This is a genomic window from Bdellovibrio bacteriovorus (assembly GCF_041888015.1).
Taxonomy (GTDB): Bacteria; Bdellovibrionota; Bdellovibrionia; order Bdellovibrionales; family Bdellovibrionaceae; genus Bdellovibrio.
Map to the genome: position 1 here is coordinate 2,459,809 of NZ_CP168968.1, position 115,343 is coordinate 2,575,151.

Annotated in this window: 97 protein-coding genes and 1 tRNA gene (1 of these 98 running past the window's edge); 55 read left to right on the top strand and 43 right to left on the bottom strand. The window is 47.1% G+C overall.

The genetic code is table 11. The features are described 5' to 3' along the window. The first annotated feature begins 93 nt into the window (after positions 1-93). Positions 94-1,626, top strand: coding sequence for a methyl-accepting chemotaxis protein (locus ACES2G_RS11810; protein WP_374000250.1), 1,533 nt, complete (start codon positions 94-96; stop codon positions 1,624-1,626). A gap of 50 nt (positions 1,627-1,676) precedes the next feature. After that, positions 1,677-2,861 carry a sodium/glutamate symporter gene (gltS, locus tag ACES2G_RS11815; RefSeq protein ID WP_374000251.1) on the top strand — a complete coding sequence of 395 codons (1,185 nt, stop codon included), beginning with the start codon at positions 1,677-1,679 and terminating at the stop codon, positions 2,859-2,861. Positions 2,862-2,910: 49 nt separating this feature from the next. Here gltS and ACES2G_RS11820 read toward each other — a convergent pair whose 3' ends face one another. The 3 genes from ACES2G_RS11820 to ACES2G_RS11830 form a co-directional block, all read right to left on the bottom strand. Then, positions 2,911-4,155 (bottom strand): hypothetical protein, encoded by a 1,245-nt coding sequence (locus ACES2G_RS11820; RefSeq protein ID WP_374001898.1) that lies wholly within the window; start codon positions 4,153-4,155, stop codon positions 2,911-2,913. Between the two features lie 2 nt (positions 4,156-4,157). Further along, entirely contained in the window at positions 4,158-4,919 is a 762-nt protein-coding gene (locus tag ACES2G_RS11825) for a DUF4423 domain-containing protein (RefSeq protein WP_374000252.1), read from the bottom strand. A gap of 104 nt (positions 4,920-5,023) precedes the next feature. Then, positions 5,024-5,299 carry a KH domain-containing protein gene (locus ACES2G_RS11830; protein ID WP_347359340.1) on the bottom strand — a complete coding sequence of 92 codons (276 nt, stop codon included), beginning with the start codon at positions 5,297-5,299 and terminating at the stop codon, positions 5,024-5,026. A gap of 250 nt (positions 5,300-5,549) precedes the next feature. On the opposite strand from ACES2G_RS11830, the gene ACES2G_RS11835 reads away from it, so the two are divergent. Continuing rightward, positions 5,550-6,653, top strand: a complete 1,104-nt coding sequence (locus tag ACES2G_RS11835) for a Rieske 2Fe-2S domain-containing protein (RefSeq protein ID WP_374000254.1) — start codon at positions 5,550-5,552, stop codon at positions 6,651-6,653. A gap of 94 nt (positions 6,654-6,747) precedes the next feature. Continuing rightward, the gene (locus ACES2G_RS11840; protein WP_374000255.1) at positions 6,748-7,140 is read left to right on the top strand and encodes a hypothetical protein; all 393 of its coding nucleotides are present in this window, start codon (positions 6,748-6,750) and stop codon (positions 7,138-7,140) included. An 82-nt stretch (positions 7,141-7,222) separates the two neighbouring features. Here ACES2G_RS11840 and ACES2G_RS11845 read toward each other — a convergent pair whose 3' ends face one another. Next, positions 7,223-7,993, bottom strand: coding sequence for a serine protease (locus ACES2G_RS11845; protein WP_347359337.1), 771 nt, complete (start codon positions 7,991-7,993; stop codon positions 7,223-7,225). A gap of 331 nt (positions 7,994-8,324) precedes the next feature. Here ACES2G_RS11845 and ACES2G_RS11850 point away from each other — a divergent pair, with 331 nt between their 5' ends. The 4 genes from ACES2G_RS11850 to adeD are packed head-to-tail and all read left to right on the top strand — an operon-like array spanning position 8,325 to position 14,673. Continuing rightward, positions 8,325-9,797, top strand: coding sequence for a xanthine dehydrogenase small subunit (locus tag ACES2G_RS11850; protein ID WP_374000256.1), 1,473 nt, complete (start codon positions 8,325-8,327; stop codon positions 9,795-9,797). Then, positions 9,788-12,115, top strand: coding sequence for a xanthine dehydrogenase molybdopterin binding subunit (gene xdhB, locus ACES2G_RS11855; RefSeq protein WP_374000257.1), 2,328 nt, complete (start codon positions 9,788-9,790; stop codon positions 12,113-12,115). Before ACES2G_RS11850 ends, xdhB begins: the two co-directional genes overlap by 10 nt. Beyond that, on the top strand, positions 12,108-12,908 hold the full coding sequence (locus tag ACES2G_RS11860; RefSeq protein WP_374000258.1) for an XdhC family protein: 801 nt from the start codon (positions 12,108-12,110) through the stop codon (positions 12,906-12,908). The genes xdhB and ACES2G_RS11860 overlap by 8 nt, the downstream gene beginning before the upstream one ends. Beyond that, on the top strand, positions 12,895-14,673 hold the full coding sequence (gene adeD / locus ACES2G_RS11865; protein WP_374000259.1) for an adenine deaminase: 1,779 nt from the start codon (positions 12,895-12,897) through the stop codon (positions 14,671-14,673). Before ACES2G_RS11860 ends, adeD begins: the two co-directional genes overlap by 14 nt. Here adeD and ACES2G_RS11870 read toward each other — a convergent pair. Both ACES2G_RS11870 and ACES2G_RS11875 read right to left on the bottom strand, forming a co-directional pair. Continuing rightward, positions 14,646-16,694: a hypothetical protein gene (locus tag ACES2G_RS11870; protein ID WP_374000260.1), complete on the bottom strand. Its 2,049-nt coding sequence runs from the start codon at positions 16,692-16,694 to the stop codon at positions 14,646-14,648. The two genes, adeD and ACES2G_RS11870, sit on opposite strands and share 28 nt — an antisense overlap. 109 nt (positions 16,695-16,803) lie before the next feature. After that, the gene (locus ACES2G_RS11875) at positions 16,804-17,202 is read right to left on the bottom strand and encodes a group II truncated hemoglobin (RefSeq protein ID WP_374000261.1); all 399 of its coding nucleotides are present in this window, start codon (positions 17,200-17,202) and stop codon (positions 16,804-16,806) included. Between the two features lie 157 nt (positions 17,203-17,359). Between ACES2G_RS11875 and ACES2G_RS11880 the strand changes: the two genes are divergently transcribed. Further along, entirely contained in the window at positions 17,360-20,182 is a 2,823-nt protein-coding gene (locus ACES2G_RS11880) for a hypothetical protein (RefSeq protein WP_374000262.1), read from the top strand. Positions 20,183-20,196: 14 nt separating this feature from the next. Beyond that, the gene (locus tag ACES2G_RS11885; RefSeq protein ID WP_347359520.1) at positions 20,197-22,842 is read left to right on the top strand and encodes an adenylate/guanylate cyclase domain-containing protein; all 2,646 of its coding nucleotides are present in this window, start codon (positions 20,197-20,199) and stop codon (positions 22,840-22,842) included. Positions 22,843-22,844: 2 nt separating this feature from the next. Here the strand turns inward: ACES2G_RS11885 and ACES2G_RS11890 are convergent, their stop codons facing one another. Together ACES2G_RS11890 and ACES2G_RS11895 are read right to left on the bottom strand one after the other, a co-directional pair. Next, positions 22,845-24,833, bottom strand: a complete 1,989-nt coding sequence (locus tag ACES2G_RS11890) for a tetratricopeptide repeat protein (protein ID WP_347359519.1) — start codon at positions 24,831-24,833, stop codon at positions 22,845-22,847. Positions 24,834-24,857: 24 nt separating this feature from the next. Continuing rightward, the gene (locus tag ACES2G_RS11895) at positions 24,858-25,796 is read right to left on the bottom strand and encodes a FecR domain-containing protein (RefSeq protein ID WP_347359518.1); all 939 of its coding nucleotides are present in this window, start codon (positions 25,794-25,796) and stop codon (positions 24,858-24,860) included. Between the two features lie 248 nt (positions 25,797-26,044). Between ACES2G_RS11895 and ACES2G_RS11900 the strand changes: the two genes are divergently transcribed. The 6 genes from ACES2G_RS11900 to ACES2G_RS11925 all read left to right on the top strand — a co-directional run bounded on the left by ACES2G_RS11900 (position 26,045) and on the right by ACES2G_RS11925 (position 33,180). Beyond that, positions 26,045-28,726, top strand: a complete 2,682-nt coding sequence (locus ACES2G_RS11900; RefSeq protein ID WP_374000263.1) for an RCC1 domain-containing protein — start codon at positions 26,045-26,047, stop codon at positions 28,724-28,726. Positions 28,727-28,836: 110 nt separating this feature from the next. Next, the gene (udk, locus tag ACES2G_RS11905) at positions 28,837-29,457 is read left to right on the top strand and encodes a uridine kinase (RefSeq protein WP_374001900.1); all 621 of its coding nucleotides are present in this window, start codon (positions 28,837-28,839) and stop codon (positions 29,455-29,457) included. Between the two features lie 45 nt (positions 29,458-29,502). Beyond that, positions 29,503-31,260, top strand: a complete 1,758-nt coding sequence (locus ACES2G_RS11910; RefSeq protein ID WP_374000264.1) for an OmpA family protein — start codon at positions 29,503-29,505, stop codon at positions 31,258-31,260. Between the two features lie 83 nt (positions 31,261-31,343). Then, complete coding sequence (locus ACES2G_RS11915) at positions 31,344-31,973, top strand: hypothetical protein (RefSeq protein WP_374000265.1); 630 nt, start codon at positions 31,344-31,346, stop codon at positions 31,971-31,973. A gap of 83 nt (positions 31,974-32,056) precedes the next feature. Continuing rightward, entirely contained in the window at positions 32,057-32,428 is a 372-nt protein-coding gene (locus ACES2G_RS11920; protein WP_347358591.1) for an META domain-containing protein, read from the top strand. Further along, positions 32,425-33,180 (top strand): transporter substrate-binding domain-containing protein, encoded by a 756-nt coding sequence (locus ACES2G_RS11925; protein ID WP_347358590.1) that lies wholly within the window; start codon positions 32,425-32,427, stop codon positions 33,178-33,180. The genes ACES2G_RS11920 and ACES2G_RS11925 overlap by 4 nt, the downstream gene beginning before the upstream one ends. A gap of 4 nt (positions 33,181-33,184) precedes the next feature. Here ACES2G_RS11925 and ACES2G_RS11930 read toward each other — a convergent pair whose 3' ends face one another. Both ACES2G_RS11930 and ACES2G_RS11935 read right to left on the bottom strand, forming a co-directional pair. Next, positions 33,185-33,568 carry a hypothetical protein gene (locus tag ACES2G_RS11930; protein WP_374000266.1) on the bottom strand — a complete coding sequence of 128 codons (384 nt, stop codon included), beginning with the start codon at positions 33,566-33,568 and terminating at the stop codon, positions 33,185-33,187. Beyond that, entirely contained in the window at positions 33,565-33,792 is a 228-nt protein-coding gene (locus tag ACES2G_RS11935; RefSeq protein WP_347358588.1) for a hypothetical protein, read from the bottom strand. The genes ACES2G_RS11930 and ACES2G_RS11935 overlap by 4 nt, the downstream gene beginning before the upstream one ends. Before the next feature lie 160 nt (positions 33,793-33,952). Between ACES2G_RS11935 and ACES2G_RS11940 the strand changes: the two genes are divergently transcribed. The 5 genes from ACES2G_RS11940 (at position 33,953) to ACES2G_RS11960 (ending at position 38,828) form a co-directional block, all read left to right on the top strand. Next, entirely contained in the window at positions 33,953-34,141 is a 189-nt protein-coding gene (locus tag ACES2G_RS11940; protein WP_347358587.1) for a hypothetical protein, read from the top strand. A gap of 68 nt (positions 34,142-34,209) precedes the next feature. After that, entirely contained in the window at positions 34,210-34,584 is a 375-nt protein-coding gene (locus tag ACES2G_RS11945) for a hypothetical protein (RefSeq protein WP_347358586.1), read from the top strand. A gap of 182 nt (positions 34,585-34,766) precedes the next feature. Then, a complete protein-coding gene (locus ACES2G_RS11950) occupies positions 34,767-36,341 on the top strand; it encodes a L,D-transpeptidase family protein (protein WP_347358585.1) in 1,575 nt (524 codons plus the stop codon). A 71-nt stretch (positions 36,342-36,412) separates the two neighbouring features. Continuing rightward, positions 36,413-37,705: a beta-sandwich domain-containing protein gene (locus tag ACES2G_RS11955; RefSeq protein WP_374000267.1), complete on the top strand. Its 1,293-nt coding sequence runs from the start codon at positions 36,413-36,415 to the stop codon at positions 37,703-37,705. A gap of 136 nt (positions 37,706-37,841) precedes the next feature. Continuing rightward, positions 37,842-38,828 (top strand): prolyl oligopeptidase family serine peptidase, encoded by a 987-nt coding sequence (locus ACES2G_RS11960; protein ID WP_374000268.1) that lies wholly within the window; start codon positions 37,842-37,844, stop codon positions 38,826-38,828. 102 nt (positions 38,829-38,930) lie between these two features. Here ACES2G_RS11960 and ACES2G_RS11965 read toward each other — a convergent pair whose 3' ends face one another. After that, positions 38,931-40,211, bottom strand: coding sequence for a beta-sandwich domain-containing protein (locus ACES2G_RS11965; protein ID WP_374000269.1), 1,281 nt, complete (start codon positions 40,209-40,211; stop codon positions 38,931-38,933). Between the two features lie 221 nt (positions 40,212-40,432). Here ACES2G_RS11965 and ACES2G_RS11970 point away from each other — a divergent pair, with 221 nt between their 5' ends. Both ACES2G_RS11970 and ACES2G_RS11975 read left to right on the top strand, forming a co-directional pair. Further along, positions 40,433-41,578 (top strand): hypothetical protein, encoded by a 1,146-nt coding sequence (locus tag ACES2G_RS11970; protein ID WP_374000270.1) that lies wholly within the window; start codon positions 40,433-40,435, stop codon positions 41,576-41,578. A 173-nt stretch (positions 41,579-41,751) separates the two neighbouring features. Next, positions 41,752-44,310, top strand: a complete 2,559-nt coding sequence (locus ACES2G_RS11975) for a DUF3656 domain-containing protein (protein WP_374000271.1) — start codon at positions 41,752-41,754, stop codon at positions 44,308-44,310. A gap of 36 nt (positions 44,311-44,346) precedes the next feature. On the opposite strand, the gene ACES2G_RS11980 is transcribed toward ACES2G_RS11975, so the two are convergent. Together ACES2G_RS11980 and ACES2G_RS11985 are read right to left on the bottom strand one after the other, a co-directional pair. After that, positions 44,347-44,637, bottom strand: coding sequence for a chorismate mutase (locus ACES2G_RS11980; RefSeq protein ID WP_347358579.1), 291 nt, complete (start codon positions 44,635-44,637; stop codon positions 44,347-44,349). A 34-nt stretch (positions 44,638-44,671) separates the two neighbouring features. Then, positions 44,672-45,889: a class I SAM-dependent rRNA methyltransferase gene (locus ACES2G_RS11985; RefSeq protein ID WP_374000272.1), complete on the bottom strand. Its 1,218-nt coding sequence runs from the start codon at positions 45,887-45,889 to the stop codon at positions 44,672-44,674. 198 nt (positions 45,890-46,087) lie between these two features. On the opposite strand from ACES2G_RS11985, the gene ACES2G_RS11990 reads away from it, so the two are divergent. The 8 genes from ACES2G_RS11990 to udk (ACES2G_RS12025) all read left to right on the top strand — a co-directional run bounded on the left by ACES2G_RS11990 (position 46,088) and on the right by udk (ACES2G_RS12025) (position 55,346). Beyond that, positions 46,088-47,350, top strand: a complete 1,263-nt coding sequence (locus ACES2G_RS11990; protein ID WP_374000273.1) for a JmjC domain-containing protein — start codon at positions 46,088-46,090, stop codon at positions 47,348-47,350. Positions 47,351-47,496: 146 nt separating this feature from the next. Next, a complete protein-coding gene (locus ACES2G_RS11995; RefSeq protein WP_374000274.1) occupies positions 47,497-48,858 on the top strand; it encodes a PAS domain-containing protein in 1,362 nt (453 codons plus the stop codon). Positions 48,859-48,938: 80 nt separating this feature from the next. After that, entirely contained in the window at positions 48,939-49,982 is a 1,044-nt protein-coding gene (locus ACES2G_RS12000) for a zinc-dependent alcohol dehydrogenase family protein (RefSeq protein ID WP_374000275.1), read from the top strand. Positions 49,983-50,114: 132 nt separating this feature from the next. Beyond that, positions 50,115-51,590 (top strand): CoA-acylating methylmalonate-semialdehyde dehydrogenase, encoded by a 1,476-nt coding sequence (locus tag ACES2G_RS12005; RefSeq protein ID WP_374000276.1) that lies wholly within the window; start codon positions 50,115-50,117, stop codon positions 51,588-51,590. 15 nt (positions 51,591-51,605) lie between these two features. After that, positions 51,606-52,853, top strand: a complete 1,248-nt coding sequence (locus ACES2G_RS12010; protein ID WP_374000277.1) for a GTP cyclohydrolase II — start codon at positions 51,606-51,608, stop codon at positions 52,851-52,853. Further along, the gene (locus ACES2G_RS12015) at positions 52,846-54,063 is read left to right on the top strand and encodes a URC4/urg3 family protein (RefSeq protein ID WP_374000278.1); all 1,218 of its coding nucleotides are present in this window, start codon (positions 52,846-52,848) and stop codon (positions 54,061-54,063) included. The genes ACES2G_RS12010 and ACES2G_RS12015 overlap by 8 nt, the downstream gene beginning before the upstream one ends. A gap of 24 nt (positions 54,064-54,087) precedes the next feature. Continuing rightward, positions 54,088-54,720 carry a uracil phosphoribosyltransferase gene (gene upp / locus ACES2G_RS12020; protein ID WP_374000279.1) on the top strand — a complete coding sequence of 211 codons (633 nt, stop codon included), beginning with the start codon at positions 54,088-54,090 and terminating at the stop codon, positions 54,718-54,720. Between the two features lie 5 nt (positions 54,721-54,725). Beyond that, positions 54,726-55,346: a uridine kinase gene (gene udk, locus ACES2G_RS12025; RefSeq protein WP_347358570.1), complete on the top strand. Its 621-nt coding sequence runs from the start codon at positions 54,726-54,728 to the stop codon at positions 55,344-55,346. 12 nt (positions 55,347-55,358) lie between these two features. On the opposite strand, the gene ACES2G_RS12030 is transcribed toward udk (ACES2G_RS12025), so the two are convergent. Together ACES2G_RS12030 and ACES2G_RS12035 are read right to left on the bottom strand one after the other, a co-directional pair. After that, complete coding sequence (locus ACES2G_RS12030; RefSeq protein ID WP_374000280.1) at positions 55,359-56,429, bottom strand: NADH:flavin oxidoreductase; 1,071 nt, start codon at positions 56,427-56,429, stop codon at positions 55,359-55,361. Positions 56,430-56,533: 104 nt separating this feature from the next. Next, entirely contained in the window at positions 56,534-57,679 is a 1,146-nt protein-coding gene (locus ACES2G_RS12035) for a winged helix-turn-helix domain-containing protein (protein ID WP_374000281.1), read from the bottom strand. A gap of 151 nt (positions 57,680-57,830) precedes the next feature. On the opposite strand from ACES2G_RS12035, the gene ACES2G_RS12040 reads away from it, so the two are divergent. Genes ACES2G_RS12040 through ACES2G_RS12060 form a run of 5 tightly spaced genes read left to right on the top strand, consistent with a single transcriptional unit; the run spans position 57,831 to position 63,619 of the window. Then, entirely contained in the window at positions 57,831-60,164 is a 2,334-nt protein-coding gene (locus ACES2G_RS12040; RefSeq protein ID WP_374000282.1) for a PEP/pyruvate-binding domain-containing protein, read from the top strand. Next, the gene (locus ACES2G_RS12045) at positions 60,118-61,557 is read left to right on the top strand and encodes a PQQ-binding-like beta-propeller repeat protein (RefSeq protein WP_374000283.1); all 1,440 of its coding nucleotides are present in this window, start codon (positions 60,118-60,120) and stop codon (positions 61,555-61,557) included. The genes ACES2G_RS12040 and ACES2G_RS12045 overlap by 47 nt, the downstream gene beginning before the upstream one ends. A 20-nt stretch (positions 61,558-61,577) precedes the next feature. Further along, positions 61,578-62,690: a DUF2157 domain-containing protein gene (locus ACES2G_RS12050; RefSeq protein ID WP_374000284.1), complete on the top strand. Its 1,113-nt coding sequence runs from the start codon at positions 61,578-61,580 to the stop codon at positions 62,688-62,690. Then, positions 62,687-63,151: a GDYXXLXY domain-containing protein gene (locus ACES2G_RS12055; protein WP_374000285.1), complete on the top strand. Its 465-nt coding sequence runs from the start codon at positions 62,687-62,689 to the stop codon at positions 63,149-63,151. Before ACES2G_RS12050 ends, ACES2G_RS12055 begins: the two co-directional genes overlap by 4 nt. A gap of 18 nt (positions 63,152-63,169) precedes the next feature. Continuing rightward, a complete protein-coding gene (locus tag ACES2G_RS12060) occupies positions 63,170-63,619 on the top strand; it encodes a VOC family protein (RefSeq protein WP_374000286.1) in 450 nt (149 codons plus the stop codon). 49 nt (positions 63,620-63,668) lie between these two features. Here ACES2G_RS12060 and ACES2G_RS12065 read toward each other — a convergent pair whose 3' ends face one another. Further along, positions 63,669-66,230: a DEAD/DEAH box helicase gene (locus ACES2G_RS12065; RefSeq protein WP_374000287.1), complete on the bottom strand. Its 2,562-nt coding sequence runs from the start codon at positions 66,228-66,230 to the stop codon at positions 63,669-63,671. A 20-nt stretch (positions 66,231-66,250) separates the two neighbouring features. Next, entirely contained in the window at positions 66,251-67,063 is an 813-nt protein-coding gene (locus ACES2G_RS12070) for a DUF1837 domain-containing protein (protein WP_374000288.1), read from the bottom strand. Between the two features lie 1,289 nt (positions 67,064-68,352). Between ACES2G_RS12070 and hsdR the strand changes: the two genes are divergently transcribed. The 6 genes from hsdR to ACES2G_RS12100 are packed head-to-tail and all read left to right on the top strand — an operon-like array spanning position 68,353 to position 75,464. After that, the gene (hsdR, locus tag ACES2G_RS12075) at positions 68,353-70,857 is read left to right on the top strand and encodes an EcoAI/FtnUII family type I restriction enzme subunit R (RefSeq protein WP_374000289.1); all 2,505 of its coding nucleotides are present in this window, start codon (positions 68,353-68,355) and stop codon (positions 70,855-70,857) included. 2 nt (positions 70,858-70,859) lie between these two features. Next, positions 70,860-71,282 carry a hypothetical protein gene (locus ACES2G_RS12080; RefSeq protein WP_374000290.1) on the top strand — a complete coding sequence of 141 codons (423 nt, stop codon included), beginning with the start codon at positions 70,860-70,862 and terminating at the stop codon, positions 71,280-71,282. Beyond that, positions 71,275-72,738, top strand: a complete 1,464-nt coding sequence (locus tag ACES2G_RS12085; RefSeq protein ID WP_374000291.1) for a restriction endonuclease subunit S — start codon at positions 71,275-71,277, stop codon at positions 72,736-72,738. Before ACES2G_RS12080 ends, ACES2G_RS12085 begins: the two co-directional genes overlap by 8 nt. A gap of 28 nt (positions 72,739-72,766) precedes the next feature. Further along, entirely contained in the window at positions 72,767-74,227 is a 1,461-nt protein-coding gene (locus ACES2G_RS12090; RefSeq protein ID WP_374000292.1) for an N-6 DNA methylase, read from the top strand. 29 nt (positions 74,228-74,256) lie between these two features. Then, positions 74,257-74,778, top strand: coding sequence for a hypothetical protein (locus ACES2G_RS12095; protein WP_374000293.1), 522 nt, complete (start codon positions 74,257-74,259; stop codon positions 74,776-74,778). Between the two features lie 2 nt (positions 74,779-74,780). After that, complete coding sequence (locus ACES2G_RS12100) at positions 74,781-75,464, top strand: hypothetical protein (protein ID WP_374000294.1); 684 nt, start codon at positions 74,781-74,783, stop codon at positions 75,462-75,464. Positions 75,465-75,525: 61 nt separating this feature from the next. On the opposite strand, the gene ACES2G_RS12105 is transcribed toward ACES2G_RS12100, so the two are convergent. The 3 genes from ACES2G_RS12105 to ACES2G_RS12115 form a co-directional block, all read right to left on the bottom strand. After that, positions 75,526-76,842 (bottom strand): reverse transcriptase domain-containing protein, encoded by a 1,317-nt coding sequence (locus tag ACES2G_RS12105; protein ID WP_374000295.1) that lies wholly within the window; start codon positions 76,840-76,842, stop codon positions 75,526-75,528. 4 nt (positions 76,843-76,846) lie between these two features. Then, positions 76,847-77,416: an SLATT domain-containing protein gene (locus ACES2G_RS12110; protein WP_374000296.1), complete on the bottom strand. Its 570-nt coding sequence runs from the start codon at positions 77,414-77,416 to the stop codon at positions 76,847-76,849. Between the two features lie 207 nt (positions 77,417-77,623). Further along, positions 77,624-78,784 carry a tyrosine-type recombinase/integrase gene (locus ACES2G_RS12115; protein ID WP_374000297.1) on the bottom strand — a complete coding sequence of 387 codons (1,161 nt, stop codon included), beginning with the start codon at positions 78,782-78,784 and terminating at the stop codon, positions 77,624-77,626. A 652-nt stretch (positions 78,785-79,436) separates the two neighbouring features. On the opposite strand from ACES2G_RS12115, the gene ACES2G_RS12120 reads away from it, so the two are divergent. Further along, entirely contained in the window at positions 79,437-79,907 is a 471-nt protein-coding gene (locus ACES2G_RS12120; protein WP_374000298.1) for a hypothetical protein, read from the top strand. Between the two features lie 68 nt (positions 79,908-79,975). Further along, positions 79,976-80,728, top strand: a complete 753-nt coding sequence (locus ACES2G_RS12125) for a hypothetical protein (RefSeq protein ID WP_374000299.1) — start codon at positions 79,976-79,978, stop codon at positions 80,726-80,728. Positions 80,729-80,820: 92 nt separating this feature from the next. Here ACES2G_RS12125 and ACES2G_RS12130 read toward each other — a convergent pair whose 3' ends face one another. The 6 genes from ACES2G_RS12130 to ACES2G_RS12155 all read right to left on the bottom strand — a co-directional run bounded on the left by ACES2G_RS12130 (position 80,821) and on the right by ACES2G_RS12155 (position 86,631). Next, on the bottom strand, positions 80,821-81,237 hold the full coding sequence (locus tag ACES2G_RS12130; protein WP_374000300.1) for a hypothetical protein: 417 nt from the start codon (positions 81,235-81,237) through the stop codon (positions 80,821-80,823). Between the two features lie 9 nt (positions 81,238-81,246). After that, positions 81,247-83,244: an AAA family ATPase gene (locus ACES2G_RS12135; RefSeq protein WP_374000301.1), complete on the bottom strand. Its 1,998-nt coding sequence runs from the start codon at positions 83,242-83,244 to the stop codon at positions 81,247-81,249. A 221-nt stretch (positions 83,245-83,465) separates the two neighbouring features. Then, positions 83,466-84,458, bottom strand: coding sequence for a hypothetical protein (locus tag ACES2G_RS12140; protein WP_374000302.1), 993 nt, complete (start codon positions 84,456-84,458; stop codon positions 83,466-83,468). Further along, the gene (locus ACES2G_RS12145) at positions 84,455-85,102 is read right to left on the bottom strand and encodes a hypothetical protein (protein WP_374000303.1); all 648 of its coding nucleotides are present in this window, start codon (positions 85,100-85,102) and stop codon (positions 84,455-84,457) included. The genes ACES2G_RS12140 and ACES2G_RS12145 overlap by 4 nt, the downstream gene beginning before the upstream one ends. Before the next feature lie 14 nt (positions 85,103-85,116). Further along, complete coding sequence (locus ACES2G_RS12150) at positions 85,117-86,175, bottom strand: hypothetical protein (RefSeq protein ID WP_374000304.1); 1,059 nt, start codon at positions 86,173-86,175, stop codon at positions 85,117-85,119. A gap of 156 nt (positions 86,176-86,331) precedes the next feature. After that, positions 86,332-86,631: a hypothetical protein gene (locus ACES2G_RS12155; RefSeq protein ID WP_374000305.1), complete on the bottom strand. Its 300-nt coding sequence runs from the start codon at positions 86,629-86,631 to the stop codon at positions 86,332-86,334. A 55-nt stretch (positions 86,632-86,686) separates the two neighbouring features. Here ACES2G_RS12155 and ACES2G_RS12160 point away from each other — a divergent pair, with 55 nt between their 5' ends. After that, a complete protein-coding gene (locus tag ACES2G_RS12160) occupies positions 86,687-87,472 on the top strand; it encodes a hypothetical protein (protein WP_374000306.1) in 786 nt (261 codons plus the stop codon). A 16-nt stretch (positions 87,473-87,488) separates the two neighbouring features. Here the strand turns inward: ACES2G_RS12160 and ACES2G_RS12165 are convergent, their stop codons facing one another. From ACES2G_RS12165 to ACES2G_RS12215, 11 genes are all read right to left on the bottom strand, one after another. Next, the gene (locus ACES2G_RS12165) at positions 87,489-87,938 is read right to left on the bottom strand and encodes a hypothetical protein (protein WP_374000307.1); all 450 of its coding nucleotides are present in this window, start codon (positions 87,936-87,938) and stop codon (positions 87,489-87,491) included. A gap of 146 nt (positions 87,939-88,084) precedes the next feature. After that, complete coding sequence (locus ACES2G_RS12170; protein ID WP_374000308.1) at positions 88,085-88,480, bottom strand: hypothetical protein; 396 nt, start codon at positions 88,478-88,480, stop codon at positions 88,085-88,087. Positions 88,481-88,511: 31 nt separating this feature from the next. Continuing rightward, positions 88,512-89,345, bottom strand: coding sequence for a hypothetical protein (locus ACES2G_RS12175; RefSeq protein ID WP_374000309.1), 834 nt, complete (start codon positions 89,343-89,345; stop codon positions 88,512-88,514). Between the two features lie 68 nt (positions 89,346-89,413). Next, positions 89,414-89,911, bottom strand: coding sequence for a hypothetical protein (locus ACES2G_RS12180; RefSeq protein ID WP_374000310.1), 498 nt, complete (start codon positions 89,909-89,911; stop codon positions 89,414-89,416). Further along, on the bottom strand, positions 89,908-90,207 hold the full coding sequence (locus ACES2G_RS12185; RefSeq protein ID WP_374000311.1) for a helix-turn-helix domain-containing protein: 300 nt from the start codon (positions 90,205-90,207) through the stop codon (positions 89,908-89,910). Before ACES2G_RS12185 ends, ACES2G_RS12180 begins: the two co-directional genes overlap by 4 nt. Before the next feature lie 124 nt (positions 90,208-90,331). Next, entirely contained in the window at positions 90,332-90,526 is a 195-nt protein-coding gene (locus ACES2G_RS12190) for a hypothetical protein (protein ID WP_374000312.1), read from the bottom strand. 26 nt (positions 90,527-90,552) lie between these two features. Continuing rightward, positions 90,553-91,116, bottom strand: a complete 564-nt coding sequence (locus tag ACES2G_RS12195; protein ID WP_374000313.1) for a recombinase family protein — start codon at positions 91,114-91,116, stop codon at positions 90,553-90,555. A gap of 114 nt (positions 91,117-91,230) precedes the next feature. After that, a complete protein-coding gene (locus ACES2G_RS12200) occupies positions 91,231-91,407 on the bottom strand; it encodes a hypothetical protein (RefSeq protein ID WP_374000315.1) in 177 nt (58 codons plus the stop codon). Between the two features lie 128 nt (positions 91,408-91,535). Next, complete coding sequence (locus ACES2G_RS12205) at positions 91,536-93,506, bottom strand: hypothetical protein (RefSeq protein WP_374000316.1); 1,971 nt, start codon at positions 93,504-93,506, stop codon at positions 91,536-91,538. Then, on the bottom strand, positions 93,500-94,393 hold the full coding sequence (locus tag ACES2G_RS12210; RefSeq protein ID WP_374000317.1) for a hypothetical protein: 894 nt from the start codon (positions 94,391-94,393) through the stop codon (positions 93,500-93,502). Before ACES2G_RS12210 ends, ACES2G_RS12205 begins: the two co-directional genes overlap by 7 nt. 51 nt (positions 94,394-94,444) lie before the next feature. Next, on the bottom strand, positions 94,445-95,302 hold the full coding sequence (locus ACES2G_RS12215) for a hypothetical protein (RefSeq protein ID WP_374000318.1): 858 nt from the start codon (positions 95,300-95,302) through the stop codon (positions 94,445-94,447). Between the two features lie 437 nt (positions 95,303-95,739). Between ACES2G_RS12215 and ACES2G_RS12220 the strand changes: the two genes are divergently transcribed. Then, positions 95,740-96,987, top strand: a complete 1,248-nt coding sequence (locus ACES2G_RS12220; protein WP_374000319.1) for a tyrosine-type recombinase/integrase — start codon at positions 95,740-95,742, stop codon at positions 96,985-96,987. Positions 96,988-97,175: 188 nt separating this feature from the next. Here the strand turns inward: ACES2G_RS12220 and ACES2G_RS12225 are convergent. After that, positions 97,176-97,252 (bottom strand) — tRNA-Met (locus ACES2G_RS12225). Between the two features lie 310 nt (positions 97,253-97,562). On the opposite strand from ACES2G_RS12225, the gene ACES2G_RS12230 reads away from it, so the two are divergent. Genes ACES2G_RS12230 through ACES2G_RS12240 form a run of 3 tightly spaced genes read left to right on the top strand, consistent with a single transcriptional unit; the run spans position 97,563 to position 99,972 of the window. Further along, positions 97,563-99,002, top strand: coding sequence for a hypothetical protein (locus ACES2G_RS12230; protein WP_374000320.1), 1,440 nt, complete (start codon positions 97,563-97,565; stop codon positions 99,000-99,002). Further along, entirely contained in the window at positions 98,974-99,489 is a 516-nt protein-coding gene (locus tag ACES2G_RS12235) for a hypothetical protein (RefSeq protein WP_374000321.1), read from the top strand. The genes ACES2G_RS12230 and ACES2G_RS12235 overlap by 29 nt, the downstream gene beginning before the upstream one ends. 18 nt (positions 99,490-99,507) lie before the next feature. Further along, positions 99,508-99,972, top strand: a complete 465-nt coding sequence (locus ACES2G_RS12240; RefSeq protein ID WP_374000322.1) for a hypothetical protein — start codon at positions 99,508-99,510, stop codon at positions 99,970-99,972. 36 nt (positions 99,973-100,008) lie between these two features. On the opposite strand, the gene ACES2G_RS12245 is transcribed toward ACES2G_RS12240, so the two are convergent. Together ACES2G_RS12245 and ACES2G_RS12250 are read right to left on the bottom strand one after the other, a co-directional pair. Beyond that, positions 100,009-100,731 (bottom strand): HEAT repeat domain-containing protein, encoded by a 723-nt coding sequence (locus ACES2G_RS12245; RefSeq protein WP_347359635.1) that lies wholly within the window; start codon positions 100,729-100,731, stop codon positions 100,009-100,011. A 5-nt stretch (positions 100,732-100,736) separates the two neighbouring features. Next, entirely contained in the window at positions 100,737-101,696 is a 960-nt protein-coding gene (locus ACES2G_RS12250) for a hypothetical protein (protein ID WP_374000323.1), read from the bottom strand. 91 nt (positions 101,697-101,787) lie between these two features. Here ACES2G_RS12250 and ACES2G_RS12255 point away from each other — a divergent pair, with 91 nt between their 5' ends. The 3 genes from ACES2G_RS12255 to ACES2G_RS12265 are packed head-to-tail and all read left to right on the top strand — an operon-like array spanning position 101,788 to position 104,547. Continuing rightward, entirely contained in the window at positions 101,788-103,146 is a 1,359-nt protein-coding gene (locus ACES2G_RS12255; protein ID WP_374000324.1) for a dihydroorotase, read from the top strand. After that, the gene (locus ACES2G_RS12260) at positions 103,143-103,715 is read left to right on the top strand and encodes an inner membrane-spanning protein YciB (protein ID WP_374000325.1); all 573 of its coding nucleotides are present in this window, start codon (positions 103,143-103,145) and stop codon (positions 103,713-103,715) included. The genes ACES2G_RS12255 and ACES2G_RS12260 overlap by 4 nt, the downstream gene beginning before the upstream one ends. Position 103,716: 1 nt before the next feature. Continuing rightward, on the top strand, positions 103,717-104,547 hold the full coding sequence (locus ACES2G_RS12265) for a DUF6279 family lipoprotein (protein WP_374000326.1): 831 nt from the start codon (positions 103,717-103,719) through the stop codon (positions 104,545-104,547). Here ACES2G_RS12265 and ACES2G_RS12270 read toward each other — a convergent pair. Further along, a complete protein-coding gene (locus tag ACES2G_RS12270) occupies positions 104,535-105,350 on the bottom strand; it encodes an enoyl-CoA hydratase-related protein (RefSeq protein ID WP_374000327.1) in 816 nt (271 codons plus the stop codon). The genes ACES2G_RS12265 and ACES2G_RS12270 overlap by 13 nt on opposite strands. 170 nt (positions 105,351-105,520) lie before the next feature. Then, positions 105,521-107,059, bottom strand: coding sequence for a S8 family serine peptidase (locus ACES2G_RS12275; protein ID WP_374000328.1), 1,539 nt, complete (start codon positions 107,057-107,059; stop codon positions 105,521-105,523). Between the two features lie 172 nt (positions 107,060-107,231). Between ACES2G_RS12275 and ACES2G_RS12280 the strand changes: the two genes are divergently transcribed. Genes ACES2G_RS12280 through ACES2G_RS12290 form a run of 3 tightly spaced genes read left to right on the top strand, consistent with a single transcriptional unit; the run spans position 107,232 to position 109,674 of the window. Further along, entirely contained in the window at positions 107,232-108,023 is a 792-nt protein-coding gene (locus ACES2G_RS12280; protein ID WP_374000329.1) for an undecaprenyl-diphosphate phosphatase, read from the top strand. 19 nt (positions 108,024-108,042) lie between these two features. Continuing rightward, on the top strand, positions 108,043-109,170 hold the full coding sequence (locus tag ACES2G_RS12285; protein WP_374000330.1) for a mechanosensitive ion channel family protein: 1,128 nt from the start codon (positions 108,043-108,045) through the stop codon (positions 109,168-109,170). 12 nt (positions 109,171-109,182) lie between these two features. Then, positions 109,183-109,674, top strand: a complete 492-nt coding sequence (locus ACES2G_RS12290) for a hypothetical protein (protein WP_374000331.1) — start codon at positions 109,183-109,185, stop codon at positions 109,672-109,674. A 20-nt stretch (positions 109,675-109,694) separates the two neighbouring features. On the opposite strand, the gene ACES2G_RS12295 is transcribed toward ACES2G_RS12290, so the two are convergent. After that, a protein-coding gene (locus tag ACES2G_RS12295) for a delta-60 repeat domain-containing protein (protein ID WP_374000332.1) crosses the window boundary here: on the bottom strand, positions 109,695-115,343 show its 3' portion. Its footprint extends 3 nt past the window's final position; only the last 5,649 of its 5,652 coding nucleotides appear in the window; its start codon lies beyond the right edge, outside the window; it ends in the stop codon at positions 109,695-109,697.

A 115,343-nucleotide genomic window follows, 5' to 3' on the forward strand; every position in this document is an offset into this window, starting at 1 on the left:
ATCACGCCAAAATAATAGTTCCTGTTTTATGATTGCCATCATCTTTGTGGCAACAATCTGCTCGTATCCTGAACGTACAACTGGAGGTTGTACGTGAAGCTCATCACAAAAATTCTGGGAATTGTCACCCTGGCCGCCGCACTGGCCGTAGTCACCGCCACGCAGGTATCTCGAAACGAAGTTCATGATCAAGGAGAGAAAAATCTGGCTGACAAAAGCCGCGCGATTCTGGATCAACTGGAAGGCACGCGGGACTATGTGGCCTCTCAAGGCGGACTTCCCGAATATATTGAATCCATCCGCAGTAAATATCCGGATGGCAATATTCCCAAAGATATCAAACAGAATATTCTTCGCCGTGTTCCAATTTTTGCCTCCATCAAAGTCGGCCAGGAACAGGCCGAACGCAGCGGCTATCAGTTCCGGGTGTTTTCTCCGGAACCCCGTCGTGAAGCCAACATGGCCAGCACTGTGGAAATGGAAATCTACAATCGCTTCCTCAAAGATCCTGCACTGAAGGAAATTGTCGACACTCAGGAATCGGCCATCGTCGTCTATCGCCCCGTCCGCCTTTCCGAACAGCAAGGCTGCCTGCTTTGTCACGGCAACCCCAGCCAAAGCCCCTTTGGAAATGGCAACGACATTCTGGGACACAAAATGGAAAGCTGGGCTGATGGACGCCTGCACGGTGTCTTTGCCATCACCAGCAGTCTGGCCAGCACCGATGCAGTCAGCGAAGCTTCCACCAACAAAATTCTGCTGCTCTCAGCGCTGGGTTTATTCGCAAGCATTCTTATTGCCTGGCTGATCCTGAAAAAACCTTTGTCACATCTTCATCAGGCCGTGGACTCAATCAAGTCCTCCAGCTCTCACCTGTCATCAACAAGCACTGAGATCTCGGATGCATCGCAAAGTCTGAGCTCCGCTTCGACACAAGCCGCGGCGGCCTTGGAAGAAACCTCCGCCTCTATCGAAGAGCTTAGCAGCATGGTGAAACTAAACACCGGCAATGCCCAAAGCGCCAAAGATCTGTCACTGGTGGCGATGAAGGCTGCCGAAACCGGTGAAGAACAAATGCGCACTCTGATCCAATCCATGAAAGATGTTTCCTCCACCGCGAAAAAAGTAGAGGAGATTACCGGCGTGATTGATGACATCGCCTTCCAGACCAACCTTTTGGCTCTGAATGCCTCTGTGGAGGCCGCCCGTGCCGGTGAAAATGGCCGGGGCTTCGCCGTTGTCGCGGAAGCCGTCCGCCAACTGGCGCAAAAATCAGCAGCTTCCGCCAAAGAAATCTCTTCATTGATCACTCAAAGTGTTCATCAGGTGGATCAGAGCTATGACTTCGCAATTAAAAGCGGTCAGTCCTTAGAAACCATTGTGCGGGAAGCCCAGAAAGTTTCAGCGTTGAACAATGAAATCGCAACCGCAAGCCAGGAACAAACCACCGGTATCGAGCAGATTTCACGCGCCTTGCAGGATTTGGACAAAGTCACGCAAAACAATGCGGCTTCTTCAGAGGAAACTGCAGCGGCCTCCGTAGAATTATCAAATCAATCGCATCATCTCGATCAACTCGTCGGAGCTGTCGAGGGGGTTTTAAAAGGCTCTGCCAAAGCCAGCTAAAACGAGGAGTTTTCTAGACAGCGCCGGGATGTCACGTTAGGCTTAAACGCATGACGTTGACATCCTTTCAAACAGTTGCCCTCGCCGCGCTGGTCGTTTATTTCGGCCGCTATCTTAAAAGCAAGATTCACTTCATTGAGAAGTACAATCTTCCCTCACCTGTGATTGGTGGCTTTGTTGTCGCCATTGTTATTTCATTTCTGAAAAGTCAGGGACTCTTTGAGATTCATTTCAACAAAGCTTTTGAAGAAAGCCTGATGATCGCTTTCTTTGCCTCTGTCGGCTACTCCGCTTCTTTGCGTTTATTGAAAGAAGGGGGCCGTGCGGTGGTCTTCTTCCTGCTGCTGACGATTTGCGGTCTGATCTTGCAGATCCTGGCCGGCATTGGTGCCGCCAAAATGATGGGCCTGCACCCGCTGATGGGTGTTCTGACCGGCGCAGTTTCATTGACCGGGGGTCCGGGAACCGCTTTGGCTTTTGGACCTTCCTTTGAAGCCGCTGGTGTAGAAGGCGCTTCCGCCATCGGTCTGACTACAGCCATGGGAGGCATCGTCTTAGGTGGCCTGGTCGGCACCCCATTGGCGACCTATTTGATCAACAAAAGACGCCTGAAAGAAACGCATCTGCATACACAACAACAGCATGACGACTCCCATTTCCTGAAATCATTCCCGGGTCGTGATCTGCTGCTGCATGTATTGGCTCTGGTCTTTATCATGGGAATCGGAACCACTTTGAGTTCCTGGATCAGTTCTTTACAGATCACTCTGCCCGTTTACATTGGCTCGATGATTATTGCGGCGGTCGTTCGCAATATCGAAGACGTTAAACCCGTATTTAAGATCAAATCTGAATGGATCGAGGAAATCGGCGGCGTGGCTTTGACCTTGTTCATTGCCATGGCGATTATGTCGTTGCGGCTGGAAGAGTTGCGCCATGCCGCTTTACCGATCATCGTCTTCCTCGTTCTTCAGGCTATTTTGGTGGCGGTCACGGCTATCGGACCCGCATTTTGGGTGGCGGGTAAAGACTATGAAGCTTCAGTGATGAGCGCCGGCTACGTCGGCTTCATGATGGGCACAACGGCGAATGCGATGGCCAATATGTCATCGCTGGCACAAAGATACGGTCCGGCTCCGAAAGCCTTCCTGGTCATACCGTTGGTTGGTTCTTGTTTTATTGATTTCTTTAACGCTGCTTTAGTAACGTTTTGTCTGAACCTGTTTGGCAGGTAAATAAGAGATTCAAAAGCCGCACCCGCTGTATCTCCAGCGGGTGTCACTCTCAGTATGCCTTCTGACGAGGCAACAGCTTCATATCAACTATGCGTCCCACGACATCAAAATAGATATCGTTTTTCTCAAGCTCCACCAAGGTTCGCCCTTCGCCCCCATCCACACGAATCCAACTCGTGTTGGAATCAGCAAACTGATGCCCGATATACATCCGACGAACCTCCCCGGTAGGGAAGAACTCAACCCGTCCACCGATTTTACTCGCACGCAGATGGTAGTTTGGATGCTTCAATTCAAACTGTAACGGCGATGCCCAGCTGATATTCCCGTCGGCATCGTACTGCACATCAAAAGCCGTCATTTGGCCATAAGACTCTTCACTGTAAAGGACAAACCCCAGGCTTGTGCATTGTGGACGAATACGCTGAATCACGCCAGTGGGATAAAACTGGATCTCGGCCGGTGGACCTTTCGCCTCAGTTCCGCAGATAAAAGGAGCCTTTTTTCCATGCGGCCCCGGGGCCTCAAATGACCGGGCCAAAATAGCATTTTTGACAGTCCCGGAATCATAAAACTCAACCGCATAGCTCCCGTCGCCTGATTGTCCCAGACCCCCGCCATGCAGAATGACCGGGAACCCCTGAATGTCGATAGCCTGCAAGCCCGAGCGCTGAATCACATCGACATAATTTCGCAAAGACACATTACGCATATATTCGGAATGCAAGTATCCATTCAGCAAGCGCACGCCATTGGAACTCTGAAATCCATTTTCCGGCAACAGGCCTTCACGATAGATGATCTCGTGCAAAGCCAACGCCGCACGCTGGGTGTTATCCATCGAATCCCAGACATCCTTATTGATAAAGTATCTATAGCCAGCAATGCTAGGGCGCTTGTATTGCACAGCCCCTTGTACCAACTGACAGCCTTTCGGCAAAGCACCCCAGCCACGATCCGGGACATCCGTAAATTCAGCATCCGCAATCATGCGAGCTTCCTGTTCAAAGGTCTTCGCATAAGACTGGTACAATTTGGCTCGGGTCGGATTGACTCCTGCCAGCCTGTCAATCATCTTACCCAGGACTTCCTGATAAGAATAACCTTCTATAAGCTTAAGACGGAATGTCTGAACCGCACGCGCTTCATAAAGATCCAAAACTTCGTAACGTTCCCAAGGCTGATTATGAGGACAGTAAATAACACTGCCCCCATTCCCTTTTTCATCACCGCCCATACGAGCCTGTGCAGGGCCTCCAACAGACAATACCAATAGAGCCAACAAACAGGACACTCTTAGCATAAAGGCTTTTTCTCTCTTTTCTGAACAGTCAATGGGAAGAACTGAATATTCAAGTTGTACACTTCCGTCATATCACCCTCTTCCACCAGCATGGACAGTTTACGACGGAATTTTTTAATAAGACTTTTGGCTTCATCAAACTTTTCAGGATTGATCGCCATGGTGATGGATGAAAAATCACGCACATCCGGAGTGGTGGTCTGCAAGACCTCCATCGCTTTGCTCATATCTGACAGATGGGCATTTACAATCGCCTGACTTGGGATATCTTCCGTTGTCGCAAGACTTCCCACCGAACGCGCAATGGAATTGCCTTTGCGCTTGATAAAGCCCAGCTCCATCAACAGCTCCAAGCTTTTCTGCACTCGCTCCACCGGCAGCGCCAATCGCTCGGCAATCCATTCGGGTTCAGATTGGAACGTCTTCATACGAATCATGTTCAAGATCGCGTAATGCTCCCAACTGGAAAGCATCGACATCTCTTTTTCCATCAAAACTTTTTGAGCTGCAAATTTACGCGAACGCGTGGAAATCAAAGAATAAACTTCATTACGCTCTTCAGATCCAAGTTCCAAACCCAAGACAATCTTGTTGGCATAAAACTCACTCAAAGGGCGCTTGCCGTGCATCAACTCATTCAGGCAACCGGGAGAAATCCCCACTTTTTTGGCCAATGATCTAAAAGAAAACCGCGGGTTCTTCTTTTGAATCTCCTCGAGTTTAGTTTTTAACAGGGCTCCGAATTTATTAGACATTATACCCTCAGCTGACATGAGGGAATTTTTACATTTAATGACGAAGTTGCAAGGTTAAAATGACATAAGGGTTCCCTTTGCCAAAGCAAGGGAACGCTCGCCTTTTAAATAACAAGCTCAATAATCGCTCTAAATCCGTGGTTGCCACTCATTGCGCCGATAATATTTCTCAATGACATGATGTTCTTTCCTTGGGCACCAATCAATTTTCCACGCACCTCTTCAGGAACAACCACTCTATACACTGTTGTTTTATCGCCTTCCGTGAAACTCACCTCTACCTTGTCGTAACAAGATGTCATCTCTTCAATTACACTCTGTAGAACCTCTGCAAGGCGTTTGCGAATATCTGCCATTGTGCCCTCATCTTCTGCTGCCACTAGCTCCTCCATAAACATCATTGTGTGGGGTTTCATTCAGGAAGGGCAATCCTCTGCGTCTTATTTAGGCTCTAAAGTGTTCCACCAATATTCTAGGAGCATCTATCCCCAGAATAGGGACAGCACACATCTGCCTAAGGGTTAATCACACAACACCGAGTGTCGAAATCGCCTCCCTCCACTGCATGCCATTCATCATGGAAGCCTCTGAAACTCTTCTCTCTGCAAATATTTACGGCTTCAATATGGTATGGCGTCATCTCCGACTTGGAATAAACTTGGTCTTGTAGAAAAGCTAAAGCAAAAAGAACTTCAACAACTCGAAGTTCACCGCACCAAAGTGGCTTTGATCTACAAAAACAATCACTTCACGGCTATTTCCGGAGTCTGCAATCATGTCGGCGGCCCCTTGGGTGATGGTCACTTGGAAGGCGACTATGTCGTGTGTCCTTGGCACTACTACAAGTTCCACTACAAAACCGGTGAAGGCGAACCCGGATTTGAAGCCGATCGCGTTCCCAGCTATCCACTCAAAATTGAAAATGGAGAACTGTGGATTGATCTTGGCAATGCCACCACACGAAATAAGCTGGCTCATGCTCCGCACCCATTGACACGAAAGCCCGAGCGCAAAGACGGACCTCTGCGTGTGGTCGGGATTTCAACAACTGTGATGGACTCTTTGCACCCACGCATTTCGACTTCGGAATTGCTGCTGCAAGAAACATTAAATTATGCCCAAGATAAAGGCTATGAGACTCATCTGCAGAAGGTGCGCGACCTGAAGTTTCGGCACTGCGAAGGGTTTTATTCCAAAAGTGCCCATGCCTGCACCTGGCCGTGTTCACTTACGCAGTTGGACGAACACGATCAATTGGACCGCATCTATGAAGATCTGATTCATTGGGCTGATATTATGATTTTGGCGACACCTATTCGCTGGGGTTCGGCCAGCTCTTTATACTATAAAATGGCCGAGCGCTTTAACTGCATTCAAAACCAGATCACCACCCACAACAATCAGCTTATTCACAATAAAGTTGCCGGCTTCATCATCACCGGAGGCCAGGACAACGTGCAGTCCGTCGCCGGACACCTGATGGGATTTTTCTCTGAGTTGGGATTTCACCTTCCCCCTTTTCCCTTCATCGCTCATTCTCTTGGCTGGAACTCTGAGAACATGGAGCACAATGTCCGCTATGTTCAACATAGCCATGCCCTGGTGGAAGCGTCCAAAGAACTGCTGGATCGCTGTGCCAGTTTATCCAGCGCGCTGCTGGCCAACAACGAGTTGCCATTGCAACACCGCGCAGGGCGCAAGGCTTACAACGCACAAAAACACCGGGACACCTAAACAACAAATCTGGGCACTGTCGAAGCTTTGGACACTCTAAGCCTCACGGGGATGCTTCCTGCTCTGGAGTCTGGTTTGCAGTTCTTAACAGCAAATGAAAAACCGCTTATTCCTTCTTCTCGCCTTTGCCTTCATCCTGCCACTAGGCTCCCCCCTTAAGGCAGAGGCCTGCAACTGCATTGCCGATCCTTTCAGCAAAAAATATCTGCTCTATCAAAAAACCTGGTATGGAACCAAACGAAAGTGGACCTGCGTTTACACCTGTCAGGACTCACAACAAAATCGCAGTGAAATCATCGGCACCCACGAAGACTGGTACATGACGGACAAGGGCTTGGAAGGGATCTGTGAAGGCCTGCATTACGTCAACACTTACAGCACCTTCAAAATGGACTTCGTCTGGGTCTTCGAGGAAGCCCGTTGGTTTAGCGCCAGTCAATCCAAGGCCCCGGAAGTTGCTCAATGGAGCAAGGAACGCTGCCGCTAAATGACCGTCAAAACAGACTCATCAAAAGCAAAAACCCCGGGATTGCCCCAGGGTTTTTAAGTTTTAGCTTTTTGAAGCAGAATTACTGAGCAGTTTCAGTGATCCAGCTGTAAGCGTTGCTAACTTTAGCGTAAACGCCGTAGTAATTAGCACGTGCACAACCTTGACCCCAGCTCACAACACCAACAAGGTATGTTTGGTTGTTTTGATCTTGAGCCACAAGTGGACCACCAGAGTCACCTTGGCAAGAATCTTTACCACCGGACTCATAACCAGCACAGATCATGCTGTCTTTGATTTCGTTTTTATAAGACTTGTTACAAGCCTCAGTGGAAACCAATGGCACACTTACTTTTTGCAACAAAGTTGGCAAAGAGTAAGAACCTTCACGAGTTGTACCCCAACCAGCAACTGTCGTCATGATTTGGGAACCGTCTTCTGGAAGAGCAATTTCAGATGGATTCAAAGCCACTGGAGCGTAAGAAGAATCCTGAGAAAGCTCGATCAATGCAAAGTCGTTTTCCATTGTGCGGCTGTTGTAGCCAGGGTGAGCGATAATTCTTTTTGGAGCGATAGATTCGGCATTCACCGCGTTTGTACGATCGTGAAGACCGATAACAACTTTCTTCACAGTGCCACCGCGAACGCAGTGAGCTGCTGTCAATACCCAGTTCTTCTTGATAAGAGATCCACCGCAGAAGTGGCTGCTGCTCTGTAGAGAAACGATGTATGGGAATTCACCGATGGACGCCTCAACGCCGCCAACGATTTTACCTTCTACAGGACCAGACTTCGCAAATACCGGAGCAGACATCATCATGAGGCCTGCGATTACAAGATGGTTCATTTTCATTTTTTATCCCCTCTGAACGCGAATCCTTCGCGATCTGATATCAATCGTTGTCTGTTTTCCTGCAATGCTCAAAGAGTAGGTCGTGTCCCAGTTTGGAACTGGCCCTCTTTTAGACCTTTGCAGAGGGGAAAATTTTGCCCCCAAACATTCCTTCCTCGACTTACAACTCGTGAATTTCATGAAATGCTCTTTCTTTCTTTTGGAGGTTGCCTGCAAGCTCGTTGCGCCGGTTCGGGGCTTCAAGCGGCCCCAGCGCCGTGTCATTGGGGCCATTCCGCTTGGCCCCGTAAAATCTATTGAAATGGGGTCCCTTTTATGAGAACCAATTTAGATGGCTGATTCAAAAATTCGCAACGAAATCCATGTCTTTATCAACGGTGTCGAACATCGCATCGGTGGTGAAAAAGCATTCCTTCCTTTAGCTCAATATCTTCGCAACCACTCCCTACCTGGGACCAAAGTCGTTTGCGCCGAAGGTGACTGCGGGGCCTGCACGGTTCTTGCCTCAAAATTGCAGCAAAACCCGGAAAAAGAAATTCAGTGGTCTTCATTCCAGACCATCAACTCTTGTATCGCTCCGATGTACTTGTTCGACCTGGGCTCACTGGTCACGGTGGAAGGTTTGGAGACGCAAGAAGAGCTGAATGAAGTTCAGGAAAAAATGCGTGCCTTTCATGGTGGCCAATGTGGTTACTGCACCCCGGGCATGGTATGTGCCCTTTCTGCGTTGGCCGAAAACAGTCAATGTGCTGGCAAGAGTATTTCCGAGAAAAAGGCCCGCAATCATCTGACCGGGAATCTGTGCCGTTGCACGGGCTATGAGCCCATTTTGCAAGCCGCAACCAATCTGGATCTGTCCAAATGGAAGTCCTTGAAAGATCGCTATCTGACGGCTGAACAAGGAAACACCTTTGCCTCAATGCTTAAGGACTCTTTGGCTATTGAAGCCGGCACCCGCCGCTTCCTCGCCCCTGCCAGTTTGGCTGTTGCTGTGGACCAGAAGAATCAATCGCCTGAAATGCGACTGGTGGCGGGGGCCACGGACCTCGGCGTTCTTCACAATAAAGGAAAGTCTTTCCTGGACAATGTGATGAGTCTGCATAAAATTTCCGACACTGAAAAAATTGAACGCCGGGCGGATGGCGTTTGGGTGGGGGCTCGCGTAACCCTGACTCAACTTGAAAACTTTGTAGAAAGCACCCTGCCAGAGCTTTCCCGTCTGTTACGTATTTTTGCTTCACCGCAAATTAAAAATCAGGGGACTTTGGTGGGCAACGTCATGAATGGCTCCCCAATTGGTGACAGCATCCCGGCGCTGTTGGCTTTGGATGCGATAGTTCACTTGCAGTCAGTCAGTGGAACTCGCGAAGTCCCTCTAAGTCAGTTCTATAAAGCCTATAAAGTCTTTGATGTAAAACCCAATGAAATTGCCACCGGAATTCTGATCCCGGTTTTGGGATCAGAATGGAAGAGTCGTTTCTTCAAGGTGTCTTTGCGTAAGGATCTGGATATCTCGGCAGTGACCTTTGCTGCCACCTTAAAACTGGACGGCCAAAAAATCACCGAGGCCCGTTTTGCTATGGGTGGTGTTGGTCCGACGGTGGTACGCCTGCCTGAACTAGAGAAAAAAGCTCAAGGCCAAAATTTCAGTGAAGCCCTTTTTGCTGATCTGGGAAAACAGGTTCGCACTTTGATCAAGCCCATCTCGGATCTGCGCGCTTCTGACGAATACCGCCTGAAGGTCGCAGAAAATTTATTTAAAAAATGCCACTTGGAACTTGAACAGGAAATCCCATGTCCGTAGGCCAAAACATCCCCCATGATTCATCCCGAGGCCATGTCACTGGCGGCAGTGTCTTTATCGATGACCGCCCCCTGATGACCGGCGAAGTGCAGGTTCTTCCCATCGGAGTTCCTGCCGCTGCAGGAACTCTTAAATCCATTGATTTCTCTGAAGCCTTGAAAGCTTCGGGAGTTCTGGCCGCTTTTACAGCCCAGGACCTTTATCATAACTCCTGGGGCACGATTGTTCCGGAACAACCCATTCTGGTGGCTGACAAGATCGGATACTATGACGAACCTGCCGTTCTTTTGGTGGGAACAGACATGGAATCCCTTCTGCGCGCCAAAAAATTCGTGCGCTTTGAAGTGGAAAAAGGACCGGCGATTTTTACCATTGATGAAGCTATCGCCAAGCAAAGCTTTATCTACAAAGCCAATGCCTTCAAAGTCGGCGATGCGGATGCCGCTCTGGCAAAAGCTCCGCACCGTCTTAAAGGGGCTTTTGAATGCGGAGGTCAGGAACATTTCTATCTGGAATCCAATGCGTGTATTGCCTACCCGCTGGAAGATGGACAAATGGAGATTCACGCCAGTTCCCAGCACCCGACGGAAACTCAGCACGTCGTTGCTGAAGCCTTGGGTTTAAGTCTGCATGAAGTCGTCTGCGTGGTAAAACGCATGGGTGGAGGCTTTGGTGGAAAAGAAAGTCAGGCCGCCCCGTTTGCCGCCATGGCGGCCTTGGTTGCGCAAAAAATGAAACGCCCGGCACGACTGTGCCTGTCCAAAGACGACGACATGATGATGACCGGGAAACGCCATCCTTTTAAAAACTATTATGAAGTGGGCTTTGATGGTGACGGAAAAATCCTGGCGCTGAAAGCACATCTTTACGCCGATGGCGGGGCTTATGCCGATCTTTCCAGTTCGATTCTGGACCGGGCCATGTTCCACGTCGATGGCGCTTACTATTTGTCTGACGCTTTTATCGAAGGCTCGGTCGTGCGCACGAACTTGTATTCGAACACGGCCTTCCGGGGTTTCGGTGGCCCTCAAGGGACGATGACCATTGAAAGCATCATCGAAGACATTGCGCTTTATCTAAAGAAAGATTCCTTGCACATTCGGGAACTGAATTGCTATCAAAAAGACGTCAGAAATGTAACCCACTATGGTCAAAACCTCGGGCACAATCCCCTGCCGGATCTTTTCACTGAACTGAAGAAGTCATCCGACTATGTGACACGCCGACAGGAAATTGACGCCTTCAATGCCCGCAGCAAAACGCATGTCAAAGGCCTGTCGATGACCGCGACCAAGTTTGGCATCGCCTTCACAGCCCGCTTCCTGAATCAAGGTAATGCCTCCGTCAATGTTCATAAAGACGGCACGGTGCAAGTTTCCACAGGGGCCACTGAAATGGGTCAGGGTGTGAACACCAAGATCCAACAGGTCGTAGCACATGCTTTTGGCATCCCGGCTCAGGCCGTCAAAGTGATGGCGACCTCGACTGAAAAAAATCACAACACATCCCCGACGGCTGCTTCCAGTGGCTCTGATATCAACTGTGCCGCAGCGATGAAGGCGGCATTGGGAATTCAAAAACGTCTGGCGTGGCTTTTCCAGAATATTTTGGCAGGCACTCCGATGAATGATATCGCCGAATGCCCCACGTTGGATGAGGCTCAACTGCGTTTTGACGAATTCCATTTTGAAGACAAGATGTTGACACATCTGCCTTCTGGAAAATCTCTTTCCTGGGAAGATATCGTCAAACAAGCTTACTTCAACCGTATGTCCTTGGGTGAATACGCCCACTTTAAAACCGAAGGCCTGGGGTTTGATAAAAAGACCAGCCAGGGAACTCCGTTTAAGTATTTCACCAACGGTGTTGCGGTCAGCGAAGTGCAAGTCGATCTTTTGACTGGCGAGTATAAGATTTTACGCTCGGATATCCTGATGGACCTGGGCCGCCGAATCAATCCGGGCATTGACCGAGGTCAGGTGACCGGCGCCTTTGTGCAAGGCATGGGCTGGGTGACTTCCGAAAAGCTTTTCCACAACAAAGATGGAAAACTTCTCAGTCATTCTCCGACCACTTACAAGATCCCGAATGTGCAGGACACTCCTCGGGTCTTTAATGTGGAGTTTATCGAAAATCATGAGAATCGCGAGAACGTCCATCGCTCCAAGGCCGTGGGGGAACCTCCATTCCTGCTCGGAATCAGTGTTTGGACCGCTCTTAAAGATGCTGCCAATGCCAAAAGCAAAGGCTTGATTTCGACTCTTAAATCTCCGGCAACCCCGGAAGACATGCTGCTGGAGCTTGCCCGTCATGAGTAGATTGAATTTTGAAGACTATCTTTCTGCCGTCAAAACCCTGCAAGAAGCCGGAAAAACTTTTGTCAGTGTGACATTGGTCAACCAACAGGGATCATCGCCTCAGGAAGTCGGCGCTCGTGCTTTGATTTCAGCTCAAGGGCTGGAGTTCGGCACTGTCGGCGGTGGTAAAGTTGAAAAGCGCGCCATTGAAGAAGCCCAAAAAATGATCCAAGCGCAAACTCCGCACCTTTATGCTGACTGGAATCTGCAAAAAGATATCGGGATGACTTGCGGGGGTGTGGTCAGCTTCTTCTTTGAACTGCATGAACAGAATCACCCCTTCAGCATTTACGTTTTCGGTGCAGGCCATATCGCCCAGGAATTCGTGCGTATGCTGACCTTGCTGGATTGCCGCATCACCTGCATTGATCCCCGTCAGGAATGGGTTGATCGCCTGCCAAAATCATCAAAGCTAAAAACCTTCTGCACTGATAATATGCCGGCCCTGGTTTCTTCGATCCCCGACAAGGCTTATATCACTTTGATGACCATGGGACATGGAACAGACCTGCCAGTATTGGTTGAAGTGATGAAACAACGCGATCGTTTCACTTATGTGGGCAATGTCGGCAGCGACCAAAAAGCCCGCCGCTTGAAGCAGGATCTTTTGAATGCGGGCCTGCCCCAGGAATCTTTGACTCGCTTCTTCTGCCCGATGGGGGAAAACTTCGGCACCAATTCCCCGGTGGAAATTGCCTTTAGCATCGTGGCGCAAATCCTTAAAACCCGAGATCAGAACAATGAGCCTGCATAATAAGAAAACGCAAAAAATTTCCTCTCAAGACATGCCCAACCGCCTGGCTCAGGCCCGGGGTGATAGCGAACTGGATCTGCTTATCACCAACGTCAATCTTCTGGATGTCATCACCGGGGAAATCTATCCCACTTGCATCGCCATCGGGGGCCAGCATATCGTGGGTGTCGGCCTGGATTATGCGGATCAAAAGTCTGCACGCGTTTTTGATGCCCAAGGGGCCTTTGTCACCCCGGGCTTCATTGACAGCCATTTACACATTGAATCTTCCATGATGTCGCCTTTTGAATTTGAAAAAGCCACGCTGCCTTTGGGAACCACCACGGCCATCTGTGATCCTCATGAAATCACCAACGTTCTGGGTGGCCGGGGTTTTAGCTGGTTTTTGCGTTCCTCGGAACAGATGCATCAGAATTTATTTGTGCAGATGTCTTCCTGTGTTCCGGCGCTGCCGGGATTTGAAACCACGGGCAGCGACTTCCCGCTGGAAGAAATGAAAAGCTTCAAGGATCATCCGTCCGTTTTAGGACTGGCCGAAATGATGAACTTCCCAGGCGTGATTTATGCCGACAAAGACGTTCACGCCAAGATCGAGGCCTTTGACGACCTCAATATGGACGGACACGCTCCCCTCTTGCGCGGTAAACCTTTGAATGCATATCTGCTGGCCGGCATCCAGAACTGTCATGAAACGGTCACTTTGGAAGAAGGCCGTGAAAAGCTGCAAAAGGGCATGGGCCTTATCATCCGCGAAGGCAGCGTCGCAAAAAATCTGAAAACTTTAGCGCCGCTGGTGAATGATTTTTCCTCCCCACAGTGCCTGCTTTGCACCGACGACCGCAATCCATTTGAAATCGCCCACGAAGGCCATATCAACTATCTGATCAAAGAGCTGATCAACAAGCACGGTGTAGCGATTCACGTCGCTTATCGTCTGGCGACTTATTCCGCGGCGAAACACTTTGGTCTGAAACGACTGGGGCTGGTGGCCCCGGGCAAGAAGGCGGATCTGGTGTTCTTAAAAGATCTAAAGCAGGTGGATATTCAGGATGTGATGATCGGCGGACAGTTTGTTTCGGAATTGCATTTGGAAAAGTCTTTGCAGGAAAAGCTCACAGCCTCACAGCCGCCTTTGGAAAACACGATGAAACGGGTGCCTTTGATGGAAAAAGATCTGACCGTCAATCTGCTTCCGGGTGTGTATAACGTGATTGAAATCGTGCCTCATGAAATTATCACCAAACACTTGGTCTTAAATTTTGATGGACAAAGATTTGAGCAAGAAGATGTTTTGTATATGGCGAATATTGAACGCTATGGCAAAGGTCTTCCCCCGGCGTTGGGCCTGGTGAAAGGCTTAGGCCTTAAGCAGGGTGCCCTGGCAAGTTCTGTGGCCCATGATTCCCATAACATTATGGTGATCGGCACCAATGCGAAGGACATGGCACTGGCGGTAAACACATTGATTGAAAAAGGTGGCGGCTTTGTCGTCGTTGATCAGGAAAAGATCCAAGCATTGGTGGAACTGCCCATCGCGGGTCTTTTAAGTTTAAAGAGTGCCGAGGAAATCAAGGACGGTATTGCCGATCTGAAGAAAGCCTTCCGCAACTTGGGCGTCACACTGGATGAGCCTTTTATTCAGATGGCGTTTTTGGCCCTGCCCGTGATTCCGACATTGAAGCTCACGGATCGAGGCCTGGTGAATGTCACGAACTTCAGCTTTATACCCCTGGAGGCTTATTCCACGATGTGTCCCACTGTCTGAAGATTCAGGGTTCTTTCGACCTGCCCTTGAGTGTTAAACACATTCAAAGTGCTAACGTCAGAGCCCCGGAACCCCAGCATTTTTCCATCATACGTCGTTAACGGAAAACCAAATTCACCTCTATCATAGACGATTTTGGTATGAGTCCCTGTTGTCAGGTTAAACTGCCACCAGTCGTCAGCGACAAAAGTATAAAAAGTGTTTTCATCGCCTAGGAAGGCGCTGTCCTCCCAAATATTCAGACTGTCGTCCACAGCCATAACAAGCCCGCCATTCTTATCAAGAACTGCCAGATCTGTATTAACCGTCTCGTCCGGCAACCCAACGTCACCCCATACAATAAGATGATCCTTATTTGCATGGAAGACACGTCCCGCAAAGTCGAGCGCCTGTTCTTCCCCTGTTTCCAAGTTTAGTTTTATCGGCAACATATCCGAACCCGACAAATAAAGCACGTTATCCAGTATGGCCATCGTATGAATCAAGTCTCCCGAAACACTAACTTCCAGAATTTTCTTCTCTGCCGTTCTAAGATTAAAGGCCACAAGGCCATCGGCCTCAGTTCCATTGATTTCGTGGATCAATCCCGCCATATAAACCCAGTCGCCGTCAAAAGCCCAAGCTGAAATCCAATCGGCCTGAATCTCTGGCGCCTGCCAATCCAGCACCTTCCCGCTTTCCAAATCATATCCCAGCATACCCAACTTCTCTGTGACTTTACTGCCAAGCACGAACCGTCCTTGCAGATAAATTTCGTCACCTTCTGAAAAAACAGAGTACACGTCCCTACGTCCTGAACTGTCCGTTACCGAATAAGTATGTTCAACGGATAAATCTGTTTTACTCAGTCTGTAAATATCTATCATTCTTCCATTTGAATATGGTTTGGGAGCATAGATCAGTGAAGTGCCATCGTCGTAAATAGAAATTTTTTGCAGGTCGCCTTTGTTAAGATTTAAACTGTCTTGAACTGCCAAAGTATTTGCATTCAAAGAAAAAATTCCCGATACGGTGTCCGCCCCCAGTCTGGTAAACCTTCCCGCGACGACCAGTAGATCTTCAGCAATCACCAGATGTTGGATTTCATCATATGAATTATTTGATACTGCCAGTTCCGCGGTCACTGCCGCAGCGGAAGTCATCGTTGTCAGATCCAGACGGACCAAACGAGGATAGTTACTGGTATCCAAGGCACTAACAAAAAGATAAGTCTTATAAAATGCCATGCGGAAATAACTGGCGGAGTTTTTAAATCCTGTGATATTGGGGCTGCTGACGGTTCCGTCCTGCTGTTTTATCAGGGTAACCTTACCCATAATATTGGTGCCATTCACGCTGACAAGATCCGCAGCTATCGCAATATAGTCATCTGACACATCCAGATCGGCAATCGAATAGTAAGGAGATGTATAGACCAGGCTGATATTTGTATTACTCACAATACCCGTTTCGGTATTCACAATGGCAAAATTGTTGCGAGCCGAACCGTTGACCGTGCTGAAAGCACCCAGCAGGTAAATTTGACCTTTATATATCTTAGCCTTATATACCGGCCCGTTAACCTGTATCAAATCGACCTTGATGCCGGTCTTCAAATCATACGAACTGATGACATACGCCCCAAGGTCTTCATTCGCCTGACCGGAGAAGACCTTGGGACCAACCTTCCCGAAGAACTCGCCACGGACCGGATTCTCTGCAAACTCATTAGTGACCGGGGAATACTTCGCCGCATCAGCAACATAGCCTCCAATGCCCCAAATCGCGCCGTACAGGAACATTTTGGACCCGAAGGTTTTGGCTCCGTGAATATCTCCATGAACGAAGTAGTCCTGAATGGACTTGTCCGTGGGAGCGGTGAAAAAGTTCTTTTTATTAAGAGGAGTAGTTTCAGTACCAATATCAGACAGGCTTTCTTCAAGAGAAGCTGAAAGAGTGCATCCCATCATGGCAGAAAAAAACATCAAACAAAGAAGGGGCCGAAGCACCGTCTTAAAGTGAGACAGATTAGTATCGTACATAGCCCCCCAAGAAAACGTTCAAGCTATGCTGTTCTCTTCGGTGGAATCACAAGTATGTTTAAGGGGATTTTATTCAAGCCCCCGGTAAAATCGTTCTGAGCGAAACATTCTATTCTTGAGTTTCCTCAAGATTTCTCATGTGATCGGCCAAATGCAAAAGTGAATGCAAAAGCTCACTGCGCAGTGGTTCGGCAATTTCAAGTTCATCAAAGGCCTGCACCATACAGAGCATCCATTGATCTCTTTCCGACTTTCCGATTTTGAAGGGAAAGTGGCGCATACGCAGTCGTGGGTGTCCATAGCGCTCAATAAAAAGATTCGGTCCACCCAACCAGCCCGACAGAAACATAAATAACTTTTCTTCCGAACCCCGCAGATTTTCTGGGTGCATTTGGCGAACGCCCTGCACTTCCGGAAGCGCGGCCATGATCTCATAAAACCTTTGGGTCAGACGGCGCAGGACCGGCTCACCACCTAGCAATTCGTAGGGCTTTTTTTCTTCAGACATCACAAAAAAATACTCTTGAATCCCGAAGAAAGGCAACCTTCTTTCCCTGTGTCTCAAGTTAAGACAAGAACATTTCAAGATTCATTCAAGCCGTCTTTTCTCCTTCAGAAGAAACCCCAAAAATCCGACTAATCCTCTATATATGGAGTTCATTTACATGAAAAGACGCATACACCAGTACGTTATCTCCTTCCTTTTCCTCTTCACCATGGGGTGCGACCGTCTGAAAGTGGATAGCAGTAAAATCTCTTTGCAGGTGCCAAAAAATCTCTCTGGCAAAATGAACTCCTCTTCTGCCACCTTGAGCTTGAAACATCTGGCCGTTCAAGTCACCGCCTCAGACATGAGTCACCCCGTCATCCTGTTACAGGACGCTGGCGACTCTTCTTCACTGGGATCAGAAATCACTTTGGAAATCCCTTCTGGCTCTAATCGTCTGGTACAGGTTCTGGCGGCTTATGCCCCGGCAGGTTCTGATGATGGCGCGATTTTGTACTATGGTGATGTCAGCAAGTCCCTGACTGGCACTACAGAAACACTCGATGTTCCATTGCAAAAACTGGGCAGCGAAAACACCGTTGAAGGCCGTCTGCATGGACGTTATTTAACGGCAGTTAATGCAGGCCCCAGCGGAGAGCTGAAGCTCTTCTACCGCCCCACAGGCAAACCTGCTCTTTTGGTTGATCGGAAAATGATGTTTGGTGGCTGGTTTGAAATGGTCGCCTTCAGTGATATTCCCATGGACTATGTCCTGCCTGATGGCAGCTATATGGGCGAACAATGGACCACGAACACGCTCCCCACCGGGCCTCATCTGATCAAAGTTATTGAGCCATCTTCGTTCCGCGATCGCTGGACAAGCGCCGGCTCTTCCACTTGGGAGCCACGGTCGCCTGAAAATAAATTCTATGGCTTCTTTGCCAAGAACTCCTCTTACCTTGCTAATAAAACCGTGTGCGTGCAGTCCTCTCTCAGTAACGGCGGGACTCTTTACTCCAGTTCGCACTTCGTCACCGAAAGCCGCAATCACCTGATGCCGATAAAACATTTTGCAGCGGGCACAACCCCCACGACAACACCGCAGGCCATCGCCTTTGTCGGCGGACGCACTTTTGCCGAATGTGCTTCCTTGCCAGCTGCCGAAGAATTTGTATCTTACTTGAAATTCAACGGTACTAACTGGGACAACCGTATTTACGATATCGGTGAAAACTTCGGTATCATCGGTCTGCAAACAATGTTCACCCGACTTGGGGAAAATCCCGTGAACCGCACCAGCGACAAGTTTGGTCTTGATGCGGGTGGTGCTTATGTGGAAATCCGCCCCCTACCTGGAGCCCTTGAAGGCTTCAATGGCCTTCAGATCTATGAAAACTCAAGTACAAGTTCAAGCGTTTATACCGATAGCTGCGAACCCAGCCGCCTTATAAATCTCGGCTGGACCTTACACAGCTCTGCGCCCCTGCCTGTCGCTACCAATGGCAACTTAAAAATTTACTTAAAAACTCTCGGCTGGAAGCCACAGCGCGACTTCCAATATCAAATCTGCTTAAGTAAAGATGGGCAACCCTATGGCAAGGCAACTTACGTATGGGCTGACAGCGCGGACATAGCCCCTCCGAACACGCTGAGTATCAATACCAGCTCAACTAGCGGAGCTCCCTTCCACAGTTCGCCTGTGTCCGGGGAGTGCCGGCCTGTCTCAATAAATCTGTCTGGTCCCACAATGCCCGTCAATCCTTTCCCATCCTTGGGCTATTCAGTGGCAGCAACTGACGGTGCTGCCACTCCGGCAGCCATACTGTACAGTTCAAAGGACTGCACCGGCACTCCGGCGATCTCCATTTCCAAGACATTCGCCCCTCAAGTGACAGACTCTACAATCTATATGAAGTCTGCCTCCCCGGGCTCTTTCTCCTTGGCTGTAACAAATGCTTCAGGGCTCACAAATCCAGCCCCGCTCTACGTCAACGTCATGGACACCACCAACACACCGAATAGTGTCGCCTTAGCTCTTGATATGGCGACTAGCCCCATCGGCAATTTCCCCACGCTGACCGGAGTCTATCCGCAAGGCTGTCATCCTGTCGTCGCCTTCTTCAGTGAAGGGGGCAGAATAGTCAACAACTCAGGCTCTGCCACGTTCTCCTGGACCGAGCTGGACGGTACAACCACTTACACACCACCTTCCGATATTAAAATTGTAGATAACTGTATTTCCAAGTCACCACAAAGCTCGATCAACGTGGTCAATGGTGTGGGACGCTTTGCCGTGACTGCTGGCACCAGCTTGTTGGCGAATATCAGTTTGACTGTCGCAGGTTTTGGGGCCTTAGGAAAAACGGACGTAAACATCGGCCCCATAGCCCATCATCTTTCGCTGACTCTGCCAGCAGGCTCCAGCACCTCTCCTGTGGTCTATCAATGTCAGGCGGTGAAGGTTGAAGCCCGTGACGCCACCGGCAATCTAGTGACTGTTCCGACAAACAAAAAAATAAGATTCTCATTGCAAGCCCGCTCTGAAGTTATGGAGCAACCGACATCTGTCTCCTTCTATTCCGACAGCAGTTGCATGATCCAACAACACGAATACGACGTGGTCTCAGGCACCTCTTCAACTTTGGTTTATATGAAAACCAATGACCTGGGTGTTTTCTTTGTGGGCTATAGCTCTCAATTCACTCAAAACTATGGCTCCATGGATAGCGAAATCCGCATGACTCCCCTTCCGGCTCCGCTCTCTGTGGATCTGGGTGGCTATTCCAACATCCCAAATACGGTGTATCACGGCTTTGGCATCTTCGGCGGGACACCACCTTATACGGCAACAGTGACTCAAGGAGCCGCCGTCGTGAATGTTGCACAACCTTATCCGCCGCTGTGGCAACTGCAGTTGACTCCAAGCGCGACTGGTCCTCTGACAATTCAGGTGATCGACAGCAAAGGGCAAACGACACAGGTTAATTTAACAGTGTACTAAAATAGAAAAACACCATGAAGACAGAAAAAATCAGCATCTTGATCGGCATCGTAATCTCGGCTTTTTTTGCGTGGTTTAGCAACTACTACTTCACCTATTCGCGCACTCCAGCCATCCAGCGCCCGTACAGTCCACTTCTGGAAAGTACGGAAGTGCTGGATCTGCGCATCAATGACTTCAAATACAAACTGCGCCCGTCCGTTCAAAGCCAGGCCCCGGTCGCGCTGATCGCCATTGACGACGCTTCAGTTCGAGAAATCGGTCGCTGGCCCTGGAGTCGCGAGATGATTGCGGAAATGACCGACAAAGTTCTGCAGCACGGAGCCACATCCATTTCCTTTGACGTGATCTTTGCTGAACCAGAAGCCGCCAATCCTGCCGCTGACCAGGCCTTGGCTCAAGTGATTGAAAAGAATCCAGACAAAGTGGTCTTAGGAACTTTCAGCGAAAACCTGATCGACTTTCAGCCCCATCAGGATCTTTGCGTCGCCGAAGCTTTTCTGGCCACCGGCGGGGAACAGCTTGTTAAAATCAACCCCAGTTTTTCCATCGACGAAGAAACCCATGCCATTGATGATCTGAACTGGGCACCTCTATTTAAAACCTTCTTTGACAGCATTCAGGAACGCGAAGAGGAAGATCTTTTAAAGAGCTTGGGAAAATCATCCAGAGATGATCTTTCCACTTTCCAGAAGAACAATTTAAAAGCTCGTCAGTCTTTGGCCCTCTTTGACTATTGCAAATCCTGGCTGACCAAAGAAGACGTCTTCCTCAAAGGGGAAAACCGCGCCCAAGTGGCTTTGCTTTATGCCGAAGTCACCAAAGACTCTCCTGAACTCAAAGGCCTAAGTTTTGATAATCTGTTAGCACGCATTCGCAGTTCCTACAAAACACATCCGATTCCTCAGTATGGTGAATGGACTCCGAATATCCCGGGACTGCAAACACCGGCGACTTACACTGCCAGCTTTATCGCGCAACTGGATACCGATGGCTACGTCCGTCGTTATCCCCTGTTCTTCCGCTCAGGTCACAAACTTGGAACCAGTTTCATCCCGTCCATGGCCCTGCAAAGCTTCCTGCTGTCCGGCCCTTACCGTGCAGAACTGAAAATGAACACGGGTAAAAAAGGTGAAAAGTCTTTGGAGTCGTTTAATATCTACGACACGTCCAAAGATCCCGAGGTCAAAATCACCAGCTATCCGGTGGATGGTTCTGGACAACTGCTGATCAACTTCTATGGTCGTCAGATGTCCCTCCCCTATGTTTCAGCCAAAGAACTTTTCAATGACAGCCCGATGGTCAAAGTCACCACCAGTGTTTTAAACCAGCAGTCCAAACAACTGGTCTATGAAACCAAAGAGTACGACAAAAAAGAATTCTTCAAAGGTCGCAGCCTGATCGTCGGCGCCACCGCGGTGGGCCTCTATGATCTTCGTAATACTCCCTTAGAGGCTAACTACCCGGGACCCGAACTGCATCTAACCATGCTGGCCAACCTTTTTGACAAAAACTTCCTGAAACCCTGGAATGCCGAATCGGCCATGATGCCGTGGATTCTTTTGGTCGGAGGCACTTTGTTGGCTACAGCCTGGGCAATGATGGGGCCTTTGGCATCCATTGCAGGCTTTGCTGTAGTTCTCGCTGCTTTGGCAGGATTGGATTTGTGGCTCTTCATGCACAAACAGATCCTTCTGCACTCGTTCCTGATCTATATCAGTGCGCTGGCAGGGTTTGCCGCCATTCAGTTGTTCAAGTACTTCACCGAAGAAAAGAAAAAGAAAGAACTGAAATCCACCTTCTCAAAATACGTCTCCCCAGCCGTGGTTGACGAACTGTTGAAGGATGCCGCAAATCTGAAACTGGGCGGTCGCCGTGAACGCATGACGGCCTTCTTCTCGGACGTCCGGGGCTTTACGACCATTTCAGAAAAACTTCCTCCCGAAGAGCTGTCGCGAGTGCTAAATCTTTACCTGACGCCGATGACGGATATTGTTTTCAAAAACCAAGGCACGCTGGATAAATACATGGGCGACGCCATCATGGCTTTCTTTGGGGCTCCGGTGAAAGACTCTCAGCACGCCGCTCATGCCTGCCGTTGTGCTTTGCAAAGTCTGGTTAAACTCAAAGAGTTGCAAAAAGAATTTTCTGACAAGGGTCTGCCGCACATTGATATCGGAATTGGCATCAATACCGGCGAAATGAGTGTCGGAAACATGGGTTCGAACATCGTTCAGAACTACACTGTCATGGGGGATTCCGTAAACTTGGCTTCACGCCTGGAAGGAATCAACAAAGAATATGGCACCCGGATCGTCATCAGCGAGTTCACCTATAACGACATTCAAGGCAAATTCACAGCTCGTGAAATTGACCGCGTACGCGTCAAAGGAAAGCTGGAACCCGTGCGCATCTTTGAACTGATCTGTGAAGGAAGCTCTTCGGGCAAAGAGGCCGAGATGCTGACGCTGTTCCAGCAGGGTTATGAGACCTACCACGCGCGAAAGTTTGCCGAGGCTCAAAGTTTGTTTAAAAAAGGATTGGATCTTTACGAAGGCCAGGAACCCGTTTGTGAACTTTACATCGAACGATGTCAGGACTACATAGACTCCCCACCGCCAGAAGGATGGGATGGAGTCTATGTCATGAAAACCAAGTAGAACTACTTACCCAGGATACTGTGGGTGAAGGTGAAAAGACTGGTCACAACAAATTTGTTGTAATCATAAGAGTCTTCATCAGAATCCCCCACATTGTACTGAACACTCATCAACCAATTCACATTGCGCTTTAAGTCCTTATTAAAGGCCGCAGTCACAATCGGGTTGGAGTCAATACGTGTGGTCACCGCTTCATCATAGTTCTGACTGGAGTACTCTGCACGCAAGCTGGCGTTACTTTTCCACCAAGCCGCAAAAGCGTAGGTCAGCCCCAGCGAGGATCTTTTATAGCGGTAATTACGGCCCTCGGCCTGATTCATCAGATAACCGGCATCGAGGGTTAAAGACTTCTCCCCTTTTAGATCCAGAATCCAAGTCGGCAGCAAGGTCACCCCATAACGAAGAGCGCTTTGATCATCATCACCGACAGAAGAATCCAGCAGGGTTTCTTCCTTTGAGACTTCCAGGCGAGCCGCCATCAGCATGTCACTTTGTACCGGGGCTGCCAAAGTGGTGTTAACGCCCAAAGATCGAATCACCTCAGAACGTGTGCCCCCAGTCGGGCTCATGTAGATACTGCGATAAGTGGGCACAAGCTCCCAGTTCAGGGAGCGCTTGGAAAATTCAAACTCCTTATGGAATGGAAGACTCAGATCTAACTGCAATGGATCAGCGGTTTGCAAAACTGCATCGCCTTGGAAGCTGGTGTTCGTGCTGTAATAGTCCGACACACCAATTTGCGTCCCAAAGTCAGAGGTCGGAGTACGACGCCAGATGGCCAAGGCACTGGCACCGTAATTCAAACGGAAGGCCTTCACATCGGTGGTCACGTTATTTTCAGCCACATTCAAAACGTTGCCGTCATAAACAGCCCCGACAAACCCAGTGAAACGGAATTTTTCTTTCTTACTTTCATAGAAGGCCTGCATTTTATCAATTTGATTAAGCAGGTCTTCAGCAGAACGATCCAACTGCGGGTCCTTGGAGTTATCCAGCACATATTCCATGCTAGAGCGAGCCTCCAGGAACTTCTGCTGCTGCATTTCAATGTTTCCGGCAAAGAACGAAGCCATAGGACTTAAAGTCGCATCGTTCTCGCCACGGATCTCGACAAACTCTTTGCGGGCTTTGTCATAATCACGCAGCTTCAGGTGATTCAAAGCAATATAATAATCTTTTTCCAATGACAGATCCGCTGGCACATCCGCCATGGACAAAGTCGCAAGAGATTTATTGTAGTTTTCAACTTTGTACAAGGTCACGCCATAGCGGTAGTAGTAAGAATCCTCTTCCGGGTCCATGTCGACAGCCATCGCGTATTTTCTTTCGGCTCCGGCATAGTCCTGTTTAGCGTAAAGCTTATCCGCCTCTTTCACCATATTGGCGGCTGTGTTTTTTTTACGGTTCTTTTCAGCCAGGGATAACGCCGCCTGCTGTTCCAGCATCAAAGCTCGTTGCTTGGCCTGCTCTTCCTCCAGAACCAACTGGGTCTTTTCCTGCTGGCGCTTTTCCTCACGCGCCTGTCTTTCCAGACGGCGCACCGCTTGCGGCGAAAGCACCTTGGCGGCCGGAGCCGCGACAACCGGTTTGGCTTTTTGTTTTTGCTCCTGAACAGCGACAAACTTGGCTAGTTCATCGGCAGACTTAAACAAGACAATTCGTTGGACCGTCTGACCGGGAATAGCATAGGCATAAAATGGAGCTTGACCGGGATCAGAAAATTCAAGAATCCGCGGACGGTTATCACCAATAAAGAACTGAATAATAAAGAATCCACTCCAGGGGCCGTTGGGGCCACCTCGGCGGTGCAACATCACTTGCGCGACCTTGCCGGATTCACTGTCCCGCACACGTAAAGGGCGGGAATCCCCTTGAATGGAATTATCCTGAAGCTCTAACTCTAATGATTGTGTCTGAGAAATCTTTGCATCCAACGCATAGGCTGAATTCGCAATAAAAACACCCGCAATACCCAAAGCTGCCAATTTCATAGATGTGTCTTCTTCTTGGTTTGATTATTGAGGAGTCGGACGAATGATGACCTTGGTTTTACCACCCGAACGCAGAACGTCCTTCACCGCCGTATCCGTATTAGGAGCCCGAACGGCAGTAGTTGGCGGCGCCACCACTGTCGTGCCAACAGGCTTGATATCTTGTGCCATCCCCATATCCATATCTTTGCTATCGATCATGGATGTGGTCGGCGCTTTCTCGGGACTGACTGTTGCTGGAGCTTCAGAAGCGATCTCACGGCTGGCGCCCGTTTCTGCCATCGGGGCTGCCGGTGGAAGGTTTGCTGCCAACGAGTCGTTTTCAATTTGTTTCATTTCTTCTTTAGGTAGTGCTTTTGGAGCTTCCGGAGCACTCGCATTCGGAGCCGTCGTTGTCATCTGGCCTTTTTTAACAATGACGGGATTTCCCATCGGGCGTCCTTGAGGATTGACGGCCATCACCGCCACAGATCCCTTAAAGGTCACAATCGAGGTCATGCTGGTCTTAGGATCGAAGCCCGTTTGGAATTGAGTCCCACGCACACCGGCAACGGCTGTTGGAGTTTTCACCTGGAACTTGTTCTTTTCCCCGTCATAGTTCTGCTCGACATTCGCACGCAGCTTACCGGCACCCAGTTTGATTTCGACATTCTTTTTCCCGGTCGTCGGGTCATTTTGATAAGTGGCAATTTCAATTGTTGTTTCAGGATTCAAATTCAAAACGTTGCGATCCGACATGACAATCTTGGCGCGAGAATCCGCGGCGGTGATCACCTTGTCCCCTTCATAAACCTTGGCACCCACTTTGGCTGCTGACTCAGGCTTACCCGGCGACTGGATTTGCACCCCACCCTTTACTACCATAAAGACACCGTACATTTTTTCTGCGGCAGAGGCCTGCACCGCAAGCCCCAGAACAAATAAACCCACAACCGTTTTAAAAGACGCCGTCTTTACGTTCATATCCATCCCTGTTGTTAACTATGATTTCATTTTAGATGAGAAATTCTTGGATTAAAAAAATACTTTGTCAGTTGTCTCGCTTTTGGACCGAGGTCTCAGTGCCTCGACTGGACTTTTATTGAGACAAAGTCCAATCATGTCGAACATGAAATCTTTCAGCTCTATTTCGGTACAGGGGCTTAGTTCAAGGATTCTTCAAGATCCCCCCTTCTATTTAGAAGGCCTATCAAAAAGCCGACAAGTAAAACATGAAAAATTATTCCGTTCTTCTGTTGTCGGGGCTTTTTGTCGGCCTTACAGGTTGTGATCGTTTGTCTTTGAAGGACTCCTCCAAAGTTCGTATTCAATTTCCCTCTGCACAGTCTTTAGCATCCAAAGCCGAAGCTTTTAGCACAACTGGTGGTACGACCAATGACGGTCGCCCGATCCCAACAGGGTTCACGGGCTCCACACCGATCAACTGTTATCTCGTGACAGTCACAGGCCCTGAAGAGGCTCTTCGTAAAAACACGTGCACGCGCGATGACAACTCGATGACTCCACGAAAAGTGGGCCCTTGGACTGGTGGCGTTCCGGCGGGCGGAGAACTTACCATGGAGGTTCCTTCCGGTGATGGACGCGAGTTCTCTATCATTGGTTTCCATGCTCCTGATGGACAATGCAAAGACTTTAAAGCTGCGGGCTTCGGCGATGGCTTGTCCCGCCCCTATATGCTAGGAGCAAAGCCAGGGCTTAAACTGCGCGCTGGCGAAACCATCGTCGTGGATGTTCCGATCACCTATGATCCTGACAAATGGTTTGATAGCTGTGACGGCCCGGACTTCCCTGAAGACTCCTCCGGCCCGGGCGGCACCACCACACCGACCAAACTGGTTTTGGAAAAAGAATGGTTCCCGGCCAACACTCTGGTTTCGGAGGCGTGTTCGTCCGTGGGGGTCAGCTTGCGTGACAACTCCGATCGCTCTGCCTCTATGCCTATCTCATTCACCTTCACCATGGCTGTGAATGGAACTGCAACACCGACTTACGGTTCCTACTCCGAATGCTCTCAGAACGTCGCTTCCTATCCGCATCAGTATGTGGCTCCAAATCAAAACTATGTTCAGGTGTACTTTAAAATGCCAGCCTACACCGGCCCGGTGACTTTTGATATTTCTCCAAGTCTGCCATTGCAGACTGTGGTGAATCCGATGGTGGCCGTGACTGACGGTCTGCATGGACTGGAGCTGGCGGGGCCACGCGATATCCTGCCGGGTATTTGCTATTCATACTCTTTGATGCGAAACCCTCTGGGTACCGGATCAAATTATTATATGTCTCCAGCGTCAGTATCGATCGCGCCGTCGGCCAACCTGACAGTATATTCAGATGTCGGCTGTACGACGCCTGTCACAACCATGACCATTCCGGCCCATTACAACAAAACCGATGTCTGGGTAAAAACAACTGCCACAACCGCAAGCTTCCACACGGTTCAACTATCAGCTTCCGGATTCTATACAGCCACACAAAAAGTTTACCGTGGATCTGGCAGCCCGGCCCCGATAGGTCTTGAGATCAATGGCCCCAATAGTGGCTTAATGCGTGGTGCCTGCTCTAGCTCCTACACCGCCCGCCTGGTAAATCAGTATCACACCACCGTTCCGGCCATTGCCGCCACAACGGTCAACTTTGCAAATCTGGGGTCGTTCGATTATTACGCCAACTCAACTTGCACCAACGGCTCTGAAATCACTTCGGTTTCGATTCCGTCAGGTCAGCACTCGGCCGTGTTTTATGCACGCCCAAAAACAAGTGGTTCACAAACACTCGCTATCAGTGGCGACACACTGTCGCCAAGATCTTATCAGGTTTACGTTTTGGGCGCTTTGGCCAACAGGACTCTGACCAAGCTCAGTATAAAAAGCGCAACTGTTTGTGCTGGCGACTATGACAAAAGCTATTGCTGGGGCAATGAAACCGCTGGCATGCTAGGTGCGGTCGCTGATACGACAATCCCTCAACAGGTTCAAAATGGATTCACCGGCCAGACCATGTTTGCCGGCTCCCAACATCTTTGTGCCATCCTTCCTGCGGGCACTATCCAATGCTGGGGAAAAAACGATTCCGGCCAAGTGGGCGATGGAACGACAGCAACAACTTCAGCCCCCGTGAATGTGGATGCCTCCACCTTCTATCAAACCCTCGATTTGGGCATGGCGCACTCTTGTGGTATCACCCAACCTGGAGAATTAAAATGCTGGGGCAATAACAACAACGGACAAGTGGGAGATGGGACCTCGACAACTCGGTTGACTCCAACCATTGTTGATCCAGGTGTCTACTACAGCAAAATTTCCGTCAGGTTTAACCATACCTGCGGTATCACCACCAGTGGCACACTGAAATGCTGGGGCTTTAATATGACCGGCCAATTGGGTGACGGGACCACAACAAATCGTTTCTCTCCGACTGTCATCGATGCTGGAACCACGTACAAGGACATCTCAACCGGTCTTTTCCACACCTGTGGGATCACGACGGCAAATCAGCTTAAGTGCTGGGGACGCAACACCTCGGGTGAATTAGGACTGGGAACCACGGTCAACCAAACTACGCCGATGTTTATTGATACCGGAGTTTCATACAACTCCATCAGTGCCGGCGAATCGTTCACCTGCGGAATCACGGCTGATCAAAAGCTGAAGTGCTGGGGGGCCAACCAATTCGGAATGCTGGGCCTTGGCAACACGGACAACCAACTATCACCCACTGAAGTTCTCTTCTTCTCCGCTTCGGGCGTGGCGCAGGTCGCAACAGGTGTCGGCTCCGCCTGTGCGATTAAAGCGGGCTCTTCTCAGCTCTTCTGCTGGGGGGATTCTTCCTACGGAGCTTTGGGTAACGGTCAGACAGCCGGACACTTCCCAAGTCCGATGATCGTGGATAAATAAATCGTCTGTTTTTTTGACAGCCCTGCAAAGACTGCAAACTCGACAAACCCCTATTGAAAAATGCAGCTAAAATATCGAAACTGCAAAGGTTCAACAGGGGTTTTGTCATGATTCAAAGACCACATATCATCGGTGTCGCAGGCGGCAGCGGTTCCGGAAAAACCTACTTCGCCAAAGAGCTGCAGCAGACTCTGGGCGAAGAAAACTGCACGATTCTTTATCAGGACAATTACTACATCGATCAATCCGCCAAGTTTGACGGCGATGGTGGCTCTGTGAACTTTGACCATCCTGCGGCCCTGGATTTCAGCCTCCTGGCTCAGGGCCTTCGTATTCTTAAAGCCGGTATCGCTCTGAATGTACCTATTTATGATTTTGTCTCCCATTCACGCAAAAAGGAAACACTGCTCAGCCAGCCTAAAAAAGTGATTATCGTCGATGGGATTTTGATTCTGCACTCTCACGAAGTCCGTGCGGAACTGGATGAGGCCATCTTCTTTGACACCCCCGAACACCTTCGATTTGAGCGCCGCCTAAATCGTGATGTACACGAGCGCGGTCGTACTCCTGAAGGAGTTCGCAAGCAGTTTGAACTGCAAGTTCGTCCCATGCATAATACATTCGTGGAACCGTCTAAAGAACATGCGCAATTGATCGTCAAGGATCTGGGCGACTACAGCCAAGCACTGGCGCAGGTTCAAGCCCGATTGACGCAAAAGTACTTGCTTTAACGTACGCGCCCCGAAAAAATAAGTGAACAGCAAAGGATCGGCATCATGCGCGTAACGACGGCTCTTCTTTCACTTTTGTTCCCCCTTTCGGCGATGGCCAATGTTCTGGGGGATATGCAAACTTTCTCTCCGAACACCGACGGCCTGGACTTTATTTCAGTTCACTCCGCCCGTCCGTTGCCACAAGGCTACTTTGTTTTCAGTAACTATCTGAATTTCGCCAAAGATCATCTTCTGGTTTATAAGACTTTGGGTGCTCAAGATCGCATTGACTATGAAGACTCCTTGTTTGAATACGATTTCGGTGTGGCCTATGGTTTTTCCGAAAACCTGCAGTTCAGTTTGCAGATGCCGGTTCTTCTTAGCCACTCTACCAAGGAACAAGATGGCGTCCGCGTCAACTTGACTGAAGGCATTCACAGTTTCCGTCCCGGCTTCAAGTGGACTTCCGCAGCAGGCAAAGACACCCACTGGGCCCTTTTGGGTTCCGTGGATTTCCCATTCCTGGAAAACAGTCCTTACACGGGCACAGACTCTCTTCCCATTTTCAATCTGGAAGGTGCCTACAGTTGGTCCAAAGCCACGCGCATTCAATCCATCAACGTCGGGGCCCGCGTAAGAAATCCGACCGACACGCCAGCGGATGCGCACATGTTCCCTCTGAAAAGCCAATTGACGGTGTCCTATGGTATTTCCGACAAGTTTTCATCCACAGCCCGCTGGGTGTTTGAAGCCTTTTCCAGTTATCCGCTAGATAAGGAACCCTACAAGGATGCCGTGGATGCGTCTTCCTTGGATTTATTGCTGGGCTTAAAACACCGCTGGTATAAAAATTTGAATTTTGACTGGGGCGCCACTGTAGAGCCCGGAGTCAAAACCCTGGCACCAGCGTATCGCGTATTTGCAGGTTTGGTTTACTACTGGAAGCCTGGTTCCAACAGCACTCCGTCCGGCGAAAAAACGGTCGAAAAGGCCTTTGTCATCGTTCCTGATGATAAAACCATCAACACTTTTGAGTGGGTTCAGTACTATGCTGAAGGCGACGTGCAAATTGAAAGCTGCCAAGTTATTGAAGGTCCGGGAAGCTTGAACAGTGCTTGCGAGTTCACATCAGACCAGCCGGGTTTCAGCCGTCTTGAGTTCCGCGACAGCTTTGGCCGTACCGTCACCCGCATGGTCACAATCCGCGAAACCACCGTTCGCAGCCCACTGCGCTTCACACAGAAAAGTTATGAAGTCTATACAGGCTCTTCCTTGCAGGTCGAAGCCGAAGGTGGTGAATCCCCTTACCGCTTTGGTATCGTGCGAGGCCAAGGCACTGGCCAAGGTACTATGGAAGAAACAGGCTTCTATGAAGCGCCTCTGCGTAAGCAGACTGTTTATATTCAGGTTACCGACCATCAAGGTCGCACAGCCAAGTCCACGATCAAAGTAATTGAACCACCGAAAGAGGATAAAGCCATTGACCTGTCCAATTTGGAATTTGTGTCTGGCAAAGCCCAACTGACGGATGCCTCCTTGGCCCAATTGCGCAAGAATTTGGAAAACTTGCGCCAGGTGCAGATCAAGAAATTGATTGTTGAAGGTCACACTGACTCTGTCGGCAGTGATGAGTACAATCAACGTCTAAGCCGCAATCGTGCTGAAACTGTGAAGGACATCCTAAGTAAGGAATTGGGCCTGGACAGAAAGAACATCGAGGCTATCGGATATGGGGAATCTCGCCCCGTCGCTTCGAATGACAACGCCACTGGACGCCAAAGAAACCGTCGAGTGGTCCTTAAAGTCTATTACAACAAATAAGAGCCTTTGTCTTAAAATGAGCTTACAAAGCCGGTGGACCTCCACCGGCTTTTTTTATAAAATAGCCTCAACGGGAGGCTTGTTTGAAAACGAAAAAATCGGACGTTTCCAAAGTTGCAAGCACACTTTATGATCTGGTGACAACCTCACCGACGTCCCATTTTCCCCCGGCTCTTGATCCGCACCAAGCATCGCAAGACATTATCAAGAAGGCCGCCTGGAAATCCGCCGGGGTCTCGGGCGCATTGGCCATCCCCCCCGGCCCGCTGGGCATGCTGACCATTTTACCGGACCTGTTGGCAATTTGGCGTATTCAAGCACAAATGGTGGCCGATATCGCCGCTGTTCATGGCAAGTCCGGATATCTGACTCAAGAAGCGATGCTTTTTTGCCTATTTAAGCATGGGGCCAGTCAGTTGCTGCGCGACGTGGTCGTGCGAGTGGGTGAACGTTACATTCTACGACGAACCAGTTTACGTATGATTGAGCGCATGTGTGAACGTCTGGGCCTGCGGGTCACTCAACGCATGCTGGGGGCCAGTATCTCCAGATGGATTCCTATTGCGGGTGCTGTTGCCGTTGGCTGGTACACGCGCTATGATACCAAACAAGTCGGTCAATCTGCCCTGGATCTTTTTTCCCGGGATATTGACACCGAAACCACGGAATTAAAGGATGTCGGCGACGATCTGACAGAAAGGAATCTTCCTTGAAAAAAGTCCTCTGCTTATTGCCCTTAGTCTTATTGTCCATTTTCGGCTGCGCAACCACAGATAAAGACACGGAGGTCGCTGCGATGACTCAAGAATCTTCCTCTGCCACTTTTAAAGATATCCGCTGGGAACTTGTCGAGCTGATGGGGCAACCTGTAAAATATGCCTCTGCGGATTCACAAAAAGTTTATATTCAGTTCAACAGCGGCGACAGTCGTGTGAATGGCAACGACGGATGCAATGCCTTTACCGGCGCTTTCGAGGCGAAAGAAGGTCAACGTCTTTATATCTCAAAATTGGCTTCAACAAAAAAACTCTGCATGCAAATGCCGACAGAGGAAAACTTCGCCGAGATTTTGCAAAGTATCGACAACTACACCGTCAGCGAGGGCATGCTGATTTTAACCAAAGCGCGCATGGCACCGATGGCCCGCTTTAAGGCAGTTGAACTATGAAACTGCGCTCTAGGATCTTACTTGGCTTTCTGCCCGTCTTTTGCTTCTGCGGGAATGCTCAGGCGAAATGGAAAAATCAGTCCTCACCAGACATTGTCTATCAGGGTATGACCGAAGACTTTGTTCCCTTCAACTATCTTGAAAACAATGAGATTCAGGGCTATGCCACCGAAGTGGTGCGCGAAGCCTTTAAAAGAGCGGACTTAAAAACACAATTGACCCTATGGCCCTGGGCCCGCGCTTACAGTGCTGCTCTAAATAAGAAAAAGCACTACGTCTTTTCCACTTCCCGCTCGGAAGATCGTGAAAAACTTTTTAAATGGGTGGGACCGATTGCCAAAGACTCGGTATACCTGGCAGCCCTCAGCACTTCAAAGCTTTCTGCCGCTAATGATTATCGCAGCTTTAAAAAACATTCTGTAGGCGGTCAGTTCGACGATTATCCGATTCAAGTTTTGCAAAAAGAAGGATTCAAAATCAGCATTTACCGCAACGAAGACGAACGCATGGAGACCTTTAAAAAAGGCCGTATCGACCTGGACATCGTCACCGATGGCAGCCAAAGAACCTATGAAAAGCGTTGGAACATCAAATACAAAAGACTGTCGTTCATGTACGCCACGGACTATTGGATGGCTTTTCATATCAGCACGCCAGATGTGGTGATTGACGCTTTAAATAGGTCTCTGCAAGAAATGAAGAAGGATGGCAGCACTCAGAAGATTGCCGATAAATATCTTCCCGCTCGATAGTTTCTTAAGGTTTACGGAATCTTTTGCGCACCAGACGGTCCACAAAATAAATGGCAGAACTTGAAACAAAGGCCGCAGCCCCCAGCCCACCACCAATGCCCTTCGCCAAAGGGACCAAGAACACGAAAATTAAGCCAAACAGCAAACTTGCCAGAAGCACTCTTTTCCATCCCATGCGGGAAGAGTCCGTCATCCCGACAAAAGTGGCACCAAAAAAGGACGCCTGCAAAGCCCCCACAAAAGGCACCGGCAACAAGCTCACCAGCAGAGAAAAGATCAGACTGACCCCGCTGGAAGCTCGCACGGTGGAAACCCGGGCCCGATGAACTAAAAAGAAGGTTGCCAGGCCTCCCAGCACGGACGCCAGCAAAATTCCAAAGATCATCATGTCCAGTACCTCATCGCGATGCCTAGCAAGGACGAGATAAAGGCAATCAACCCCATTCGTCCGCCCAAGCCCTTAAAGTAAGGACTGATAACGACATAAATTGTACTGCCCATCAAAGACACCAGAAGAATTTGCGCCGCCCCCGCATCAACGGTCTTCGACCCCATGGCGACGAAGGCGCCTGTGTGCCTCCGACCCCAGCAAGAGTTGATCAAAACGTCCATAAACAAAAACACTCCGCTGGACTGATAGAAATGAGAAGGGCTCCAAAAAGCCAATCTTCCGACTGAACAGCTGTCCAGATTTCAACCCTGGTCTGCGAATTCTACAAAAGATGCGCGTCTCCACTTTAAACTGTGAGTCAGCACAAAGGGAGACAAAGACATGATGCAGACTCTGGCCAATCTTAAAAATCGTCTTATCAAAGCTTACGAATTCATCAAGGAACTGGATCAAATCCCGATGCGTAACTTCCACGGGGATTTCTACGAAGAAAAACCGAAGACTCCACCTGCGCGCAGACAGAATAATGTCAAAGTCGAAGACCTGCGCCCCGAACCTCCTCAAGACTAGTCTCTTGTTTCTATGCATGCTGCGCGGGCTTCAGCTTCTCCTTAGAATAAGAACATAAAGGAGGAACTATGAAAGCACTCGCAGCCTTTCTCTTAACAAGCTTATTGGTTCTGCCCGGCTATGCCCTTAACAGAATCAATATATCACCCACTGATATCGACTATCTCAGTCTGGAATATGGAGAGGTCGAACTCAACAAGACCGCCATGGCCGAGATTGGTATCAATGCCCCCCTTGATCGCGCGTTGAATATCAGTGAGCTTCTGATCTATGGTGACATGTACGCCGCCACCACCGACTGCGGTGACACTGTCGAGGCCGGAGAATACTGTGTGATCGACATCTATTTCACCCCCACCGCCACCGGTGAACACTATGGAGAAATGTCCATCAAGACCAGTGAAGGCAATATTCTTCTGAAGCTCTACGGCACCGGAATCTAGTATTCACAAAATCCGGGTGAGGCGTATTGCCTCACCTTCTCTGAGGTCATACTGTCCTTTGCTTGGACATTCTTAAACAACTCGACCTTTCTTCGTGACTTTATACAGTCAGATCATTTTCGATTCTCGGGCCTGCGCTTTTTCCTAAAAATAGAGACTCAGCAAAAAAAAGGAGACCCACCATGTTCACAGCACGGCTTTCCGCGACCCTGGCTTTCCTTCTTTCCACTTTTTCCTTCAGCTGGGCGCTGTCCGAAACGGTTCGTTCAGCGCTGCATCCTCAGGCAGCAGCTGACTATAATGCTTTACTGAACCAGATGGATTTGCGCAGTCTTCGTGAGGCCAGCCTCAATGCCTGGCGCCATGGCGTAAATCCAAAAATCTATTGGACTGATTCCATGGAGTCGCTGCTCAATACAGGAAACACCACGAAGCTTCGTCCCCTGGCCAATCAATCCTTCCTGCGCCTTCTAAAGGAAATCCATCTAGGCAGCGTCAATCCACAAAGCGCCGGCCGGGATATCAAATTTATTCAGAAAGATTTTTTGACGCCGAAACAGCTGCAAGTCGTGATCTTGACTGCCGCCGAAGATCCCAGTCGTTTACTGGATCTTATTTCCCCACAAAATGCCCCGTATTTGGCCGTCAAGTCTGCGATGGAAAAAGTCTATCCTTCTTGCCTCTCTGGTCAGTGGCAACCGATCATTCCCGTGAACACCACCCTCAGATTGTTTTCGCAACATGCGGTGATTCGTGAAATCAAACAAAGGCTGGCCCTTCTGGGATATGACTTTAAGATGATAGACGATCGCTTTGATGGCGATCTTCTGAATGCGATCAGCGATATCCAGTGGAATATGCGGATCAATCCTGATGGGGCTATTTCACCGAATGGAAAAGTGTGGGCTTTCCTTTCCGTGTCTTGCATGGAACGTGTGCGCCAACTGCAAATCGACATGGAAAAAATGCGCTGGTTCCCCCAATACTTTGAAAACCGCTATGTCTTTGTCAATCTGGCTATGTCCTATTTCATCTTGATGGATCAATCCACCGAGTGGACCCGGGTCATGAGCTTCCGCACCGTCAATGGCCGTCCCGCCCGCAAGTCGCCAACCATGCGGGATGAAATTGTCAAAGTGATCATCAATCCGTACTGGGTGGTGCCACCGACTATTTTCTATGAAGACAAAGTCAACGATCTGGCAAATCTGACCAGCGAACAGATTCGCGAATACTTTAACTCGCACCACTATGAAGCGTGGTCCAAGGATTTTCGACGCAAGATGGATCCGACTGAGATCGACTGGAAAGGCATCGCGGAAGGTCGCGTGGAGCCGGACGTAAATATTCGACAACTTCCTCATCTGGGAAATGCTTTAGGTGTTTTAAAGTTTGATCTGACAAATTCCTTTGCCATTTACCTGCATGACACCAATCAAAGGGAGTTGTTCGACACACCCAGCAGGCAACTGAGCTCGGGCTGCATTCGTCTGGAAAAACCGTTGGACCTGGCAGAGTTTCTGCTGGAAGACACACCTTGGGATCGAAAACTGATTGCTGCCATGATGGCGCGACCTGGAGAGATCGTCACAAAATCCACAGAGATCTCTGTCCCCAGCTATAAAAAGACAATTGTCTATACGGCGTATCTGACTTCGATGATGAGCTCTGACGGGGTTGTACGTTTTGTGACAGATCTCTATGGGCAGAACAAGGCCATCGCGGGCAGTCTGCGCGGTTTGTTCCAAGGTGAATAATCTGTAAATTGAATAGGATCAACAAACGAAGTACGAATTTGGAATGCAATAAATTCGAAAGGAGTTCGAACATGTATTTACGTTCTGCTGTTCTCGCCCTGCTCGTTCATGGACAAATAGCTTTCGCGGCACCGGAGCCGCCAAAGTCCGATCTACCCAAACCACCAGCGCCCCCGACCCGCCCTACCGAGCCGCCACAAGCTCCTCAGTATGAAGGTGTCGGTCGCATTGATCAAATCACTCGCGATCGCGGGGGGGACCTGTATCGCCTGGATCTGATCAAATCCCTGCCGTTAGTTCGCCTGGAAGCAAAGTCCAAACTAGGCCGTATGAAAATCTATTCAGTGGCTCTTGTCACCGACAAGAGTGAGAAGATTCAAGTACGTCAGTTTGTTGGCCTTACTCTGGATGAAGCACAGGCTCCGCTAAGTTCAGAGATGTTCCAGACATCCGTCAACATCACTGGTATCGAAGTCTTGGCTGAGGCCATGGGCGGTGAAGCAGCTTTGGAAATCAAAGCTTTCTCGACCAAGGAAGCGCCAAGGCTAACGTTAGGCAGCCGCATCCCTTCATTCTCGTGCAAACGCAACATTGATGCACTTCTGAAAGACAAACTTGATCCCGTGCAACTGTGGGTGAAACGTGCAGAATCCAGCGCTCCTGGCTCGGTTCAGGAAAAGTTTGCTGGAAATCAACTTAAGGAACAAGTGAAAGACTTCGTCGCCACCATGAACACAGCGGGCAGCTATACGTCTCACACTTACCTGGTGACGCTGATGAATTTCTTCGCGGATCAGTACAATGCAGTCCGAGCTGGTGGCGTCTCAGAACCCGCCTACAAAGACCTGCTGATGGCGACATACGATGTGTTGGTGATTGCGATCCAAAATGAGCTGCCTTGCCGTCGATATCCAAGTGACGTCCTCTTGGGCGTAGCCATGGACTTCAACAAAAAGGTAAAGTCCATGCCGGCCGATGGACGAGCACGCCCTCTGTTCACAAACATTATGAACAAAGTCCGCGACTTTGCGCCAGAACAATATCGCAAAGAAATCGCGGCCGCTAATCTGAGCTTCCGGGAATCTGACAACGAAGGCAGCAAGTACTTCAAAATGTATATGACTGCTCCAGACGGCGATTTCCTGAAGGACACCAACAAAAACATGAGCGCTTATGCCTTTGTGATGGCAGAGCAGGCTCTGAAACGTGAAGTCAAAATGATGGACATTGAGCAGCGCTTCCAGCTGATCGTTGAATATCAAGGTAAAATGAACAGTGGCACAGAGATCCCACAAGCTGTGGCCGCCAGATATCTGAATATTCTGGCCGAAGAAACCTACGGATTCCCGTTATTCTTTGAATAAACGAAGATCCCATCAGGCCGGGGCTTTCCCCGGCCTTTTCTTTTATGGAGTCCCTTACTTAACCTTTTCCTGACAGACAATTTTCTCGACATCCTCGGCCATTCCATGATTTGTTAAACCTGCCTTGGAGATCGTCATGATTGAAAGCCTTTGCACACTTCTACTTCCTTTATGCATGCAACTTGCCAGTCCACTGCCGGCTCCACCGCTGAAATCTTATAATATTGATCCCCAAGGCATCACGATTTCTGGAGTTTCCTCTGGAGCCTTTATGGCGGTACAAATGGACGTTGCCTATTCTGCCACGTTCCAAGGGGTGGCCAGTGTTGCCGGTGGTATTTATTGGTGCGCAGAACAAGATGCCGAAAAAGCCACTGAAAACTGCATGAAGAATCCTGCCGCCATCGATAGTTCGATCATGATCAACAAAGCCCGTGATCTGTCAGCCCGACAAAAAATTGACGATCTTCATCATCTGAAAAATCACAAAGTTTTGATCTATGCCAGCCCCAAAGATGAAGTGGTGAAAATGGACGGCGGTCTCAAGCTGCAAGACTTCTACCGGGCCTTTACCCCGGATTCCCGCATTGAATTTCTTAGCACACCTGAAACAGCTCATGGTTTTCCGACGCTGGATCGTGGTGGCCCTTGCCACACCGGGCGCCTTCCGTGGATCTTGAATTGTGACTTCGACATGGCCGGAAAAATCCTAAGCACCTTCTATGGACCACTGAATGAACGAGGCTCTCAGGACCTGCGCAACCTTCATCGCTTTCATCAGCATGAATTCGGCGATGCCGAAACCCCTTTGTATCGCGATGGATGGGTGTATGTCCCAACGGCCTGCGCTGCGGGTGCTCCGTGCCGATTGCATGTGGCTTTGCATGGCTGCCAAATGAACCCTGACTTTATCCAGCAGCGCTTCGTCTCAGAGGCCGGTTACAACGAATGGGCCGAACGAAACTTTATCATCGTTCTTTACCCTCAGTCGGCCCGCGATCAGCGCGGCAATCCCTATGCCTGCTGGGATTGGTATGGTTTTACTGGTGAAGACTACATCACCCAACAAGGCAGCCAACCCCAAGCCCTGATGAAAATGATCCATCGTCTGAGAGGCCTTTGATGTCCGCCGGTGACTGGAAGGAAATGTATCAGGCGGCGCTAGAACAAAAAAACCGTGGCTATCCTAACCACGGTTTTTTTGTTTTTTGGTTTTGCCGACCCTTTATTGACCCAGTGTACTTCTTAAGAAATTACTATGATCGGACAAGATCACAAGATACTTCATCATGGTTTCTTGTGGATAATTGGCCGGGTCATTATATTTTCCCTGGAACTCTACAATCAGCTGGTAAGTCTTTTCATTGTCCAGAGTTTTCACTTCTTTCATCAGGGCCTGTTCTGCCAAGGCATATGCCGTTGAGCTCATTTCCTGATAAGTCCCCTTCAGGGCACTGTCCGCCTTGCTGGCCACAAATTGCTTATAGAACTTATAGCCTTCATTGTCGGCCTGACGGAACGCCAAATTCTTTGTCGCAAGCTCTTTACGGTATTGAGTCGGGATGAACTTCCCAAGTTTTCCGATCATCATCTCATACATCTTACGAGCACGGCTGTCGGGCTTACTGGCTTCCTGCTTCTTCTGGAAATCAAGTGTGATCTCTATTAAAGCATCACTGGAAACCACACGGCAGGTTTGCTGGATCTGGAAAGATGCCAGGAAGATGTCGAAGGTCTCTGTAGCCATGGCCTTATAACCTTGTTCAGATGCACTGCCAACTCGACTTGCATTATGACGGTCCGTAAAGAAGTTTAGAAGTGTGAGCGTATATTCGGTCGATGCGTAGGAATCCTTTGACTCTTTCAACGTGGTGATAAAGTCCGCCACATACTTGGTGAATTCTTTGCTGGCGTATTTTTCTTGCCAAGAATCCGCGGCACTGGATTCGGCACGCCCTGCCCACAACTGCACCACATCTAGTTTTTCTTTTAATATGGCGTCAAATTTTTTACTGCATGAAAGTTCATCACGAGGCACAAATTGTGGAGCTTCCTGATTAGAAACCGCGGTGACCTCCAAACCAGCGGATCCCCCCATGGCTTCTGCCTGAATTTCAATCATAGCTATCCCTCCCGGCATAGTGAGGGCTTCTGATACCACTGGCTGATCCGTTTCCGACATGGTGATATTGGCAAAGGCTTTGATTGGAATACGTTCTTGTTTATCCGTTATCAAAGTCATTGACGTGATTTTCAATTTCCCCTTGGACTTCGCCTTCACCGAAGTCAATGGCAGAGGTTTGGCCAGATCCAGTCTGTACATGGCTCCACCCGTTTTCCGAGTGATATCGCTGATGCGGCCTACGCCTTCAAATGAAGCATAGGGGTCTGCTGCCGCTACCCGATCGGCACCGCTGGTGTAAGTTTCCACTTCGGCCTGAACAAGTCCCGGAGCCTGAAGCACTAAAACAGAAGCTAAAATTCGCTGCGCCCAATGACGTTCCATCTTGATTCCTTTCCATTAAGTTCAATCGACTTTTGTCTGAATAAAGATTGGAAACGCTAAATTCAAAAATCTCGAACAAAGAATGAAGCCGCTGCTTAAAATCAGTGGAAGACGGTGTTAACTCACAGCCTCCCCCGTTGGAGAACAAATTAAAATACAATATTTTGTTTGCGATCTCTTCATGGAGGTTATGTAATAGTCCTCGATATCATGGAGGTTTTATGTCCGTTCGTTTTCTTATCGCTCTTCTTTCGGCTCTGTCCATTCAAGCTCAAGCCGATGTTAAACCCTATATGGATCAAATGCTTCAGGAGATCTACACGCTGAAACCGTTCATCGTTTCAGAGGTGGACTACCGCGATCCTAAAAATGCCCCGGTCATTCAAAAATCTTTGCAAAATATGGTCGTGCTTAGCGAAAAGATTTCCCATGAAGGTAAAATCAAAAACTCCGGGTTTGCGATTTCCGGCCGTGCCATGAACCAGCAACTGAAGGAAGCCGAAGTTGTTTATCGTGTTGGAAACAAGGACTACTCGCTTTGGATGCTGCGATCCACACTGAGTGTTTGCATGTCCTGCCACACCCAGCTTCCCAGCACTTCGACAAAATTTGATTTTGCAAATAAAGACCACTTCCTGAAAAAACCATTCGATGAAGCTGAGTTCTTGTTCATCGTACGCAACTTTGACAAGGCCCTGCCTCTTTACAACGAGGTTCTGACTGGGTTCCCGAAAAAGGATCCTTCCGTTGAGCATGTGGAACAAGCTCTATCCCGCAAGGTTTACTATTACGTCCGAGTCCAACGGGACATCCCGGGATTCATTCAAAGTCTGCAAAAAGACCTGACCAACAAAGAACTTCCTACGTTCCTTCAGGCTCGCATCCAAGGATTGATTAAGGCGGCGAACAAAATCAAGTCCCAGCCTTATCCTGACTTCAACGAAAAACAAAGCCAGGATCTGCGCAGCTTTGCCCAGAGCAATCTAAAAAAAGAACTTGCGGGCGACTTTGAAATGAGCGCGGAACGTGAACTGACATATCTGAAGGTCTCAAGCGTTCTGTACAAGTATCTTGATCAGCATCCTCAAACCTCCCTGAAGCCGGATATTCTGTACTGGCTTTCCTTCTGCGAAAGACGTTATGAGGAAAAGGCGCTTTATTCCATGCCGGAACTTTATCTTAAGCAATGCGTGCTAGAACATCCCGAATCCCAAGTCGCTCCATCCTGCCTAAAAGAGTATCAAGATCTGATTCAGATGGCCTACACGGGGTCTTCCGGCACACACATTCCTGAGGATGTGCAGAGAGAAATTGAAAGTATGAAAGAGCTGATCAAAAAAATGACAGCTAAAAAGAGCCGCCCTTAATTGGGGCGCTCTTGCCTCAATATCCTGCATTTCTCGAAATCCCATGATAATTCCACCACTTAGGAAGATTATCGTGGGATCAAAGCCCTCCTCACACCCTCAGCCATTTTCCTCAGTGTTTCTAAGGCCAAATTCCCCTTGTGCAGAGAGCGGGCCTTAGCTAAAAACACGCCATGGAAAAACAAAATTTGAAACGTCCCGAACTGCTACTTCCCGTAGGTACCAAAGAGATGGCCATGGCCGCCATCCACAATGGTGCTGATGCTATCTTCATGGGAGTACCCGGCTTCAATGCCCGTGGTCGCAGCTATGACTTTCAAATCGAAGAGGTCAAAGAGATCATCGACACCTGCCATCTGTATGGCGTGAAAGTAAACTTGGCCTTCAATATTCTGGTCTTCCAAAACGAGCTGCACAAAGCCGTCGAAGTTCTGGAAAAGATTCTTCCTCTAAAACCCGATGCCTTTATCATCCAGGATCTGGGCTTGGTGCGTCTGCTTCGTCAAATGGCGCCCAACCAACGTGTGCATGCCTCTACGCAGATGAGTATCAGCAACGCCGAAGCCATTCAGTGGTTGGACGATTTGGGTATTCAGCGTTTCGTTTTGGCGCGGGAAAACTCGATCAAAGAAATCCAGGCAATTAAACAAAATACCAGCAAAGAGATCGAAGTCTTCGTGCATGGCGCTTTGTGTGTAAGCTACTCAGGCCAGTGCTTCACCTCGGAAGGTATCGGTGGACGATCCGCCAACCGCGGTCAGTGCGCGCAAAGCTGCCGTTTTAATTATGAAATGCACGTTGATGGTGAAAAACGTGATCTGGGTGGCAAGTCCTTCCTGGTGTCTCCGCAAGATCTGTGCGGCATCAACGAAGTTCCAAGTCTTTTGGAAGCTGGTGTGGATTGCTTTAAGATCGAAGGCCGCCTGAAGACGCCTGAATATGTGGCAACAGCGGCTCGCAGTTTTGATGAGGCCATCGGCTCCTATCAACGCGACCAAGCTTTGGCGAATCCGATTCTATTGAAAAAACAAATGGCCACCGCATTTTCTCGCGGCTTTTACAGCGGCTGGTTCCACGGCGTGAATCACCAGGAACTGGTGGAGGGCACCTTCAGTGCGCACCGTGGGTTTGAGTTTGGAAAAATCCTGCGCGTGAATGGCAGCTCATTGGAAGTGGAGATCACTGAAGACAAAGCGCAACAGGGTCTGAAAGCTGACTTCATTCAAGCCGGTGACGGGATTCTTTGGGTTTACAAAGACCGCAACGGACAAAATGCAGAAAAAGGCGGCTTCGTCTTTGCGGTGAAAACCTTGTCGCCAAGACGCTTTGAATTGGAATTCTCGCGCGAGATTTCCATGGATGGCATGTATGTGGGCGCTCGTGTCTTCTACAACCATGACAAAGACCTAAAACGTGACGTGGCTTTGAGTGTGGAAGACAAACAAAGAAAAAAACGCGTGCCGGTTTCTATCCGCGCCGAAGCTTCTTTGGGTCACCCCTTGAAAGTCGAATATTCTGACGGGAAAAATACGGTCACGGCTTATTCTGAAAATATCTGCGAAGCGGCTAAAAACAAGGGCCTGAATTCTTTGGACCTGCGTGAAGAGCTGTATGCTTTGATGGGTAGCCCCTTCCGCGGCGAAGGCTTCGCGTGTGAGCTGGACTCCACAACACCACTGTTTATCCCGAACAAACAAGTCAAAGAACTTCGCCAGAAGCTGGTCAAAGAATTGACCGATCTGCGCATCAAGAACGGCGCGGATGCCGAGATGGCTCCGCAGGGTCAGGTTTTGCACTGGATTGACGCCAATAAAGTGGCGGCCAAAGCCAAGCCGGGCCTGAAGCTGAACCTTCTTTTGCGTGACAAAGAACAAGTGGAAGATGTAGCAAAAGCTATTGCCACGGGCGAGCTTGCAACGGCTGGTATCAACCTTGTGATCTTGGATTTTGAGTTCGGTTTGGACTTTGAACCCAGCTTGAAAGTTCTGCGTGAACAAGGCATGAAGGTCGCGATTGCCACAACTCGTATTTTAAAACCCAACGAACACCGCAACGTCAAACACCTCTTGAATTTGAATCCAGACGCGATCCTGGCCCGAAACCTTGGCGCTGTTCAGTACTTACAGGCTAACTCTTACGCCGGTCAAATTCTTGGCGACTTCAGTTTGAACGTCGCCAATCACCTGACGGCGCAATACCTGTTGGACAAGGGCCTTTCCAGCGTGTGTTTGGGCTATGACTTAAACCATGTGCAAGTGGCTGAACTGATTCAAGCCGGCCAAGCTGAACGCTTTGAAGTCACCGCTTACCAATACATGCCAAGTTTCCATATGGAGCACTGTGTGTTTGCGGCGTTCCTTTCCAAAGGCACCAGCTTCAAAGACTGCGGCAAGCCTTGTGAAAAGCATGAAGTAAAACTGAAAGACCAGTTCGGCAACTGGCACCAGATCAAGCCAGATCAAGAATGCCGTAATACCATGTACAACGGCACCTCACAGTCGGCCGCCCGTTATATCAAGGAATGGGAATCCCATGGCCTGGGTTATGTGCGCTATGAAGCTTTGAAAGAGCGTGGTGCCGAGCTGATCTCGAAAATCCAAGGACACTTGGACTTTATCAGCGGTGAAAAAGATCTGGATTCTTTGATCAAGGATCTGGGGAACGTGGAAAGCTACGGACTTTCAGAAAGCCACTTCCAACGCGAAAAAGAATATCAAAGCCGTAAGAAGTAAGTATTTAAGAACAGCTCTGAAGACCTCAGAGCTGTTTTATTTTGTAGGGTATTTGGACTTTAGATACTTCTCGTATTCACGCAAAATAGAATTCATCGTGCCTTTAAGAAGCTCGGCAAACTGAGGATCTTGAGCAACTTGAGCCGGATCAAGATTAACAAAACTCTCCAGGATCTGTTCTTCCCGTTCCTGATTATAAAACGGCAAGCCCTGCTCTTGTTTGATCTTCCAGACCGCCATGGTCAATTCACGACGGCGCACCAGCAAAGCATGAAGCTCTTTATGAACCTGATCAATTTCCTGACGAAGACTGGCGATGCTGTCCACTTTTAAACCTCTTTAAATCAAACTTAAGAAATAACTAATCCAAACGGAACAACGCGAACTTCAAATAACGAAGCTCTTCCATCGCCATCGGATACGGGTGATCCACCGGCTGCCCGCCTTGATATACCAGCGTCGCCTTCTTGCGCGCACGAGAAAACGCTTCCTGACAGATTTCCATAAAATCTTTAGTCGAGATATGGCTGGAACAAGAACTTGCCGCAAACAGCCCCTCAGGGTTTACCAGCTTGATGGAATTGGAGAAAACCTTGGTGTAAGCGGCCTTGGCCTGCTCTACAGATTTTTCGTTCGGAGCAAAGCTTGGTGGATCCGTGATCACGAGGTCGTATTTTTTCTTTTCGGTGTTCTGCTTTTCCAGATACTCGAAGGCATCAGTGGCGATGTCATGGTGAACCGTCGTGAGCCCATTGATTTCAAAGTTTCTGGCGACAGCTTGAATGGCCACTTTTGCGATGTCCACGCTGGTGACTTCTTTGGCTCCGCCTTTAGCGGCGAAGATCGAAAAACCACCCGTGTAGCTAAACAGGTTCAAAACTGTTTTTCCAGCCGCAAAGTGCTGAATCATCTTGCGGTTATCACGTTGATCCAGGAAGAAGCCCGTCTTGGCAGCATCACGGATGTTAGAGGCAAAAAGCACTCCATTTTCCAGGAACTGTACTTCAGGAGCGAGTGTGCCCACGATGTTCGTGCCTTTTTCATCGGCATCATTACGGCGTTTCAGATAAACACACGTGATTTGCGGGAAGGCGGCTTGGATCTTTTCAGCAATGGCTGTGGCGTTCCAGGTTTTTTCCATGATGGCGTGATCGTGTTTAATCACGGCGGTGTTGTTATAAATGTCGATCACAAGACCTGGGAAGCCATCGCCTTCGCCATTGATCAGGCGGAAAGAGTTGGTGACAGAAAGATCGAAGGTCTTACGAATCTCGAGCGCCTTTCGCCACTGGCTTTCAAAATAAAGCTCTAGTGTGCGTTTCATGTTGTTACGGCGGAAGATAGGCTCATCAGCCAAGACCAGAACGCGGAAACGCAACTGCGTGTCCCCTTGCCAGATTCCCAGGGCCAAGGCTTCCCCCTTGAAGGTCAGTAAATGAATGCCGGACTTAATCGAACGACGTTCTTCGAAGCAATTGGCAAAAATCCAGCGGTGGCCCTGTTTCAGGTGCTTGGTGACGTCCCGCTTGAGCTCAATGGTCAAAATCGGGTCTTCAAATGTAACAGGGGCTGCGTTCATGAGGGGGTTTCTCCAGAGGGGCCTTTTTATGATAAATCCTAGGTAATCACAAGGGGTTATGCGGCCCATTCCGGCTCGTGGGTCAAATTTACAAGGCCTCTCAAGGGGCTGATTTTTTTAGGGTGCTTTATTTGACTCTCAAGGCGATCTCAACGAATCTCCGGTCCTATCTTTTCTTGTCCTTGTATTGGAGTTCCCTTGGCTAAACCTCCCCCGTCCCCTGCGACCCCGGCTTTGCTTGATCAAAAGTTTTGGCGAAATTTTGCCAAGAATGTGTGGGAGAAAAAGGCTCTGGTCTTAAAGAGCGTAAAATCCGGTTTACTGGAGATGACTGATGCCGAGATCTTTGAGCTGTTGGTCCTGTACGCCGATCGCTGCCGTGAACTGAATGACCCGACCGGGTTTAAATTTTTCATTGATGGCTTTAAAGCGGAAGAAGGCGATGTTCTGCAGGTGTTGCCTGAAAAAGAGGATAAGTCCCTTTTGGGCTATCATACCCGCATGAAAGCCATGTTCCCGGATTATTGCCTGGTCTGCGATGAGCTTTTGCAAGTGAATCTCAAAAAGCAACCTCTGCTGACTGAATTCACCGACGAGCTTTATCGTCATGTCGGCTTCCCGAATCGTTTTTCTGAAATGGGTTTGTACTTGGGGAATTACCGTAAAACTCCGTTCGGTGTTCATGTGGATTCTTGCGGGGTCTTTAGTTTCCCAGTCGCTGGCGTGAAGCGCTTCCGTCTTTGGGAACCAGAATATGTGAAAAAGAATCCATCTTTGGATCGAGCGTTTAAATACGATAAGCACAAAAAAGCATCCCAGCTTTTAGAAGTAAAGCCTGGGGATATGGCCTATTGGCCGTCGTCGGCGTGGCATATTGCTGAATCCGATGGTTCCTTCAGCGCCACCTGGAGCCTGGGAGTTTGGGTGGATCAGCCGCACAAAGAAATGGTTTCTAATTCCCTCAAAAATCTGCTGAATAAAAAAATCGGAGCTGCGGGGAACAAGGTGACAACGGCGTTTAAAAACCTGCACAGCGGTTCCGGCGAAGTCAGCGAGCTTCCTGAAGCTTACCGTCAGTCGATGGAGCTCTTGAAGAATCTGACCGCCGAAGAATTGCAAGAGACTTTCTTGAAGTCTTGGATGCAACATATTTCCATGCAAGGGTTTAAGACGATTCCTTCGACAGCGAAAAAGATCACGGCCAAATCCGAAGTGCGCCTGCGCAGCGAGCGTTCATTGATCTTGTGGCAACAAAGTCTGACATCCAAAAATAAGATCTATTTCTGTTTCGGCGGAGTCTTGGTGGAGAGCAAAAAATCCGGTGGCTTGATGAAGCTGGTGAAAGCTTTAAATGCGGGGGAAACTTGCTTGGTTGGTGCATTCTTAAAAAGCTCTTCTCTGACAGAGGAGCTAGACTCTTTGCAGGCATTGACTAATGCGGGAGCTCTTGCGAATTCGTAGCCTATCTTAGGTCCGTCTATGAATTATGGGAGCCCTTGTTTTTTTCTTCACAACAAGTCTTGGTCTCCATCCCCCAGGTCGTGTTTTTTCCCTCAAGTTTTGTTGTCCACAACAGGTTGTGTTCAAATATTACGGTGAGGCAATAAATGAGACGACCGACTCCCAACCAAAATGAAAGCCCTTTTGGCTTTGATGAATTGTTCTTCAGTACCACCAACGAACGTGGTGTGATCACCTTCGGCAATGACGTTTTCGTTCGTGTCAGTGGGTATCATCGTGAAACCTTAAAAGGTGCTCCTCACAGTATCATTCGCCATCCCGATGTTCCCCGTGCGGTCTTCAAACTTCTGTGGGACACGTTGCAGGCAGGCCGTCCTATCGCCGCTTATGTTAAGAATCTTTCGGCCAATGGCAGCTTCTACTGGGTTTATGCTTTTGTATTTCCAATTCAGGATGGATATCTGTCCATTCGCCTCAAGCCTTCTTCACCGATCTTTTCTGTTGTGAAGAACCTTTATACCGCCACCCTGGCCGTGGAGGAAAAAGACGGCATGGAGGGTTCCGTCCCGTTTATCCTAGAGCAAGTGCAAAAAGCCGGGTTCCGTGACTATACGGATTTTATGATTCAAGCGGCCTTTGCCGAAATCAATGCCCTGCCTGAAAAAGATCAGTCCACCAAGACAAGCCGTGCCGGTGGTATCAGTGAGATTTCAGATATCAGCTCTAAAACATCGCAAGACCTAAAAGATTGCTTTAAACGAGTTCAGGACTTTCAGAATATCAATAAGTCCTTCGTTGCCACTTTAGAAAACCTTACCAGTGGCTTCACTCAACTGAAGTTCAATGCCTTGAACATGACTGTTGCTGCTGCGAAGTTTGGCGAGGTGGCTTCTTCTTTGGGAGTGGTTGCCAAAGAGTTCTCAGATCTTGCGGAACAAATCAGATCCCACCTGTCGGGCCTTGAGCATTTCGAACAAAATCTGACGGAAACCATCCAAAAATGCACTTTGAAGATTGTTTCCATGGACGTTCAGATGATGATGGTGGACTTCTTCATCAAAGAATCCATTGAAAAAAGCCAACATGCTGAAAATGCCTTTTCAGATATGATGATCGTCCGCGACAGCTTCGCCAATCTGTTCCGTGGCAACTCTGCAGATCTGGCTATTGAAATCAAGGCCCTGGCGGATCAACTTTCAAAAATTTCTTCTCAGCTTGCGGATGTAAAAAGATTTACGACGGGACTGGAAGTCATTCGCCAAATTGGAGCCGTGGAATCTGCACGCGTGAACGAAGTCAAAGTGACCTTTGTTCATTATCTTGAAGAGATGCACCGATTCATCACGCTGCTGCAAACTTCCAACGCCTCTATTCAAAAAAGTGTTCATGACCTGGACTCTCACTGCGATGTCATTGGCCAAATAGCCTCTTCCGTCGCCGGTCATGTGGACACTCTTTTTGAAAAAGCCGCCAGCTTCTCTCCGGATGCGACGGCTCAGGCAGTTTAACAGTTCGAGCTTTTCTGTATTTCTCCCCCCAGTATTGTCACACGCGGCCTCCCAGAAAATAATTCCGTTGGGAGGCATTCATGAAAGCACTTATCTACCGAGGACCAGGAAAAAAGGAATGGGCTGAAGCACCCATGCCGAAGATTGAAAAATCCACGGACGCTCTTGTAAGAATCCTGCACACAACAATTTGCGGAACAGATCTTCACATTCTTAAAGGAGACGTCCCTGCCGTGACCGACGGGCGCATCCTGGGGCACGAAGGTGTCGGAGTGATTGAAGAAACCGGAGACGGAGTCACCAACTTCAAAAAGGGCGATCGCGTTCTGATTTCTTGCATCACTTCCTGCGGACGCTGCTCTTACTGCAAGCAACAGCTCTATGCCCACTGCAAGGATGGTGGCTGGATCTTGGGTCACAAAATCAACGGAACCCAAGCGGAATATGTGCGCATACCCCATGCTGACAACAGTCTCTACCCCGCCCCCAAAGGCGTCGATGATGGGGCTTTGCTTATGCTGAGCGATATTCTTCCTACCGGTTTTGAGATCGGTGTTCTTTCTGGAAAAATCAAACCTGGCGACACGGTGGCCATTGTCGGCGCTGGGCCTATCGGTATGGCCACTTTGTTAACGTCGAAGTTTTATTCTCCATCAAGATTGATCATGGTCGATTTGGATGACAGCCGCTTAGAAACCTCGCGACGTTTTGGTGCCACCGACATGGTGAACTCGGCCCGAGAGAATGCCGTTCAATCCATCTTAAAGCTCACCGACGGCGTCGGCGTGGATGTTGCCATTGAGGCCGTAGGAATTCCCGCCACCTTTGATTTATGTCAAAAAATTGTAGCCCCGGGGGGACACGTCGCCAATATCGGTGTGCATGGTAAAAGTGTCGAGCTGCATCTTGAAGACCTGTGGATCAAAAATATCACTCTTACCACGGGCCTGGTGTCGACTTACAGCACACCGATGCTTTTACAGACGGTCAAATCCGGCACCATTGCGCCAGATCAGCTTATCACTCATCGGTTTAAAATGGATGAGATACTAAAGGCCTACGAGGTTTTTGCCAATGCCGGTAAGGAAAAGACTTTGAAAGTAATGATCTCAGCCCAACTGTAGTTGGGCTGTTGTAATAGTCATTTTCGCCCGCACTTTCTAACATTCATGGGAATTACTACGTCATTGTAATTATTCAATTCATCCCTTTTGACTTAGAGTTTCTGCTTCATTTTTATAAAGAGGTAGAAATTCATGAGCGTAAAAATTCCGACCACTCCCATCCCCTGCCAAAACTTTGTCGCCGGGAAATTCCAAACAGGTTCCGGCCCCGCGATGGATATTGTCAGTCCTTACAATGGTCAAATCATCGGCGGTCTGCATGCCTCCACCACAAAAGACATTGATCTGGCCGTCAAGGAAGCTCACGAAGCGCAAAAAGCCTGGGCCGATGTCCCCTTGAAAGAACGCACCAAAATCATGTTTAACTTCCGTCAAATCCTGATGCGCGATCTGGATGAGATCGCCCACTTAAAAAGTTCTGAATCCGGAAAAACTTTCGCCGAAGGTAAAGCCGGCCTGATGAAAGGCATCGAAGTTCTGGAATATGCCCTGTCCCTGCAGAATATGGATCTGGGTGGCAAGATGGAAGTCTCTCGCGGAGTCACCTGTGAATACCGTCGCGAACCTCTGGGCGTTGTCGCCAATATCACTCCATTTAACTTCCCGGCCATGGTTCCTATGTGGACGATTCCTATTGCTCTGACCTTGGGGAATGCTTATATCTGGAAACCCTCTGAAAAGACACCGCTGACCTCGATGAAAATCGCAGCAGCCCTTCAAGAAGCCGGTCTGCCGGATGGTTTGCTCCAGATCCTTCATGGCGGCAAAGACACTGTGGAGGCCATCATTGATCACCCTCAAGTCAAAGCCGTGGGTTTTGTTGGTTCCACAAAAGTGGCGCAACATGTTTATCAACGTGGCACCGCTTTGGGAAAGCGAGTGCTGGCATTGGGCGGCGCTAAAAATCACATCGTGCTTTTACCGGATGCAAATCCTGAACTGACCGGACCTGGCATCAGTGATTCCTTCACCGGATGTGCCGGTCAGCGCTGTATGGCTGCCGCTGTAGTACTTGCGGTGGGTGACGTTGATCACCACATCCAAAAGATCATTCAGCGCGCACAGTCCCTGGTGCTGGGAAAAGACATGGGCGCGATCATCACCAAGTCCCAGGTGCAATTCCTGAAAGACGCCATCACCCGCGCTGAAAAAGAAGGCGCCAAGATCCTGCTCGATGGTCGCAACTCTCCGGCTCCGGCGGGTCTGGATCAGGGGCACTGGATTGGTCCGACCATCCTGGACAATATTGCTCCGAACAGCGAAGCCGCGACATTGGAATATTTTGGTCCGGTTCTTAGCATCATCCGCTGCCGTGACATCACTCACGCCATGCAAATTGAAAACAGCAATCCTTATGGCAATGCCTGCTCGGTGTTCACCTCCAGCGGCAGTCTGGCTGAAAAAGTCATTCGTCAGGCGTCCACTGGCATGGTCGGCGTGAATGTGGGTGTTCCAGTACCGCGCGAGCCGTTTTCTTTCGGTGGTGTGAACGCCTCCAAATTTGGACACGGTGATATCACCGGCGAGCAATCCCTGGATTTCTGGTCCAACACCAAAAAAGTAACAATGAAATGGGAAAAACAAGAAGACAGCAACTGGATGTCTTAAAAAAGGATTTATAAGATGAAAAGAGCAGCCCACGTTATTCTGACCTCTCACTCAAGCCAGGTGTTTAAGGACAGCCTTCCGATTCACTGGGGCGTGAGAAACCCCATGCAACGCGGACCCGTCATTGGTTCTTTGACCGACGTTAAGCAAAGAAACGCCATCGGAACCCACAGTGGTTCTTATGCTGTGTATCGTGCGCTGTCCATTGCACAAGGGTCTTATTCGACAACGCATAAACCCGACCTGCACAACACCGACAGTCCGGTGCGCATGGGACCATTCCCGTCCTGGTCTGACCCGGACAAAATCGTGTCCATCGATCCTTGGGGCTTGGATATTCCCATTCACTTCAAAGATCTTTATGAAGCCGGTTACGACATCCGCCCCACAATCGCGGTGACACAAGCGCATTTGCAGATTCCAGAGATCCATCAGGCCATTGATGCCGGCCGCCTGAAAGTCGACGGCAAAATCATTCTGGCAAACAAAGACATCAAAATCACGAAGGTCGCCCTTGAACCCGTCTGGTATCTTCCGGGTATCGCCAAGCGCCTGAACGTGGACGAAGGTGACCTGCGCAAGATCCTGTTCCAAGAAACTGGAGGCATGTTCCCTGAACTCGTAACCCGTCCTGATTTAAAAGTGATGCTGCCACCGATCGGCAGTACGACAGTGTATATTTTCGGAAACCCTCAGGATCTGTCCAACGAGCAAGTGGAACTGACTTGCCGGGTGCATGACGAATGCAACGGATCCGACGTGTTTGGTTCAGACATCTGCACCTGCCGCCCTTATCTGATCTATGGCATTGAAGATGCCGCCAGAACTGCTCAGCGTAAAGGCGTGGGTCTGATTGCCTACTATCGCAAAGAAGGCCGGGCCTTGGGTGAGGTCACCAAGTTCCTGGTTTACAATGCCCGTAAACGTCAGGTCGGTGGCGATTCCGCTTCCACTTACTTCCACCGCACTGAATGTGTGGCCGGGGTTGAAGACGCCAGATTCCAGGAATTAATGCCGGACATCCTGCATTTCTTTGGTATCACCAAAATCCACAACCTGCATTCGATGAGCAATATGAAATACAACGCCATTGTAAAAAGCGGCATTGAAGTCATCAACCGCATTTCCATCCCGGCGGAACTGATTCCCGCCGATGCACAAGTTGAAATCGAAGCCAAGAAAGCTGCGGGCTATTTCAACCCGGGCGAAACAAAAACCACCAAAGAACTGGAAACAGTTCTGGGGAGACCCATTGATGAATAACTCTCACACCTATTCAGCCCAGGACCTGGATTTCTTGCTGTCGCCCTTGGCCATCCGTCAAAGCGCAGAAAAGATTCTGGAGCTGACCAAATCAGGCCAGACTCACTTCCACTATCACGACGACCAGCTTGAACCGATTGTGGACTATGTCATTGAAGTGATCCGTCAGAACTACCCGGCCCTGGAAATCCCTTTCCATTCGCGCTGGGGACACTTCCGCGCAGGCGGCATTGATCGCGTAAAGATTCTGCAAGAGCAGATTCAGAATTTTGACGCTCTGGAAAAAGCCCGCATCAAGCTGGATCTGGTGATCACCTCCGTGTTGCTGGATGCAGGGGCCGGGAATGTCTGGTCCTTCCACGAACAGAGCACTCAAAAAGATTTTGCCCGTTCTGAGGGCTTGGGTGTTGCAAGCTTCTATCTGTTCATGGAAGGCGTTCTGTCTGACGATGCTGATAAACCACTGCAGGCGACGGCCAAGGGCCTGCAAAACCTGACAGCACAAAAAATCTCTGAAGTCTTTCAGGTCAGCGCGCAAAATCCACTGATCGGCGTTGAGGGTCGTCTGGCCCTGCTCCGCAATTTGGGAAAAACCATCACCGAGAAAAAGGACCTGTTCCCCGGCGGCCGTCCCGGCTGCCTGGTGGATTATTTGAATTTACGCTATGGAAAGCGCGTGACCGGACCGCAGTTGCTGCGCGCGGTGCTTGATGGCCTGGGCGAAATCTGGCCGGGCCGCGTGAAAGTGGCAGGCGTGAATCTGGGGGATATCTGGAACTATTCAAAAGTTCCCGGGGGCCTTGCGGCCTTCCACAAGCTTTCCCAGTGGATGACCTATTCCTTGATTGAACCGCTGTTGGAATCCGGCTTTGAAATCACCGAAGTCGAAAAACTGACGGGTCTGGCTGAATACCGCAACGGCGGCCTGCTGCTGGATCGCGGTCTGATTTCTTTGAAGGACCCCGGCATGGCCGAACAAAGCCATCGTCCGGATTCGGAGCTGATCATTGAATGGCGTGGTCTGACAGTGTCTTTGCTGGATCGTATCGGGCAGCAGGTTCAGACCAAACTGAACAAATCCCCGTCGGAATTCCCGCTGGCAAAAGTTCTTGAAGGCGGCACTTGGTGGGCGGGCCGCAAGGCTGCGAAAGCTTTGCGTGCGGATAGTTCTCCGCCACTGAAAATTGAAAGCGACGGCACTGTTTTCTAAGGTTTATTTTTAAGGAGTATTTTTGTGAATTCAAAAGTCAAAGTCATCGATCACCCCCTGCTTCGTCATAAGCTGGGTTATCTGCGCGACAAAAACACGTATTCCCAGGATTTCCGCGAGATCGTCAAAGAAATCTCCAAGGTTCTGGTTTACGAGGCCATGCGCGACTGGCAACACATGGAACGCATTGCGATTGAAACCCCGATTGCCAAAACCGAAGCCCAGCGTATTGTGCGCGCGCCCATCGTGGTGTCCATCATGCGGGCCGGAAATGGCATGCTGGATGGCGCTCTTTCCATGCTGCCTTTTGCCAGCACGGGTTTCATCGGCATCTATCGCGACAAATTCATCCACAACACAGTGGAATACTATTTCAAAATGCCCCAGGACATCAAAGGCAAAGACGTGCTTTTGTGTGATCCGTTGATCGCCACTGCCGACACCATGATTGCCGCCATTGATCGTTTGAAAAATTACGGCGTCGGTCAAATTAAAGTGATCAGCATTCTGTCCAGCCAAATGGGCCTTAACAAGGTCCATCACTATCATCCGGATGTTGAAGTCTATACGGTCAACATCGAAACCGAGATGAATGACATGGGCTATCTGGTGCCGGGCCTGGGTGATGCCGGCGACCGTCTGTTCCAAACCAAGTAGGTGTTATGAGCCGTCCCCATATTATCGGAGTCGCTGGCGGCAGCGGCTCTGGAAAAACATATTTCGCCAAAGAACTGCAAAAGATGCTGGGTTCCGACAACTGCAGCATCCTTTATCAGGACAACTATTACATCGACCAGTCCGCCCGCTTTGACGGCGACGGCGGTTCGGTGAACTTTGATCATCCTCTCGCCTTAGACTTCACGTTATTGGCCCGGGGGCTTCAGACATTGAAAATGGGTCAGCCCCTGCACGTGCCGATCTATGACTTTGTCACCCACTCGCGCAAAAGTGATACACTGCTTGAGCGTCCCAAGAAGGTCATCATTGTGGATGGCATTTTAATTCTGCACTCGCACGAAGTCCGGTCCGAGCTGGACGAAGCCGTCTTTTTTGACACCCCCGAACACGTACGCTTTCAACGCCGCTTACATCGCGACGTTCATGAACGCGGGCGCACCCCTGAAGGAGTCAAAAAGCAGTTCGAGCTGCAGGTTCGTCCCATGCATGACGAGTTCGTGGAGCCATCCAAACAGCATGCCCAAACCGTTGTGACGGACTGCGGGGACTATCACGCAATCCTTTTAAAAATTTCACAGCGTCTGCAAAACACTCTATGCCAGTAACAAAAAAACTGCCTAGGTCAGTACCGCAAGGTCTGCAGGGTTAAACCCCTTCAGTTCGCCCGTGCGCGCTTCTTTCACTTTCTTCACCCACTGGGGATCGGTTAAAAGCGCACGACCGACAGCAACCAGGTCAAAGTCCCCGCGCTCAAGGCGGCGGGTCAGTTCTTCAAGGCCACCAGCTTCGGCCCCCTGCCCTCGGAAGCTGTTGATAAAGTCACCACCACTCAGACCAATCGACCCCACCGTAATAGTCGGCTTGCCCGTGATCTTTTTAGCCCAGCCTGCGAAGTTCAAATCCGAGTCCGCGAATTCAGGTTCCCAGAAACGTCTTTGCGAGCAGTGGAAGATATCCACGCCGGCTTCGGACAAAGGCAACAGCCACTGTTCCATCTCCTGCGGAGTCGTTGCGACCTTGGCGTTATAGTCTTGCTGTTTCCACTGCGACAGACGCAAAATCACCGGGAAGTCCGGGCCCACTTTGGCGCGGACGGCTTTCACCACTTCCACGGCAAAACGATTTCTTTCCGTGATCGTCGTGCCACCAAAGTCATCCGTGCGCGTGTTCATACCCGGCCAGAAGAATTGATCAATCAGGTAACCGTGCGCCCCATGAAGTTCGACGGTGTCAAACCCCAGATTCTTGGCATCAAGAGCAGCTTGTGCGTAGGCATTGATGGTATTTTGAATGTCTTCCAAGGACATTTCAGCCGGGCCTTCAAACGCCGTCGATGGCAGCCAGCCCGAAGCGCTGGGTTTCATTTTTCCCATGTGCCAGATTTGTGGTGCCATCTTACCGCCAGCTTGATGAACGGCTTCGATCACGGTTTTCCATTTATTCAGGGATTTTTCGCCGTGAAAGTGCGGAACGTCTTTTTCATTCGACGACGCCGGCCGATTGATCACGGTGCCTTCTGAAAGGATCAGACCCACCTCCCCTTCAGCGCGACGCTGGTAGTACTTGGCTACGTCTTCGGTTGGTATTCCATCTGGAGATTTTTGGCGCGTCATTGGCGCCATGACGATGCGGTTTTTAAGGTTCAGGCCTTTGAATTGGAAGGGCTGAAAAAGGGCGTGGTTGTTCATCGAAGCTCCTTAAGAGAAAATCCTTGAAGACTTAATGTTACTATTATAGTTGCATTAAGGGAAGACTTATTTCCCCTTAACGAAAAACAGAAGTCGGACTCAGATTATTTATCCAACTGGAACTTTTCAAAACGATGCAGTTCTTGCTCGATCAAGGTTTTATTGGCTTTGGATTTGTGCTTACCCAGCCAGCTCCACTGTTGGATCAGCAGTTCCTGCTTTTGACGGTCGGTTTTTAAATCCAAAACAGCCACGGCTTGATCGCCGATGATCACCGGCAACGTGAAGTAGCCGTACTTGCGCTTTTCCTTTGGCACATAGGCTTCAAAGCGATGGTCGTAATCGAAGAACATATGAAAGCGTTTTCGCTGAATCACCAACGGATCAAAGGGTGACAGAATGTGCGTCAGATGATTGACGTCTTCGGGGATGCTTTCTAAAAGCTCCGGTTCTGCCCAGAAATGAACTCGCTCCAATTCTTTGACTTGAACTGGGATCAAGGTGCATTTACGCACGCGGGTCTCAATGGCTTTTAAGATCTCTTTTTTGGGCTCTGCTTTTTCCATATACGCCGCAGAATCCAGGCTGATCACACCTTGAGCTTTTAAGGCCCGATCCAGTTTGTATTCGGTGACTTCTTTAGAAGTCGCGGCTTTGGGTCTTTTGGACCAATTGAAATGGCGCTCGGTCAGGTCGTACTTTTTTAGCATCCCCAAACGTTCGGCGATGACTAGCTCCCCACCATTGAAACCGCATTGCAGGAATTTCTTGGACGGTTTCTTACTTCCCCATGGGTGTTTCTTTTCTTCCAAGACATCGTCAGTTACATCGCGAATAGAAATCGGCCCCTGCTTTTTAACTGTCGCTAGCATCTTTTTGACATCGGCCTCGGTGACGGAGGAATACCATTGGGATGGGTTCTTCTGTCGGCGTTTCATATCGTTGATGAAGTATTTAAAATCATCAGTGGCGACATAGGCCAAAGCGTGGGTCCAATATTCAAAGACCGTCTTATCTTTGCTTTGCGCCTTGTGCAGGTGGGATCGTTTATAATCCGGGATACGGGAATACAAAATATGATGGTGTGACCGTTCAATCACGTTGATGGTGTCGATCTGAACATAGCCCAAGTGTTGGATGGCTTTCACGGTGGCTTTGGGGCCGCTGCCGAAGGGGTTGGATTCAGACAGGCCTTGGGATTTTAGCCAGAGGGTGCGGGTTTGTTCTTTGGAGAGGGATGCTTTCGACATAGATAACTTTTATCATCTCGGGAGTTGGAAAATGTACTGTTGGCTCAACGCAATACTGAGTTTTACCTGTCAATAGGGGCTCGTCATTCCGGCCATGGGTGTTGCTCCCCATTGCTAAAAGTGATAGTCCTTTTGCCTAAAGGATACATTTATGGAAGCGGAACTTGCGGCGTTTCAGGATATTCGTAATGCCACGGCCTCAGAAATTAAGTTGATGGGCGGTAAGGCAGCAACCCTTGCCCATTTGCTGCAAAAAGACTTCCCAGTTCCTTCTGGCTCTGTTGTGTTTCACGAACCCCAGACGGCGGCAGAATTCGCCCCGTTACTGAAGTGGTGGCATGACATGGGCTCTTATCCTGTGGCCGCACGAAGCTCGGCATCTGGAGAAGACAGTGGCGATTTTAGTTATGCCGGCCAGTTTGTAACACTCTTGCACCTTCAAAGCGCAGAAGAATTGCAGTCGGCTGTCAAAACTTGCTTTCAGGCCGTTCATCGCACCGCCAGCAAAGCTTATGCTTCCCACTTTGAACAGCCGCAAATTCCCATGCACGTTCTTGTGCAACGTATGATTGATTCACAGTACTCAGGAGTCTTCTTTTCGGTGGACCCCCGAAATCCCGAGGGCTCATGGCTGGTGGAAGTCGTTGAAGGCCAGGGCGAACAGCTCGTTTCCGGCCAGGTGACCCCTTACCGCTTTGATGACAAAGGTCATTCAACTTTGCCAAAAAAATGGCGATCCGAGTACTTACAAACGATTGTTCAATGGGGCCTGAAGGTTGAAAAAGAATTTGGCTATAAAGTGGATATGGAGTGGGCCATTGACCAGGAAGGACACTTCTGGATTCTGCAATCCCGCCCGATCACTGCCATGGCGGCTCCCTCCAGCAATCGCAAGATTTTAGATCAAGAGTGGCAAAGACTTTCCGAACAGCACACCTTGGATACCACTTGGGACGGACATACCTTTGCCGAATGGACGGGTCTGCCGACCGAGCTGACTTTCGATCTTTGGCAGCGAACTTTTGCAGAAAACCAAGCCTATGACCTGGCTCTGAAATCTATCGGGTACGAGGGCCTTGGAAACAGAGCTGAGAAATTCAGCCTCTTGGATCGGGTTTACGGCCGGGCATTTCTTAACCTGAACTCTTTGGAGCCGGTGTATTTTGGAAAGTCCCCATACCGTGTGGCCCCCCACCCTCGCCCACATCTTGAATTTGCCTGGAGCAAGCTGTCTTTGCCAATCTTGGCGCGGGCACCCTATGGCATTTTCAAAATGATCACCGTTGCCTGGAATGTTCAAACCGGACGCCGTGAACTTGCGAAAAAAGTTCTAGCTTCGACCCAATCCATTTCACAAGTAAATCAGGATGCGTTTTCTCTCAAAGCGGAATGTCAGACTGAATCGTTGCAGTCCCAGCAGCAGAAACTAAAGGCTCTCTGTGATTTGTTTTCATCCACGGCTATGCAGGGAACCTTTTTACTGACTCTGCTGATTGAATCCACCACTCAAGGTCTTTTGGCTCTTATTCAAAAAGACCTAGGGAAGGAAGAAGCCGAAAGTTCATTGCAACTCCTAACCGGCACCAGTCTGCAAACGCTGGCTAGTGAAATGAATCAGGAACTAAAGGCTGTCGTAGACTCGGACGACAAATGGAATTCATTCCTGTCGCGCTATGGCCACCGCGGCGTTGGGGAGCTGGAACTTTCCCATCCACGCTGGATTGAAACCCAGCGTCCACAATACAAGCCTAGCGCCAACAAAGCACAGGCGCCCAAAACCAATGCCCTTCTTGATGAAGTCCTGCAAAAGATTTCAAGCCTGCGAAGACCCGTTTTCAAACAGGAATTCCAAGAGCTTCAGAAACTTTTGCAGATTCGTGAAGAAAACAAAATGGCAGTCATGAAACCTTATGCGCAGATTCGCTGGCTAGCATTGGCAATTGCCGAAAAGATAAATCTGGGGAATGACATCTTCTGGCTCAACCTGAATGAGATCCTTTCATTGACGCCGAACCAGGACCTGTCAGAGCTTCAAGCACTGATACAAAAAAGAAAGCAGTTAGCCAAAGCACTCAAAGCGGTGGATCTGCCGATGACTTTCTCCTTGGGGGAACTCAAAAAAGTTCTTACCGAGGATGCCAGTGCCAGTTCCTCAGCTCCCCTGATCAAAGGTGTTTCTTTGTCCTCGGGTATTGCCTCTGGTGTTATCCACATTGTAAACAACCCCGAAGACGAAGATTTGAATTCCTGGCCGGACAACTACATCCTGGTCGCCGAAGCTACCGATCCGGGGTGGACGCCCCTTTTTGAGCGGGCTAAAGGCATCATCGTTGCGCGTGGCGGAGTGCTATCTCACTGTGCCATTGTTGCACGTGAAATGAGTCTTCCTGCGGTTGGGGAAATTCTCAGAGCAAGTCATTTATTTAAAGAAGGTGAACGTGTTTGGATTGATGGAAATCACGGGACAATTAGACGAAGCAACTAAATTAGCCATTATTCCCACGGTCGTATTACCGTTTACAATCATTGGAATGATCTTAACCAGCGTGGCGACTTGGCTTGCAGCACTCTTCGGTTTTGAATTGAAAGCCGAAGGACCCAAAAGACTTTTTGAGGTTCTGATGAAGCCAAAGGTTCTGGCCTTGGCACTGGTGTCGAACTTGATTGTCTATGGCGCTATCAAAGGGGCCCAGCACCTTTCAAACGGGCCTTACCCGCTTTGGTGGGTTCAACTGCAAAACGCGTCGCCACAGCCTTCGGACCGAAACTATGAACATACAAACCAGCCTTCGCTCGCGACGACAGCCACTGCCGTGACGTCTTCCAACGATCTGGAAGTAGTTTGGGAGCTTCCTTTAAAAAGTGTCGTATTTGGTTTACCTTTGGTGACTGGTGACTCTTTATTCGCCGGACTGGAAAAAGGCCGCTTGATTGAGGTGGATCTAAAAAGCGGACAGCTCTTGCGAAAATTCGAAATCGGCCAACCTGTCATGGCATCCCCTGTGATTGCCAATAACAAGATCTATGTTGGCGAAGGAATACACCTAACCTACAATGCCCGTATCTATTCTTTCGATCTTACGTCTGGAGCATTCGTCGGAGCTTTCCAAACGGCCGGCCATATTGAAAGAGCCGCGGTTTACACAAAAACCCCGGATCAATCCTTGTTGCTTTTTCCTGCGGGTAAGGACGGCTTGTATGCGATCAATCCCGAAACAATGCAAAAAGTCTGGCAAGCTCCGTTTGGACATTTTGACACGTTTCCCGCCGTGGATGATGAACAGGCTTACATCGGATCGGGTCTGGAGGCGGGATTTGAAGAAGCTCCCACCAAGGCCTTCGCGATCAATTTGCAGACTGGAAAAGTTGTCTGGGAAAAACCTTTACCCACGTCCGTTTGGGGGATTCCCGTTCTTTGGAACAACGTCGTCTGCCTTCCTACCGGGGACGTTTATAAGAACTTAAAATTTGGCCAACTGTCCTGTTACGAAAAGGCCAGTGGGAAGGATTACTGTATATTCAACACCACGGGGTCTTTGATCAGCCAACCGATTGTGCGCGGTGATCATTTGGTTGTTTCAGACATTTACGGGAAAATTTATCAATTCAATTTAAAGACTCGCCAACTTGAATGGACCCTCCAGGTGCCAACCAAGGGTCTCAGCTATGCTTCCGTTTCGATTGATTCCCAGGATCGAATCCTGCTTCCTGGGGAAGAGGGGCTGTATGTGTATTCCAGAGCAAACCAAGCCCTGCTGTCCGTCTGGAAACCTGAAGGTAAATGGCCTGGGACTTTCAACAACATCGTTGCTTATAAAGATTTGATGATTTTGGCTGATCAAGCAGGCGTGCTGAGAGCTCTGCGTTTTAAGAATTAGGCCGACAGTGAGGAGTACCTATGTCTCGAATCCTAAAGAAGCTCGAAGAATGGAACAGCAATAAGCTGATTTCGGACGAGCAGCTTGTGCACATTCAAAATTATGAAAGTAATCAGCCCAAAGTTCGTTGGGGGCAACTGAGCCTTTTGATTCTGGGGATTGCCACGATTGTTTTGGGAGTCATCGCCATCGTCGCCTCCAACTGGGAAAATATCCCTGCGGGGCTAAAATTGATCGGTGGATTTGCTGTACTGATTATTGCAGGCAGCGCCATTGTTATTCGAAGAAATGACTCACCTACTATCAAGGACAGCCTGATTGCCTTCTTCAGCCTTTTCTGTTTTGCGATGATCGGGCTGATTGCTCAGATTTACAACTTACAAGGTGACGGCTACAAAACCGGTCTTCTGTGGTCTGCCATGACTCTGATGATCCTTACCTATGCTCGGCATATCTTCGTTCCGCTTTTATGGAGCTGTGTCTTTGGGTTTTCACTTCTAAGCGCCTGCTATTCCTGGCCCCCGCTAAAACAAGTACTGGCGGAGCCCTCATCATTTTTTATTTACTCTCTGACTCTTGTTGTCCTTTGCATCAATAGAGTTCTTGCACCGAGCCCCATTCGCAAATCCCTGACCTACTATACTGTTGCTATGTGGCTTGGGCTTCTTTGCCTTTCTTCATTCAATAGTTCAATTAGCACTAGCACCAATGAGCTTGTCTTGTATGCTCCCCAATACGCGCTAAGCTTGCTACTAGGTATCGTCCTATGGAGTGATTCAGCCTTTAAAAAGGCAGAAAAAATAGCACTCACTTCCGGCTTGATCGTCAGCAATATCCTCGTCTTCATTTCGGCCAATGATTCCATTTCAGACATCCCTACTATTGCTTTGTCGATCTATTGTCTGCTTGTGTGGGCCTTCTTCTTTTTCAGCCGGGGATATGCTTCTGTCTATAATTTCGTACTTATTTTGGTCGGGTTCAAAATTTTTGAAATCTACACCCGCACGATGGTAGATCTTCTGCAAACAGGGATGGGACTTATTCTCACAGGCCTAGCCGCCATTTTATTAGTTTTTGCTTGGACCAAGAATCGTAAAAAGATCGAAACTCTCCTACAAGGTCTTATTAAATGAAAAAACAGATCATTGCGGTATCAATACCCATAGCCATCCTACTTGCCCTGACTACTTACAATGAGTATCTGTCGCGAACTTTGCCTGAAGTTGTCCTGCCTATCGAAGGCTACGACCCCAGAGATCTTCTTGCGGGTCACTATCTCACCTTCAAGATTAAGTATGAAGCGAGCACTCAATGTACCGTTAAGGAGCACTCTCAAGCCGATATGTGTGTCAGTCCTAAGCAAGAGCTTATGGAAGATGGACCTAATCCTAGCTGCGAGCAATGGATTCGTGGACACTGTGTCGGCGGAACATTTCAGAGTGATTTAAACCGCTACTATGTTCCGCAAGAGAAAGCACGGGATCTGGAAAAAGCTCTTCTGAATGGAGAAGCTTCAGTGCGGATTTCTGTTGGGTCTGGTAATGCCATCATTAAAGATCTGTTGATTAAGGGGCGGAGCTGGAAGGACTATTAGCCCTTAGGAGTTTTTCAAATGACGAAGCTAAGCCATCTTGATTTGAATGTATCAGACTATCGAAAAAGCCTGTTATTCTACGATCTGATCCTACTAAATCTGGGATGGACAAGAACAGTCTGCCGCACCACCTATACGAACTATACCGACGGTACGATGAAAATCTGCATCTGCCCTACCGAAGAAAAGTATATTTCCGCGGGACTTCATCGCAAAAGAACAGGCCTTAACCATCTCGCGTTTTATGCATCCTCTAAAAAAGAGGTCGATAGATTTCACAAAGATGTGTTAGTTAAAAATGGTATTTCCTGCCTGTATGAAAATGGACCCTCCGGAGATGACGACTATTATGCCGTCTTTTTTGAAGACCCTGATCGTATAAAGTTGGAAGTAGTCTATGCCCCAAGGTACTGTGATCCGAATGATTGGACCAATCAGTTTGAAAGTGATTATGATCCCTATGCCTGAGGAGTCGGATCAGACACTGATCTCGAAGTCACCTCTCCGACTTAAGCAACTACACATCTGCAATTCCAACACTATCATCAATCTGTATACGATCCCAGTCTGACAAGTCCGTCGACTTACTCCGGACCCATAACTTCGCAAGAACATCTTGGATATCCAGGTCTTCATCTTTAACATCCGTCGCAAAAAGTTCGGATTCTGGCAAGGCCCTTAAAATCACCTCCCTAGACAGCCCTAGACTCAACAATGCTCTGTGCTCACCCCTATAGCATCCGGCCTCTAAATAAGTCAGAATCTTATTCTCCGAATCTTGGCATTCAACTAAAGGCTTAAGCAGCTTCGTTAATCCAAATGGAATACTGCCCGCTATGGTCGCTATTCGATCTTCAACATCTTTAGCCGTTCGAATAGGCCAATTGCTAGGCTCAATGATATCTCGCAAAGAGGCTCCTCGAGCCCAATTGGCTGCAAATGAACAAATAGAGCCCAGCCGTCCCGAATCACTAACATCAAAGTACTTCTTTGCATAGTACGGAAAATGCAGATTCATAAACGATGCAGCTGCTTCAATATCTTTTTTCAATGTGCCTAAAGGATTTCTGGTGATCTTTTTTACCGCCCCAGAGGTAGCCATCTCAAATAGGAGCTGTAAATCATGAGGATCCCAAAAAGGATTTGATAACACAACTTCACGCGGAACAGTCAAACTCGTCAATTCATCTTTTATCTTACGAAGTTGAGACCCCGAAAGAAAAATACCGTGCTTCGCCAATCTTCTTTCAGCTTCCTGAGTTGAGCTTCTATAAGCCAAATGTTTAATATATATTGCGAGTTCTGCTGAAGCGCCTTCTGCTGCCACCAACTCTGTTGAACCGTCAACGATATCTAATATTTCGTTTCTAAATGACTCAAATTTACTTCTATACGTATAATCCAATTCTTTTACAGTTGAGATCTCCAAAGAAATTTCTTCATCTGAAAAGGACTCTTCATCGACCATAATGGCTCTACCCACAAAGTCCTTCATAAGGCGTCCGGCACGACCTCTCAAATTAGTGAACTCATAGCCGCTCAATTTCCTCGTTGAGGTTAAATCGGGATTTCGGACTATTATATTTTTTGCAGGCAAATTCACACCTTGCATCAATGTTGTAGTACATACTAGTCTTTTTACCAGCCCAGAAGAAAATGCAGATTCTACAGCATTCCTGATATGTGTTGGCACCTTACCATGATGGTAAGCCACCCCTCTTTCCAAACAAGATGCCAAACCGTACATGGGATGGACTGTTTCCTTCGCATATGCAATAAGAGAACTATTGTGGTCTGATACATCAAGAGCTTGCCTAGATATCTCTGAAGCCGTTTTGAATGCCTGAGTGCTAGACTTTGCAAAAATCAAACTTCCACCATCTGACTCGAGACTGGATACTAAATGACCCAAAAAATTGTAAGTAGACTCATTATACTTGGTTCTCATCAGTACCTGCGAACGAAGTTGAAATTTATCAGCAACCTCCATGGTAACTGTTTTAAAGCCTTCGACATACTGAGATATGACAATATTCTTCCTGTCTTTCGATTTCCCATTAAAGGCATAGCTAACATTTACAACAGTTGGAACTTTTTCACTCTCACAGCGCCCCTGTCCATCCTCCACCCAAGATGATAGCACTGCCTCTAAGTTAGCAATTCTCGGTCCCGAAACAATAAAGCGATCAGGTTTTACCTCCTCAATAAACTTACGAATGACCTCCAAAAGCAACATAGACCTTTCATTAGAGTCACTACCTGATTGCTCGATATTCTGGACCTCGTCGACAATAACTGTGAGTGGCCGAAGGACACGATCTAAACTCTTCTCCTGGAAAAATGCCGAAGCCCTTTCTTGGGTCACGACAAAAACATTTCTGCTCTGAGTCTGATCCCGAGCGACCGTGCTCTTAGAGAACGATTTGAAAACCCTAACCCCACTTATTCCGTACTGCTTAGTCATCCGAGAAATATCCCTGCTGACTTGATTCACCAGACTAATTGTCGGCACTATAAATATCACTGAACCGGACTTACCTACGAAGTTAGCTACTATCTTCGAACAGATCACAAAGCTTTTTCCGGCAGATGTTGGGGCTGAAATGCCAACATGGGAATTTAAATCAACAGCATCCCATATCCTCTTCTGAAACTCTGTAAGATTTAGAATATACCCATTTACGCTTACTTGATTTGACGCAACACCCACAGCGGCAATAGCGTTATCTACGTAACTTCCAAGATCGTTAAGGTAGTAACTACTGTTCTTTTCCTCATCGAAACAATACTTCAATTGGGATTGCACCATTTTGGCAGTGGGTGCTAACCCAACCCTCAATAGAATTCTGGAAATATATGCCGCAGCCCCCTCCGCCTCTGGAGGCACAATCTCAGATATCAGGCCACATAAAGAAATAGCTTTTGAATGAGCAAGTCGATCGCCTTCTACCATAGATAAAGAATCTGCCTCGTTGAGTAGCTGCGCAATCTCCTCTAAAGTTAGCTTAGGGGGAACTTGAGTCAGACCAACTTTTGAGGCAAACAGTTCGAGTGTATTCTTCAATAGTTTTTCAATCAATGGCTCCCCTACTGACGACATCAGAACCTCTCTTGGAATGCCAGAACTAACTTCTCTAAATCTGCAAAAGGTAACAAAATATAGTTGATCCTTGAAACTGGAAGGTTACCAAAGTGAGGATAGTCCTCTTGGGAAATCTTAGAGCACTCTTTTTTTACATCTTCTAAAATCTGCTGAAGAATCTCTTCTCTTGAAGCTTTACCGTCAATTTTTGTTCTTTCATAAGAAATTAGTGCAACCAAATGAATTTCTGCACTTTTAAGATCCCCATTTACAAAAGACTTTGCTATCTGGCGCACTTCGGGTGCCACAAACTCGCTATAGAAATAAAGATTGAGCTCACTTCTGTAATTGTTGTAACTGTCAATAAGACTAGTTAAAGAGCTCTTAAATGCCGCCTTAAAACTAGAGGTATATGTTTTTGCCTCGCCGAGGAATAATGTCACCTTCTCTTCACTAATAGAAACATGAATTGCGTCAGCCCCATTGCGCTCCAAAGAAGGATTTGTCGTGATTTTCATTTTTCGTACCAGCGGCACAGCCTTAAAGTGATGTTGAAGAAGATTAAACAATAACAGTTCAGAGAACTGCCCTTTAATATTCTTCGTACGAAATGTTTTGACTGCGTCCTGGTGTATTAAAATATGAGCATCCGTTTCTTCAGCTCTATCGGCAAGTTCTCTCAACCTTTTCTGCACTTCTGCCTTCGAATATACATAGCGAGTCGTACTGGCGAATAAAGCAGTCAAAAACTCGCTCCTCAATTCTTGAAGATCTTGAAAGTCAATGAAGTTTACTTGATGGTCCTTTGCAGGATTCAAACCAAGATCCATAGAAACACAACACAACGTGCTAAGAATACTATTTATCTTTTCGAGAAGACCTGAAGTACCCGTTCCCACTAAATCCGACATTTATTGATAGTAAATTATCCGTGCCTATAATTAAATAATTGTATGTTTTATTTTCTATTTCAGTCCTAAAGGATAGTTTTTGGCATCTACAAACAGGCCTTGGTAGTGCCGAATTCGTATTAAATAAAGGATGCCCAGAAAAATCAACTCGTAGAGAAGACTACCAAAACTTTGACGGGTGACAGGCAATAAACATATGTAATTTCAATTTTTATAAGATTTTACTGGGAGTTTCTAATGCAATAATTTTTCACCGAGCTCCCCCTATTTTTCGGTTAATTTTGAGTCAATTCCAGAGTTCTAAAGGAGTCCAGAGGTAGAATAAATTTCCCCTTGAACACCACGAGTTGTGTTCCAAGCCCCCCTGCTTTATTCTCAATCACTTTTCTTTATAAATACCCTTAAGTGTCTTTACCCCAATTTCTGTCACCGTCACCTTTTGGGGGATTAGTTGCCATAACTACACCGCCACCGAAACCTGATAGAATGAAACTCCAACCGAATCACTTTTTTGCCGATTTTTTCCACTGCAAGGCCTGAAGATTTCAAACATAGCCAGAACCACCAAGCGATGCCATATAGATATGATCAATTTCCCATCCATACTGCGAGCTTGTGTTTTCTTACTCAGCAAAATACAGCATTACAACCTGGAACAATTTGAGCCTTATACCAGACATTAATTTTGTCTTGCTCCGAAAATGATCTCCAAAAATATTCGTACTATGATTTCGAAAGAGAGAAACGAACAAGATTTGCCTCCTGAGCACTAGACTCACGAAATCGAGCTTGCCCCAGGAAGATTTGGAGATTTACCTTGAACAAAATAAGCTGCGGCTTAATCCAAACTGAGGGGGTCTCCCTCTTTGGTTTAAGTTTTTTCAAAGCAACAAGTCTGACCACTTGGTGCTTTTTTATTTCAACTTCAATATCCACCGAGACACGACAGAAGCAGCAGACAACGTAAAATTGACGTTTTTTGGGGTGCTAAAATTATCCCAAGAAGTCATAAAACCAATCTGTAGATATCTTGATGTTCAAAATTCAGAACACCCCCTCCTTCTTCCGCAAGCCACAGGATACCGCGCCGCAACTAAACACAAATATGTGGCCACAGTTCTTGCACGACTTCTCCCCTTTTCCTATGCTAATTAGCTAATACAACATTGTTTTTGCTCATGATGAGCGGGACGACCCATGGAGGGTAGATGGCGAGATCTGAAGCACGGACTCGTAAAGAGCTTATTGATCCCAAGCTCAAGAATGCCGGCTGGTGCAACCAAGACTGGCAGATTGAGTGGGAATATCAAATCACTGACGGACGAATTCATTTCGACGGCAAAGTCGGTCGCCGTGGTACGCCCAGAAAAGCTGATTACCTTCTTCGCTTTGCCCCATCAAAAGCCATCGCCGTTGTTGAAGCCAAAAAAGAGTCCGAACACCATCTCGAAGGTGCCGCCCAAGCTAAGGAGTATGCAAATAAGCTTGGCCTGTGGTTTGCCTATTCAACGAACGGAATTGAAATTGAGTTCTTTGACCTAAAAAAGAACACTCAAAAGACCGTTCCGAATTTCCACTCACCGGACGAGTTATGGCAGATGTATCTTGAATATTCGGGGATTAAACCAAGTAAAGAAAAGCTTAATGCTATTCTTCATGACTTCTATGATGAATCCCAGTTGGGGAAACGTCGTAAGCCTCGCTACTATCAAGAAATGGCCGTAAACCGTGCCGTTGAAGCCGTAGTTAAAGGAAAAGACCGTATCCTGATTACTCAGGCAACGGGCACAGGAAAGACCTTCACTTCCCTACAGCTAGTTTACAAACTTTGGAAATCTGGAATCTCGAAACGAATCCTCTTCATCGTTGATCGCAATCTATTGGCAGATCAGGCCTTCCAAGACTTTAATAATGCCTTCGACAAAGACTCTTGCTATCGCATGAGCCCCGATGACGATAAATTCCCACAAGGTCGCGCGGTTTATTTCGGAATCTATCAAACTCTTGTGGGTATGGATGACGAAGGCAACCCTACGGGAAAACCAAGTCGCTTTAAAGAATTCGACAAAGACTTCTTTGACCTTATCGTAATTGACGAAGCCCATCGCGGTGGCGCCAAAGAAGACGGCACCTGGAGCGAGCTTTTAAAATACTTCTCAAGCGCCGTACAAGTTGGCCTGACTGCGACCCCAAAAAGAACTGAAAACAACAATACCTATGATTACTTCGGGGAACCTGTTGTTAATTATTCGCTCAAGGATGGGATCGAAGACGGATTCCTAAGTCCGTACATCATCAAACGTGTAACTTCCAATATCGATGCCCTGGGATATCGCCCAGAGCATTCAGACATCAAAGACGTCGCGGGCAAAAAAATTGAGGTGAAAGACTATTTCACTCCAAACTTTGAGCGAGACCTCTCCATCCCAGAAAGAACACGAGCATTTGCGTACCATTTGCTCCGTCATCTTTGGGAAACAGACATCACTGGCAAAACCATCGTATTCTGCCTTGATCAACGCCATGCCTTGGATATGGCAAAGTACTGCCAAGAAGCTTTTGATAAATACAACCAAAAGTACACCCTTGGCTTTAATCATGAATTTGCAGTTCGTATCACTGGAAATGACAAAGACAACAGCGGAAAGTACCCACATCTTGAGGACTTCCAAAATCTTGAGAACCACTACCCTGTTATCGTCACGACCTCAAAGCTTCTCACAACTGGCGTAGATGTAAGAACCGTCAAAAATGTGGTGATCTTCAGAAACATCGGCTCCATCGTAGAATTCAAACAGATCATTGGACGAGGTACTCGAGTTTATCCGCATCCAGATAAACGCAAAGAAAAGCTTGGTTTCTATATTCTAGAATACGCCAATCACTCTACGGCCCTGTTTAATGACCCTGAATGGGATGATAATCCCGTAGAAGTCATCGAAGAGGGGTCCATTGAGATTGATTCCGAGGCAAAAGCCTATAATTCTGCTGAGGAAGAAATCACGCTCGATGCGGATGCGCCAGTTCCAGCAGCTGAAGATGAGAAAGATGTTCCTTCAACTGGAATCTTTGAAGAACCAGATCCAGAAACTATCGAGCAAATTCGCTACCGAATGTCTGAAGACTTCATGCGCGGTCGGATCAAAATGGCAGCGGAGTCCCTGCAATTTACTGGTGCCGATGGCAAGCCACTGACTGCCGAGCAATTTACATTGTTCCAATCAAAGCTCTTCCTTCAAAAATACAAAAATGTCGAACAGTTTAATCAAATTTGGAAAGACATTAAAACCCGCCGCCACTTTCTAGAAAATGAGGCGATTGAGTTAGGTATTCAGGTTCAGTCACTGGAAGCTATTTTTGAAAGTAAATATCAGCTAAAAGAAGTCGATCTATACGACGTGATCGCCAATATGATTTTTGGATCTGGTTTCTTAACAAAACTGGATCGCACTAAAAAAGCTATGACCATCAGTCCCGATAAATTCAACGGATCGAGTGAACAGCAAGCAGCTTTAATTCGCGATATGATGCAGGTTTATCAAGACTCTACCTTTGATTCATTCAGCGTCAGCCAGGAGTTTTGGCAGACCGCCACTATGAGAAAATATGGATCATTTAAAGACATTCAGCAATATGTTGGTGGGCCAGATAATTTGAAAAACATAGTAAATGGAATTCAAGAAGCCCTTTATGATTCTCGGGTGGTCGCGTGAGTATGGAAAAAGACAAATCAAACATTCGCAGAATCAATAATAAGGCACCTAAAGTTGAGATTGTTCCACATCCGGAAGAAATCTTGGAACTTGATGAGGAAACGGTTGCGATTGCTCGGGCTAAACTTGCGGGCCTTGATTTTGATGAGATTTATGGGGATGAGGATCGTACTAGCCCTGAGTTGATAGTAAAAATTCAAGCACAGAAGATTCGGGATCTTTTTCAGACACCTGAGGGATTGAAATTGGCATTCTCTTCGGAAGAGAAGATTCGTGGGGCGTATAAAGATATGATTATTGATGGGATTGATTTAGAGTTTGTAAAAAACTACTGCAATAAAAAACATCTCCCTACTAACAATGAATTAGACACTTTAATGAATATTGCTTTCAATTCGAGCGATCATGGGGGCTTGAATGTCTGATTCAGTTTTACCTGCAAACTGGGCAGAGGCGCAATTTGATGACGTTATTACATTTCGAACTGGTTACGCATTTAAATCTTCAGAGTTTAAACCAAATGGAGTCTTTGTCTTAAGGGTCACCAATATTTCACCATCGGGCGATATCGACCTGGATAATCCAATTTTTATCTCACAGAAAGATTATGAAGCTAAGTATAGAGATTTTTCATTAAATGATGGTGACGTTGTCATTGTAATGGTTGGCGCAACTACTGGAAAACTAGGTAGGATTAAACAAGAAATTCTGCCGGCGGTACTAAATCAAAATATGTGGAAGCTTTCACCTAAATATTCTGACGAAGTAGGTCGTAAATTTCTATATTATTATTTAAGACACATCCAACCCGAGGTACTAAAAGGTGCAGGCGGCTCGGCGACAGGATTTATTAAGCAAGGCGACTTTAAACAGCGTAAATACCCATTACCTCCTGTAGGAGAACAAAATCGAATCGTCGCAAAAATTGAATCCACACAAGAAAAAATCAAAACTATCGAAGAAAGTGTTTCAAAAGCTGAAGAGTTGATCGGCAAATACCGCGAATCACTTTTACAAAAAGCCTTCCGTGGCCAACTCGTTCCACAGGACCCAAATGACGAACCAGCTTCAGAACTACTAAAACGCATCCGCGCCGAACGAGCCCAAGCAACCGACAGCAAAAAAAAGGAAAAAGAAGACCTTCCCCCAATTTCCGATGATGAAATTCCATTCGAAATTCCTAAGTCTTGGGAGTGGGTTTCTTTAAAGTTAATTCTAGAAAAGTTGACAGACGGCACACATCACTCACCCCCAAATCACGATAAAGGGGATTTTAAATATATTTCAGCTAAGAACATTAAAGACTGGGGCATTGATTTGACAAAAATCACATACGTCTCAAAATCTGTTCATAAGGAAATATATTCGAGGTGCGATCCAAAGTTTGGCGATGTCCTTTTAATTAAAGATGGCGCTACCACTGGCATTGCAACAATAAATACTTTAGATGAGCCTTTTAGTATGTTGTCTAGTGTCGCACTTCTAAGACCATCTATTGGACTTACATCTGACTATTTACTGTGGTTTTTAAAAAGCAATGAATTCCAGGCACAAATTCTTGGCGACATGGCTGGTGCCGCAATTAAACGGGTAACACTGAGCAAGCTCGCAAATATGCTTATACCGCTCCCGCCTTTAAAGGAACAAGGCAGAATTATCGCGGAAATTAATATGAGTATTGGGAAACTAGAAGAAAGTAAGAAAGCATTGAACGATATAGCTGAAAATGCCAAATCACTTAGCCAATCAATTCTCTCATCGGCCTTCTCTGGCAAACTAGTTCCACAAAATCCATCAGAAGGAACTGGTCACGAATTACTTAAAAAAATTGAATCTGAAGAATCGCCAGCAGCTGAAACTAAAGCTTTAAAAAAACCTTAGCACCAGCAAAGAAGAAACGAGTTAAGAAATGACATCCAAATCCCAACTAACCTCAATTATCAACCAGTGTTGCGACATTTTGCGAACAGACGACGGAATCACCGGCGCATGGCAATACACTGAAGCACTTTCCTGGATTCTTTATCTCAAATTCTTCGAAGACAAAGAAAACGAACGCAAGGCACAAGCCGAACTCAATGGCGATGAATATCACCCACTCATTAAAAAAGAATATCAATGGTCGGTCTGGACAGAGCCCAAAAAGGGAAAAACTGGTAATGATTTGACCAAATGGATTAATGAAAGCCTGATTCCTTATTTAGCCTCGTTAAAAGGAACTAAAGAGGGTGATCCACGTGACATCGTTGCTGCCATTTTTAAGAACGTTCAGAATCGTGTGAACTCTGGATTTTTACTTCATCAAGTGATTGAGAAAATCCAAGCAATCCATTTTGACGTGGGTGAAGAAGCTTTTGCGCTATCTCATATCTACGAGGATCTTCTTAGAAACATGGGCGAAGGTGGCGGTAATGCTGGAGAATACTATACTCCCCGCCCACTCATTAAAACCATCGTACAACTGATTGATCCCAAAATTGGTGAAACAATTTACGATCCAGCTTGCGGAACTTGTGGATTCTTGGTCCAAGCGCATCTGTATTTGGAATCTAAAGCAAAGACAGCAGAGGCCCGTAAGATACTCAACAACAAGACTTTTTATGGTAAAGAGAAAACTCCACTTCCTTATGTCTTGGGTCTAATGAATATGACTCTTCACGAGGTGGACTATCCGCGTATCGCCAAAGAAAATACTCTTCAAACTGATATTCGCCAAATCGACGACAGAGATAAGTACAATATCATTTTAGCAAATCCTCCTTTCGGCGGCAAAGAGCAGGAACTTATTCAGAAGAACTTCCCTGTAGAGTCCACCGCTACGGAGCTTCTCTTCCTTCAACACATTGAAAAGTCCCTAAAGACAGATGGCCGTGCGGCAGTCGTCGTTCCTGAGGGAGTTTTGTTCCAAACCAATGCAGCATACCAAGCCGTTAAAAAGAAACTATTAACCGAAGCCAACCTTCATACAGTAGTAAGTCTTCCAGCGGGCGTGTTCTTACCTTATTCAGCTGTCAAAACTTCTGTATTGTTCTTTGATAAAACTAAGACAACTAAGGATGTCTGGTTTTACGAAGTTAAACTTCTTGAAGATAAAAAGCTCACCAAGAAGGCTGGCATCACAGAAGGGCATTTTGCTGAGCTACTGAAGCTGTATAAGAAACGCGACAACACAGAGCGCAGTTGGCTTGTACCTTTAGCTAAAGTTCTTGAGGCTGGCTGTAACCTTTCTGCTGGCCATTATAATCCACATGGCCCCGAGGAAGTTGAACTTCTTGAGCCAGAAGCATACGCGCAGGAGATTAAAGGTCTTTTGTCGCAAGCGATGAAGAGTGTTGATGAGTTGATAAGCGATCTTAATCCAAAGAAATAGTAAAAACTTAGCCCGCTTTGGGAGTAAAATTGGAAACTTGTTTTATCATTTCAGCCTTTGGCGACACAAATTGCGATAAAGTTTATGAAGAAGTATACGTCCCTATTTGTGCTAGTTTAAATCTAAAGCCAGTAAGGCTCGACAAGGTCAACGACGGCTCACTGGTTATGAATCAGATCATTACCAATATTAATGATTCAGAAATTATTATTGCTGATCTCACTCTCGCAAGACCAAATTGTTATTTTGAAATCGGGTATGCAATGGGAGCAAAAAGAGAATCAAGAGTCTTTCTAACTTGCAGAGAAGACCATAACTCTGCATCCCCTAATTACAAAGCAGAGGCACATCGGATTCATTTTGATGTTTCTGGCTATGATATAAATTTTTGGGAAATAGACGATTTAAAGAAACTTCATGAGCAATTAGAGGAGAAAATCAAGGCTCGCAGAACAAGCTGGACTAAAATAGATGCTACTCAGCACACTACTCCAAAGAAACCTCATAGCAAGCGATTTGATCAAATCGCTAACTCGGCCAATAAGGACTAACCATGACAGATTTAAATCAAATAAAACAAAACCTACCTGGCTATTTTGAGGTAATCGCATATTGCGCCGAGGAGGTTAAATTTGAACCCACGACACTCATTCCCGCCATGCAGGTTAGCGCTATACATTCATTTGGATGGCCTATTGGTGTGGTCTTAGAGAATCGAGACGGCTTTAAGCCAATCCACACACAAAATGGCGTACGCGCGACAATTGACTCAAAAGAAGGAATACTAGGTCCTAGTTATGACTTTTGGGAACTAACCAAGACCGGCGATTTTTATCTTTTAAAAAGCCTTTTTGAGGATCGACGAGGAAAAGCACTTTTCTTTTTTGATGTGAGAATTAAAAGAGTTGCCGAGACGCTTTTAAGGATCGGACGACTGTATAAAGCCTTAAAAATGGAAGAGACCAAATCAGTGGCCATTAAGCTGTCATATGGTGGCTTGAAAGACCGTCAATTATCCCCAGCAAGTTCTGACTTTTTTATTGCACTTCCTAAAACTTGTTCAGTCCCTAAATTTGAATATGAGCTACAAGCAAGTATTTACGAATTAAATGATTATACCTATATATCTAATAAAACTACTGAGATATGTAGTGAGTTATTTATACTTTTTGACGGCACTATTTTGAGTGAGGAAGTTTATAAAAAAATAATCTCGCAGTTTTTAATGAAAGTTTAAACTACCGCATCTAGGCATAAAAAATCCAACATTTAATTTACTCTTCGGTATCAAATAAAATCTATGATACCGAACTCATATCCTTCTCTAACTCTCTAATATCTCTGTATGCACGTTTTTTAAATTCATAGGCAATACTTTCATCAGACATCAGATCCACTTCCTCTTGGGAAAGTCCGCAAACATTAAGTAAAAATATTTTCTTCTTTTCCAACGAATAGCTATCCAAGTTTGGGATGTACTTTGTATTCTTCAAATTCTTACGAATTTCCCAAAAAGCACGAATGTGCTTTTTAATCCCCAAATTGTCCCGGGACAAGCCATTCTTTTTTAGCATACTATCAATAAAACTATCTAAAGCATAAAGCTGCTTAGAATCTTCATCTATCTGAGAGAAAAAGAACAGCCATCCATATCGTTCGCCATCTAGTATCGCACCCGTTACCTTTAGGTTTAAATCCCATGCCAACCTATCCAAACTTGGGCTATGGCCTTTCTTTTTCTTATTCGAAAAAGATGAAAATATTTTTAATATCGCTAAATAGTGTTTTTCATAAGAAGATCGTCGAATACCAACTGCAGGAAACCCGTTTTTCTCACTAAAACTATACCCAAGATAGTCAAAACCTTCTGATAGAATACCGTATCGACTCTTTTCTTCATTAACCTCAAGACCACAAGATCTAATTTTATCAATCAACTCTTCATTTGCTTTAGACAAGTCCTTCTGGCTCGAAGATAACAAAAGTATATCATCAACATATCTAGTAAATGTAACAGAAGTATCTGCAACAACGTGGTCTATTCGTCTCCCAAAGAAGTTCGCTAAATAATTTGATATTGGAATTCCTTGAGGAACACCCTTACTATTTAATTCCTTTGCTTTTTGATTAACAGGTGTTGTTGGATTCTTTATTGCTAACCTAATTAACGCTAGCAAATTCTGATCAGCTATTTGCGTTTTGAGATCACTCTCTAGGAGTTCATGATTAATATTGTCGTAGAATCCAGAAATATCAATTTTTCTATAGTAAATCTTGCCATCACGCAGGTCGCATGTAATTTTTGATATAATTTCATATACAAACTGCCTTTTTGCTAGAAAAGTTTCGTTTAGCTGTTCCAACACCCAGCTCAAAACCAATTTATCCCTAACGGTTGGTATCGATATCACACGCGGAAATTTCGATCTGCCTTTTAAAACTAACATTTCCTTATACGGACTGAATCTGTATTTTCCAGATTCAATATTTTCCACTATCTTACTAACCTCTTGATCCAGATTTGACTCAAATTTTTCTGGACGAATTCTGTCGATTCCAGCAGCAGAACTGTATTTTAATCTACTAATAAAAATTCTCTTCATCTTTTCATTCATAAAATCACAAATATTTGATTAGATAGTTTAAAAAAATGAAGATGGGCAATAGGAACATACTAATCCCCATCAACCACACTATTAAAAAGATTAACACATGTTTAGCATGGCGGGAAATCACCATGAGGTCAGTCTCATTCGAATCTATTTTCCTCAACAAAAAGATCCTCTCAAAATCCCAGCCCAAGTGATTATCTGATCTCTTCAAAATTTCCGAGTACTTCGCCGCCGCCTCATTTAATGGTTTTCCAAAACTGACTTGATATTCTAAGTCCGTAAGATCTAAATATGACGATTTCATTCGCTCAGCTTGAAGCTTAAAATTATACCCAGCGACAACCAAAGAAAAAACCAAGATAAAAAGTGAAAAAGTTGTACTTATCCAATCAAGTTTATGAGCTTCCACCGAGTTCATATCAATAAATTTCGAAAACAACTGAAATGCAGCGAACGCCACACTGTAATAAACCAATAGGAAAGAAAATATATTGTCAGTTTTAATTAGCCGACTCTCTGCATTTTGCCGTGCCTTTTTTGTTATCCAAATTCTATTTGAAAGTTGCTCTTTAGTCATAACTACGTCTCCAAAAAAATGAGTGACGAGCTTGCTATTTGCAAGATGAAATACCTTTCGGCATGAGGTTACCCTTAGTGAATAAATTCACTCTTCATTAGACACTTTTACCAGTGGGCAAAATTTACTTTCGAAAAACAAAAGTAAAAGCTCGTCACTCACTAAATATATCGGTATTTGTTTTTATTTTATAAAGGGCTTCGAATTTTATTTTTGAAGCATACGCTTCAGCATCGCAACCGTACCTTCGGTATGACCATAACCCGTGTAGTACTTCACACACACTTTGATATCATTACGAAGATTTTGCGCAACCTGGGTCATCGGTACACCTTTTTCCAAAAGATGTACCGCATGCGAATGCCGAAGATCATGGGGACCAACCCAGACTCGATTAGGCCCTTTTGGAAAAGCCTTTCTCGTAGCATCATAAAGTGCATCATAAAGGCTGTAGCGATACTGCACTTTATCCTCGAGCTCCACCCATCGTTCGACATACCGCTCAAAACCGGGAACGACGACGACCTGCCCTGCCGACCCCTTCTTAGGAGGAACTAGCTCCCCTTTTTTATCTATCTGATATTCGACGTTGATAATTCCTTTATTAAAACTGTCGATATCCAAAGCCAGGGCCTCACCAATGCGTAGGCCTGTTCCAAAAATAACATTGGCAAATAGTTTAAGGTTTTCCTCTTCAATGTAGCCAAGGATCTTTTGAAACTCATCTTCGCGACAAAATTGAATTTTCTTCTTTGGAACTTCAGGCGCTTCAAGTTTAAGCCTGCCCCCGGAGCCATTTTTTCGCTCCATCCAGCGCAGCATTTCATTCAGTCGTGCAATAGCCCGAGCGGCCTTCGCCGGCGAAGCCGCATTTTTAATAACGGCACTTTCAAGTTCATGCTTTTCAGCGGTAAAAATTGAAAGCGGCTCAATCAGACTCAACGCTTTTTTGATATCATGCCTAGGAGAGGATTTATCTTTTGTTTTAGTCTTCACCTCGTAGTGACCGACCCAATAAGCGTTGAATGCTTTATTGTTAATTTCAGACAAACGCGCATCCCTTACTGCTCTGGACTGTACTTCGAATTTGTCGTATTGCTTCTGAATTAGGTTTTCAAGGAGCGTCTGCACATCATTTTCGGTTATAGCGCCCTTTTGAAGTCTCTGATTGATAGAGACGACCTTTTCCTTCAGCTCGTCTGCCAAAGGCACGTAAACGCGTTTCTTACGATTTCCATCCTTCAAGTAATAGCTAACCAGCACCCAAGATTTTTTACCTTTTTGAGGAGCCTTTACGAAGTAACGTTTCTCCTCTTCTCGGGGAGAGTATGTATTGGATTCAGATGTTGCTTTGGCCTTTGCTGGCATGGACAGACCTCTTATTACTATCGGCGGAACTACGCTCGAAATTAAGAAGAGTCTGATATACGTTTTGCGCCTGGGTGACAACTTGATCAGTATGCCCCATTGCCTTGGCAAGGGACGAAAGTGCCTTGGCTCTACGATATAGAGTTAAGTTATTGATTTCACTAGGTTTAGCCTGTTCTAACCCATATTCCATCTGCTCTAACCCCAAAAAAAATCCCGACATACATTTCGTATTCGGGATTTTTAAAAATTCCTAAGTAAAAATAAATACTTAAGACTAAACAAAATTTGGTAGTGAGAGGCGGTGATGCCCTCGCCGCTTCTAACTACCGGATTTAAATAGCCTTTTCAGTTATATCAATAACTTAGGCCAAACCGCTTATGCACAGACATATACGGAAATAGTCCGATATTCAATGAGGCTGTTTGCATTTGTTTGCAAATCTCCAGAATCAGCTCCTAGTTGCTCGACAAAGACTCGTCGCATTATAACATCAAAAACCAACTTGAGATCCAATGCTTTACTTAATGCGACAATTACATTCAACCTTTACACCGATATCAAAGCCGATATCCTACTCCACCATATATGCGTGAGAACCGCTGTGGTCAAAGGTTCCGCGCCCAACCCTCTCGAGATAAGGAAGTGTGCGTGGACCCAGTAACAACTACGGTTGCAGTTATGACCGGCGTGACCCAAGCAATCAACATCACAAAAACCCTCAAAGAGTTAGATCTAAAGCTCAACGAAGCCGAAGGCAAACTAAAGCTCGCAGATCTGTATATTGCTCTTTCAGATGTCAAAATGAATGTTGCCGACCTAAAGGCGGCGATCCTCGATAAAGATGACGAAATCAAACAGTTGAAAGAGCAATTACAGCTTCAAGACGAGATGCAATACAATGGTGTCTTTTACTTCAGAGCCCTCGGCGAAAAGAAAGATGGACCATTTTGTGCTCAATGCTTTGATAGCGAAAAAAAGCTCATCCGCCTTCACAATTACATGTCCGGATGGTGGGAATGTAAAACTTGTGATTCAAGATACGAAGAAGATGTTAACTCTGGCGCACAGAGAAGAGCCAATACAAGAGTAGCCATTGATTACGACCCTCTAGACTACTAAGATACTCCATCGAAGAATCACCACCTTAGAAAAGCACCCCTCAATTTAAAAATTAAAGAAAGAACAGGATGTCAGAAGCCAAAGCGACTGCCACGTCAGTCGAAGACCTTCAAAAGCGACTGCAGGAAAAATTCAATCAGCTTAACCAAGACGTTGAAAAGATCCTTGATACCGCAATGGAGGGTTACAAACCAGATGGCCTAGGCCTTATTTATTTCCACATGGAAGGATCTGCAAAGCGCGCATCCGTTTTTCTTCCAGAGGACGAGATCGCCTTCGACAGCTTTCTTAGAAAATACAAATCGCTTCCGGAATATCAGCATCCTAAGATTACCGTAAGAGGCAGCTCTGCAATACTTGCGAATGAAGCAAATTACCGGGCAAAACTTTCTGAACTTAGACCAATTTTTTCCAATCAAAATGATCCAATTTTTTACACAAAAATTCATGGAAAGCTTTCCCAGATTTTCCTGGGAACTTACGACGGTGGCAGTCTAAAAATGAAAATCATTTCTCAAGGACCCACGGGCGAGATTGATCGTACTCCCGAATATTTAGCGGCGATTAACGCACGCAAAAAAATTATCTCGCGAGCTATTCAACTATCTGATCTAGATTTCTTATATAACGGAGTTCTTCAGCACTCTGATGCACGCTTTAGTGAGCGTTACGAACGCGAGTATAGGTCAGGCGAACTTAGCCTTACTATCGCGAAGAATGCGCTTCTAGCCGAAAATATGGTCCAGTGGTTAGACCTACACGTACCACCGATGGAAATACTCTGGCTCAATGGATATCCTGCTCCCGGATCACTCCTATAGAGAAGAGGGCCCTAATTAGTGCCTCTTCTCTATACTTATCTACTCGCTATCATCGCCGTTACTTAGGTTCAAACGTATTTTTTGAACATCTATTAAGGAATGCGCGCGTCAAAACGCTTAATAAAATATCCCATAACGTTTACTGTATCCACACGCTGATTCTTCTTCGATTCAAGAACTATGGAGTCACCATTATAAAAAATCGACACACTATCCACTACGATATTGTCTTCGATTATTTCAAAGCCAGTATCATCGCCTTTCATTTTTAAACCCAATGACGGTGTGCCACTGCCGTACGCAAGCGTAAAATGGTTGCCTTGCTGATGAAGACTTACAATCTTCCCAATTCTTCCGAAAAGGGATTGGGCCTTTTGAAGCTCATTACAAGCGACCCCAAATTCTCTTGCTAGGTCTCCAAGCAAAATTCTACGTTTTTCCTCCGACTCTCGCTGCTCCTGAGCTTTATTAAGTCCATGCTTTTTTGATAGATCATCTTCCCAACTCATGGTGACCTCCTAAGCATCCAACATCGCTGCTGAAGCCAACATACTTGCGGTTTTCAAATTCTTCTTTGCCGATGCCTGACTCCCGTCGAGAATCGCATTCAAGCGCTCAAAAAGCGCATTGGCACTCTGTAAGGTCGCAGTATTAATTTTATTTAGCAAATTACCTTGTTCACGGAAAAGATACTCTGCCGGTAAGTAGTGATTAAACTTACCGCCGCTAATGTTGTGATCGACAAAATATTTCTCAACTCTCTTAACAATACGGGGTCCCTGTGAAAGGCTTTCAATCGTTAGAGCTTTGGTTAGTTTGTCTGCGTAAACAGCATTCACTAATTCCAAATAAAAGCTAGGATCGAAAACATCTTCAATATCAGCCTCCTGCTTATCTGAAATGAAATCGGTAATCTCGATTACGCTCGATTCACTAAGATGTTTATGTTGCTTTAATTGCTGAACACGCTGTTTTTCATTATTACTAATATCCAGCAAAACAGCTAAGTTTAGGCGGTTTCCACCAAACAATGTGACGAAAGTGCCGACGCGATCAACTCCACCGCACGGAGTGACAGTCCATCTCGCATCAATTCCAGATTGTCCCTTGGCTCGCAATGCGTTTCCCAGCGCCTGCAGATACAGCAGATCAGATGGACCTTCGACCAATAGGATATTGGGACCAATAAATAAAGATTGGGTAATTTCGTAACCAAGTGCCGCCTGAAGAGGAAAAAGAGTCTCTGAATCACACTTGAAGATATCCTTCGAAATGACCGTTCCGATCCCATCAAGATCTTGAACAGTTCTAACTCGTTCCCAGTTTTTTGACGGCACTAAAGATGGCGAATGGGTCGTGAATAACACTTGATACTTCGGGGCAAGCCGCTCATCGATAAATCTCAAGAAATCAGTCTGAGCTGTTCCGTGCAAGTTCAATGCTGGCTCATCCAGTAGAAGGATAAGGCTTCCCGAAGTTCCGTCGAGCTGAGAAAAGTACGCCAGGAATGAGAAGAACCAGACGAAGCCACGCGATCTTTCATCAAAAGGAACTGAAACTCTGTGACGATCGTTCCAAATTCGCACATGTAAGTTTGTTCCTTGATTGAAAGGGGGTACTTCGCCAGAGTGGCCAGGAGAAATATCGAACTCCACTCTCAAATGTTTGTTCTGGCTCCAGTACTCAAAAACCTCATCAGAAATGCTTGCAGATGCTGCCTCAAGCTCCGCCTTCAATGGTTCGTACTTTTGGTTATTTTGAAACTCAGATAGCTCAGTACCCGCATTCGCAAGGAGAGCTAAAAAAGTTCTATCTGAGTCAGTTAGCGTACTAGGGTTATTTGATAATTTCTGAGATAAATTTTGAACGTTTACCGTGCCTTTAAGAACACTGTAGTCTCCGAAGTACACGAACTTGGGAATAAACTTAACCAGATATTCATTAATCACACGATGCGAACAATCACTATAGTTCTTCTTCAAGTTCTCAAGAAGTTCTGTGGTAGCCGGAGTTCTATCAGTTAATTTTTCTAAGCTTTCAATTGCAGCCTCTAATGATTTTGCAGTCTTTCCAATATCCTTGACCTCGGAAGGAAGACTTTTTTCAGAAAACAAATGGGCCAGAATTTTGCCCTCATTTAAATCAACGATCCATGTACGCTTATTTGCATAATTCTTTTCTACAGTTACAGTATTCTTTTTTAGAGAACTGACACCGAATTCTTTTTCAATTTCAGAGATTTCTTCTTGAGTTAATTCAAACTCAGCTTTGACTACCGTCGCAGGGTTTGCTTCGTGTTCCTTTTTATACTTGGTGTATTCACGACGAGGATAGTCCTTTACGGGATCAAAATTTCCTCTCGAAGCTTCAACGGGATTAAGCTTCTCCAAAGCTTGAATAAATGTAGTTTTGCCGGACTCGTTTTTACCAACCAAGGCAAGAACGTTCTCTGCATCAACCCATGTAGAATCATCAATACTTCTAAACTTCGTAACACGTGCGCGCTTAAGCTTCATGATACCCCTCATAGTGAATGAATAAACTTAGCCCAATGTGAGCTTTTCCCCAGGTCTGTCAAGGTAACTAGATTCAATTATTTGCGCCGCAACGAATAAAAGTGGCAATTTCGTTTAAGAACATCATGGCAAAGGTTTGCGCACCGCTTAGATACACAGCAGCATCACCTCCTCAGCTGCAGCCTGCGATTAAAATCATACTGTGGCGAATGACCTTGGTCCTAGTCAGGATTTTGAAGGGTATAGAGGATAGTTCCGTGAACCTCTTCTTTTTTAATTTTTGAATTAAATATTTCAGCGCTCTTTGACAATAAATCACCCGGATTTACGCAACCCATTTCCAGTCCGCGATAAGCAAACCCTTGAACCCTAGGGCAAGCCAGCATAGTAAGTCTGTTAAAGTCTTCAAGGTTCTTCTTGGAAAGATCCTGTGGCCTAAACCCATTGTGCACAGTTTTGTTTCTAAACACCTTAATCTCACGAAGCCACAATTCAATCTTCCCCTTCCAGCTTGAATACGTTGGGTGCGCGCTCAGTTCCGTAATCAAATTCCTACTAACCATCACCGCTTGAGGGCCGTTAGGGAACCCCAGGCTCCACATAATCCTTGGTGTTATGTCCTCATCTTTTCCAGATAACCATATTGCTTCCATCGCGAACCAGCGATAAAGCAGTCGCATTTGCCCTTCTGGCTCCCATCTCGCTTTTCGAGACCAATAAAACGACCTCAAGAGTCCCATTTTTAATTCACTATCAGAAAGGTTAATAAAGTATTGTGCTCCCCCAACTGAGGGAAAGAGATCTTCGACTCTTTCGAATGTGGGAAATATCTTGGGTGCGTTTGTGCCAACCGGGAATCTTGGCTTGGTAATTCCGCCGTCAATATCAGTTATGCACCCACAGTCCATTAAAGAAAATTTTGACATACCAAAACTAGAGTTATCCAATATGTCTTGAGTTTCTTCAAAGATCTCGATTGCATAGTGATCCGCCTCTTCTTCCGACTCAGCCTGCACTAGTGCGGAAATTCTCATAGCCGTACCATCTAAATTTACTTCTAAGCTGTAGTGCTGTTTGGAAGCTTCCAGACAACTACGTTCTTCTTTGGAGTCTGAGCTTGGCGGGCGAATCTCCACATTTCCTAAACCGAGAGCAACCCCGCGGAAAGTACCAGTTTCACTCATAACCCTAGTTACAATATAATTTCTTTTCACACCGCGCTCATTTCAGCCCTATCTTTTAGTAGCGTTAGAAGCTTTACCCTAAGAGTTTCCACCACAACTCTATTTTGCCAAGGCGTGAGGGACGGAACGCGTGCCATGCGCACCAAGGTCTCAAATAATAGATCACCGTTTTTAGTTCTTATCGCCACCTCCAATGCAACTGCCAAACTTAGTGCATCCAAAGGTGGTGGGGAAAGAAGCATGTTGGCGGCATATGCCTCAGCTTGATGGCAGTTCTCAAACACCAACGAAAAGATCGTACGAGCTAACCATATTAAATTTTCAGGAGCATTTGCCGCTCTTAGACGATCATAAAATGCATGGGCACGTCGATAGCTACCTCTTTTTGTAGCGATAATAAATCCCACCCTTAATGCATCTATTGAGTTCGGTGACGAGTCTAGCCAAAGATCACAGAAATACTGAGCTTCTAGCCATCTCTCTTCTAGAAGAAATGCATCCGTGAGATGCTTGTTACGCAATCTATACTCTTGGCCATATTTAACTTCATAGATGACGGAAACTAACTGAAAGTTCTCTATCTTTTGTGCTTCTTGATGCAAAAGATAGAAGTTTTTATCGGTGGGATTTCTTCGATAGCTCTTCTCTAGCCGAGCCAACACAGTATTTGTCAAAGTAAACTACCCCACTAAGCTCTTCCTTCGGTAGCTTCAATCCAGTCCCTCAGAAGCTCTCGAAGATTTTCAGGGTTATCCCACTTTCTATACATGATCTGCTGAATATCGAAGTGTATACGCGTCCCATTTAAATCATCTTTGGGGTCAGAACTCGTAAAACCTTCTCTTACAACGTGAAAGACATTTTTCCCAAGGCCTCTCGCAAGCCCAGCCTCAAAGTAGACTCCTCTATTATGATAAGTCAGCTCTGCAACCACAAATCTAGCTTGGCGAATATCTGAAATGATTTTATTGGTAATATAATCAGAATGATTTTGGGTGACTGTGTCCGCTTCATATCCGAGATCTTTGCAAGCGTCCACTATAGCTTGTATAGCTCTAGGACGAAGATCATCATCTTTAATCCATGAAAAAGCGGTCGCTATAAAAACTTTTTTCGATAAAACATTTGATCGCTGCCTGATTTGATGCCAACCATCGACAGTGAAATTATATTTGTTTGAAAAAACCGTATCAAGAGGACCATCCGATGGGGGTGGCTCTTCTGAGCCTTGATATTCCTCGATATATTTTTGATCTATAAGATATGAAACTATAGAGCCAAGTTCTCCTATGTCTACAATTTGAGATAAAACTTGATCCTTATAGTTAAAGTAAAAAGGTGCAAAGGCCCTGCTTCTACCTAAATTTCGCGCCACCCTGGAGAGCAGAGCTATGGGCTTCTCGGAGTGGTCAACTAAATCATTTTGCACGTCTTCAATAAGGAAGATTTGATGCGCGCCCCTCAATCTCTGCAAGAGATCTTTTTCACTTCGCACGCACCATATTGGCGCAAATCTCATATCAGGGTTCGATTCATGGTAATCCATCGTAATTTTAGCACAATTTATTCGAACTTGGTTGGGAGCAGACCCTACGTACTGAAGCTCTCTGATCGCGCTTTCAGTGATATTATATTTACCGCAAACCCGAGAATCGCAGCCGCGTAAGATGGTCATCCCTAAACTTCCCTGAGGAGCGACCCATGTCGCGTATTCGTTGGTAAAAATACACTTGTCATTTTGTGACATTACTTCCTCCAAGAAATGCATTGGCTCAAAATATCTACTTAAACTGACATCGATTTGCACGTTAAAAGCATCGGGCATCCTATCCCGACTGCTAAAAATAAAAAGGCCCTTTGAAAAGTCAAAAGGCCTCGTAAGAACTTATATTTCAGAAAGGAATTAAAGATCTAAATCTCTAGAAATAGCCACCCTGCCAGCACTGGCGAAAGACTTCACCACTTCCTGGGTTTTCTCAGTCGAAAAATTTCCTTCGTCTTGAACTGCGCTCATCTCAAACTGATAGATCTTTGCACCCTCTTTGATGCTTGGATTCCCCACCTGGAAAACTTGGCATTTTAACCAGCCGTTTTCTAAAGCGCGTTGATCCGCGATATCGAGTGCTCTTTCTTTGATTTCTTCAAAGGAAAGGTCCAAACGATCTTCGATATAAAAAATATCTTGTTTAGTATTCTGAGTCATACCTTGTCTATATGCGAACGGAGTGCCAAAATCAACGCGTAAAGGAAGGATCTAGATGCCGGGGGCAGGTAATTTTTTCCAAAATAGAGCTGATCTGTCTCAGTTTTTAGTACATTTGACGAAGGACGGTAGCTATGAAAATTGGGTGCCTAAAACCGTTCCGGGAGGCCCACCCGGATATGACATTGCTACTTATCCCGCCGTCAGGGCCAAAAATTCACTCATAGACATTTTAAACACCCGAACCATTTTGGCTAGGTCACCATTCGGATACTTTAAGCTTAAAATCAACAGATACCGGGCCCAATTCAATCAGGTATTTGTAAATGGACATGCCGATCCAAATTGGCTTATGTCTGTTTGTTTTTCGGAAGCACCATTGAGAGAGCTTCGATCATTTTATCAGGCGACTATTCGTAAACGTAACCGCTACAAAAAATATGGGTTAGCTTTTTGGCAAGAACATGTGAGAGCTGCGGGTGGAAATCCTATCTTCTACGTGGACAGCAGAAATACGAACTTACTTAATTCTCTTAACACCTCTTTGACAAACAATAATCCAGCATTCATCCCTATGATGCACCTATGTGAAACTTTCGGCCCTCAAATTGTAAATCCGAGTAGCATGTCAGACTTTAGATGGGAACGAGAGTGGCGGAAGCTCAACGATTACACCTTCGTTTGGGAGAATGTCGCATTTGGAATTTGCCCTGCAGAAGAAATAACCTATTTTGAAGCCCTTGCGCAAAACCAAGTAATTTTTATTGATCCAGATTGGGATGAGCCTACCTTAAGGGCTTACCTTCAAGGCAAAGCCCCACGACTCTTGTCTCACCTATAGAATTCAGCAAATATTTCTACACACAAACTCGCGCATGAACTAATCGAACATCAACCATATAGTGAAGTTCGTATTCACTGAGAGGCATACCGGCTTTCAGCTTGACCGCAATCCCATCAAAAAATTGATCACCTGTTGAGCTTCCGCCAATAAGATCAAGAGCAAGATTTAAGCTCTTTCCCTTTAATGGTTGGTTTTTGTTCAAACGCCGCGTAACATGGCTAATGCTTGCGCCTCGCGCCTTCCGTATTTTTCGCACTTCTTCATAAGTTTTAAATTCAACTTCCATTTCATCTACGATTTCCAAACCTCTTTTGTAAGTTCTTCCATCATGAACAACCTTTACAGCTTCAAGCTCGGTTATGTAGCTGGGCCATGCCTCGGGATTTTCAAGTTTCTCGACATAAACGAAGTCGGTGACTCCACGGATAAAATAATAACCTTCTGGCAATTCCTTAAACTTCATGAGTTCCTCCCTCTCTCTAAAAAAGATGTATCGATCAGCCCCAGGTTTTCAAGTGAATTTGCTAACAAGGGAAATTTGCCGTAATTAGGCCCACTGACACCTATATGCCGTACTGACACAAAAATGGGGCATCGCCCCATCAAAACTTATCTACAGGCCTCCATAGCCATGACCGCGGCCACCAAAAATTGAACTTTAGACATTCGCCGAAATACACGACGGTAACTAAAGCTAAAAATAAATTGCTGCAATTTTGGAAAACCTTCCCACTGCTCTTGAATATGTGGCAAGAGTCTGACCCGGATGTACTGAAAATAAAATTGCTCAATTTCCTCAAGAGACATTCCTTCCGAGCTATAAAAATCTTTTGATATACTCTGCTCCAGAGATTCAATCACGGTAATCAAATCCCGAAGCACTCGTTTGTCGTTCGTGAAAAATGATGCCTTTGACAGTACTCGACCCCTTACTGTTATTAGATCGACCTCTTCAACAAACATAAATCCCCCAAAATAAAAAGCGCCGGATAAATCCAGCGCCACTTTGCCATTACGTTGAACGCACTTTATAAAATTACTGATACTTAGATGAAAGCGGATACTTCAAGTTGGCTGTCGGAAATCCCGTATTGGTAACTTCCTGCAGTACACGATATCTAGGATCTGTGCCAACGGTGCTAGTACTAAAATCCGTGCGGCACAATTGATTTAGCTCGTCCCAAAACGACTGAACAAACTGCGGAGCCGAGGTCCCTGTTGTAATGTACTGCTTCCCGTTCAGATGTTTGTACACCATGTTTCCTTCCATTACAGAAAGAGCCATGAGGCGATACGTGGTTCCTGTGCAATTGGAGTTGGAATAGAAGATAAAAAAGCTATCAACCACTCTTGCCCCGACAGAAACGCTCGAATCATAGTTCCATCCAGGCGCTGCAAACGTACTGATGTATCCATTTTGCGTATTCTGAAGTTGAACCGTCGCAGATCCACCACTTCCAGATTTCGCGTAAAATACTAGGTTATTCAGAAGCGTATTATCAGCATCATAAAGCTTGTAAGCCGGTCCAGCCCCAGTTCCGGCAACGCCTTGGTCTCCTTGATCGCCCTTATCGCCCTTATCACCTTTGTCACCTTTATCTCCCTTGTCGCCTTTGGTTCCGCTTGCACCAATAGCTCCCGTCGCGCCAACAGCACCATTCATTCCTCCACATGCCACGTCATCAATATTTCCATTGGCATCTACCACACGCAATCCCTTAGTTCCATTATCACATGTGACGATCGCGACACTTTGCAATGCATTTAAAGCTTGCACTGTTTTTTCGAGCTTCGCCTCTGGCGGCTCTTGCGACGGTGAATCTGTATCTTTAGGTATGGTAAAGCCACCGCCATTCGTACAGCCCGTCAAATACACCACAACACCAAGAAATAAAAAGACACTTGTTTTGGAGAATACGTACATATAGCCCCCATCTCTTATTTATTTTTTTGAATTTCTTTTTTTAAATAATCTGAAAACTTTGAATTTTTAGAAGGCAGAACAGTCGGATAAACCATTCCACCGATTGGCTTGCTTAAAAGATCTTTTACAGACGGAGTTGCGCCATATGGGCGACTCATTAGTTCTTCAAAGCCGCCATTTTCACATGATTTACCTTCGACGATTATGTAAAGGCCATTTAAGAGCCCCATGCGGTCTTTATTCATGTAGTAGCCATTGAGAAGACATCCCTTCTTTTCTTTGATTGTACCCTGACCGACAATACCGTTACTGACGCAATAAACTCGATCGCCGGGAAGACAATCTGTCTTACAGTCCATGTACCTTTTGTCTTCAGCGCGAATCACATGAGCAACCGCAAGATCACAAGGCATCTTCTTGCCTATGAACTCCTCAACTTTTGCGATTGGGAATACGTCAGCCGCATTCGTGACCGCGGGAACTACTAAAAGTAATGCAATTAAGAAATTCATGATGGTTCCTTTTCTTTCTTTTCTTTATGAAGTCGATGAATACTGATACGAACATCACCGGAAAACAGTTCTTCTAAAAACTCAGTTCCAACTCCCACATGAGGATCAGGTTCACCATAGGCCAACTCATGCACGCTAACCCCAAGAGCGAGTGCCACAGCACGAAGCTGCTTAAGGTTTACGGACTTCTGATCACTCCAAGAATAAATTGTGGATTTAGGCACCTGAGCCACTTTAGAAACCTGATTCAGGTTCATTCCCTTCTTCTTTAAAATTGCTTCAAGATTTTTTTTCATATCACCTATTTTTCGGACAAAGGTGTAAACAGATTCAACTATTTCCATAATCCCGGAAGAGTTTCCAAGATCTCGAAATGCGCCTCCGGTGGCGGCTACGAAAAGCCCTCCTTGGCTTCAGAATTTATCCGATCTTAGAAATTGGCGTAACCTTCGCCGACGGTGATGATTGGGTATCCGCACCGCTATTTGCGATTCGCGCAATCACAATCGCACCTAGTGCTGAGATTGCTCCATTTAAGAACGCAACAGCCGCTTGATTTCCGACCTTTTTCCAATTGATATTGGCTTTCTTTTTGATCAGCTTCTTCTCTTCCATTTTTTGCTCCTTTTGCCTATTGGCGGTTATCGACCTTCGGGTCGTTTATTAATTGAACGATAAATTGTGCCTCTTGATACTGCGAAGCTCTTTGCTATTTCGTCTACAGTCATCTGACGTTCGTTAAATAGCTGATAGGCGATAAGCTCTTGTTGCTCTGTAAGTTTGCTGGGCCTTCCGCCAACTCTTCCGCGCGCTCTTGCAGCAGCTAGGCCGCTATTGGTTCTAGAAATAATCAGCTCCCTCTCAAACTCCCCTAGCGCTGCAAATACATGCATTGAAAATCGACCCGCCGCTGAATTTGTATCGATGGACTCAGATAAACTTTGAAATCCCATTCCGCGAGCATTTAGGGTCGAAACAATCTCTATTAGATGTCGAAGGCTTCGTGCTGCTCGATCCATTTTATAGACCACAAGCGTATCCCCTGCTTTCATTGATTCAAGCGCGTCCCGAAGGCCTTCTCGATTATCGATAGCGCCGCTTGCGATATCCTGAAATATTCGTTGGCAACCCGCCGCCTTCAAAGCATCGATCTGCATAATAAGGTTTTGATCTCGAGTCGAAATCCTTGCATATCCAAACTTCATGACTCCCCTTTCTGAGCATTGATTTAGCTACAGCGTTTTGAAATAGAAAAGGCCACTCTTTTAGTGGCCTTCTTAAAAAATTGTTCAATGTGTATAAAACGACGGTTTATGAAATTAGCGCGCAAGCCATAAGCTGCGATCTTTTTCCTCTTCAATCTTTAAACGACCATCCTCAGCTAGCCGAACAATCGCGGCCGTTGCGAACGCAAATGTCGCTAAGCTCGATAAAATATGTGCGGCTAAATTAATATGGTCAGAAAGTGACTTTTGCTTTCTACTAAGTTCATTCATGATGCCTCCATTGATGTGACGGATAAGTCCGACAACTCTCTTATACCCGTAAAAGGGACATGTAGGCCTATTAAACCGGGAAAACCGGGAATTACGGTTTCCCGCTTTTCCCGGTTATTTCGATATACCTAGTCTGCGACAATGAGGGCGCGGGTCGTAATAATCACCACTTTGCGAGAAACACTTTCCACGATTCTTTTAAAACGATTTTTATTTTCGTTTTCATTCTTTAGCAAATGTCCCGCTTCAGCAATTCGCTTTAGAAGCGTCTGGCTAGAAGTTTTTATGGTTTCTCCTGTACTTGAAGCTGCCTTTTGAGCTTGGCGATAGGCAACATCCCAATCCAAATAAACCCCCTCATCAGAAGACCATCCAATCTTAGTGGCATTAGCAATAGTTTCCCAATCTACAACCGAAGACTTTGTTTCCGCTACCTTGCGCCATCCAAGCTGTTGAAAATTCACCGGGCGTCCGCCATCTTTATCAACAATATATGAATGTCCCGTAGACAACGAGTACCTCAAATGTGCAAAGAATTCCTCTACTGAATCTGCTTGCTTAACATATTGGCTTTGTTCCATTCCAACCATGCGCATGATCTCTATCACCTCATTCATTCTTCTTTCTGCATCTGCCTCAGAAATTACAGACTCAAAAACCAAGAATTTGAAAAAAAATGACCAACCTAAAGCGTAATTAGCCAAATTTTCAGGACCGCGACTATGACCACCTATTCCCATAAACTTTGATGCTAATGATGATCTCAATTCTCTAACAGCCATCTTAGAAGGAGGGGTGCGCGATAAATAAGAAATATATCGTCTTTGGAGTGAGACAAAATATCCTTTGCGGCCAGCCTCCTGAACAAGAGTAAGATTCTCGGGAATTACCTCGCCAGGCTTCACTTCATTTATTACCATTCTTCCTAAAATTGAATGACCGCGTGGAATTTCCTCTGCCGTTCCAATTGGCGTTGCGCGAGGTCTAACTGTTCTTTGCATTTTAAAATCGCCGTTAAGACGACTGCGGCTACTGTTGTTCCCCACAGCTCTTATCACTCTTTCAGCTTTTGCATATAACTCTTCAGGGTTAGATCCGGCGGCATTGGGCGCATAGTCATCAATGGTACAAACGACGTCCTTGCACATGTTTAGCATTGTTTGGATTGAGTTGGTTGTGGACTCCCAACTAATCGGCAGATTGTTATAGTCAAATGACTTGCCGTAAGAGCTTTGCAAAACTCCTGCATAGCATGATTTGTATGTTCCTGTGCCACCTGTAAAAAACAACGTCGTATCACACGGCAGAAAATGATTAAGCGGAGCTCTATATACTGCGCCTCTACCGAACACGTTTAATCGCGACGGCATTAACTCATATCTTTTTTCACAATAGTCATAGAGATCAGAAAGAGACAAATCAGAATGATATTCTGAAAGATCAAATGACTCGAGGGATTCCTCAACGTCAATGATCTGCTCCGAACCTGATTCTTTTCCTACAATGCCCGACGCATGATAAAAGCCCAAAGTAGATTCATCATCGCTCCAACCAATTTCACTCTTTAATACACTATTCTTTACTGCCTTACTGTTGTCTGAAATAGCCACTTTAATAGCAAGGATGTTCTTCGCGTCTGGGACATACTGTACGTGATATGACCCATACAGCCTCAACCAGGACATCTCATCAAACTGCTTGGTGGTCATGCGTTCTGTCAAAAATGTTTCCCCTGAAGACAATGTTAATTTCACAATAAAAAAAGTTGTCTTCTGACCGTTTGAGCATTCTGTAATTGCCTCTACAATCTCACCGGAAAAATTTGTGATGGAGTACCACTTTCCACCCTTGTCGTTCTCGTGATACTTTTGAATTTTATTATTATATGTTCTAAGCCAGCCAGAGATATCAAATTCGCCTCCATCAGAAGGAGACGATTCTTTGATTAAATCATGCGTATTTTTTATTGTTTCGACGAGCTCATCAGCATTATCACCACCGACAGCTTCAGCAGTTCCACCTGCTGCTAACAAATCGTCAATTCCTGTTTTAGTTTTGACGCTTTTCTTGGCCGATTTGCCCTTGTTTTTCGCTACCATTTTTCAATCTCAACTTTAATGATTTTTTTTAGATTTTCGTACGCTTCCACAAACGCTCTTGCGACATTTTTATTATCGTAAATATCGGAGTCGAATGCCAGTAGTGCACGTTTGTAGTTATATTCCTTAATAAACGGAATTGCAGACCTCCATGAGGATACCCCAGGGATACCAATCGTCTTAACTGAACTGAGTACGGTAGCAATGTCAGCTTTTAATTCGCCTTCAGTAACGCGTATGACATCATGATTCTCAGATGAAAAAATCGGAATATGAAGCTCGTTACCCGCGCTTACACCATTTTTATGTGAGAAAAGAAGAAATCTATTTTCTCCCTGCGGAACATTATCTCGACGAACTTTAAATGCTGTAATTCGCCCCTTAACGTCGCGTACGGGAATCATCATTCCAAAGATTTGCGAAGCTCTGATTTTTTGATCTTGGTCTTTCCAAAAACCCGGAACCTTAAGTAAGGTTTCTACGGGGTATTTACCTGACAGTTTTCCTAACAAGAGGTTAAGTGTCTGAGGATTAATAGAACGATATTCGCCCTGGATAATATGTTCATCTCTTAAGCCACGATTATATAGATTACCCCAGTGAGCCTTTTCTAACCCCAAAATCTGTGTAATTTCTTGATTTACAACAGATGAAGCTTGAATGCATTTAAGCGGTCTCTTGGGAACATTCGATCGACTCTGGTGGCAGTTACTTGCCGGAGAATCCCCATTCCTATAAACCCAATATGCGTCGCCATTGCGGTCTGACTTTTCTTTACCATGACCTGTGTTTGTGCGGCGGCAAAGTGAGTAGGTATTTGAATAAGTACACCAGTCACTTTTACCGCAGATTTCACAGGGTCTTTGCCTTGATACTTTTTGAAACATGTCGCCTCCTGCGACGGTTCTAGAGTATCCAACCAAGAAGCCAATGGAATCTTAGCCAAACGGCGAATTTTCCGCCGGTAACTTCGAGTAAGGATCAACGAAAGCAAGTAGCTCTGGGAGGCGCTTTCGATTTCTTTCTTCAACTAAAGCGTGATAGTCCGTATCGGAAGCCCGGAGCGAAGTGGCTAAAACACGGGCCACCTTATCCATTGGCATTCCATTAATAGAGGCAATAAATAGCATCAAATCGGCATCATCAATGTCCAACCCTCTGAGGCCACCGATTGGCTTGGGTCGTCGTTTTACATACTCGGATCTGATATTTCTAATGCTATGAATAATTTCGTCAATGCTTCGCTCTAGATTGATCAAGCACAAAAGTCGATTAGGATCTTGGGCTAAATCGAACTCTTTAGCATCTAAATCAGCGAATGATTTTGGCGATTCAAAATCTGCTTCTGTAGCATTGAATTCGCCATCTACAAGAAAGCCATCGTTCAGCACCAGAATAGCGGGATTTAAAATTAAATCTGTAGGCGTGTAGTAATCACTGAATTCTCTTAATTTACCCTGCTCTTCATCGTAACTCTTTTCTCTATAACCGAATGTCCTTGGACGAAACTTACCCGTAATAAAATCACCGCCCCAACGATTAGCTAGTTGATCCAGATCACCCACTTTGGCATTTTCAAAGTCTTTAAGAAATGGCGGATAGGCAGAAAGGAGTAGCTGCCTAGCGAAGAGTCGAGTCAGGTTTCCAGAAAGTGAAGCCTCAATCCATTCAGATACGATCCACCCATATGAGTCATCACATCCACCAGCGCATTCTTCCCAAAAATTTGCGTAGAGGCTCAATAGCTCTTCGCGTTTCTTAACCAGCTCAATGACCTTCTTTTCTTCTCTATTCATATGGAAAAATCCTCGTTTGCCTAATCTTCCCTTAACTTTTGAAAACGAAACCTTCATAAGCGTCACAGTTGATTACGGCGGCGCTGGTAGCACGGATATAAGATTAAACTCGGACAGTTTCAAGGTTGTTATGAAACTGTGGGGAATATTTTCCGAGAGTACCACACCGCCTGGTAGCTCTATTAAGTAAAACTGGAAGAAATATGGGTATGAGGGATCAAACTAGCTCCGAGACAATCTGGGGCACGAGAAAGGAGTTCGCAAAAAATGAATCCCTCAACCTAATAACGAAAAAGATATTAGCTGCGAAGCTTAATCTTTCAGTGAGTATGGTGGATAAATTAATGTTGCATGGTCTTCCCTATAAAAAAATCGGAAGATCAGTCCGTTTCAATCTTGTGCACGTCGAGGAGTTTCTTACTAGAGAGGAACCATCGATGTCGAAAAAAGACTTAGAAACATTTCGAGGGAAGCGGATCTTATCTGCGGTGCCGAACGCTCCAGGGATTAGTCGCGCGCACACCTGGAATGAAAAGAACAAAAGATACGAATCGCCAAAACAAGGCAAGGCCTATTGTGCTAGAAGATATTTGCCTTTAGGAGGCTCAAAGAAGCGAGAATTTGAATACTTCGCCACGCTCGAGGAAGCTCGTCATTGGCAAAATGCCATTGATAAAACACTTCATTCTTCCGTTACTGAGCCAGCGGACGCTAACCGTAAATCATCACCAACAATTGAAGCCGTTTTGCAAAAATGGCAAAGGGATACCTGGCCGAGTCTTGCACTTAACACCGCGATACAGTACGAAAAATGCTCCAAGACGTTTCAGTCAATTTTAAGAAGGGAAATTGAATCTATTAAACCCTCTGACATTGATAATCTAATCACAGATTGGAAACAGAACTACATTAAGAGTTCAATCAGAACATCATTTGAAAAAGAGTTTCAGACTTTAAAAGTCTTATTCAGTTGGTATCAAAATAATTATGATGATGCGGCGATCATCTTACCCTTCAAGAAAAGACATAGTGAACAAATTAAAGTTAAAGCAAAAAAGATTATCGCCAAAAAATATATGACTGACGACGAAACTACACTATTTCTGGATCAACTTCGGAAGGACAGTTACTTATTTTACGTGCTAGCATTTGTACAACTCAAGCAAATGCTTAGAGTATCAGAAGTAACGGCCATGAAGTGGCGCAACCTTAACGTGAACGAAAAGGTCTATGATCTTTGCGAACATATCACTTGGCCGAGAATCAAGGAGATGTTGAGCGAAGTTACTCCAGGCACGAAGAACTTACGCGCAGGAAGTATTTATACTTTAAATCTGTTCACAGATGTTGCGGAATTGATATCCACGCTACCCACAAAGAAGGGGTGTGAACTTATCTTTCACATTGATGGAGAAATGTTAACGTATAGACAGGTTCAATACAGATACGACAAAGCATTTGCCGCAGCGGGACTGCCGTATAGATCCACGCACGTCCTAAGGCACACAGGCGCAACCTCGTTCTACAACGAAACTGGCGATCTGTTAGCTTTACAACAAATGGGCACTTGGTCGGACGTAAGAATGCCTCAACACTACGCCAAGGTGAAATCTTCTAGAGCTCAGAATGCTATTCGTGATCTTGAGTCTAAGCGGAAGAATGTGAAGAAAAATAATCGCGATTGAGCGAACTGTTCGCAAAGTGTTCGCAACTGTTCGCACTCCAGCAGGAGATGCGAAACTAAAAGCTAGGCGCTGCGAGTTTCTGGAAGGCTTTGAGCATAAAAAAACCCGCATTTCTGCAGGTTTAGGTGTTTCGCCAAGAGGCTCATTTCTTGCGAAACTTCCTTCGATACACGATCGAAGAACAAAATTGGTAGTGAGAGGCGGACTTGAACCGCCGACCTACGGATTATGATTCCGTTGCTCTAACCAGCTGAGCTACCCCACCACACAGTAACACACCCGACAAGGACGAAGCCCCGTTGGAAGTGCGTGAAGCAAGATTTTTAGTTGTGAACGCGCAGGAAGTCAATAATGGGCTTTGCGTTAAATTAGATTCCTTAAATTTTACCCAATTCCTCGCCTTAGGTCTTGACCCTGTGACTTTTCCGCAATGCAATTACAGGTCATGACAGATTATTCGGACTCCAACGAAGGGGACCGAGCGAGCAGTGCGAGAAAGAACCTGTCACTAGTACCGCTGCTCTAGAAAAGAAAATGAAAAAAGGGCCCCAAAGCCCACCACGGAGGGATAAACAATGAAAAAACTCATGATGGCCATGGCCGTCCCGGCACTTCTTGCGGGTTGTTCGGACCACAAAGGCACTCAAAAAAACGACACTAATGGTTTTGCCGGTCTGTTCTGGCAGCAATCCACCAACGTCATCTCTATCCGCACTTTTGACGACAAACCTGTAAAAGGCGCGCAAATCCTGATCGGTGACGCTTTAAACTCCCCGTTTGCTGGCAACTTCCTGACCACAGACGACAACGGCCAAGTTGAAATCCCAGCGGCTTGGAACACGGGCCTTCCTGTGACAGTTCAAGCCCCAGGCTTCCTGCGCAGCACTTATATGAATCAAGAGCCGGGCGCATTGACGATCAAACTTCGCGCTCAAGCGACCAAGACTCAGTATGAAGTTAAAGGTGTGACCTCCGGTCTTCCGATCCAAAACAAAGATGGCTATGTCGACTTCGGTTTGGTGATGCCAGCGTTCTCTAAAATGGACCTTCTGGCTTTTGACATCAATAATGTCATCAGCCCGCAGTTTGACCGTATCTCTGCCATGGGTCAGGACATCGACATCCCGGCCAACATCTCCGTACCTGATCAAAGCGAAAAGTACGGCCTGTTCACTATCAACCTGGATAAACCGACTTACCGTATTTACTACGGAAACAGTGGTGTTAACCGCGTCTTCGCAGCTCGCGGCCGATTCCCGTTCAAATCCACAGTGGACGCTCTTCGTGGCGGGGCCGAATTCTATGAGCTGATCAATTCCTTCACCATCAACGGTGGCGCCGTTCGCGACATCGAAGTGAAATCCGGCAGCACACGCTTGGACATGCCAACTCGTGAAATGAACTTCACCGAGAAAAAAGACGTCGGAGCCCCAGGCTTCCGTTCAGACGAAACCTTTATCGCTGTCGGCGTAGCGAACCAATCCGGCTACCTGATCCCGACAGACGTGAAGTCCATCCAAAACGGCAAGAAAATGGGCCTGAACACCCTTCCAGGTTCTGACCCTATGGTTCTGGGTGTGCTTAAGAAAACAGCAGACCTTAAATCTGGCGGCGACCGCATGAGTGCGACTCTGCTTCCGTTTGCTGCGGGCACGACTCCTCAGATGTTGCCTCTGATCCCAGATCCAACTTTGCAGGCGGGCGAGCTTTTGATGCCTAAATTCAACACAATCGACGGAGTCAGCCCAATTGCGACTTATTCTGTTCTTTCCAAGGAAGAAGAAGTGGTTCAAGGCTCTGCGAAGGTGAAAATCCTGAACCCACAATGGGAAGTTTACTCACCAAACTGGGCTGAGCGCGTGAAATTGCCTCAATGGCCGAATGATTCCGCAATCGCTGGTAAAAAACGTTGGGAAGTGAACTTCGTGGGCAGCCAAACTACTTCACAAGCGGCCCTGGGTCCTGCTATGATTGAAGCCGCAACACATGTCACACACAGTTCCGTCTCTTTCTAGAAAAATCCTTCTTGGACTTGTGATTATCACAGGCTGCTCCTTATTTGGGTGCAGCCTGTTCGATAAAAAGCCTTCCGCCCACCAACGCATGGGCCAAATCAACAAACAAAAAGTCTTCTTCGCTCCTTACGACAACGTCTGGAGAGCCGCCCACGCGGTCCTGAAGTACCCGATCGCCCAAGAAAACCAAGACACCGGCGTGATTGAAACTGAATACATCAAAGGCATTGATGGCTGGCAACCGCCAGGCCAGACCGAGCGCCCATCCGGTGGCATCCGCTATAAACTGACCCTGATCTTTGCCCGCGGCAAAACCGAGGGGCGCGAATCCACGCGTGTGACTATTGAAAAGCGTATGGAGATTTTAAAAGACTTCTTCTCGGAGCCTGAAACAATGGAAACCGACGGTTTGGAAGAAAAAATCATCTTCTATCGCATTGAGCGTGAGTTGATCATTAACGAAGCCCTGAAAAAGGCCGGATTCTAAATCCGTAGGATTTTATCTATGAATAGCAAATTTAAAAGAATCGTGATCTTTGCCAGCGTCTTACTTCTTCAGCCCATGATGAACCCTGGCTCCTTGGCTTTGGCGAAAAGAAAAACTCCTCCAAAGGCTTTTAGTTTTATTGCCGAAGGTGGCAAAGCCTCTCAAGGCGAATGTGATGGCGAACGCAAAATCCCTCGCCTGAAACGCCTTAAGGAATTTGGCAACACCAGCTCTTACATGGGCTCTGAACTGCAAAGCCCCGAGATCAAAGGAAAAATTGACGGCGAGATGTGGAAGCACTTCTTCCGAGTTAAAGCCTCCTGTAATACGGTTTTGGCAAAAACCCCGTCTTCTGTGAATGAAGCCCTGACAAGTGCTAAGCCCGATCTTCCAGAGGAAGAGGACATCGAAGATACCGACGCCCCCGAACAGACCGAAGGGTCCACAGAGAGCCCTACTGACGGCGCCGCCGCTTCTGAATAAGTTCACTAAAAAAGCCGGGTCTCCCCGGCTTTTCTTTTAATTGTTCTTCTTAATATAGTCTTTCCAAAGATCGACCAAGGCGGTCTGCTTCATCGGCTTATCGTTCAGCCGAACTCCCGTCAGCTTTTCCAACCCCCGCACAGCGGGCAGATGAACCCGGGCGTCTTTATCCGTCAATAAGCCCGCGAAAGAGGACATCTCTCGATCCATCGGTTTTTTTGCCAAGGCTTCGACGATTTGATGACGGATCCAAAGGCTTTGGCGGTTTTTGAAGTTATAATCCTGATTCAACTCTTCCCATAAAAGCTCGCGATCCAAAGAACCGCTTTTTTCCAAAGTGTCCACCGCAGCGGAACGAACCACCAAGGCTTTGTCTTTGATCAGCTTTTTAGCAAGCTTTTCAGCTTCCGCCGGATTTACATCAGCCAATGCAATCAACGCAGCATTGCGCATGAACCACTGACTGTTAGATCCCGCTTTCACCAGATCCGGCGTCGACTTGGCTCCACGAGCCTCGGCCGCTGCCATCAAAGCGCGCCAACGAAGCCCCATAGGTTGGGCCTCACTAAATGCCAATGAAACAAAGTTTTGATAGTATTTTTCGCCCTGAACCTGGACCACCATCCGGCGGTTTTCACCAGGAAGTTTCAACAACTCCAAAGCAGAAGTTAAAGTGCTGGATGAAGGTTTAGATCCTGCCGCCAAAGCACTTGAAGAAAGTCCCGCAAACAAAACAGAGGCCATAAGAAACTTGTTCATAGCTTTTAACTCTTTTTGGAAACGAAGTTTTCAAACTCACTCATCAACTGATTAGTTTCATCGCCGGACTTCGCAGCTTCTTCACTGCCATCCCCGGCTTTTTCAGCAGCTTTGTCCAAGGCTCTTTGACCTTCCACTGCCGCTGCAAACTCTTTCATCAAATCATCATCAATCAGATCTGAACCACCTTCAGCCGGTGCGGGTTCTGCGGCAACCTCGACAGCAGGTTCTTCAACTGCTGGGGCTGCAGCCGGGGTTGGCGCTGGTTCCTCAACCGCTGGCGATGCCGCAGGTGCTGCTGCGCCTCCGGCTTTCAAAGATTCCAACTGCTTTTTCAGATCTTCATTTTCATCGCGGTAACGGGACAGATCCGCGATGTCTTCGCTGATGATTTCGTATTCAGCCAAACGAGCTTCCAGATCGCGAAGCTTGCCATTCAGTTCTTCTTTTTCAGCGGAAGACATTCCGCCCTCGGCTGAAGAAGCCCCACCCTCACCCGCTTGGCCAGATGCCTGGGCTGCTTGCAATTGAGTTTGCAGTTCTACGATTTTTTGGTGTCCTTCAGACAAAGACAAACGAAGCTGGGCCACTTCCGCCGCAGACTCCTTCGCCGCTTCAATTTCAGCAGAACTCACGGAAGCAGCCGCTGCCGGAGCCGCCGCTTGCACACGCACCGGAGCCGGAGATTCATCCATCTCCACATCCACCCCGAAATCCTCTGACGCAGCAGCACTGCGCGGGGATTTCCCGGAGGCTTGTTGATTGTCTAAAATCTTTTGCAGAGTTTTTTCAAGCTGAGCGGCATCCAACGAGCCGTTCCCCATCTCGCCTGCGCCTTTGTCTTTTTTCGCAAAAAAGGCGCGATAGGCCAGAAGCAATGAAATAAGAATAATGAGTGCTACGAGGCCCTCAATGATGGCGGTATTGTGCTGGTCCCAGAAGGAGAGAAATTTTTCAACTGTCACAATTCAAATTCTCACCTATCCCAGAGGCCTCGTCAACGCTGGACCTTCGAAGGTATCTAATGATAGGTTTGAAGGCATTCCGAGGTGATACATGTCTCAGCAACGTCCCTACGATCTGATCATTCAAGGCGGCACCTGCCTGCTGCCTCATCCTTCTGAAACTGGCCTGATTGAGCAGCAGGCCGACATTGCCATCCTAGATGGACGCATCGAAAAGATCCGAGAATCCATCAATGAACCGACCCTGAAAATCATCAAAGCTCACGGACTGCACGTCCTGCCCGGAGTGATCGACAGCCAAGTTCACTTCCGCGAACCGGGTCTGGTTCACAAAGAAGACCTTGAAACCGGCACCCGCGCCGCGATCTTGGGTGGAGTTACGAGTATTTTCGAAATGCCGAACACCAACCCCTCGACCACCACGAAAGAGGCCTTCGAAGACAAACTGAACCGCGCCAAAAACCGCTGTCACGCCAACTATGCCTTCTTTATCGGTGGAGCTCATGACAACGTCGATAAAATCGCTGAGCTGGAGCTTCTGCCCCACTGTTCGGGGATTAAGATCTTTATGGGAAGTTCGACCGGGAATCTGCTGGTCGAGGACGACGAAACCTTGGAAAAGATCCTGATGCAGGGGCATCGTCGTATTATCTTCCACAGCGAAGATGAAATGCGCCTGCGTGAAAGACGTCACATTGCCGTGGATATGGCAGATCCTCACTATCACCCGGTTTGGAGAGACGTCGAAACCGCCGTCAACTCGACCACCCGACTGCTGCGTTTGGCTCGTAAAACTGGTCGTAAGATTCACGTACTGCACGTATCCACGGGCGAAGAAATGGATCTTTTAAAAGACGCCAAAGACATCGCCACAGTTGAAGTCCTGCCACAGCATCTGACTTTGTATGCGCCAGACTGCTACGACAAACTGGGCACCTATGCCCAACAAAATCCGCCGATTCGTGAAAAGCGCCATTTAGATCGCATTTGGAAAGCCCTGCAAGATGGAACCGTGGATGTGATCGGGTCCGATCACGCCCCCCACACGCGTGAAGAAAAAGAAAAACCGTACCCCCAAAGTCCTTCCGGCGTTCCAGGCGTGCAAACCCTGGTGCCGATTATGCTGAATCATGTGAACGACGGCCGTTTAAGTCTGCGCAAGTTCACCGAGCTTGTGACTGAAAATCCTTGCCGAGTCTTTGGAGTTAAAAACAAAGGCCGCCTGCGCCAAGGTTATGACGCTGACATCACGATCGTGGATCTGAAAAAAGAAATGACGATTGATAATTCCTGGATCGCCAGCCGCTGCGGATGGACGCCATTCCATGGCATGAAGGTCACCGGATGGCCCACCCACACGATTGTCAGCGGGAAACTTGTGATGGAAAGCGATCAAGTCGTTTTGCCATCGCAAGGTCAGCCGGTGGATTTTCTGGACAAAACCCCATGAACCCGGCCCCTAAAAAAACGGCCGCTGGTCTTTTCTTCGGCGGCCTTCTTCCGGTTATCGCCTTTACGTTTATTGAAGAATATTACGGGATCATTCCGGGCCTGATTGCCGGGATGATCTTCGGTTTGGGTGAAATCATCTGGGAACTTTACCGCCACAAGAAAGTTCAAAAGATCACCTGGATCGGCAATGGAATGTTGCTGGTATTGGGTGGTGTTTCCCTGATTTCATCCGAAGGCATTTGGTTTAAGCTTCAGCCGGCTTTGATGGAGGGCGCTTTCACCCTTGTGCTGTGGGGCTCGTTGATTATGAAAAAACCTTTGCTGGTCTATCTTGCAGAACAACAAGGCCAGACATTTCCGGAAGAAATCAAATCCCGGATGAACGGCATCACCTTCCGTGTCGGCGTCTTTTTTGCCATCCATGCGGCGCTGGCAACCTGGGCGGCCCTTTATTGGAGCACCACCAACTGGGCCTTGTTAAAAGGCGTCGGTTTGACTGTCAGTTTTATCCTGTATCTTGTCATTGAGGCTTTGCTGTTACGACGGGCCATTTTAAAACAAAGATAGGATGAAAAAGATTTTTCTATTCTTCACGATCTTGATGTCCCTGGGGTGCAGCCGCCTGGATATGGTGGCTCGCTGGGCTGATGTCACGGCGGTTTCCCGCGCCGATAAATATTTTGATCTGACCAGTCAGCAGGAAAAAGAACTTAAACAAGATTTACAAAAAGACATCACTCGGTTACGCAAAGAACTGCTGCCTGAAGTCGCCCAATCTCTGCGCGAACTGGAGCCTGAAATCAAAAAAGGCCACATGAATCCGGCCCTGCTGGCAAAGAACTTTATGCTGGTGCAGGATTATTTCAAAAAAGGCGCAGGCTATTTCAAAAACACAGCCGCCAAAATAGCCACGCAGTTAAAAAAGAATCAGTTTGATCACTTCGCCGTAAAAGTCCGCGCTGATATTGAAGAGTCCAAACAAGACAATGACACGGCAGAAAAGGCTCAGCGCACGGCCTATAAACGCTATCGCCGTTCGGTGGAGTTCTGGATCGGCGGGATTTCCGCCAAACAACAAGATGAATTGGAAGACTTCCTCAAAACCCATCCCTATCCGTGGGCGCTTCAAAACAAAAGCCGCGAACACAGCTTAAAGCTGTTCCTGAATTCCAGTCAAAATCCAGAAGCTTTGAAAAAATTTGTCCTGGATTATTACACCGACTATGAATCCAGTCGTCTGCCCGAATTCACCGAAGCTTTAAACGCCCACAAATATGCCTTTCAAATCTTTCTGGCTGAAAAATTCTGGAAAGGCCTCAGCCCCGAACAAAAAGAAAATCTTCAAGAAAACCTGATCGCTCGGGCCGAGGATCTGGAAAAGATCGCTCAACGCCCTTGATAGTCCGCTGACTTCTTTTCTCTCATCGCTTCCAATGCCCGGAAGTGATCTTCCGTGCGTTGAGTAATACCCTGATAAGCCGCTGAAATATCCAAAATGGTCGAAAGATCATTCAAGTAAGCCATCTTCATCGCCTTTTTGGTCATCTGCACCGCCACCGGAGGATTCGCCGCAAGCTTAGTCGCCAACTTCTCAGCTTCGGCTTCCAAGGTCGCTTCCTCTACCAGATAGTTTAGAAGTCCCCACTTCAAGGCCTCTTCGCCGGAAACTAGATCCCCGGTCAAAGACATCTGCATGGCTTTGCTATACCCGATCACTCGCTGCAAGAAGAACGTCCCACCATCCCCGGGCACCAACCCCAGCTTGACAAAGGTTTCACCAAACTTGGATTTGGCAGTTCCGATACGCAAATCACACATCATCGCCAAATCACATCCCGCGCCAATCGCAGGCCCATTGACCATCGCAATCACCGGGGTCGAAAGCTCTTCAATGCATTTAGGGATCTGCTGAATACCATGAATATAGCGCATGCGAAGCTCGTTACTTTCACCGGCAAACATCCCGGTTTTGTTCTGCATAGCCTTCACATCGCCCCCCGCGCAGAACGAAGCCCCTTCGCCTTTCAGAACGATCACCCGAACTTCCGGATCAAAATCCGCAAACTTCAAAACCCGAGTCAAAGAATCCACCATCTCCAGCGAAATAGCATTGCTCTGCTCTGGATTATTCAAAGTCACCCAAAGTGTATAAGATTTTTTAGAAACCGAAAGATGCGTAAAAGCCTGAGAATAAAAAGACACTGATGCCCCCTAAAACAAAACTACCGAAGCGGTCTAGGAGATGTCAAATGCAAGGCGGAAGAAGGAGGCGTACCACTGGTACGTCGACGACGCCCAACGCAGCAGTTGGCGTTTCAAGGGCGCCTTCGGGTAGAAACGAAAAAAGGCTCCCTTATCGGGAGCCTTCTTAATTACTGACAGAATGGAAGATCTGGTTTGATTTGGCAGATGATCTGACAAATCGCTGGATCACCCAGTGGGCACTCGCCCGGCTGACCTGGATCAGGTTGACCTGGGTTTGGAGGCGTTGGGTTGTTACCGCCACCAGAAGAAGCACCTACGTGCATGTTCAAAGTGGAAGCTGTTTTACCAGTTGCATCAGTTACTGTGATAACAGTGGAACCGTTTGCTACTGCAGTCATTGTACCGTTGTCAGATACAGTTGCTACAGAAGTGTTGCTGGAAGCGAATTTGAATGGAGCTTTACCATTCAATACAGAAAGCGGCAAAGTCTCAGAAGTTTTGATTGTCGCCGCAGATGGAACAACAACCATTTTCTTGGACATAACAGCTTCTACAGCCTCAAAAGCATCAACGCGGCAGTTACATGCAGTTTCGATGGAAACTTTAGCACCTGTCGTCTGAAGGATAGCGCGGATTTGCGCACCAGTCAGAGAAGGATCTTGAGCTTTCATCAAAGCCACCAAACCAGACACTAGCGGAGTCGCCATAGAAGTACCAGAAAGGTTTCCGTACTTATTGTTTGGCAAAGTACTCATGATGTTTTCACCTGGAGCTGATACGTGAACTGTTGCAGTTCCGTAGTTAGACCAAGATGGTTTTGCATCAGAAGGACCAGAAGCCGCAACTGTGATAGAGTTAGGATAACCGTTGTTCGCTGGGAACATTTCAGTTTTATCGTTGTTTTTACCATCGTTCGCAGCAGCTGCGATGAAGATAACACCTTTATCATCAGCACGTTTCACTGCCTCAAGAAGCGGAGCTGCTTGATTACGAGGAACTGCCGCACCCCAAGATGCAGAGATGATGTGTGCACCTTTTTCGATAGCGTAGTCGATAGACTTGATCGCGTTGTTCAAGTCACCAGAACCGTCAGCACCCAAGAAGCGAAGTGGCATCATGGAAACTTCCGGAGAAAGACCTACGATACCACCGTCGATCAAACCAGTTGCCCCAACCGCACCCGCACAGTGTGTACCGTGACCTGGGTTTTGGAAACCAGTGATATCCATTGGATCAGCATCGTTGTCACGGAAGTCATAACCCGTGATCATGTTTGGAGCCAAAGCTGGGTGAGTGTAATCAACGCCCGTATCGATAACCGCTACGATAACGTTTTTGCTACCTTTGTTACCCGCGCGCTGCCAAGCTTTCTCGGCTTGAACTTTCGCGATAGACCATTGTTCTTTCAAAGCTGCTGCATCAACAGGCGCTTCGAAAGCTCTGATTTTGAAGTTAGGAACGATGTACTCAACTCCTGGCTGTCCCAAAAGAGAAGCCAAAGCCTGAGCTTCGTGATTCTTCGCGATGTCTACAAGAACTAAGCTTGCAGTGTCGTTGTGATCCATCATTTGGACCGTGGACACCTTAGATGTCGTCATTGTATTCAGCATGTTGAAAGCGCGTGTGTTCGTGTACTTTACTAGGTATTCGCCTGCGAACGCCTGAGAACCGAACAAAACCGCACCAACTAGTAATGCACGTTTCATATTAAACCCCCTCCGTGGTAAAAAAATCATATTCACCTTTCTTGAGCATTGCATACCAAAATCTTAAACAAATCTTAAAATCTTTTGACACAACCCATCGAATATTGAACCCACAACGCTTCTTTTCAATGATGTGGGCGACTGTTTTTATGCAGCGAAAGAGAGTTTCATCATGAGTTTTCTCCACGCCATCATCCTCGGCATTGTCGAAGGTATCACCGAGTTTCTGCCCATTTCCTCCACCGGGCATATGATTATTGCCAGCTCCATGATGGGAATCGAAGACAACTCTTTCACCAAAGCTTTTGAAGTGATCATTCAGTTTGGCGCTATCATGTCGGTTCTGGTTTTGTACTGGAAACGTTTCCTTCCCCAATGGGGATTCTACAAAAAGCTCTTCGTGGCGTTCCTGCCTACCGCGATCATCGGCTTCATTATTAAAGATGTCGTCGAGCACCTTTTAGGCAGCGTGCATGTCGTGGCCTGGTCGCTGATTGTCGGTGGAGTGATCCTGATTTGGTCCGACAAAATATTTGCACACCTGACAATGATGGGCCGAAAAACCGACGATCTGACATATAAAGACTCAGTCAAACTGGGACTGTTTCAATCCATCGCCATGATCCCGGGAGTTTCCCGGTCCGCAGCCACCATCATGGGTGGATTGACACTTGGCATGAATAAAAAAGAGGCAGCTGAGTTTTCATTTTTCTTGGCGGTCCCAACAATGGCCGCAGCAACCTTATATAAATTGTTGAAAATCTATAAGACGATTGAGCCCGCACAAATCAATGTTTTGCTGGTGGGTTGCGTAGTGGCGTTCCTTGTCGCGATGCTTGCGATCAAGTTCTTTATCGGTATAGTGTCTCGCTACGGCTTCCGAGGCTTTGGATACTATCGTATCGTCCTTGGAGTCATTTTACTTGTACTACTTTATTCCGGTCACAATCTGCAGGTGATGTAATATGAAAGAATTGTCCAGCATGGAAAAGTTTCTGTTTGAGGACTCTCAGTGGTTCTCGGCTGAAATGAGTGAGTTCCTGAAATCTACCGTCTTTATTATGTCCACATGGAAATGGGCTTTTCTGGGGCTGGCTTTTGCCGTGGGTATTTTCGTCCTACGCCCCCTGTTCCACTTCATCCTTAAAGAACTTAAAAAACACAATCCCATCGTCAAAAAGTATCCAAAAACGTTCTGGGGTTACTATTTACAATCCAATACCGATCGTCCTTTGGCTTGGATCTTGGTGATTCTGTTGTGGTTCGCGGCCGGTGACGCCGCTGAGCTTTCTGGGAAGTTTGCCAAATACTATGATCACTTCCTTCGTGGTTTGATTGCGATCTTTATCATTCGCTTGATTTACTATCTGGTCGACGCCGCTTGCTCGGTTCTGGCGGACTACACTTCCAAAACCCCCAGCACCTTCGACGATCAAATAGTGCCCTTTGCTTCCAAAGCGGCAAAGATCTTTGTCGTGGTCATGGGTTTCCTGATTGTCCTGCAAAGTTTCGGTCTGAATGTCATGTCTCTGTTGGCCGGCCTGGGACTAGGGGGCTTGGCTTTGGCCTTGGCCGCTCAAGATACCGCTGCGAACTTGTTTGGTTCGATCACTATCTTGTTTGATCGTCCTTTCCAAGTGGGCGACTGGGTGAAGATCAAGGACATGGAAGGCACTGTGGAAGAAATCGGTTTCCGCTCGACTCGCGTCCGTACTTTCTACAATTCTTTGATTACCATCCCCAATGCGATGATGGCCAAAGAAACCGTGGATAATATGGGTGTTCGACCAGCCCGCCGTGTGCGCCAAATCCTTGGACTGACGTATGAAACTTCACCGGCAAAAATTGAAGAATTCTGTGATCGCGTTCGCTACTATATCAAGTCCGATGAAAAGGTCATTGCGGACACGGTCACAGTTCACTTTAACAATTACAATGCCTCTTCGCTGGATGTGCTCGTCAATTTCCATTTAAAGGTATACACTGGGCCTGAAGAGCTGGCACATCAACAACGAATCTTTATTGAGATTTTGAAGATTGCCGCCGATATGAAGGTCGATTTCGCGTACCCAACGCAGACCGTATATCACATGAACCCCGCACCTCAATAGGACTCGACCGCGATGGCTGTAAAATTGGATTTCGTTGTTTTGAAAGAGCAGAATGTTGCCAAGGTCAGCTTGGGCGGTCTGCTTGAAAATGACGAAAAGGTCTTTTCTACCCTGCAAGTTCCAGAAAACTTGGAACTTCACCTGCATTTGGATCAGTTGCGCGGGATCAATTCCTTGGGTGTGCGTGCTTTCGTCAACTGGGCTTCGCCGCTTAAAAATGCAAAGATCCTGATTTACGATGCGCCCAAATGTTTTATTGATCAGGTTAATATGGTTGATGGTTTTTTGCCAAAGCAGGCCCGCGTGCGCAGCTTCTCGGTGCCCTACTATTCAGAATCTACGGGCGAAGAAACTCCGGTTCAGTTTTCTATCGGGATCAATTTTTATCTGTACGAAGGCCATTGGAAGTTTTCCTTCCCTGAAGTCCACGACAGCAACGGTCATTTAATGTCTCTGGATATTCAACCCGAGCGCTATTTCCGTTTCTTAGAGAAAATGAAGTAATTCTATATATACAGGCAATCCTAGTTCGGATTGCCGTTTTCTTTGATTCGCACCAAACCATTGCGGTTGAGCGTATTGTAAGTCGAGAAGTCCCCTAACAAGAAGATATCCCCCGAACCATCGTCCGCCATTTTCACGCCATAGCCTGTGGTGTTGACGCCGGCACCAAGGCCGAAAGACATATCCATACTGCCGTCCGTGTTCAGACAAATAATGCGTGGAACCGTGATCGGATATGACGATGTCCCATACGGCGAGAAGTAGCCATAGAACGCCCCTGTTGCATACACGCGCCCGTCTTTTGCTAGAGTGATGCTGGTAACATATCCACGATCAACCGTCGTGGAACTGGCCGTGTAGCGATACATGAGACCAGAACCCACGTTGAAGGTATTATCCAAAGCTCCACTAGGCTTTAACTTCACCAACCCCATGCGTACTTGAGCCTGAAAGCGCTGATAGATTCCAGCGACGTACAATCCTCCGTCCGGCGCCACCGCCAAATCCTGCACGTCGGCGCCTGTCGCCGGTGAAGCGTAACTAGGTCCACTTCCGACGTTAAAGGCGGAGTTGATCTGTCCTGAGTCTCGCAAACGCACGATATAATTTCTGGCCGTTCCATTGTAAGTGCTAAACTGTCCCGCCATATAAATATCATTGGTCCCGTCGCCCACAGGCTTGGCCACCTGGATGTAACTGCTGAATCCAGATCCGATATTGAAGCTGTTATCAATACTTCCATCCGCATTTAAACGAATCGCGCGGTTCGAGTTGACCCCTTTATAAGTTGTAAAGCTGCCTCCAACATACACCTTACCGGCATGTCCCGGAGCTGGAATAATTTCGCGAACAACATCATTAAAGCCCGTGCCGATGTTAAACGTGGAATCCAACGAGCCGTCCATATTCAAACGCACCATCCGCGTGGCCGCGACCCCTTTGTAAGTCGTAAAGGCGCCTCCGACATAGAGCTTCTGATTGGCTTTATCGTAATACAACGTGCGCACGTAGCTATTAAACCCCGTCCCCACATTGAAGCTGGTGTCCACGGAACCGTCCTGATTGATACGAACCAGATTGGCCGAAGCAGCCCCCCGGTAAGTGCCGAAACTTCCCGCGACAAACAGACGATCCGAACCATCATTGAGTTCTGCGATCTCGTAAACCAACCCCGAGCCCCCGGCAATCCCCGCTCCGATATTGATTCCCACATCCGGAGTTCCATCCTTATTGAGTCGCACCAAGCGGGCAAAACCGAACGAATCGTAAGTGGTAAAGTTGCCGCCGACATAAACATCATCATACGGATTCGATGCTGACGGCGGCATTAACAAAGCATAGACATAAGAACCAAAACCACGATTCCCAAAACCAGCACTCAAGGTTCCGTTGGATTGCACTCTGGCGAAATAGTTCTGCGTCGTCCCCTTAAAGGCCGTGAACTCTCCCCCCACATAGATGTCATTGGTTCCATCGCGAGCCACCACAATGTCACGAACAACACCACTAAAGGCATTCGTCGCCCCGGCTGCGGCATTGAAGGTCGCACTCAAGGTTCCGTTGGGCGCCAACCTCGCAATACGCAGGGCATTGCTTGCGGTGGCTCCATATTGCGTGAAAGATCCACCGATATAAATTTCATTCGTATCTTCTGGGGCAAGCTCAATATCATAGACATAGTTATTTACACCCACACCAGTCCACCCTGCAGCCAACGCTCCATTGCTGACGTTCACCTTCATGATACGGTTGACTGTCGTGCCTCGATACGTCGTAAACAGACCACCCACGAACAAAGAATTCTCGTCTGCGGAAAGGCGCAACGCCCGCACTTCCGTGGTCAGAGCTCCCCCTGTTGCCACGTCAAAGCTTGTCACCGTCGTCCCATTGGCAGCCAGCTGCACCAAGCGCGGAGTTGTCGCCGAACCATTGACCGTCGTGAAGGCACCACCAACAAAGATGGTGTCCCCCGGCCCATATTCTAAGGCATAAACAACACCGACAATAACCGGAGCAAAAGTATTATCCCAACTGCCATCCGCATTCAGGCGCACCAGATAATCGGCTGTGGTGTTACCATCAAAATCGGTGAAAAGTCCTGCCACGTACATCTGACCACTGCCATCGCGAGTCGGCAAAATGGCCTGCACAGTGTTGTTAAAACCTGTTCCGATGCTGAAAGATTCAATCCGATCACCATTGTATTTCAGTCGCGCCAGACGATTGATGGTGATATCCCCCAACTGAGTAAACGTTCCGCCGACCAAAATATCACGACTGCCATCATTGGCGTGAGCCATGGCCCACACCTGTGCATTCAAACCGTCTCCCAACATAGAGAACGTGGGCTTGTACAAAACATTTCGTACAATCGCGCCGGAGTTATTCCCGGCCAAATCCGTCTGACTGACCGTCACAGAACGAGCGCCCTCCACCCCTTCCATCACGACATCAACACTGAACTCCCCGGCGGAGCTGCAGGGAACGGACACGGGTCCTAAAATTCCCATTCCATAAGTAAGCTGAATATCAAGCCCCGCTTCGCAAACACCCACCATCGTTCGTTTTTCAGTGATAATGGTGTCATTTTCAAAAGGCATGGTGAAATTCAAAGAAGGTCCCAATGTATCGATGATCCAGCCATCCCCGACGGTCACGGCTGAAATATTTCCGACGTTATCCACGGATCGCACCTTGGCATAATAGCGCGTGTTCGCAACCAGACTTAGCCCTGTCACTGTCACAGAAACACTCGAGCCTGCCGAGGTCCACGCCACAACATCTTCAAACATCGGACTGGTACCGATGGCATATTCAAAACGATTAAATCCACTGCCACCATCAGTCCCGCCGCCAACCCAGGAAATCAAAGGCGACGCCGCCGTAGTGGTCGAGAACTGACCATCATCCACGCTGACCGAGGCGATAGGTCCCTGAGTATCATGAATATAGCTGGTCATAAAGGCACAGACACTGTCTTTGCTAATGGCTGTATCCCGAGCGCGAGCATAAATGGTCGTCACAGAGTTGGCATTAACAGCGACAGATACACCCGTTGATTCGAAGGTCGCGCGGCTTCCCGTCCCGATGACAGTGGTGCACGCTGCGTTTGAATACAAGGTCACGATATCGGCCACGACATCCATGTATCCCTTCACCAATGGCGCACTGGAAGCTCCAGAGGGGCTTTGCGGAAAGGTGGCAAAGAAGGTTGGTGCCGGAACATTGACACTGACCAGGAATCCCGCATTGATCGGTGACAACACAAAATTCCCGGCACTGTCCAACGCACGCATTCGCACATAGTATGTGACTCCATCACTAAGAGCCAAACCGCCAATAGTAAAAGAGGCCGACGTCACACCAGTCCAATCCACCACATTGTTAATTGCACCACCCACGGTCCCAGTTCCCAAGGCATACTGATACACAAACGGAGATCCCGTATCACTGGCAGTTTGCGAATAGCTCACTGCTGGTGAACTTGTTGAAGACGGATGCGTTGAAAGATAGCTCACCCCAGGGCTGGCCCACATTGGTGAGACCGTATCCAAGGTCACCGTGTTGGAATCCACCCGCGATGATAAGTTCCCAGCACCATCCCGAACAAAGGCAGAAACCACCTTCGCGCCATCCCCGCCACTCAAGGTCGCATGTGTCGGGAAGGGCAAGTTCTGCCAACTGCAAGAGGCTGAGTTGGTGCTATTAACCAAAAGACAGTATTGCGTCGGTTCCCCCGTCATCGCCCCGACACTTAAGGGCACCGTCAAACTGTTGACGAAAGCACCGACGACAAGACTGACTCCCGACAGAGTCGGCGCCAGGTTATCATGACGATAGTTGCCAAGATAAGCACACACTGAACCATTTTCGGCAGCATCAAAAGCTTTTCCATAAACGGAGGTTTCGGAATTCGCCAGTAAGTTGAGTTGAACACCCGTCCCTGCAAACTCTGCCTTGGTCCCCGAAGACAACAACGATGCACAGCCCGCATCTGAATAAAGACGAACAGTTTCAGTATCGGCAGTGCTTGTTCCGATCACCCGGGGATTATTGTTTGTTGCCGACGGCGACGCCGGACTAAAAGAAGACAGAACCGGTGCTGCTGCGGGCCCTACGGTATCCACGGTCCACCCAGTCGAAGACAGTACGGCTGAAGCATTCAGGGCTTTATCCGTGCTTTTAAAATTCACGTAATAGGTGTTTCCATGAACCAGAGTGAGCCCTGTGAACACCGCTGGCGACGTGACATTCACAGGAGTCCACCCACGAACATCGGTGGCTCCGGCCGCAGAGCCTAGTGAATACTCCACTTTTAAGATTCCCGCCCCGGCATCAGCAAAGCTGGACACCCAGGAAATTGCTGGAGAACTGCTGGAGGAGTTGTGCGACGTTTTATGAGTCAAGCCCGAGACATTGCTTGGAGCAATGTCATCGTGCAGATAGGTCGACATCAGATTACACGCCGTCGGATTCATGGAGCCATCAAAGCCTTTGGCATAAATGGCTGAATTGGCATTGTGATTCACGGACACAGTAATACCCGTGGTTTCAAAGGTCGTGCGATTCCCAGTTCCAATCACCGTTCCAGCGCAAGATGAATCCGCAAAGAAATTAATCAGAGCAATATCTGAAGATGAATATCCGACCACTCGAGGTGATGCATTCGAGGATGGTGAGCCCGGAGACATTGCAAAAAAGCCGACCGTCAAAGGTGTCACAGCTCCGCTTTGATGAACATAATCCATCAAATATACACAAGCGGACTTGTTCCCGGCCCTGTCCCGCGATTCACCATAAAGTGATACTGTTGCACCGAGTGGCACGGTGATCTGTATCCCTGTGGTGACAAACGTATCCCGGCTTCCCTGCCCCAGGACCTGACTGCAGAGATTGTCCGAATAGACCGCGACAGCCGTTGCCTCGGAAGACACAGAGCCCTTCACCAAGGGCGCCATAACGCTGGAAGGAGTTGGTGGCACCGTCGCCGGGCTGACAGGAGCATCTGGGTTCACAACATCAACGTGCACTGTATTTGAATACAGGCGGTTGGAAATATTTCCGGCAGAGTCTTTTAAAAACAAAGTGTAGGTCTTAAAACCATGAGGCGGCGTTGAAGCCAAAGTCACAGGCAACGGAAGATTCTGCCACTGACAAGATGAAATCAGATTGTCATTTTCAAGCACGCAGTACTCGGTGGCATCTGCAAGCTCTCCAAGCACCGTATAGGACAACGCTGTTTTGTTCGTGTATTCACTTTCATCAATTCGGAAGCTGTGCAAATTCGGCCCTAGGGTGTCGCTGGTATAAGTGGCCAGCAGCGTGCAAGGACCATAGTTTCCATCACTGTCGACAGCGCGCCCATGAATCAGGGTGCTCAGATTAGGCAGCACCAGGGCCACAATGCCGGGATCTGCGAAATTCGCCACAGATCCAGCACCTACGGGAACGGCACAGGCCGCATCTGAAAACAGAGTCACAGACGTGGCATCCCCCGTAACGGTTCCCTTGATAGCGGGAGTTACTGAACTAGAAACTGTGGAAGGATCAATAGAGGTAAAAGAGATCTGCAACTCCGGGCGCAGCACCGTGCCCCCCGGTTTTGTTGGCGGAGCATCCAACGGGATACTACTGACATTCCAATCCCCACATCCCGCGAGGAAAAATGT

Excerpts from the sequence above, each read along its gene's own strand:
- ACES2G_RS11860 (WP_374000258.1), top strand. The coding sequence starts at position 12,108 with ATGAGTAGATTGAATTTTGAAGACTATCTTTCTGCCGTCAAAACCCTG.
- ACES2G_RS11920 (WP_347358591.1), top strand. The coding sequence starts at position 32,057 with ATGACTCAAGAATCTTCCTCTGCCACTTTTAAAGATATCCGCTGGGAA.
- ACES2G_RS12015 (WP_374000278.1), top strand. The coding sequence starts at position 52,846 with ATGAATAACTCTCACACCTATTCAGCCCAGGACCTGGATTTCTTGCTG.
- ACES2G_RS12260 (WP_374000325.1), top strand. The coding sequence starts at position 103,143 with ATGAACCCGGCCCCTAAAAAAACGGCCGCTGGTCTTTTCTTCGGCGGC.
- ACES2G_RS12180 (WP_374000310.1), bottom strand. The coding sequence starts at position 89,911 with ATGAATTTCTTAATTGCATTACTTTTAGTAGTTCCCGCGGTCACGAAT.
- ACES2G_RS12110 (WP_374000296.1), bottom strand. The coding sequence starts at position 77,416 with ATGACTAAAGAGCAACTTTCAAATAGAATTTGGATAACAAAAAAGGCA.
- ACES2G_RS12185 (WP_374000311.1), bottom strand. The coding sequence starts at position 90,207 with ATGAAAAAAAATCTTGAAGCAATTTTAAAGAAGAAGGGAATGAACCTG.
- ACES2G_RS12010 (WP_374000277.1), top strand. The coding sequence starts at position 51,606 with ATGAAAAGAGCAGCCCACGTTATTCTGACCTCTCACTCAAGCCAGGTG.
- ACES2G_RS12080 (WP_374000290.1), top strand. The coding sequence starts at position 70,860 with ATGGAAAAAGACAAATCAAACATTCGCAGAATCAATAATAAGGCACCT.
- ACES2G_RS12125 (WP_374000299.1), top strand. The coding sequence starts at position 79,976 with ATGTCAGAAGCCAAAGCGACTGCCACGTCAGTCGAAGACCTTCAAAAG.
- ACES2G_RS11930 (WP_374000266.1), bottom strand. The coding sequence starts at position 33,568 with ATGATGATCTTTGGAATTTTGCTGGCGTCCGTGCTGGGAGGCCTGGCA.
- ACES2G_RS11880 (WP_374000262.1), top strand. The coding sequence starts at position 17,360 with ATGAAAAGACGCATACACCAGTACGTTATCTCCTTCCTTTTCCTCTTC.
- ACES2G_RS12205 (WP_374000316.1), bottom strand. The coding sequence starts at position 93,506 with ATGGTAGCGAAAAACAAGGGCAAATCGGCCAAGAAAAGCGTCAAAACT.
- ACES2G_RS12285 (WP_374000330.1), top strand. The coding sequence starts at position 108,043 with ATGGAAAAGTTTCTGTTTGAGGACTCTCAGTGGTTCTCGGCTGAAATG.
- ACES2G_RS11895 (WP_347359518.1), bottom strand. The coding sequence starts at position 25,796 with ATGAACGTAAAGACGGCGTCTTTTAAAACGGTTGTGGGTTTATTTGTT.
- ACES2G_RS11995 (WP_374000274.1), top strand. The coding sequence starts at position 47,497 with ATGAGACGACCGACTCCCAACCAAAATGAAAGCCCTTTTGGCTTTGAT.
- ACES2G_RS12220 (WP_374000319.1), top strand. The coding sequence starts at position 95,740 with ATGTCGAAAAAAGACTTAGAAACATTTCGAGGGAAGCGGATCTTATCT.
- gltS (WP_374000251.1), top strand. The coding sequence starts at position 1,677 with ATGACGTTGACATCCTTTCAAACAGTTGCCCTCGCCGCGCTGGTCGTT.
- ACES2G_RS11835 (WP_374000254.1), top strand. The coding sequence starts at position 5,550 with ATGGCGTCATCTCCGACTTGGAATAAACTTGGTCTTGTAGAAAAGCTA.
- ACES2G_RS12200 (WP_374000315.1), bottom strand. The coding sequence starts at position 91,407 with ATGAATGAACTTAGTAGAAAGCAAAAGTCACTTTCTGACCATATTAAT.
- ACES2G_RS12215 (WP_374000318.1), bottom strand. The coding sequence starts at position 95,302 with ATGAATAGAGAAGAAAAGAAGGTCATTGAGCTGGTTAAGAAACGCGAA.
- ACES2G_RS11910 (WP_374000264.1), top strand. The coding sequence starts at position 29,503 with ATGCGCGTAACGACGGCTCTTCTTTCACTTTTGTTCCCCCTTTCGGCG.
- ACES2G_RS12230 (WP_374000320.1), top strand. The coding sequence starts at position 97,563 with ATGAAAAAACTCATGATGGCCATGGCCGTCCCGGCACTTCTTGCGGGT.
- ACES2G_RS12130 (WP_374000300.1), bottom strand. The coding sequence starts at position 81,237 with ATGAGTTGGGAAGATGATCTATCAAAAAAGCATGGACTTAATAAAGCT.
- ACES2G_RS12240 (WP_374000322.1), top strand. The coding sequence starts at position 99,508 with ATGAATAGCAAATTTAAAAGAATCGTGATCTTTGCCAGCGTCTTACTT.
- ACES2G_RS12090 (WP_374000292.1), top strand. The coding sequence starts at position 72,767 with ATGACATCCAAATCCCAACTAACCTCAATTATCAACCAGTGTTGCGAC.
- ACES2G_RS12210 (WP_374000317.1), bottom strand. The coding sequence starts at position 94,393 with ATGTTTCAAAAAGTATCAAGGCAAAGACCCTGTGAAATCTGCGGTAAA.
- ACES2G_RS12280 (WP_374000329.1), top strand. The coding sequence starts at position 107,232 with ATGAGTTTTCTCCACGCCATCATCCTCGGCATTGTCGAAGGTATCACC.
- ACES2G_RS12060 (WP_374000286.1), top strand. The coding sequence starts at position 63,170 with ATGACGAAGCTAAGCCATCTTGATTTGAATGTATCAGACTATCGAAAA.
- ACES2G_RS12040 (WP_374000282.1), top strand. The coding sequence starts at position 57,831 with ATGGAAGCGGAACTTGCGGCGTTTCAGGATATTCGTAATGCCACGGCC.
- ACES2G_RS12190 (WP_374000312.1), bottom strand. The coding sequence starts at position 90,526 with ATGGAAGAGAAGAAGCTGATCAAAAAGAAAGCCAATATCAATTGGAAA.
- ACES2G_RS12050 (WP_374000284.1), top strand. The coding sequence starts at position 61,578 with ATGTCTCGAATCCTAAAGAAGCTCGAAGAATGGAACAGCAATAAGCTG.
- ACES2G_RS12030 (WP_374000280.1), bottom strand. The coding sequence starts at position 56,429 with ATGAACAACCACGCCCTTTTTCAGCCCTTCCAATTCAAAGGCCTGAAC.
- ACES2G_RS11925 (WP_347358590.1), top strand. The coding sequence starts at position 32,425 with ATGAAACTGCGCTCTAGGATCTTACTTGGCTTTCTGCCCGTCTTTTGC.
- ACES2G_RS11890 (WP_347359519.1), bottom strand. The coding sequence starts at position 24,833 with ATGAAATTGGCAGCTTTGGGTATTGCGGGTGTTTTTATTGCGAATTCA.
- ACES2G_RS11850 (WP_374000256.1), top strand. The coding sequence starts at position 8,325 with ATGGCTGATTCAAAAATTCGCAACGAAATCCATGTCTTTATCAACGGT.
- ACES2G_RS11950 (WP_347358585.1), top strand. The coding sequence starts at position 34,767 with ATGTTCACAGCACGGCTTTCCGCGACCCTGGCTTTCCTTCTTTCCACT.
- adeD (WP_374000259.1), top strand. The coding sequence starts at position 12,895 with ATGAGCCTGCATAATAAGAAAACGCAAAAAATTTCCTCTCAAGACATG.
- ACES2G_RS12235 (WP_374000321.1), top strand. The coding sequence starts at position 98,974 with ATGTCACACACAGTTCCGTCTCTTTCTAGAAAAATCCTTCTTGGACTT.
- ACES2G_RS12245 (WP_347359635.1), bottom strand. The coding sequence starts at position 100,731 with ATGAACAAGTTTCTTATGGCCTCTGTTTTGTTTGCGGGACTTTCTTCA.
- ACES2G_RS12165 (WP_374000307.1), bottom strand. The coding sequence starts at position 87,938 with ATGAAGTTTAAGGAATTGCCAGAAGGTTATTATTTTATCCGTGGAGTC.
- xdhB (WP_374000257.1), top strand. The coding sequence starts at position 9,788 with ATGTCCGTAGGCCAAAACATCCCCCATGATTCATCCCGAGGCCATGTC.
- ACES2G_RS12150 (WP_374000304.1), bottom strand. The coding sequence starts at position 86,175 with ATGTCACAAAATGACAAGTGTATTTTTACCAACGAATACGCGACATGG.
- ACES2G_RS11840 (WP_374000255.1), top strand. The coding sequence starts at position 6,748 with ATGAAAAACCGCTTATTCCTTCTTCTCGCCTTTGCCTTCATCCTGCCA.
- ACES2G_RS11960 (WP_374000268.1), top strand. The coding sequence starts at position 37,842 with ATGATTGAAAGCCTTTGCACACTTCTACTTCCTTTATGCATGCAACTT.
- ACES2G_RS12085 (WP_374000291.1), top strand. The coding sequence starts at position 71,275 with ATGTCTGATTCAGTTTTACCTGCAAACTGGGCAGAGGCGCAATTTGAT.
- ACES2G_RS11955 (WP_374000267.1), top strand. The coding sequence starts at position 36,413 with ATGTATTTACGTTCTGCTGTTCTCGCCCTGCTCGTTCATGGACAAATA.
- ACES2G_RS12195 (WP_374000313.1), bottom strand. The coding sequence starts at position 91,116 with ATGAAGTTTGGATATGCAAGGATTTCGACTCGAGATCAAAACCTTATT.
- ACES2G_RS12265 (WP_374000326.1), top strand. The coding sequence starts at position 103,717 with ATGAAAAAGATTTTTCTATTCTTCACGATCTTGATGTCCCTGGGGTGC.
- ACES2G_RS11875 (WP_374000261.1), bottom strand. The coding sequence starts at position 17,202 with ATGTCTGAAGAAAAAAAGCCCTACGAATTGCTAGGTGGTGAGCCGGTC.
- ACES2G_RS12000 (WP_374000275.1), top strand. The coding sequence starts at position 48,939 with ATGAAAGCACTTATCTACCGAGGACCAGGAAAAAAGGAATGGGCTGAA.
- ACES2G_RS11825 (WP_374000252.1), bottom strand. The coding sequence starts at position 4,919 with ATGTCTAATAAATTCGGAGCCCTGTTAAAAACTAAACTCGAGGAGATT.
- ACES2G_RS11965 (WP_374000269.1), bottom strand. The coding sequence starts at position 40,211 with ATGGAACGTCATTGGGCGCAGCGAATTTTAGCTTCTGTTTTAGTGCTT.
- ACES2G_RS11970 (WP_374000270.1), top strand. The coding sequence starts at position 40,433 with ATGTCCGTTCGTTTTCTTATCGCTCTTCTTTCGGCTCTGTCCATTCAA.
- ACES2G_RS12135 (WP_374000301.1), bottom strand. The coding sequence starts at position 83,244 with ATGAAGCTTAAGCGCGCACGTGTTACGAAGTTTAGAAGTATTGATGAT.
- ACES2G_RS12155 (WP_374000305.1), bottom strand. The coding sequence starts at position 86,631 with ATGACTCAGAATACTAAACAAGATATTTTTTATATCGAAGATCGTTTG.
- ACES2G_RS12005 (WP_374000276.1), top strand. The coding sequence starts at position 50,115 with ATGAGCGTAAAAATTCCGACCACTCCCATCCCCTGCCAAAACTTTGTC.
- ACES2G_RS12100 (WP_374000294.1), top strand. The coding sequence starts at position 74,781 with ATGACAGATTTAAATCAAATAAAACAAAACCTACCTGGCTATTTTGAG.
- ACES2G_RS12070 (WP_374000288.1), bottom strand. The coding sequence starts at position 67,063 with ATGGATCTTGGTTTGAATCCTGCAAAGGACCATCAAGTAAACTTCATT.
- hsdR (WP_374000289.1), top strand. The coding sequence starts at position 68,353 with ATGGCGAGATCTGAAGCACGGACTCGTAAAGAGCTTATTGATCCCAAG.
- ACES2G_RS12255 (WP_374000324.1), top strand. The coding sequence starts at position 101,788 with ATGTCTCAGCAACGTCCCTACGATCTGATCATTCAAGGCGGCACCTGC.
- ACES2G_RS11935 (WP_347358588.1), bottom strand. The coding sequence starts at position 33,792 with ATGGACGTTTTGATCAACTCTTGCTGGGGTCGGAGGCACACAGGCGCC.
- ACES2G_RS12115 (WP_374000297.1), bottom strand. The coding sequence starts at position 78,784 with ATGCCAGCAAAGGCCAAAGCAACATCTGAATCCAATACATACTCTCCC.
- ACES2G_RS11940 (WP_347358587.1), top strand. The coding sequence starts at position 33,953 with ATGATGCAGACTCTGGCCAATCTTAAAAATCGTCTTATCAAAGCTTAC.
- ACES2G_RS11870 (WP_374000260.1), bottom strand. The coding sequence starts at position 16,694 with ATGTACGATACTAATCTGTCTCACTTTAAGACGGTGCTTCGGCCCCTT.
- ACES2G_RS12035 (WP_374000281.1), bottom strand. The coding sequence starts at position 57,679 with ATGTCGAAAGCATCCCTCTCCAAAGAACAAACCCGCACCCTCTGGCTA.
- ACES2G_RS12160 (WP_374000306.1), top strand. The coding sequence starts at position 86,687 with ATGCCGGGGGCAGGTAATTTTTTCCAAAATAGAGCTGATCTGTCTCAG.
- ACES2G_RS11845 (WP_347359337.1), bottom strand. The coding sequence starts at position 7,993 with ATGAAAATGAACCATCTTGTAATCGCAGGCCTCATGATGATGTCTGCT.
- ACES2G_RS12290 (WP_374000331.1), top strand. The coding sequence starts at position 109,183 with ATGGCTGTAAAATTGGATTTCGTTGTTTTGAAAGAGCAGAATGTTGCC.
- udk (WP_347358570.1), top strand. The coding sequence starts at position 54,726 with ATGAGCCGTCCCCATATTATCGGAGTCGCTGGCGGCAGCGGCTCTGGA.
- ACES2G_RS11900 (WP_374000263.1), top strand. The coding sequence starts at position 26,045 with ATGAAAAATTATTCCGTTCTTCTGTTGTCGGGGCTTTTTGTCGGCCTT.
- ACES2G_RS12105 (WP_374000295.1), bottom strand. The coding sequence starts at position 76,842 with ATGAATGAAAAGATGAAGAGAATTTTTATTAGTAGATTAAAATACAGT.
- ACES2G_RS11985 (WP_374000272.1), bottom strand. The coding sequence starts at position 45,889 with ATGAACGCAGCCCCTGTTACATTTGAAGACCCGATTTTGACCATTGAG.
- ACES2G_RS11945 (WP_347358586.1), top strand. The coding sequence starts at position 34,210 with ATGAAAGCACTCGCAGCCTTTCTCTTAACAAGCTTATTGGTTCTGCCC.
- ACES2G_RS12275 (WP_374000328.1), bottom strand. The coding sequence starts at position 107,059 with ATGAAACGTGCATTACTAGTTGGTGCGGTTTTGTTCGGTTCTCAGGCG.
- ACES2G_RS11885 (WP_347359520.1), top strand. The coding sequence starts at position 20,197 with ATGAAGACAGAAAAAATCAGCATCTTGATCGGCATCGTAATCTCGGCT.
- ACES2G_RS11975 (WP_374000271.1), top strand. The coding sequence starts at position 41,752 with ATGGAAAAACAAAATTTGAAACGTCCCGAACTGCTACTTCCCGTAGGT.
- ACES2G_RS12055 (WP_374000285.1), top strand. The coding sequence starts at position 62,687 with ATGAAAAAACAGATCATTGCGGTATCAATACCCATAGCCATCCTACTT.